This is a genomic window from Frigoriflavimonas asaccharolytica (assembly GCF_013294015.1).
Classification (GTDB): domain Bacteria; phylum Bacteroidota; class Bacteroidia; order Flavobacteriales; family Weeksellaceae; genus Frigoriflavimonas; species Frigoriflavimonas asaccharolytica.
In genome coordinates this window covers 1-101,569 of sequence record NZ_JABSNO010000010.1, presented here as the reverse complement: position 1 = coordinate 101,569, position 101,569 = coordinate 1, and the positions used below count along the sequence as shown (strand labels likewise).

Sequence of the window (101,569 nt, the reverse complement as noted above, 5' to 3'; positions counted from 1 at the left end):
GATAACTTTAACTTGGAATCAAAAATTCCAGAAAATATCAATATTAAAATTTTAGAAATTGAAAATCATAGTGTTTTTAAGCGCTGACTATTTATACAATTACGAAAAAATATTCTAATATTTTACTAATTAAATAATTGGTTCGGTTTGTTCGAAACTAAAAAACTATATTTGCAAACTAAATTTTTAATCATTGGAAAAACCATTTGAAATAGACGAATCACTTTACCAAAAGTTAGTCCATTTTTATGAAGAAAGTTATCGTCTTCCGCCTTTGGCTGCGAAAATATACTCCTACCTTACTTTCGATTTTAATAATGTAGGCGTCACTTTTGATGAAATTGTAGAATTGATGAAAGCCAGCAAAAGCTCAGTTTCATCTAATTTAAATTTGCTACAATCCAACGGATATCTTTCTACTATAAATAAGATAGACAATAGAAAACGTTTCTTTATCCTCAATCCAGATTATGTGAACGTACGGTTTGATTGTTTGATGAATAAATTTACAAAAGAAATGGAAATCTTGGAAGGTTTGAAAAAATTTCGTCAAATGTCCGAAACTGATGAGTGCAGTAAAATTTACATATCTAAACTAGAAATTTATATTTCGCTTTTAAAAACTAACATAGAAAATTTCTCTCAAACTTTAAAAAAATTAAATCAATAATATGAAGACATATATAATTACCTTATTGGCAGTTTTCAGTGTTTTATCTTCTTGCAAAAAAGATGAAGCACCAAAAAATGACGGTCCAAAACCTTTTCCGGTGATCACCGTGGAATCCAAAAATTTAACGGGATATCAAAGTTTTCCAGCTAGTTTAGAAGGTAAAACTAATAATGAAGTGCGTGCGAAAATTCAAGGTTACATCACGCAAGTGTTGGTAAATGAAGGACAATATGTGTCAAAAGGTCAACCACTTTTTCGTTTAGAAACAAATGTATTATCCGAAAATGCAGCTGCCGCAAAATCTGGTATTTCTGCTGCTCAAGCCAATGTCTCTGCTGCAAATAGCAATATTACTGCTGCCCAAGCTTCTGTAAATGCCGCACAGGTTGAAGTAAATAAATTGAAACCTTTGGTAGATAAAAATATTATAAGCAACGTGCAATTGCAAACAGCTTATGCAAATCTTGCGAAAGCAAATGCAATGGTGCAACAAGCTAGAGCGGCAAAACAACAAGCTGAAGCTGGTACTTCCCAAGCAAGAGCAAATTATAATGGAGTAGCTGCGAATATAGATTATTCTGTAATTCGTGCTCCAATTAGCGGTGTTATTGGTCAATTGCCTTTAAAAGTTGGAAGCTTAGTAGGTCCTTCAGATCCTGTTGCATTAACTACAATTTCTGATACTTCAGAAATATATGCCTATTTCACAATGAACGAGAAAGCATACTTTGATTTTCTAGAAAATTCTTATGGTGCTACTATTTCAGAAAAATTGAGAAATTTGCCAATGGTAGAATTAGAGTTAGCCAATGGTAGCAATTACAACGAAAAGGGAAAAATAGAAACCGTAACGGGTCAAGTAGATCCTCAAACTGGAACCATTCAATTTAAAGTTAAATTTCCCAATGCAAATAAACTTTTAAGCAATGGGAATTCTGGAACGATCAAATTGCCAAAAAATTATGATAGCGTACTCGTAATACCAGAAGTTTCTACCTACGAAGAGCAAGGTTTGGTATATGTCTACAAAATTCAAAAAGATTCTGCCGTAGTTTCTGTAGTAAAATTACAGGATAGAGTTAATAATTTTGCGATTGTAGGTTCTGGTCTTAAAAAAGGAGATAAAATAATTGCTTCTGGTTTCACAGGTTTGAAAACGGGTAGTAAGATTATAGAAAAACCAGTAAAAATGGATGAAATTGTAGAATCTATAAAACCAATTTTCTAATGATTAAACAATTTATAAATAGACCTGTACTTTCCACCGTAATTTCAATAATGATTGTTATTTTAGGGATTTTAGGCTTAAAAGAATTACCAGTTACTCAATATCCGGATATTGCACCAGCCACAGTTCGGGTTTCCGCAAATTATTCTGGAGCCAATGCTGAAACGGTTTTGAAAAGTGTCATCATACCTTTAGAAGAGCAAATCAATGGAGTAGAAGGCATGGATTATATAGAATCTTCTGCCGGAAATGATGGCTCTGCAAGTATTAATGTTTTTTTTAAGCAGGGTATTGATGCAGATATAGCTGCTGTGAATGTGCAAAATAAGGTAGCTCGTGCTACGCCACTTTTGCCTAGTGAGGTTACTCGCTCTGGTGTTATCACTCAGAAACAAAATAGCAGTGCATTGATGTATCTGACGTTTTATACAAAAAATAAAAACTTAGATGATACTTGGCTTCAAAATTATTTGAACATCAATATTATACCAAATTTAAAAAGAGTAAATGGAGTAGGAGATGCCAATGTTTTTGGGGGCAAAAATTATGCAATGCGCATCTGGTTAGATCCTGCAAAAATGGCGGCTTATTCTTTAGAACCTTCTGATGTTACCGCAGCAATCAATTCTCAAAGTAGAGAAGCTGCAGCAGGACAAATTGGTTCTAACAGCGGAAGCTCATTTGAATATACGATTACCTATCCTGGTAAATTTAGCAATCAAGAGCAATACGATGATATTGTATTGAAGGCTTTAGGAAATGGTCAATTTTTACGTTTAAAAGATGTTGCAAAAGTAAAATTAGATGCACTTTCTTACGCAGGAATCGGTGAGCGAGATGGAAATCCTTCCGTAAGTATGGGGATATTTCAAACACCTGGTTCAAATGCACAAGAAATTATTAATGAAATTAAAAAATCATTAAATGAATCCAAAAAATCTTTTCCAGAAGGAGTAGATTACACGGTAAATTTTGATACCAATGAATTTCTAGACGCCTCAATTGAGAAAGTGTTGATGACTTTATTTGAAGCTTTCATTCTCGTTTTTCTTGTGGTTTATATATTCCTTCAAGATTTTCGCTCGACATTAATTCCTGCAATTGCAGTTCCGGTTTCCATTATTGGTACATTCTTCTTTTTAAATTTATTAGGATATTCTCTAAATTTACTTACACTTTTTGCCTTGGTTTTAGCCATCGGTATTGTAGTAGATGATGCTATCGTCGTTGTAGAAGCTGTACATGCAAAGCTAGAAGGTGGAGAAAAAAATGTAAAAAAAGCAACCGTCGGTGCGATGGATGAAATTACAGGTGCTATTATTTCCATCACCTTGGTTATGGCTGCCGTTTTTATACCTGTTACCTTTATCACAGGACCAACCGGAGTTTTCTATCAACAATTTGGAATTACTTTAATTATAGCAATTCTAATTTCGGCAGTAAATGCACTAACGTTGAGTCCAGTTTTATGTGCTCTATTGCTGAAGGCCAACCATCATAATAAAGAATATCAAGATAAAAATTTATTGCAAAAATTCTTTTATAAATTTAATGTAGGTTTTAATACCGCAACAAAAAAATACGGACAAGGTTTTGTTTTTTTACTTAGACATAAATGGGTTACCCTTTTAATTTTTGGTTTTGCAGGCGGTTTATTCTGGTGGGCAAATTCTACCATGCCTGCAGGTTTTGTACCCAAAGAAGATCGTGGAATTATTTTCGCAAACGTAGAATTACCGGCAAGTTCTTCTATGGAAAGAACCTATACCATCATGTCTCAATTGCAGAAAGAAGTAGTAAAAGTTCCAGGTGTAACCGGAATGACGATTGCAACGGGTAGAAGTTTCCTTTCGGGAAATGGTAGCAATGCAGGTCTTGCTTTTATTAAATTAGGTGATTTTAAAGAAAGAGCCAAAGATTCTGAGCAATCAATAGATGTGATTACCAAAAAATTATTTGGAGCAGCCGCCGGAATTTCCGGAGCAAAAATTGTGTTTTTTCAACCAGGATCTGTTCCAGGTTATGGTTCTAGTTCTGGTTTTGAAATGGTGCTTTTAGATAAATCTGGGGGAGAATTAAAAGAATTAGATGCAAATACTCAAAAATTTGTGGGAACGCTTTTACAAAAACCGGAGATAGAATTTGCACAAACCTCTTTTAATACAAAATTCCCACAATATCAATTGCAAATAAACGTAGCAAGAGCTCAAGAAAGTGGAATTTCTGTAGACGATATCTTAGCATCAATGCAAGGTTATGTAGGAGGAGTTTATGCTGCAGATTTCACAAAATATGGGAAACAATTCCGCGTTATTGTGCAAGGTCTACCAGATATTCGCAGCAGCATAGAAAGTTTGAATAGTATTTATATCAAAACAAGTTCTGGAGTAATGGCACCACTTTCTCAATTCGTTAATTTTGAAAGAACTTTTGGGCCACAATCTGTGAGTAGATACAATCTTTTTACATCCGTGAAAGTTACCGGAAATAATGCGGAAGGTTATAGTTCTGGTGATGCACTAAAAGCTGTACAAGCTGCAGCAGCAGAAAGTTTGCCATCCAATTACGAAGTGCAATTTACAGGACTTTCTCGCGAGGAAATTAGCTCATCTTCTCAAACTGCATTGATTTTTGGCTTGAGTTTAATATTTGTTTATTTTATTTTAGCCGCACAATATGAAAGTTATGTATTGCCATTAGCAGTCGTACTATCCCTTCCTTTAGGTGTTTTCGGAGCATACATGGGACAAAGCGTGGCAGGTTTAGAAAACAATATTTATTTCCAAATTGCGCTGATCATGTTGGTAGGTTTGCTCGCCAAAAATGCAATTCTTATTGTAGAGTTTGCCGTACAAAGAAGAATGCACGGCGAAAGTATATCTTTAGCCGCAATCAATGCTGCAAAAGCGAGATTAAGACCAATTTTAATGACCTCTTTTGCCTTTATTTTTGGTATGTTGCCGCTTGTTTTTGCTTCTGGTATTGGTTCTGTAGGAAATCGTTCTATTGGTACTGGTGCAGCTGCAGGATTATTTATCGGTACTTTTTTAGGTTTGTTAGCCATCCCAGTTTTGTTTGTTATTTTTCAAACACTGCAAGAGAAGATCAAACCATTGAAGAAAGAAGATTTAAGTTTAGCCGAATAATTTAAAATATAAAAATGAAATTAAATTTTAATATAAAATATATAGCATTATTTGTAACTGCTTCGTTCACACTCGCGTCTTGTATGACGAGAACAAAATATGAGCGACCTGAAGATATAAACGAAAATGTTTTTCGCACTGATAATCTTCCAAAAGACAGCAGTACTATTGCGAGCATTTCTTACAAAGAATTTTTTACAGATAAAATTTTGCAAAAGCATTTAGATGTTGCGCTTCAAAATAATTTGGATGTAAGAATTGCGGTGCAAAATATCGTTTCTTCGGAAGCTTATTTAAAACAAAGCAAAGCAGCCTTTTTGCCCACTGTTTCTGCAGGTCCAGATTATACTTTTCAAACGCAATCTTTAAACACTCAATTTGGACAAATTTTTGGAGAAAGAAGGTACATCAATCAATATGATATTACTGCAAATTTTTCTTGGGAAGCAGATATTTGGGGAAAATTAAATGCACAAGAAAAAGCACAATTTGCTGGCTATATGTCTACAGTTGCAGCACATCAACGGATTAAAAGTGAATTAGTAGCTAATATTGCAAACAATTATTATCAACTTTTGACTTTTGATGAGCAAAAAAGAATCATCAATGAAACGATAATCTTAAGAAATAAAAATCTTGAAACTACAAAAGCTCTAAAAATAGCAGGAATTCTTACCGAAGTTGCCGTTCAGCAGAGCGAAGCCTTGGTTTTTAATGCTCAAGCTTTATTGGTAGATATAGATGTGCAAATAGAAATTTTAGAAAATTCTACATCCGTTTTGATGGGTATTTCGCCTCAAAAGATAGAGAGATCGTCTTCGAAAAGCCAAGTTTTTCCTTCCAATATTTCTACAGGTTATTCTTCGCAATTATTGGCAAATCGTCCAGATGTTTTTCAGGCAGAATATCAATTAAAACAGAAATTAGAACTTACAAATGCTGCAAGAGCAGCTTTTTATCCAAGTTTTAAAATTACTGCAAGTTCTGGTGTACAAGGAATAGAATTAGATAAATTGTTCAGTGTGAATTCTCTTTTTGCAAATGTAGCAGCAGGATTGACGCAACCCATTTTGAATAAAAGATTGATAAAAACAGCTTATGAAGTAAGTCTTGCAGATAAGCAAATTGCCTATCTCAATTTTAAGAAAACCTATTTACAAGCAGGTGAAGAAGTTTCTAGTGCTTTGAAAAGATACCAATCTCAAGAGGAGTTTTTAAATTTTAAAATAAAAGAAAAAAACGCCTACCAAAAATCTGTGGATGACTCTCAGCAATTGGTGAACTATGGTTTAGCAAATTATCTTGAAGTTTTAAATTCTAGCGAAAGACTTTTAACCGCAGAACTGAATATTTCTAACGCAGAATTCATCAAAATGAAAGCCAATATAGATTTGTATAAAGCTTTAGGTGGCGGTTGGAAATAGCGAATTTCCTTCGGAGTATATTTTCTTTGGAATGAATGGTGAATTTTTTAAATTTACAATAATTCAATATTTTTAAATTTAAACATTTTGTAGAATGAGATTAAAAAATATCGAAGATTTAGTTGGAAGAAATGTAAAAATTTTATCAACGCAAACAACTTTTATGATTGTTGAATTTCTTAAACAAGACTATCAAATTAATTTTGATTCTAAAAAAGAATTTCATTTTATTAAAGGAACTGAAGGTTATTTAAATATTCTTAATAAACATCCTCTGCTTACAAATTATCAAGATACTTTTGTTGAAATTTTTATTAATTCACCTTATCCACAATCTTAAGAATTACTTAATATTTTTAAAAAAACCATCGATAATGAAACAAAAGAATGTAGAGATTGGAGAAGTTATTTTGAATTTTTAGAGTTAGACTTTTCGCTTGAAAGGGTAAAACGTGTTATTGAAAATGGTTTTGGAAAATTATGTTCGGCACCGATGAGCATTAGCGAAAAGATTATCGAGCAATGTGATTTGCTTAGTATTAAAACAAAAACTTTTTATAAATTAAATTTAAATAAAGAAGAATACAAATTATTATCCGTTGGGAACAATTATGTAATTGCAAAAAATTTTTCTTTTCAAAATTGACTTTTAAATTCACTTGAAAAAATTGACTTTTTAAAAAATCCACTCGTAGAAATTTACAATTAATTATCTTTGTAAAAACAATATTTCAATGCAAAAAGATTTCTTCCAATTTCAAGCTCAAACTACAAAATTTGCTGCAGGTTTTGAAGTAGAAAAAGCCGAAGGAAGCTATATTTATGGAACAGATGGCCGAAAATATCTGGATTTTGTAGCCGGAGTTTCTGCAAATACCCTCGGACATTCGCATCCAAAAATTGTAAACGCCATCAAAGCGCAAGCAGAAAAGTATTTGCACGTAATGGTTTATGGCGAATATGCTCAGGAAAATCCTATTGCACTGTGCAAACTTTTGGCAGAGAAAACACCAGAACCTTTAGAAGTTACCTATCTTGTAAACAGCGGAGCAGAAGCAATAGACGGTGCTTTAAAGTTGGCAAAACGATACACAGGAAGAGAAGAAATCATATCTATGAAAAATTCTTACCACGGAAATACGCATGGTGCACTTTCCGTTTCTGGGAACGAATATCATAAAAGAGAATTTCGTCCGCTTTTGCCAATGGTATCTTTTATTAACTTTAATGATGAAACAGAATTTTCTAAAATCACAGAAAAAACTGCCTGCGTAATTGCAGAAACCATACAAGGAGCAGCAGGATTTTTGATGCCGGATCAAAATTATTTTAAAAATTTAAAAAATCGCTGCGAAGAAGTTGGAGCACTATTAATCTTAGACGAAATACAACCAGGTTTTGGTAGAACAGGAAAATTGTTTGCTTTTGAGCATTATAATATGGTTCCAGATATTTTTGTAATGGGAAAAGGAATGGGAGGTGGTGTTCCAGTAGGTGCTTTCATGAGTTCAGAAAAAATAATGGAAACACTTTCTCATGAGCCGAAGTTAGGTCATATCACTACTTTCGGGGGCAATCCTTTGATTGCAGCGGCAAGTTTGGCAACATTAGAAGGTGTTTTTGAGGAAAATTTAATGGAAAAAATTGGAGAAAAAGAACAGTTGTTCCGAGAATTACTAATTCACCCAAAAATATTGCAGATCAATGGAAAAGGTTTGATGTTGGCTGTGAATCTTGGAAAACCAGAATTTACGTTAGCTGTTGCAAAACGATGCATGGAAAACGGCTTAATTGTATTTTGGCAATTGTATAATAATGAATTTTTGAGAATTTCGCCACCTTTAAATCTTTCTTTAGAAGAAATAAAGGCCGGTTGCGAAATTATATTGAAGGTATTAAATGAAATTTAACATATTTCCGAAAAATGTTTTCATTTTTTGTGCTAATCTAAAATAAATTTATATATTGCGGCACATTATAAAAGTACGCAAATTATGGCGAAACATAAAGTCCAATACGAATTTTCTATGCACTGTCTCTCGGAGATATTGTACGAATACTTGGCAAGTGCAGAAGGTTTGGGAGAATGGTTCGCAGATGAGGTTGTGGAAAGAGGAGACGATTTTTTCTTCACATGGGGAAATAGTCCCGAAGAAAAAGCAACGCTTGTAAGATATAAAGCAGAAAACTTCGTAAGATTTCGTTGGGAAGAAGATGAAGGAACAAAAAATTATTTTGAAATGACTATTGTAATAGATGATATTACAGACGATCTAGCATTGATTGTTACAGATTTCTGCGAAGAAGGTGAAGAAGATGAAAATAGATTGTACTGGGAGAATTTAATAGAAAATTTACAAATTAAATTAGGAGCAGCTTAATTTCTGTTTTAATATACACTATAGATGAGCGATTTTTTTCGTTCATTTTTTTTTAAAAATTTTTATGCATTTTAACGATTTTACTTTCAGTTCTAATGATTTTTCAGCCGAAAATAGAGCATTCCTTTTTGGAGATTCTGTACAGGTTACCTATTTTATCAGAAATTCTGAATTCATTTTAGCAGAAGATGTTTATTTTTTCTTAATGGCATCTATGCGAAAAATGCGAATGAAAATCCCGATGGAATATACGTTAGATTTTTTTCAAGAGCTTTTTCAAATAAATGTAATTGAAAAAGGAATTGAAAATGCTTTTATTCACTTCCTAGTTTTTAGAAATTCCGAGAGCATTTCTTTGCAAAATGCCACCATTTCTTATCATGCAACTGTTGTAAATGATGAAGATGTTTTTTCTTTAAAAAATCCAATTTCTTTGGACATGATAAAAGAAATTGCCGTAGGAAATTCTTTATTAAGCAATATACAAGTGCCTTGCGCAGAAAATATCTATGCAGAAATCTATGCGAAAGAAAACGAGTTAGATGATTTGATTTTGCTTAATGCTCAAAAAAGAATAGCAAGATCTATTTATGGAAATTTGTTGTTGTTAAAAGATAATACCATCAAAATTCCAAAAATAAGTGAGGGAGCTTATATTTCGCCGTTACTAGAAAGTTTTGTGACCTTTGTTCACAAAAACAAATTGGCTGAGATAGAACAAGCGGAATTAATCGCTTTTGAAACCCAAAAATCTGACGAAATTTTGATGATTTCTGATAAGAAAGGAATTTTCCCCGTTTCAAAAATTCGCAATAAATCTTTTACAAATGAACGGTTTTCAGAAATGATTGATCAGTGGAAACAAACATTCCTAAAATAGACAAACCCAATAAATAACCATTCGGGAACAGTCGTTTATCGGGTTTTTTAAATCTCAAAAAATGAGCTATCTTTATGTTGAATGTTTATATTTCTTCTATAAATTTTAATATTTTTCTGCTTATTTCTCTTTTTCCTATATCGCTATTCAAATAGTTGAAATCATTTTCATTGCTGATATTTCCCATTTCAAAAACCAAAGCTGGAGATGTAGAATTTCTCAAAATGTGGAGATTCTGAGTTTTTAGAGGGCAATTATCAAAGTTTTTAGATAATATTTCGCCATATTTTTTTGAAGCTTCATTTTCTTGAATGTAAATTTCTTTACCAATGTTCGTATTTGGTTTCGGTGTTTTATTGGTGTGAATAGAAAGTACCAAATCTGGTTTTGCTTCGCCAATCTTCTTAATTCTATCTACGAAGGATAGACTTTCGTTACTATCTCTAGTAAGTATGATTTCTACTTCTTCATTTCTATTGCTATTTTTTATCATATTTGCAATATCTAAAACGATATCTTTTTCAGCAATATTATTTTGCGTTGCGCCATGATCTTCTCCACCATGACCTGCATCTATTAGAATTATTTTTTTATCATTTTTAAACGAAAATAATGCTGTTGCAGCAAAAATACAAACGGTAGAATAAGTAAGAAATTTTCTCATAGATTATTTGTTTTGTTATTATTAAACGTAAAGAAGATGTTAAAAATTTAAAACGAAATACTAAAGTTTTGTTAAATCTTTTCAGGTTTAATTTAAACTCACATCTTCTGGAGCATTTGCCCAAAGCAGAAATTCACCGCCAAGATTTTGCATGATGTTTTTCCATAAATTTTGGTCATTCGGCAAAGTAAAATCCAAATTGTAAACATCTACTAGTGTCCAAGATTTATTTAGAATTTCTGTCTCTAGTTGTTTTGCAGCCCAACCAGAATAGCCAGAAAATACTTTTACATCATAGATGTGCAAATTTCCATTTAAAATCTCATCAATTATCTTCTGGCTATCTTCTGTTAAATAATATTCCTCATTAATGGGTAGTGCAAATTTACTTAATGGTTTACCTTTTACGATATAAAAAACTTTATCATTTTCCACGGGTCCGCCTTCATAAATGTCAACTTTGTAGCCCAATATTTTATCTAAACTCTCGCTTACGTGTTTATTTTTTTTATTTAAAATCAATCCAAAAGCACCTTCTTCGTTATGATCTATAATCAAAACGACGGATCTTGAAAAAATATCGCCAGAAATATCTGGTGTGGAAATTAAAATTTTACCTTTGTAAGACTTACTCATTCTCAAATTTAATAAAAAAATGGAAAACCTGCATCATCATCGCAAATCTTATGAAAAAAATAACTTAGTTGAAGATCAAATCAATGAAAATCCGCTTATTCAATTTCAAAATTGGTTTGATGAAGCCAAAGGAAATGAACATATTTCTGAAGCAAACGCAATGTCTGTTTCTACTATGGAAGAAGATGGTTGTCCTAGAATTCGCACGGTACTTTTAAAATCTTACTCAGAAGAGGGATTTATTTTCTACACTAATTATGAAAGTAAAAAGGGAGAATCTTTGGATAAAACGCAATTAGCTGGAATTCAATTTTTTTGGCCATCCTTAGAAAGGCAGATTATAATAAAAGCCCGAGTAGAAAGAGTTTCGCAAGATCTTAGCGATTCCTATTTTAACGAAAGACCACGTGGAAGCCAATTGGGAGCGATAGTATCTCCGCAAAGCAGTGTGATAGAAAATAGACAATTTCTAGAAGATAGATTGCATAAATTAGAAAATGAATATGAAGGAAAAAATATTTCTCGTCCCGAAAATTGGGGTGGATATATTGCAAAACCTTATGAGATAGAATTTTGGCAGGGGCGACCAAACCGCTTGCACGATAGGATTTTATACAAAAAAGATAAAGAAAACTCTTGGAGTATTTGCAGATTAGCACCATAAAAAAAACCGCCAATTGGCGGTTTTTTTATTTTAATTTTCTGAGAAATTATTTTTTCTTTGCAGGAGCTTTTTCTTTTGCACCAGCTGTAGATGTAGCTAATTCTGCTCCAGCTTTAAATTTAGCAACTTTTTTTGCAGCAATACTGATAGGCTGTTTCGTAGAAGGATTGATACCTTGTCTCGCAGCTCTTTCTACTACAGAGAAAGTTCCAAAACCTACTAAAGATACTTTTCCATCTTTTTCTTTCAATGTAGAAGTTACATTAGACATAAAAGATTCTAGTGCAGCTTTTGCAGCAACTTTAGAAATCCCTGCGTCTTGAGACATTGCGTCAATTAATTCAGATTTGTTCATAATTTTTTTTATTAAAGTTAGTGTTCTAGTATTAGCAAATATAATACAATTTTCAATATATTCAAATTTATTTCACTATTTGCAGAATAATATTAGTATTGTTCACGTAAATTTAATCATTTAATAATCAGAATGTAACCTAATTTATAGTATTTACAGAAGTTGTTATAAGATAAAAAGCCTTGTTAATCAATTATAACATTCTTCCATTAATTTAAATTTAAAATTGCGAATTTAATAAAATGAACAAATTTTTCTTTCTGGATTTATAAGCAGATTAAATTTAAAAAAATTAAGTAGATAGAAGAGAAAAGTGGTTTTTAATTCCGATTTTTATTAATAAATTTGCAAAATGCTAATTGAAGTTTTCAAATCAAAAATTCACAGAGTTCGCGTTACCGAATCTGATCTTAATTATATCGGAAGCATCACCATTGATGAAGATTTGCTAGAAGCTTCTGGCATTATCGTTGGTGAGCGTGTATATATTGTAAATGTAAACAATGGGGAACGTTTCGATACGTACACCATAAAAGGGAAGAGAAAATCTGGCGAAATTTGTTTAAATGGTCCTGCAGCAAGGAGAGTGCAAAAAGGTGATATCATCATCATTATCGCTTTTGCACAGATGACACCAGAAGAAGCTAAAGAATTTCAGCCAAAAATCATCTTTCCAGATGAGCACACCAATCTACTTACCTAATTTTTTCGAATTTTGGAGGTAGAAAAAAAATCAAATTCTTTTAAAACATTTCTTACTATTGCGATTTCTTTGGCTATTGCTATTTTTTTCATGTGGTATGCTTTAAGAGGAATGGAGTTTGAAAAAATAGCAGGATATTTTGCAAAAGCCAACTATTTCTGGGTTTTTTCAGGGGCTGTTTTTGGTATCTTGGCGTATTGGTTTCGTGCAATCAGATGGAATTTGCTTTTGGAACCTATGGGCTACAAAATTTCAAATTCTAATTCATTTTGGACGCTTTCCTTTGGATATTTAATGAATCTTACGATACCAAGAAGTGGTGAATTGGCGCGTTCTACTGCGCTTTTTGGCGTAGAAAAAGTTCCGGTAGAGAAATCATTTGGTACCATTATTTTAGAACGTGTGGTAGATTTGGTTTGCATGGGAGGTTTTCTACTTCTTACGCTCATATTCAAATATGATGCGATATTGGCATTTTATTCGGAAGCCAACATAGATTTGAATCCCACTAAAATTCTTGTTTTTATAGGAATTTTATTTTTCGGCATCTTCTGTTTTTTCTATTTTAAAAATTATTTTAAAAAGTTTAGTTTTTTAGCAAAAATCATTGCATTTGTAGAGGGAATATTTCAAGGTGTTTTATCGATTTTTAAATTAAAACAAAAATTTAAATTTATCTATTTGTCATTAGCAATATGGATCTGTTATTATTTGGCAGCTTATCTTGTTTGTTTTGCATTGCCAGAAACTTCTAATTTTACTTTTGCAGACGGCTTTTTCGTTATCGTAGTTGGAACTTTAGGAATGATGGTACCTGCTTCTGGCGGAATTGGTGCTTTTCATGCCGCTTTAAAATTAGGAATTGGCGCTCTTTTTCTTTCTATGGGATTGTCTTTCGAAGAAGGTGCAGAAGTCGGTTTGGCCTACGCTTTTATTTCTCACACGATGCAATTGGTGATAATGATTGTACTTGGTCTTTTATCTATTCCAATGCTTGCAAAAGCAAGAGCAAAACTGACAACAAATAATGTACAGTAAAAAACGCCCTTATTCCAAGGACGTTTTTAACAATAAATTTTGCAAAGATATTAAGTGTAAAATTGAATTTTGATCTATTTTAAAATTCAACATTGCATATTAACCAAAAGCTCGCTTCAACAAACTTTCTACATTTGGTTCACTTCCACGGAAATTTTTGTATAAATCCATCGGGTTTTTGCTTCCACCAGATTCTAACAGAACTTTATATTTATCGGCGATTTCTTTATCAAAAATGCCATTTTCTTTAAAATATTGAAAAGCGTCTGCATCCAAAACTTCTGCCCATTTGTAAGAGTAATATCCTGCTGAATATCCACCTGCAAAGATGTGAGAAAAACTTGGGCTTATAGCAGTTTCGGGGTTTACAGGATAAAGTTGCATCTCTTTTAATGTCTCATCTTCAAATATTTTGATGCTTTTTTCACCAACAAATTCGCTGTGGTATTTCATGTCTAATGTAGCCAAACCAACTTGTCTCAAAGTTTGATAGCCTTCCATAAAACTTTTGCTTGCAGAAATTTTTTCTATCTTTTCATCAGATAAAATTTCGCCAGTTTCGAAATGTTTGGCGAATGTTTTTAGAAATTCTGGTTCGTAGCAATAATTTTCCAAAAATTGGGAAGGCAATTCTACAAAATCCCATTTCACAGATGTTCCAGAAAGAGTTGGATAAACCGTATTTGCCAAAACACCATGAAGAGCATGGCCAAACTCATGGAAAAGCGTAGTAACTTCTTGAAATGTGAGCAAACTTGGTGCATCTTTTGTGGGTTTAGAAAAATTGCAAACTACACTGATGTGTGGTCTTTTTTCTACTCCATTTTTTTTGTATTGATTTTGATAACTCGTCATCCAAGCACCTGCACGCTTACCTTTTCTTGGGAAATAATCTACATACAGTAAGGATTTGAAGTTGCCATTTTCAAAAATTTCGTAGGTTTTCACTTCGTTATTATAGGTATCTATTTCTGTATTTTCTTTAAAATCTAAATGAAACAATTTTTTTGCTAAACTAAAAACGGCTTCTTGCACTTTCTCTAGTTGAAAATATGGTTTTAATTCTTCATCATTGAGGTCGAATTTTTGTTTGCGCAATTTTTCTGCGTAGAAAGCATGATCATAAGTTTGCATTTCTGATATACCGTCTTTTTCTGCTAATTTTTTTAATTCTAAAATTTCTTGCTCTGCAAAAGGTTTTGCTTTCTGACTTAGTTCTTTTAAAAATTCAAAAACTTTGGCAGAATTTTGTGCCATTCTCTCTTCCAATACGTAGGTTGCGTAATTTTGATAACCAAGAAGTTCTGCTTTTTTCTGTTTTAAGGCTATTAATTCTTTAACTAAATTCTGGTTATCAAATTCTCCGCCATCAAAGGATTTTCTGCCATTCGCTAAAGCTAATTCTGATCTCAATTTTCTATTTTCGGCATAGGTAACTGCGGGCAAATAACTTGGGTAATCTAGTGTGATTACATAACCTTCTAAATTACGTTCTTCTGCATCTGCTTTATATTGTGAAAGGATAGCTTCTGGAATTCCTGCGAGCTCATTTTTATCTAAAATATTTTTGAAATAAGCATTTGTTGAGGCTAAAACGTTTTGTCCAAATTGTAATGATTTTAGAGAGAGATTTGCATCTATTTCTTCCAGTGTTTTTTTGTCCTCGTTATTTAGCAATGCGCCACTTCTCACAAATCCTTTGTAGGTTTCGTTTAGCAACGTTTGTTGCTCTTCCGTTAAATTTAGTTGTGTTTTACCATCAAACACATTTTTAATTCTTAAAAATAGTTTTTCGTTTTGAGAAATTTTGCTGGAAAAGGCAGAAAGTAAGGGCGAAATTTCTTGCGCTATTTTTTGCAATTCGTCGTTGGTTTCTGCAGAGTTTAAATTAAAAAATAAATGTGAAACGATATCTAATTTTTCACCAGAGAAGGCCAATGCTTCTATTGTATTTTCAAAGATTGGTTCTTCTATATTTTGCGCAATTTTTTCTATTTCTTTTTCAGATTCATCAATTAATTGTGTAAATGCTGGTAAGAAATGTTCTTCTTTGATAGCAGAAAATGGTGCAGAATCGTGAAGATTTGAAAAAGTTTCTAAAAGTGGATTATTCATTGATGATTTTTATATTATTGAATGAAGTTTTATCTTAATTACAAAATTACTCAATTTGATTAAAAAAATAATTTTATATTTAATAAAAATTTATAAAATGCTGTTGAAAGACTATTCAAAAAACAACATAAGGTCTTATGTAATTGATATAATTAAAGCCAAAGTGAAAAAACTAGAATTTTATAGAAACTTTACGTTGGAAGCTAGTAGAGATATAAAAAAAGCACCAAAATATGATTCTTTTCGGGAAGAAATACAAGAAGAAATTTATCAATTGGATAAGCAAATGTTTACGCTTAAAAATATGCAAAGCAAAATGCAAAAAGTTTTGCTATCAAAAACAAACATTATTCAGCTGGGATCTTTAGTCATTACAAACAAAGCGAGATTTTACATTTCTGTATCTCTCGGAGAGTTTTTTTTTGAGGATGATCGTTTTTATGCAATATCAGAAGAAAGTCCGATGGCTAATATAATGATGGGCAAAGTAATTGGCAATAAGTTTGAACTTAATAACATAAGCCAAGAAATATTGTATGTTTTCTGAAAATTATTAGGTAAAATATTACAAAAAACTCGGTCTCATAAAAAGCATTAAAGGCTAAAATTTAAAATTTTAGCCTTTAATTTATTAAAAATGATTTTTTATTATTCTACAATTAACTTTTTGCTAGACTCAGTTTTGTCCGAAAGAATTTTCACCACATAATAGCCTTTTTCCAAAGAACTAATATCTACACGGTTAGATTTAGGATTTGAAATGCTTTTTACGATTCTGCCTTCAGCATTGTAGATTGCAATTTCGTTGATGGATTTTTTACTTTCCAAGATAAAATATTCTCTTGCTGGATTTGGATAAATAGATAATACGCTGGCATTTTTTACATCCGAAACGCCCAAAACTGAAGGAACTGTAGTAGAACCGGAGGTTACTTTTAAATTGTCTAAATAAATACCATTTGTGCCGCTATAGTTGTAATAAAGCATCATATTGGTAGTTGCTAAATTTGTATAGGTTGTATTTACAACACTCGCAGGTGTGGAAGCGATATATGCATTTGCGGTGGAAGATTGAGGATCTGGTAAACTTGTGACCAAATCTTGTCTTACATTCATTTCCCAAGTATTTGTGGATGGAGTATAGGATAAAATAATTGAGCATCCATTTGTGCTCGCAGTAATATTATCCACAGAAAGTAAAGGCGTGAAAGAAGCTTGAGAATTAAGTCCACCTGTGAAAGATCCAAAAGTGTACGCATTGGTAGTGCCACTTCCGCCAGAGTATATTATTGCATATCCGCTTCCGGTGGTCGTGATGTCTCCACCAGCCGCTAAATTTGTAGCGACGATAAAACCTATGGACGTTGCAGTACTACTTGCAGCAGTAAGCGCGGGAGTAAATGCGGTAGTAAGTTGCGGCAATTGTGAAGATCTATTTGTGCGCAATGCGAAAGACCATGTCAATTTTTCTGCATTAGAACTTAAAACTCCAGAAAACGGAACAGGAACAGCAACTGTGGCTGTAGCTCTTGTTGCTGCACCTGCAGTAACAGAAGAAGTACCTTGTAAGCTTAAATTGGTGGTATAACTAGAATTACCTGCGGTATAAATTGCATTTAAGCCGGATGTTCCGTTGCCAGAATCTAATTTCCACAAGGAAGTATTAACACCAGTATACGTTGCAACCGCAGATATAGCCGTAGATGTAGTGCCTGCTGCTCCAGAAAAACCCTGATTTTGACTTGGTGATGCAGGCGGATCTGGTAGACCAGCTTTATCAAAATTATCGGAAAATAAAGTTGTTTGTCCGAAAGCTGCTGATGTAGCAAATGCATACGCAGCAATAAATAGTAATTTTGTTTTCATTTTTTATAATTTTTTTTAGTTAATGAGTTACGTTAAGTTTAAAATATTTTACGGTAGCTTTTGCTGTCGGTTCTGTAGTTATTAAATAATTTCCCGCTTTAAAATAGTTTTCGAATGGCCATTTTGCTAAACTTGTGTCTTGGAAAGTATGGGAATTGGTGCCATTAACAGTCACAATTAGTTTTCCGGCACTTGCTACAATTTTTAAATCAAAAGGATTATAGCCAACTGTTCCAAAATCGTAAGAAATATCTGTCCAGATGGAGCTAGAGCTGCTGTATAAATCTATTCCCGTTGTGTTGGAATTTACTAGTGTTTTTTTGTAGGCTATGATTTTGCCGTCTATCCAAAATATTTTTAATAATGGAGGAGCACTATTTGACGTAAAACCATACGTAGTCATATCCGACTGAGAGATAATACCATGTATCTGCATTACAATTGCTCTATGGTATGTATTACTAGATCCAGAACTAGCATTTTCTGGCGTGATGGAAACCATTTTTAAATTGCCTTCAATGGTTCCACCTTGGTTTAGCGTCCAGTTTATTTTTGAATTTGTAGGGTTGATCATCTCTCGCAATTCGGATCTAGAATAATCACTATTAGCTGTAGAAATATTTGGATAAGCATAAAAAACGATAGATTTATCGCTGGTATCATCATACATAAATGGCTGTAGAGCTGCAATATTTCTATATCCACCGTTTTGTATTTGCGCTGCAGAAAATTCGTCTGGGCTGCCGTTATTATCCATATCCAAAGGTGTTGTTACTTTCCAATTGGCAAGATTAATATTTGCAAAACCAGTTGCAGGAATTTCTGGTGTAGCAATTGGAACTTGCGTTGCAGAAACAATTTCTTCAGTTGCTCTTCCGCAATTTTGTACCAAAATACATACAAAAATAATTTTAAAAATAAATTTCATCGTTTTACTGCATTTGAAATATTAAACAAGTCAAATGTAAAACAAAATATTTGGTTTACCAAATTGGTTTACCAATAAACTTATCTTTTATTTAAAATATTATAAGTATGCCTTTGAAATTAGTATGTAAATCAGTTTTTAATTGATTTTATGTTAATGTAGATATAATCTGCTTTCCTATTTTTGAGAAAAAAAAATCATCAAAACAATAGTTTTGATGATTTAAAATATATTTTAGGATTTCTTAGATACCCAAAGCTTGTCCACCTCCAATTTGAATCGTTTCGGCAGTTAAAAAAGAAGAATCATTACCTGCTAAGAAAGATACTACATTCGCTACTTCGTTTGGTTCTCCCAATCTACCAAGCATAATGCTATCTTTCCAAGAAGCGAAAACTTCTGGTTTTGTAGCTTTTATTTGCGCATGAAAAGGAGTATCTATCGTTCCTGGGGAAACCGCATTTACACGAATTCCATATTCAGCTAAATCTTTAGCCATTGCTCTTGTTATTGCTTGTACACCAGCTTTTGAAGTTGCATAAACTCCAGCTCCTGGACCACCTCCGTTCCAAGTTGCGTTGGATGTATAATTGATAATGGTAGCATTTTCTCCTTTTTTCAAGTAAGGAATTGCTGCTCTAGAAATAAAGAAAGTAGAATCAAGATTTAATGCCATTACATTTCTGTAAAATTCTGTAGTCATTTCTTCAAATCTCATTCTTCCACCAAGTCCACCTGCATTGTTTACAACAACATCTATTTTACCATATTTCTCTCCAATTTTATTGATGTTTGAATTTACCGCTTCTTCATTGGTTACGTCAAAACCGTAATATTCTGCAGTTATCCCTTCATTTTGTAATGCTGCTACTTTTTCTGCTCCTGCTGCATCATCTATTCCATTTAAAATTACGGTGTAACCATCTTTCCCTAATCTTTGGCAAACCGCAAAGCCGATTCCGCCTGTTGCGCCTGTTACTACTGCTACTTTTCCGTTTGAATTACTCATATTTATCTAATTTAATATTTAATTTTAATTAATTTCTTGTTACTGGTTCTACTTTAGGAACCAAAATCCAAATGCTTGCTAATGTTACTACTGCCAAACCTGCTCCTATAGCAAATGCTGGAGTATAATTTCCACCACTTGTGAGCCATGGAACTAAATAGGTGAGTCCTGCAGCACTTAATTTTGCTGCCATTCCTGAATATCCAGATAATGATCCTACCGTTTTTCCGCTAAATAAATCACTTGTTAATGTTTGAATATTACCAATTGCAGTTTGAAAACCGAATAAAATAACTGCCATAATCATTACTGCGGAAGTTGGTCCGCCAGGATTAAGCATTGCTATCAAAGCAGGTAGCATTATTAAACAGCCGATGGTAATAATCGTTTTTCTTGTTTTGGTAATATTCCAGCCAGCTTTTAGTCTGTTTTGCGCGAATAATCCGCCGAACCAAGCTCCCAACATTGCTCCTGCATAAGGAACCCAACCATAAAGCCCGATAGATTTTACATCCATTCCATAAACTTCATTCAAATAAATTGGAATCCAGAAAACAAACAGCCACCAAATTGGATCTATTGCCGCAGATGCTAGAATTACTCCCCAACTTTGTTTGTGGCTAAGCAATTCTTTTGTATTAGGATTATACTCTTGATCTTTGTCTCCATCACCGTCAAAGTCTTCATTTCTTTGTCCTGTCAGTATATATTCTCTCTCTTTATCGGTAATCCATGGGTGTTTTTCGGGTGGTGCTTTTACCAAAATCCACCAAGGAACTAACCATAGCAAACCCGCTGCACCTATCAATACGAATATCATTTTCCAATCGAAATAGACGGTCAGATATGCAATCAATGGAATAGAAATAATACCACCAATTGCTGCTCCCGAGTTAAAAATTCCTTGTGCGAGTGCTCGTTCTTTTGTGGGAAACCATTCTGCATTTCCCTTTGTTGCTCCAGGCCAGTTTCCAGCTTCTGCAACTCCCAATATTGCACGAAAAATACCAAAACTTAATACACCTTGTGCAAAAGCGTGCAATGCTGTAGCTACAGACCAAACACCTATAGACAATACAAAACCTAATCTGGTGCCTATCCAATCAAATATTTTTCCGAAAATTGCTTGTCCGATCGCGTATGAAAATACAAATATTATAGAAATAATTGCATATATGGATTTTGTTTCATCTGCAGAATGATCTGGATAAAGTTCTTTGGCTATTTCTGGCCATAGTACACTTAAAGAGGTACGATCTATATAATTAATAATTGTTGCAATAGCTATTAAAGTAACTACCCACCAACGTAAACCTGTTAATTTCATGTTTTAATATTTTATTTAATCGCTAAAAATCTTTAAATATTAATGAAATTACGGGTGCAAATTCAAATCAATTTGTTTAAAAATTCTAGCCTTTTTTGTAGCAAAAATCATAAAGAATTCTAAAGTGATCCTTCATCATTTGTTTTGCTAGTTGTGTATCCTGATTTTTTATTGCTTCAAAAATGGATTTATGTTCTGCTATCACTGCAATTTTTTGCCCTTGATCGCAGAGATGAAATTCATTAAAATAAGCAATGATTTCTGGCGTAATGGTGAGCATAAATGTATTTAAAGTGCTATTTCCGCTTGCTTTTGCAATTGCTAAATGGAAGAGCAAATCTTCTTGTACTGCATCTTCACCTGCCAAAACTTTTTTTGTATATGCGCTTAATGCTGTTTGTAATTTCTCTAAATCTTCGTCTGTTCTGCGCAATGCAGCTAATCTTACAGTTTTTAATTCTAAAAGAATTCTGGTTTCTACTAGAGATTTAAAATCTGGTTCTTCTAATCGCAAAATATCATCAATCATCCCATTGATGGCAATCGCGCCAATATCTGCAACAAAAGTTCCGCTTTGTGCTATAGATTTTAAAATACCATAGAATTCCAACTTATGTATCGCATCTCTCACGTTGCTCCTAGAGACATCAAATTTATCTGATAGCATTCTTTCGGAAGGTAATTTATCGCCTGGTTCTAGATTTTTAAAATTAATTAATTCTCTTATTTTGGCAATAATCTCTTTCTGCGTGATATGGTTTTCTTTTTTTTGTACTAAATCTACATTCATTTTTCAATCAATTATTGGTTTACCAAATTGGTTGCGTAAAATTAACAATTTCTAATTGAAACTTTATTTAAATTATGCTAATGTTTATTAACATTAATTAAAATAAATAATTCAGGAGTTATTTACCTTTAATTTCGGCTATTACTTCTAAAACTTTTTTTGTTTCGGCCTCCATAGTAGTATAATCTTTTGCCTCCATCAATGCTTTGCTAATCAGTTTGCTGCCCATTCCTACTGCAGATACTCCAGCTTTGTACCAGCCAGATATATTTTCTATAGTCGTATCTACTCCGCCAGTTGGCATGAAAAGAAGATTCGGGAAAATATCTTTTATTCCGCTCAAAAAATCTGGTCCAAGCATATTGCCAGGAAATAATTTGATGAAACTAACCCCTGCATTTTCTGCGGCGATAATTTCAGTTGGTGTCATACAACCTGGACTGTAAAATATATCTTTTGGAATTAAAAATGTTGCAACTTCTGGCACAAATCCTGGACTGATGAAAAAATCTGCTTTCGCATCCAAAAATTGTTGAGCGTGCTCCATATTCTTGATGGTACCGATACCTAGCAATAAATCTGGCATTTCTGCATCGCGAATTTCTACCATTTTTTTGAAGTTAGAAAGTGCTGCAGCACCACGATTGGTATATTCTACGGCGCGGATTCCTGCTTTGTAAATACTTTTTAGAATTTCTATGGTTACTTCTTCACTCGGGTTGAAATAGAGTGGAAGCATCCCTTGGTTTACGATAGCTTCGGAAACTTTTTTTATATTGTTCATTATATTTTTACTTTAAATACTAATTTTTTTATTGCGCCTTCTCCTATCATTGGTGCATGCACGTCTTCTGGATAAAATATTACAAATTGACCATCCGTCAATTGAAAAAACATATCTGGTGAATCTTTGAAAAATTGTACATCTTTTTCTGAATTATAGTCTTCTTTTGGGTTTGTGCATTTTTCTTTTGGTTTCCAGCCAATGGTTTCTGTACCATTTACACAAACTTGTATGTCTATATTTTGTTGATGACATTCAAATTTTTCCAAGCTTGTTTCTGTTGTTTTTCCGTTTCCGTTGCTTACGATTAATTTTAAACCTTCCGCGATTTCATGCTTTCCATCTTCTAGGTTTTGCAAATCTTTGCCTTGTAGAAAATTGAATGCAGTTGCAAATAACGGATGTAAACTTATATATTTATCTGCGTTTTGTATTGAATCTATGATCATAAATTAATTATTATTGATAGATGATTAATGATAAATGATCTACTAAATCAATCATCACTAATCAATTATCGTTTATTTCTATCTCGCAACTCTACCAGAAGCGTCTCCACCCATTAATTTATTCACCTCATCTACAGTAACTAAGTTGGCATCACCTTTTATGGTGTGTTTCAAGCAAGACGCTGCAACGGCGAAATCTAAGGCGTTTTGATCGTTGTCTGGATAGGTTAAAAGTCCATAGATAAGACCTCCCATGAAGGAATCTCCACCACCAACTCTGTCTACGATGTCTGTAATTTGATATTGACGCGTTTGCAACATTTCGTTTCCATCGTATAAAACTCCTGCCCATGTGTTGTGGGAAGCAGAAATAGAACCACGTAAAGTTGTAATTACCTTTTTAGCTTTCGGAAATTTTGCCATCATTTGTTGGCAAACATTTAAGAATGCTTCTGCTTTTACATCATGACCGTGAGTTTGAACAGCTGCGCCATCTGGTTTGATACCGAAATGCATTTCTGCGTCTTCTTCATTACCAAGAATTACATCGCAATGGGAAGTAAGTTCCGTCATAATTGCTTCTCTATCGCCTCCGTATTTCCATAATTTTGCGCGATAATTTAAGTCGGTAGAAATGGTAATTCCTAATTTACTTGCTGCTTTCACGGCTTCTAGACAAACGTCTGCGGAACTTTGAGAAATTGCTGGTGTGATACCTGTCCAGTGGAACCATTCTACACCTTCGAAGACTTTTTCCCAATCGATCATTCCGGATTGAATTTCAGACATGGCTGAATGTGCTCTATCATAAACTACTTTACTGCCACGGCTAACGGCACCAGTTTCTAGAAAATAAATCCCTAAACGATCTCCTCCCCAAACTATTTTGTCTACACCAACGCCGCGTTTGCGCATTTCCATCATGGCACATTCGCCGATGTCATTTTTTGGTAAACGGGTTACAAAATCTACAGGTATTCCATAATTGGCTAAGGAAACAGCAACATTGGATTCTCCACCACCATAAACGACATCGAAATTATCGGCTTGTGAAAATCTTAAAAATCCTTGTGGTGCTAATCTTAACATTATCTCTCCAAATGTTACTACTTTTTTTGACATGAATCTCTTTTTAAGTTATTATATTTTATTTTGCCAAAACCTCTTTATATTTATGAGGTTTTGGTGAATTTATTTGTTTGATTTAATATCCGGGATTTTGCGTTATCACATTAAAACTTGCGGATATTTCTGAACTTGGTATAGGGAATAAGTAATAATTATTACTAAAACTTGGTGTTGGTATTGCCGTAGAAGCCAATGCTGCCTGCGTTGCACCTGGTGTTACTTTGTTGTATCGTAGCAAATCAAACCATCTTTGCCCTTCAAAAGCCAACTCTAATCTTCTATCATTTGCGATTGCAGCTCTTAATGCTACTTGTGTAGCAGCAGTGGTATTTGCTAAACCTGCTCTGGTTCTAATTTTATTTAATTCTACTAAGGCTAAAGTTCTTGCAGCAGCATTATCTGCTTCTTCATTTAGCGCTTCTGCATATAGTAGAATAACATCTGCTAATCTTAGCTCTATCCAATCTGCATTTGCGCCTGCGGTGCCATATTTATTAGATTTTGTAGGTGTTGCTACTTTGATGACTACAGCTTTTCTTACATCTGCAGATCCACTTGCGGCAAATGCTGCGGTTAATGAACCATCAATGGGATTGAGTGATTTTGTATTGGCACCAGAAAACCAAGACCAAAAATCTGAACCTGAATATTCGTCTGATATTGAAGATGATAATTGAGTTGCAAATAATGTTTCGGCATTATTATCTACCGTGAAAATAGTTGCATAGCTTGCACCAGCAATTAGATTGAAACCTGCAGCACTTGCGCCACTTACGACAGTGCTTAATTCCGTTTTTGCAAGTGTGATATCTCCTGGGTTTGCCCGCGTCATATATACTTTGCCCAATAAACCTTGTGCTGCATATTTTGTAGCTCTACCGGTGGTAGATTTTGTAGCTCCCAAGGTAGTTTTTGCATCTATTAAATCTGAGATGATGAGTGCATATACATCTGCTACAGATCTTCTTGCCAAAATAGACGTATCTGATGTGCTTGGCGCATCCGATAAATTGATGGTAACTGGCCCAAAAACTTGTACTAATTTGAAATAAGCTAATGCTCTTAAAAATTTCGCTTCGGCTTTTTGAGATGCGTTCGTTGATTTTGTAATAACAATGTTGGCGCTCAAAATAGATTTGTACAATCCTGAATAGAACGGACGGAAAAATTCTGCATCTTGAGTTATTATCGCACCATTACTAAATGCATCAAAATCTGAGTAGGGTGCCTCGAACATATAAGCATTGTCTGCTCTGAAATCTCCCATTACCGCCATTGGCGTTACAGCAGTTGCTTGATAGTAATATGCAGCATTCAACACGTTTGTGAAATCTGTGAGAGACTCTGATTGAGGATTAACGGATGGTATTTGATTCAAATCTGAAGAGCATGCTGTAGTAAAAAGCATTGCGCCCATCATTAAATATGTAAATTTTATTTTATTCATTTTGATCAATTTAAAAGTTAAGATTTAATCCGAAAGTAAAACTTCTTACGATTGGGCTAGCTCCATTTTGAACTCCATAAGTAACAGGTCCTAAATAGGCTTGCGTGCTATCTTCTGTATATACACCTTCTGGATTGTAGGAGGTGTAATTTTTGCCCCATAAGTATAATAAATTGCTGGAAGCGGCATAAATTCTAACGGAACTTAAACCAATTCTATTGATTAAATCTCTATCTAGTGTATAGCCAATCGTTAAATTACGGACTGATACAAAAGAAGCATCTTGCAAGAAAGCATCTAGAGGATTGTTTGCATCAATAATATTTGTACCAGCATGTGCTCCTACGTCTGCAATACCATCTCCATTGGTATCCAATGAATTGATGACACCACCCAATCTTGTTGTCATACCAAATTGTGATTGGTAATAGATAGGATCCACATTCCAAACTTTTGCACCGTGGGAACCTTGCAATTGAAAAGATAAATCAAAATTTTTGTATTTAAAATTTTGAGACAATCCCCAGTAGAAATCTGGAGCATTGGTTCCTAATTTTACTAAATCTCCACCTTCTGCAACAGTTTTTGTAATGTCTATTTTACCATCTCCGTTTTGGTCTTTTGCATAGTAACCAGAACTATTTAAGCCAAGAGCTAGAGTAGGGTCTTTTATGTATTTATCTTCTATTATACCTACAGTTTCTATTCCCCATATTTCGCCGATCTGGCCTCCTACATAGTTTCTAAAAACTGGTGCTCTTCCGCTTACTCCATATCTGGTATCAGCAATTTTGTCTAGACCACCTAAGCTCAGAATTTCTGTATTTACGGTAGATAAATTTGCGCTAATATCCCAAGAAAAGTCTTTCTTATTGATTGCATTTGCAGATAATTCAAATTCTAAACCTGTGCTTCTAACAACTCCAGAGTTTTTGCTTAAAGTAGCGGTACCTAAAACTTCAGATACTGGTTGTTTAATTAAAATATCTTTAATATCTGAAGTATAGTAATCTACACCTAATTTTATTCTATTGGTGAAAAATCCGGTGTCTATACCATAATTTGTTTCTGTGTTGGTTTGCCACGTCAAATCTGGGTTTGCAACATTAGCAGGAATCAAATATCCTGTTCCTAGAGCAGTTGGATTTAATGTTAAAACACTAAGAGCATCATAGGCTCCTAGAAATGAGGTAGTTCCTAAAGATCCTTTGCTAAATCTTAATTTTAATAAACTTAAAGTTTCTGTCTCTGGGAAAAATGCTTCTTTATATACATTCCAGCCTAAAGAAATTGCAGGGAAATTTGCATATTTTTTATTAACTCCAAAGCGAGAATCGCCATCTCTTCTAATGGACGCAGAAAGTAAATAACGATCATCATAAGCGTAATTTACTCTACCAAACACACTTTTTCTTGTGATGGTTTGGTCTATATTAGCAGTAGTAATATCTGCAGGTGCTAATAAATTGTAATTAATAATATTAATGTATGGCACATTTGTACCTTGTAAAACGATACCTTTAAAATAAGTGTTTTGCAGTTCTATACCAGCTACAGCTGCTACATCATGCTTTCCGAAAGTTTTTGCGTAGCTTAAGGTTGTTTCTCCTAAAACGGAATATTTTTTCAGGTAAGAATTATTTAATCTTGTTTGATTGGTACGGTATTGAGAATCTGCCGCTAAACCTTTCCAGTAGTAGTTTTGAGTATCGTTTAAATCTCCACCAACAACAGTTTTTAAATTCAAACCATCTAAAATATTATATTGGAGATAAGAATTAAAATTAGCGTAATATGTTTTTTCTGATCTTCTTGTATTGTTAAATTTGCTAGCAGGACCAGCATCTCCAGTACCACCAATACCATTTCCGTTTGTTCTTCCGTAGTGCCAATCTTGGACTTCCATTCCAGGAGTTAGCGTGCTGATTGAATTATTAAATCTAGGATCACTTGCTGGTCTTCCGTTATCAAATGGCAGCAAACCTAGAGCCAATGCTTGAGTTTCCATGCTTTTGATGTAAGCGATTGATTCTTCTGTATGGTAAATTGGACTGATGCTGTATGCTCTTAGCAAATCCCTCATGTCTGTACCCAAAATATCTCTATCCGAAGTGAAACCATTGAAAGTAAAACCTGCGGTAAATTTATCTCCTAATTTGGCATCAATATTCATACGGGCATTTAATTTCTCAAAACCTTGGGAATTTACGATGCCTTCTAAATTTTGGTAACCTAAAGAGGCAAAAAATTTCACATCTTTAGAACCTCCAGCAACGCTAAAATCGTGGCTGGTATCACTTCCTGTTTGGAATAAGAAATCCTCCATATTTACAACGCCAGGAGCATTTTTGAAATAATTCAATCTATAATTTGCTCTAGCCAATTCAATAGGAGTTAGTCTAGATAAATCATAATTTCCATCTGCAATACCTTTTTCTAAATGCTCACCCCATTCGTTAGCATTCATGTTGATGCGCTCAGATTTGTATTTTTCTGAGAAACTTGTATATGTATTGTAACTGAACCTTGTTTTACCAGATTTACCTTTTTTGGTGGTAACCAAAACAACTCCGTTTGCACCTCTAGAACCATAGATTGCAGCCGAAGCAGCATCTTTTAACACCTCCAAACTTTCTATATCATTTGGATTTACCGTTGCTAAATTTCCGGATATTGGAAAACCATCAACAACAATGAGCGGATCCGAGTTTCCAGAGATAGAAGCTGCTGCTCTTATTTGGATTTTTGGAGAAGCACCTGGTTCACCGCTTTGATTTTGGATTCGTACACCAGATAATTTTCCGGCCAAAGCATCATCTACTCGAGCTGCTTGGATAGAGGCAATATCTTTCCCGTTAATCTTCGCAACAGAACCAGTTAGGTGAGATTTTTTTCTGCTACCATAACCTATCAATACTACTTCTTCAATTTGTTTTTCCTTTATAGAATCGGATTTCTTTTCCTGAGCGCTCAACATTATCGTGGATAATGCTAATACTGTTAGCGAGATTTTTTTCATAATTTTTTCAAAAAAATTTCATGGTTAGTTTAATTGGTAAACCAAACTGATTAACCAAATTGGTTATCCAAAAATAAGTTAATATTTTTGAATATGGAAATTATATTTAACATTATTTTGCATTTATTACATCAAAATGCAGAATTTTTTACATTTAGATATTTAATGAAAATTCTACAGTACAGATCATCAATGTTATACCCCGTAATTTAATGAGTGACAGTTAATTTGTAATAATTTACTTTTGCGAAAGAACCTTCGTCTCTGGATTGAAAGTAGTTTCCGGCTTTGAAATAGTTTTCGAAAATTCCCCATTTTCTCATATGGATATTATCGTATACTGCAAATTCATTATTGTTAAGAGAAACCACCATTTTGCCATCTGTTACTTTTACTTCCAAGTCGAATCTGTTGAATCCTACTTCTTCTTTGAAGGTATATCCTTTATCATCATCCCAAGCATCTTCGTGCAGCATTTCCTCGTAGGTAGCATTTAGATTTTTGAGTTCTTTAGTTTTTACCCGAATTTTTCCGTCTTGCCAATAAATTTTCAAAATTGGTGGTGCATTATTATCATCTTGACCGCTCAGTATTTTCTGCTCGTTAGATAATCTCCCATGTATCTGCATGATAATTACTTTATGGTATTTGCCGTCTTTATCTTTGGAAACGCTGCCCATCGCTAATTCACCTTTCATGGTGCCTCCTTGTTTGAAGGTCCAGTTTTTATTATTATCACCAGAAACCATTTGCTCTCTCAATTCTGAACGAGAATATTTTGTGTTGGCAGTTTTACCTTCTGCAGGATAAGCGTAGAAAACCAATGCTCCAGATTTTGGATCATTGTACATATTTTTCATGAGCAATGGATCTTCTGCGTAATTCAAAATTTGTGGTGGTTCTACGTTGGTTACTTTTCCAGTTTCAGGGTTTATTTCTGGTGTAGTTACAGACCAATGATTTAAATCTATGTCTGCAACTTTACCTTTCTTAGTTTTTTGTGCTACACAATCTTTGAAAAAGAATAGCGCAAAGAATGTAAAAACGAGAACTGCTTTAGATTTCATTTTATTATTCATCTTTTTAGTTTAATGCGATTGTGAAGGAGTCTACATAAGAAATAGTACCACCACTATTATCAATATAAATGGCAATTGTAGAATTTGCACCAGAATTAAATTGTAAATTCACTGGTGTAAAATTTCCTTTTCCAGTTGCGTTAGCACCAGTAACACTTGTAATTATGGCACTATTGATATTAGCAGGATTATTCACAGAGCCTCCCAAAACTGCTATTCTTACAGTTCCTGTACCAGCATCTTGAGAATATTTGCAAGAGATTATATAGTTTGTATTTGGTGAAACTGTCAATTCTTGGTATGCAATTCTTTTATCTGGTGCTAAAGGAAATTTTGAGGCAAAACCACCATCAAATGAAGAGGACGCAGAAATCTGAAGGATTCCACCTAATGCATTATTTCTCCATGGTTCTTTTGTAGCATCTACATTACCTGCATCAAAATTGGCCGCTTGTATTACAGGAACCAAACCTACTGGTACAACTGGTTTTATAACGACTATAGATTTTGTGATGTTACTGGTAACTCCCAATTTATCTGCTGCTTTTAAGCTTACATTATAAGTACCTTCACCTGCGAAAGTAAATGCAGCATCTTGAGTTGTGATAGTGGTACCATTTGGAAATGTCCAGATGTAATCTGTAGCACTAATAGAAGCATTTGCAAAAGTGTAGGTTTTCCAAGCATCTGGAGTTCCAGAACCTTGTTTAAATTCAAAATCAGCAGATGGTGGTGTAAGATCTGATTTGGAACCTGCTTCTGCAATATCGTATCTCAAATCGCATGATGCTAAAGAGAACAGCAAGAAAGTAAGAAGTAATGGTAGAAAGTTGATCTTTTTTATGTTAAATATATTTTTCATAATATTATTTTTTGTGATTAATAACCAGGATTTTGTTTTAACAATCCACCAGAAATATTTATTTCTCTCTGTGGAATAGGAAGTAGCAAATCTGTAGCCGTGAATGAATAATTATTAGCTGCAGAATAAGCTGAAAGTACTGTTTGCGCTGCACCAAATCTTACTAAATCATAAAATCTTTCGTTTTCAAAAGCTAATTCTACTCTTCGCTCGTCTAGTAATTCTTGTTTTGTAATAACGCCGTCTGCATCTGGAAGCAAACCTGCTCTCGTTCGGATTTTTGTGAAGGATGTAATCGCTGCAGCTACATTGGTGTCGTTTCCTGCGCCAATAATTGATTCTACATGCATTAGTAAAACGTCTGCAAGACGTAGAACTATCCAATCATTTCCTGCTACTCTTGGGTTATTTGCAGAAGCATTAATACCCAAAGATGCATCTGCAACCGGAAGATATTTCACTACTTGAGACTGCGAAACCTGTGCAGGGTCTATTCTGTAAGAGTATGGTTTTCTATTGCCTCCCATTGCATCTATAGCAGATTTTGCTTCGTTGGTTACATAATTTACACCGCTAGATCTTCCAACAGAATTTAGCCATTCTGCAGAAATTCCTTGGCTATCAAAAATATTATCTCCAACATAACCAATGGCAAAAATTACTTCGCTGTTGTTTTCTGTAAAAAATACATCTTTAAAATTATTTTGTAAAGAATAACTACTTGCAATAACGGCCTCACACAATTGTTGAGCTTCTAAATAATTAATACCTAACGTAAGATAAACTTTTGCTAAAAGTGCTTGTGCAGCAGCTTTTGAAGCTCTGTTCTTGTAAGTATTATCTAAATTGGCAATGGCAGTTTTTAGATCACTTACAATTAATGTATAAATTTGTGCTTTTGGAACTCTGGTAAATTGAGCTTCCTTTTCTGTAATTCCTAAGACATGGTCTACATATGGAATATCGCCAAACAATCTTACCAAATTAAAATTTGCATACGCTCTCACAAATTTTGCTTCTCCTTCATATTTGCCTCTTGTAGTAGCAGAAGCAACATCCAAATGTTTTAATACTGTGTTCGCTCTAAAAATTACATTGTAATAACTTAAATAGTAATCTGCAACGATACCATTTGTGGAGGCTACTTGATATTTTTCAAATTGTGCTGCTTCTCCTTCTTGGCTTTTCGTTCTTGTATTATCGCTTCGCATTTCTGTAAGGTAAAATTCAAACTGTATTGCTTGATTTTTATTTACATCATCTTCCAAAGGATTTGCTCCTTGTATGCCATCATACATATTAATAACACCAGAAAGCAATTGTGCATCTGTGAGATAATAATTTTCTCCATCACCTGCAGAAACTACTTCTGGGCTCAGAAAATTGTCTCCACAAGAGGACGTAAAAAGGGCAATAAATATATAGGCTGATAGTATTTTTATTTTTTTCATAATTGTAATTTTAAAATTCAAGATTTAATCCCAAAGAAATTGTTCTAAAAACTGGAGAACCAGCTCTTTGATATCCATAAGTAGTTGCAGAAGTTGTATTTATAGATTCAGGATTCAATCCGGTATATCCATTTGCCATCCAATACATTAAATTCTGTCCTGCAGCATAAATTCTTGCACTGGTAAGAAAATTTAATTTAGCCAACATGTCTTTTGGAATGTTGTAACCAATATTTAGATTTCTCCATGCGATATATGATGCATCTTGGATAATAGAGTCTGTAAATATTTTTTCTTTGATGAAACCTTGGTTTGGTGTTGTAGCGGCATTAAAATCTTGCGCAGAATTGAAATGATTAAAAAGATATTGGTCTCCCATATTTCTCACTTCAGCACCATGGCTACCTTGGAACATAAAGCTGATATTGAAATTTCCTATGGTAAAATCATTGGTAAAACTCCATATAAAATCTGGGTATGGATTTCCTAGTATCGTTTTATCTTCATCATCTATTAATCCGTCACCATTCAAATCCTTCACATAAACATCTTGTGCTTGTCCGCCAATTGGGAAATATGGATTATTGATAAATTGCGCAGGTATTTCTTTATCTACAACCCATCCGTAGAAAGATGAGATAGGATTTCCTACAAGATTGATCCATTCTGCTGCTCTTTTGTCATCTACATTTTGTATCAAACCATTAGAATCTCCGAAATCTAATAATTCATTGATGTTTTTGGAAGCTAAGATTGTGGATGTCCATCTAAACTTTTCGTTGGTTATGTTTTTTGTTCTTATTTCAATTTCGATTCCACTGTTTCTAACTTCTCCTATATTTGCAAGCGCATTAGCAAAACCTGTGGTACCCGATATTGGATTGTTTAGTAATAATTTATCACTTGTTCTTTGGTATAAATCTACAGACCCAGTAATTTTATTTCTAAAAATGCCATAGTCTAATCCTAAATTGATCTCGCGTGAGCGCTCCCATTGTAAAAATGGATTTGAAATATTAATAGGATTGTACGCATTTACGGGTGCATTATTTACAATTGCTGTAGAAGGATTTAATAATGAAAGTGATGGGTAGTTTTCTATTAAGAAACCATCGTCTCCATTAATTCTTAAATCTTTGTTTCCTGTAAAACCATAACTGGCTCTTAGTTTTAAATTATTAATGATTCTGCTGTCTTTCAAGAAATTTTCTTTACTTAATGCCCAACCAATTGATGCCGCAGGAAAATCTCCATATTTATTATCTTTCCCAAAAATTGAACTTCCATCTCTTCTGTAGCTTAAAGAAAATAAATATTTGTTATCATAAGCATAATTGAATCTACCATAAAAACTTAAAAGTGTTTGTTCAAATTCGTAAGATCTACCGCCCAAAAATACAGAACCTGCTTGTATAGTTTGCACCAAATCTGAAGTATAACCAGATGCAGAACTTTCATCACCTCTTGTATTAAACTTTTCTGCAGATACACCGGCAACAGCTGTTACATCATGATTTCCAAAAGTTTTGTCGTAGGTGAAATAATTTTCATTTACTAAGTGGAAAGCATTTTCTGCACCCAAATCTAGTTGTGCAGAAGAGGCCAAAAGATCAGACAAAATACCTTGGTATCTTCTTGCTTCTGTATTTTGATAATCTCCACCAATAGATGTACGGAATTTCAAATCTTTTGTGAAGCTATATTCACCATATATATTCCCGAAAATTTTAAATTTTTTCGCAGTTCTGTTTCTTTCCTCAACCTTTGCCACAGGATTTACGTTTGAGGTATCACTTATGCTTGTACCACCAGATGCAACAGGCATTCCTGTTGCCAAATTGTAGTTGTCAAACATTCTTTCAATTGCATAATCACCAATTTTTGCATCGGCATATTTGCCATTGTCTCGTAATCTGTTTACAAATTTGATGTTGTTTTCGTCCAAATATACTGGTAACCAAGGTGCTTGTCTCAATACATCATGTGTAGAGCCATCAAATCTTCGTTGGTTGGTGTAAGAAGGAGATAAATTGAAACCCATTTTGAATTTATCACTTACTTGGGTATCTAATTTCAGCTGAAGATTAAATTTTTTGAAATCGTCCGTTAATAGCACGCCTTCATCATGCAAATATCCTACGGAAGCGTTGAATTTTGTAGTTTTATTTCCACCTCTTGCACTTACATTGTGGCTTTCTATGGTACCACCATCAAAAAATACATCTTGCCAATCTGTATTTACACCAATAAGCTGAATTAGCTTTGTTCTATCAGATATTGTTCCGGTTGCTGCTAGTTCTCTAGCTGCAGTATCAGCGATATCATAAGTATAAGCATCGCTTTTATACGCACTTTTTACTCCGAAAAATGTATTATAAGAAAATTTTGTTTTGCCATCTTTACCTTGCTTCGTAGTAATTAGAATTACTCCATTTCCACCACGAGAACCGTAAATTGCGGCAGAAGCAGCATCTTTTAATACTTCAAAAGATGCTACATTATTCATATCCAATGATCCCAAGAAATCATTGCTGACAACCATTCCATCTACTACAATTAAGGGCTCTGAAGAACCAGATATAGAACCTGTTCCTCTAATTCTAATTGTAGGTGCAGATCCTGCTTCACCTTCCACAGCTTGTACATTTACGCCGGAAACTTGCCCAACTAATGCATCATCTACTCTGGAAACTGTGATTTGATCTAAATCTTTGTTTTCTACTTTGGAAATTGCACCCGTTAAATGGCTTTTTTTTGCAGTTCCGTAGCCAATCATGACTACTTCTTCAATTTTTTGCTCTTTTAAGATGGTGTCCTTTTTTTTGGTTTGTGCTGTAAGAAGCGAACCAAAAAGTAGAAAGGCTACTGCAACTGGTAATTTATTATTCATAAAATGTTTATTTAATTACAATCTGGTAAACCAAACTGGTAAACCAAAAATATAAATAATATTTGTATTAGCAAAATTATTTATCAAATATTTTCAAAAAATTTGAAATTATTTATATAATTTAACATAAATACATAAACATTTTATAATGACCTTACTTCATGAAGTCCTCTCTAATTGGGCTAAATACATCAATTAAAATTCCTGCCTTCGTACAAGTTGCACCATGTAGAACATGAGGCGGAATGTATACGGAATCTCCTCCCACTACAGTTTTTGTAACGCCACCAATGGTAAATTCAAATTCGCCACTTGCAACATAAGTAGTTTGGGAGTGGTGGTGCTCATGTTCGTAGCCGATGCCGCCAGTTGCGAAATCTACTTTTACAAGCATTATTTTATCATCATAGCCCATTATTTTTCTTTGAACACCTTCGCCAACTTTTTCCCATTCTTGGTCTCCGTCCAATAGAAATTCTTTACTCGCTCCAAAACTTTCCATATCTTATTTTTATAATTAATTTTTATTTTATTAAAGTAAAAGCACCATTCCAACTATAAATTTTCCCGTCAATGCTTACATTATGCGTGCTATTTTTATCGGCATCTTGAAAAGAGAATAAAAATATTGAAAGATCTCCTCCGACTGTCATTATTTTTATTCCAATGTATTGATCATCTTGATACACGATATCTAGTTTTTTTATATTGCTAAAAGTATTGTTGCCAATTTCTGTTACAGGATTGTAATGACCATGTATTTCTAGAGCAGTAACAAAATAGGTGTCTTTTGCATTTGTCTTTCTAATCATAAAACCAGGATCATTTCTAAGATTAAAATCGGGATCGTTCGCACCAATTTTGGTGAAAATCAATTGATCATCTTTAGAAACTGCAGATGTTAGACTGATGAATCTATCGTTATTAAACCAAGAAACCTTCGCATTGCCTTCCGGTTGAGAACCTTCACCGATTTTCCAAAGATGTTCGTAACCATTTTTTGTACCTAATGGTGATAAAATGTTTGGAGTTTCATATTTAAAATTTGCAGACATTATTTGTCCGAAATAATAGTAGGGCAAATCATACTGGTTGCTTGTTTTAGATTTAATTTTAATAATATCCAAAAGAAATGGATTTTCAAAATCGTCTTCTTTTATCAATGCCAAAACTCGATGCATTTCTGTTCCTGGAAAAGCGTTGCTTTCTTTTGCGCTTACAATTTGCAAATTAGGGTTGTTGGCATCAAACAAGTATTTATCAGAATGAAATTGGTCGCCAGTTTCATAATCAGCTTCAAAATTTGAAGATTCATTTTGAACAATCGTATTGTGAGCAATGGTTTGTTTTGCCCAAGTTTTATTTTCTTTCAAATAATTTCCTCCGCCTTTTTGCTGTATATTCACAAATCTTGCTAAACCATAATCTTGCAAAATTTCGTTACCACCTTCATATAATGAGAAAGATAATTTATCATAATGCCCATGACTTCCACCTTGTGCGGCGTATTTCATGACCAAAGTAATTTCTTCTGTAGAGCCTTTACTGCGTAAAATTCCAACGCCACCTTGATCGCCTTTTATACCATCAGAATATGCAACAGATTTTTTTATAAATGAAGTAGCTTTTCCTTCTTGAATTGCCTTTGCAACGGCAAAGCCAGCATTATCCAGCGTTACTTCGCTTTGTTTTTCTGCGATGGAAAGCAAACCCGTATTTTTTTCACCGAATAAATATGCTGCATCTACAGAAAAAACCAATTCTCGGGAATAGTAAGACATTCCTTTTTGCCCATCATTTAAGGGGAAAAATTTTCCTTCAGTATCTGTTAGGTTTAATAATGTGATTAATGATTTTAATAAAACTCCATTTTTGTACTCGAAAACCTTTAAATCTGGCCGAGTATTTTGCAAAGCTTCGGCAAATACCATGTAAGGATACATTGCATATCTTTGATAATAAGGACCTTCCGTGAAATAACCATCAGGAGAAAATGGCTCATCTACATTTGCGAAGAAGCCAGCTTTTTGTCCAGGTTTTTTTAATAATCCGCCATCATTATCTTTTTCTCCTTCTTTTATCCCGTCCTTTTTCATCCCGTAAAGAGCACGTTCTACCAATTTTTTGTCATTCATTACCAAGCCAATCATACCAACTGCAACATTTCCCCAAGTGCTATGATTGTGAATTCTATTATAAAATTTAGGATTTTCTAAAGAAATAAAATCTGCTAATGGACGAAATAAATTACTCTCTAAAGTTTTTCTTTCACTTACAGTTAGATAATTATAGATGCAATCATAAGCTTGCGCGGTGTATACCAACCAATTGGAATCATTTAAAGCTTGCCAAAAAAATTTTCCTCTTGCGTAGGAGCGAGTTTGAGGGTGAAGTGGAAGAGTAGGGTACATCTTTTCATATTGAAAAAGCATTTCTTTTACATATTTGGCGTACTTTTCTTCGTTTAAAATTTGATACAAAAGTCCAGCTTTTTGCATCATCAGAAAGTTTTTTTTGTGCCTTTCATGTGTATAACCGCCAGAATAATCCTTCGGTATCGGAACTTCTATACCGTTCAGAATTTCGGCATCTATTTGAGATTTTGTGGAGGCAAGAGTTTCATCAAACAAAGGTATTCTTCCCAAATTTGCACGAATTTCTGCTACGCCTTTTGTAGTTAAAATTAAAGAAGGGTGTTCTTGCGCAGTGTAGCATTGAAAAATTAATATGAAAAGTAGGCAAGAACACACCTTGCTATAGAATGAAATTTTATTCATATTTATTTTTTCTGAATTAAACCAATATTCATTTTGTCGGTTCCTTTTGCATTTAAAGTTGAATTTGAAGGTAATTCGTAATTTTTATTTGTAAAAGCGGGATCAATCATGAAATTATCTTTTTCTGTGAATTTTTGATCTCCAGTAATTAAAGTGCTTTCTGTTTTGAAGAAATTATTGTTCAAAATATTTACAACCGGTTCCCCAACAATAAGTTCTAATTTAATTTTTTTAGAATTAGTAAAAATATTATTTTCAATTCTAATTCCTTGCGCACCATGAATTAACATTGCTGCATTGCTTTTATTTTTCTTTCCATTTCCTACATTATCAAAAATGCAGTGGTTAATGTTCAAAAATGGACCAGTGGTACTTTCGTCCGTTCCACCACGATACAATTGTAGAACTGTGCCAGAAATATTAGAAAATACATTATTATTTAATATTACTTTTTCTGCATTATAAATTCCTGTGTCATCAACTTCTTTATCTAAAGAAACCACGTTACCCGAAATTTTATCGAAGGTAGAATTTTCTATTTTAAACAAATTTGCCATTGTGTTTTTTGCAATTACTACCACATCAAAACTATTATTTACATCTAAATTAATGAAATTGCAATTGTTGATATGCAATATGTAGTTGTGATTCATAGAATATTTACTCGTTCTTATCACGGCATTTCCCGTATAATCTGGTGCATCTTTGCCATCAAAAATTAAGTTTTCTAAAGCCAAACTACCGCCGTTTTCTATTTGAAATAACGCTTGCTTTTCAAACAGGATGGTTGGTTTTATCTTTAAATCAGATTTAAATGTTAATGGATGATTGATTTCGATGATTTTATCTGTTGTATAAATATCCGATGAGGTTAATTCTAAAATATCTCCTGGTTCAGAATTTTTTGCGGCATCGTACAATGTGTTTTGTCCGGCTGCCACTTTTATTATCTTTCCAGAAGAAAGTTGAATTTCTTTATCTGCTTTAGAATAAAAACCAGTACCTGTATTATCTTTTGTAGCAATATTTTCATTAATTTGTGGTTTAATACCTTTTACTTCTGGCAGTGTGAATCCCATCTTATCTTTCACCAATTTAAATTTCGTTTTGGTAAATCCGCCTTTAAACATATCTGTTTTTGTGTTTTCACTCACAAAATTATTGCTGAATTTTATTCCACTCATATCATCAAAAACATCAAATAATCCCACTGTTTTTTCATTATAAAAAAGATTATTCGTCATCATAGAATTTGTGGGAACTGCACTTCTTTCGGCATCACTTCCAACACCAAATTGGATATTGTTGCAATTGATAAATGCATTGTTGGATATTTTCGCGTTATCTACAGAATTATATCTATTGATCGGTGAATTTGGCACGCCGTTCATTATCGTTAAAGCGCTTCTGAATCTGTATCCAGCAAGATTTATCAGTATATTGTTGATGATTGTTTGATCTTCATTGATGACTCTAATTCCACCAGTATTTTCTACATTATTTCCTAAAAATAGATTGCCATCTACCGTATTTCCTCTTCCATGGCGAATAGTTAATGTTCCTTGAGATTCAAAAAAGGTGTTGTATCTATAAGTATTAGAGCCAGATTTGTTGGAAATTATTTCTACTTCGCCATCGCAACGATCAAAATAATTGTATTCTACAATAGTGTTGGATTTTGTGAGTGAATAATGACTGGTGCCAATTCTTAAAGTTTCGCCACCATTGGAACCTAAAATAGGTCGTGGTCCGAAATAATTATGATCTATTTGATGAAAGTTTTCTTGGCTTTCCACCGAATTTAATCGAACTGCCATCGTAACCCCTACATTTCTTTTCCCTTCAAAATGATTGTGGTCAATTCTGTTATTTTTTCCGTAAACACCAATCCAATAGTCAGATTCTTGTCTTTCTGGGTTACTAAAATTATCAATTACCGTTTCTGTTAACCTGCAATTATTAGCCAGTTCTTTACTGCTAGTTTTGAAAGAAATCACTTCTGTAGTTGGCGTATAACCATTTTTGAAAACCAAACCACTAACTATTAAGTATTCACCAGAAATTCTAAGATTAGAAAGTCCAGAGAGTATAACTTTTCCATTTTCTTCAGCTTTTAAAGTAATAGGTAAGCTTTTTGTCCCTTTGCCTTTAAAAACGAGTTCTGTATTTTGCCAGTTTCCGTTTGCTAAAATAATATTATCGCCAGGTTTTGCATTTTTGACAGCTTGATTAAATTCTGTTATATTTTTCACTTTAAGATCAGAAAAACCATAAGTTTTGGAAAAACTGCAGAGAGAAAGTAGGGTAGTGAATAAAAGTGCAAAGACTTTGAAATGTTTCATAGTGTATTGGTTTACCAATTTGGTTTACCAAATATAGGAATTTTTATTTAAATTCAAAATTAATTTCCATTTTTGATTGTAAAAATTTACTTTATTTCAAAAATTATTCTGAAAGTAATAAAATCTACTTTTTGTAGAAAAAAATCACATAAGGAATGGATTAAGTTTTTACCTAAAATTTCTGGCTGATTATATTAATATTAGATCGTAACAAATAAATTTAAATAATATTAATTTAGCAATATGTTTCTTAAGGTAATGATTGTTAGAAATAAGAGTAGGGACAAATTGCGGACAGAATTTGCATATTGAACATAAAAAAAACCTCTGTTAATCAATGATTACAGAGGTTTTTGGTACCCGGTGCCGGAATCGAACCGGCACACCTTACAGTACTAGAGTTTGAGTCTAGCGCGTCTACCAATTCCGCCAACCGGGCTTGCTAAATTGGTTTGCAAATATAGAATTTTTTTTCCTCTTCGGAAAATTAAATTTGCATTTTTTTTAAAATTTTATTTCCAAGCCATCAAATGCTAAGTGAATATTTTTTGGCAGCAATTTTTCTTCAATTTCATGTAAGCCAAATTGATGACTGATGTGTGTAAGGTACAATGTCTTAGGTTTCAATTCCTCATTTATTTTGATGATGCCTTCCAGAATATAATGCGACGGATGAGGTTCCGTCTTTCGGATGCAATTCAAAATTAAAACGTCTAAATTCTTTAATTTCTCTTTTTCAAGAGCAGAAATGTAGCTCGCATCTGTAATGTAAGCCAGATTTTTAAACTTAAAGCCTAAAATTGGTAGCTTACCATGCATCACATTTATTGGAATAATTTCAGTTTCAAACAAAATAAAATTATCCACTATTTCATGTAGTGAAAAAGATGGTACGCCAGGATATTTTTCGTCTGCAAATGCATAAGAAAAACGAGATTTCACATCTTGCCCAACTCTTTGTAAACAAAATAAAGGCATTTCCTTTTTCCCATTTTTTATTTTGAAAATTAATGGGCGTAGATCGTCCAAACCAATCACATGATCATTGTGTTCGTGGGTAAGAAAAACTGCATCTACTTGCGTTTCATGGTTTTGCAACATTTGTTGGCGAAAATCTGGCCCGCAATCTATTAAAATTTTCTTCTCATTTTCTGTGGAAATCATCACAGATGCACGAAAACGAGAGTCCTTTTTATCTATAGAAAGACAAACTTTGCATTGGCAACCAATCACAGGAACACCTTGTGAAGTGCCAGTTCCTAAAAATTTCAACTTCATATCTTTTGAGGTTGGTATATATTTTGGTAAATTTACAAAAAATATAAGATGCCTTTAACAAAGCAAGAATTTACTCCCAAGCAAAAAGCATTAGCCATCAATTTGGATTCTACCATCTATGGTACTTTTGCAGAAATTGGAGCTGGACAAGAAACTGTTCGGCATTTTTTTAGAGCTGGTGGTGCTTCCCAAACTATTGCAAAAGCAATGTCTGCTTACGATAAAAATTTTTCAGACGCCATCTATGGTAAAGAAATATACAATAGATACGTAACGCAAAACCGACTGAGAAAAATGCTTCGCTACGAAGTTTCTTTGATAGAGGAAAGATTGGAACGAAAAAATTATCCTAAAACAAGATTTTTTTCTTACGCAAATACGGTAACTACTATCAATTTTGAAAAGACCTACAAAGGCCATGGTTGGGTGGGAATTAGATTTCAAGTTGATGAAAACGAAGAGTATAACGAAATTGTCATTCATGTAAAATTTCGAGAAAACAATGCTACTTTACAACAAGAAACAATCGGAAATTTAGGAGTTAACCTTATATATGGTGCTTTTAAATATAGTGATAACCCAAGAAGATTGATAGATTCTTTATATGATGATATAGATTTAGATAATCTAGAAATTGATATGATCGATTTCAATGGACCCGTTTTTAAATATGTAGACAATAGATTAATGAGTTTGCAGCTGGTGAAAAATGGGATGACTGAAGCCGTAATTTTCAACTCAGACGGTAGAAATAGATTGCCTGCAGATATGCTATATCGCAAAAATATTTTCGCTGTGCGTGGTAGTTTTCGACCAGTAACCAATGTGAATCTAGACATGTTTACCAATGGTTTAAAAATGTTTATGAAAGATGCAGAATGTAATGATGAAGAAACAGAAGTTCTTTTTGAAATTACAATTGCGAATTTACGCTCAGATGGTGATATAGACGAAAGAGATTTTCTAGATAGAGTAGATGTGCTTGCAAAATTAGGATATACAGTTATCATTTCAAATTTCTCCGAATATTATAGATTAATAGATTACTTTGCCAGCTATACCAGCAAAAAAATTGGAATAGGAATGGGAGTTAATAATCTTCTGATGGTCTTTGATGAAGATTATTATAAAAATCTTTCTGGTGGAATTTTGGAGGCTTTTGGTAAATTCTTCCGAAAAGATATGACGGTTTACTTATATCCTTATAAAGATGTAAAAACTGGAGAACTTCTGGATTCTAATAATTTGAAAGTAACAGATAATTTGAAAGAATTGTACAAATATTTTAAATTAAATGATAGAATTAAAGATATAATTGACCACAATCCCGCCTTTGCAGAAATTTATTCTAGAGAAATTTTGAGAAAAATTACAAATTGCGAATCTGGCTGGGAAAAAGATATTCCAAAATCTGTTTCGGAAATGATAAAAGAACGCGGAATGTTTGGTTATAAAGAAGAGGTAGAATTAAAACAATTTACTTAAAATTAAAAAAAATGTTGGCATTAAAAAAAAGATTATCTACCATTTTGGAAAGTCCAAAAATGGCCACAGAAGATAAATTAAAAAAGATTTGTGTACTTCTAGATCAAGAAGTTTCTTATTACAATTGGACGGGTTTTTATTTCAAAAATGGAGATAAAGACGAATTGAAATTAGGACCTTACGTTGGTGCAGAAACCGATCATATCATTATTCCTTTTGGGAAGGGAATTTGCGGCCAAGTTGCAGTGTCTGGCGAAACTTTTGAAGTTCCAGATGTGAAAGCGCAAGAAAATTATCTGAGCTGTTCTATAGATACTAAAGCGGAAATTGTAGTTCCTATTTTCAAAAATGGAGAAAATATTGGCCAGATTGATATTGATTCTCACACCATCGATCCTTTTACAGACGAAGACAAAGAGCTTCTCAATTGGCTTTGTGAAGAGATTGGAAAAATTTTGTAGAAAATGATCAGTATAATTTTACGATTTTTAATTTTTTTAAAAAAATGAAAGAGTAAAATTTTATTTTTTGATAATCATTAAAGGTTTTGTAATTTTTTGAAATAAGTTTCACATTGCAAAATCCGTGTTCCAAACCAAGAAAAAGCTTCTCCATCTACCAATATTATTTTGGTAGATGGTAGTTTGCTCTTAAATTCCTCAATGTGTTTTTCCGCAAAAGGAAAAGGTTCGGAAGATAGAAATAGAAACTCGGCTGTTGCAATTTCTTCAAGAGAAATTTCTGGATAGCGGGTTTTATGTTTCAAAATATTTTCGAAATTAATTTCTTCTAAAATATTATTAATAAAGGTATCTCCACCAATACTCATCATCGGATTTTGCCAAATTAAATAAGCTATTTTCTTCTTTTCTTGATTAATTAAGTTAGAAAAAATTGATTTTATTTCTTTGTTAAATTGCTCAGCAAGCGCTCTCTTTTTTAATACCATTCCCATTTCCCAAAGGAAATTTTCGTTGTCTTGGATGTTTTTTATATCCGTAACCCAAACTCTACAAGTTTTTGATAATTCTTGCACCTGCAATTTTTCGTTTTCCTCCTTATTAGCGATAATTAAATCTGGCTTTAAAGCTAATATTTTTTCAATATTAAGGTTTTTCGTTCCACCAATGATGGCTACATCTGATACCAATTTTTTCGGATGAATGCAAAATTTTGTTCTTCCTACAATTTCATGTTTAGATAATCCAAAATCGAACAAAGTTTCCGTGATTGATGGTACGAGCGATATAATTTTCATTTAAAAATAATTACCGCAATATAATATTTTGTTTTTTATTGTCTAAATTTATAGTTATTTAATTTTTCGTACTTTAACTTAATATATTAATCATCAATAATTTATGAAAATATTTTTAATCCTTCTGTTTTTCCCTCTCATTTTCTTTTCGCAAAATAAAGACGTATTTGATGTTGCCAGAAATGGTACTGTTGCAGAAATGCAAGCATTAATGGACATAAATAATGATACCATTAATACAAAAAACAACAACGGATTTTCTCCTTTGCTTCTTGCTTGCTATCGAGGAAATACAGATGTTGCAGAGTTTTTAATTGATCATGTAAAAAATATTGATGAAATGTCTCCAGAAGGTACTGCTTTAGTCGCGAGTATATTTAAAGGCGACCAAAAATTGTCTGAATTATTATTGAAAAAAGGAGCTAATCCAGATGTGCAAAATGGTGAAGGAATTACTGCTTTAATGTACGCTGTGCAAAATCAAAATGAAGATTTAGTTAAACTATTATTAAGATATAAAACAAATATTAAATTAAAAGACAAACAAGATAAAACTGCTTTTGAATACGCAGTTTTTTCTAAAAATAAAAATATTACTAATCTTTTAAAAAATTAAATTATGAAAAAACATCTATCTTTTGCTCTATTATTATTCGGTTTTTTGGTTTTTTCTCAGTCAACTTCAGGGAATTTAATTTCTTTGAATGGAGGTATGTCTGTAAAATTGGATACGAATGCTACTACCGCAACACTTACGCTTACCGGACCAAGTGATTCTTGGTTAGGGATTGGTTTTGGAGGCACAAGCATGAGTTCTGTTTCAGACATGTTTATATGGAATGCCACCACAAATAGGGATTATACACCATCTGGAGGTACTTCTGCACCTTCTGCAGATGCTGCACAAAGCTGGGTAGTGTCGTCTGACAATGTTTCTGGCACCACAAGAACTATTGTTGCAACTAGAGCATTGGTTTCTACGGGAAATTTCACTTTTATTAATGATACTTCACCAATTCAAATTATTGCAAATAGAGGCAATTCAAATATTAATATAGGCTATCATGGTTTTAATAACAACAGAACAATTACAAATATTACCAGAGGAGTTTTAGGAACTAATGAAATTATTTCCGATAATTTGCTGAGTGTAATTTATCCAAATCCCGCCAACGATTTTTTTGAAATTCAGAGTGTGGATAAAATAAATGCTGTGATTATTTTTGATGCTGCTGGTAAAAAGGTTAGAAATTTTAATTCCTCTTTAGAAAAATATGATATATCTAGCTTAAAAAGTGGTGTTTATTTTCTAGAAATTATCAATAATAAAGGTATTTCTCAATTTGAAAAACTAATTAAGAAATAATAAATTTTAAAGCATTTTGCCAGTAAGAAATATAGCTGCAATGGTAAAATAGAATATCAAACCTGTAACGTCTACCAAAGTTGCTACAAATGGAGCGGAAGATGTTGCAGGATCTAGATTAAATTTCTTTAAAATAAATGGAACCATTGAGCCAGAAAGTGTGCCCCAAAGTACAATCATTGCTAAAGAAAGTGCGACACTTACTCCCACAAAAAACCAATATTCGCCAAAATCGTATAATCCCCAAATTTGCCAAAGATAAATTCTGAAAAAACCGATTATTCCAAGTAAAGTACCTAAAAACAAACCAGTTATTAATTCTTTTTTCATCACGAGCCACCAATCTTTCACAGTGATTTCTTGTAAAGCCATCGCACGAATAATTAATGTAGCAGCTTGCGAACCAGAATTTCCGCCACTTGAAATAATTAAAGGAATAAATAATGACAGTACAACCGCACTCGCGATTTCTTTTTCATAAAATGTCATCACTGTTGCAGTTATTAGTTGCAATAGAAAAAGTACAATTAACCAGAAACCTCTTTTTTTGATCATTTCAAACCAGCCAGTTTGAATATAAGGTTCGTCCAAAGCATCTACACCTCCAAATTTTTGAATATCTTCGGTATTTTGCTCCTCAATTTGATCGAGTATATCATCAATTGTTACGATGCCTACCAAAACACCAGCTGCGGTTACAATGGGTAAAGCATTTCTATCGTATTTTTCAAAATAAAGAACAGCGTCTTCTCTGGAAGTTGTAGTTGTGATGGCAACAAATTGATCATCCGTTAACTCTGAAACAAACTGATCACCATCGGCCAACAAAATTTTGCGAATATCCAAATCATCAATCAAATGATTTTTTTCATCTACAACATATAGATAATTGAGCGTTTCTACCTTACTTCCAACTTTTTTTATTTGGGAAAAACATTGTGCAACCGTCCATTCTTTTCGTATTTGAATGTAGTAGGGCGTCATCAATCTTGCGATGGAATCTTCATGATAGCCCAAAAGAAGCAAAGCAATTCTTCGTTCCTTGGGATTCAAAAGATTGATGGAAGATTTAATCAATTCATCTGGAAAATCTTCCAAAAGTGCCGTTCTATCATCTGGCTGCATTGCATTTAAGATCTCTGCAACACCTTCATTACCAATGCTTCGAATCGTTTCTTCTTGAAAATCTGGATCAAGATGTCCAAAAACTTCAACTTTTAAATCTTTTGGAATTTTTAGAAAAGCCAAAATTCTTTCATTCGCAGGCAAATCGCAGAGGTTTTCTGCAATGTCGGCGGGATTTAAAAGAAGGTCTTCAGTTTCCATCATGAGTTATTTGAAGCGGCAAAATTAGTCTAATTTTTAAAATTATAGAGAAATCTAATATTAAAAAATATAAAAATTATTCATTTTTTATTTTTCGCCAATCTTTAAGAATCAATTTCACTGCACCTTTGGTTCCTATTTTCACAGAATTTTCTGCAGAGCCCAGTATTCTTGCTTTTTTTCTAAAAGTGTCGTAGGAATTTTCACTCAAAAATTCGCCCGCTTCATTATACAATTTCATGCTTACAACCACTTGACTAGAAAATACATATTTGCCCAAACCTATCTTAAAAAATTTTATTTTTGGCACCACAGCAAACTTTGCGTTGTTGTATTTGCAAGCATCTTTGATGTCTTTTATATCTATGCTATCAAATTTTATGGGCATTTCCATTTTTAGCATTTTAGCATTCACACCACCAAAATGATCTGAAACCGAAGTGAAGAAAGCATCGTTTGTAGCTTGTTTTATTTCTTCAACTGCTGGTTCTATTTCTGGATTGAAAAATATAATTGTGTTTTTTGTTTTTGAAGTATAACTTTGCGTTTCCAAATTTTGCGCATTGCAAGCATGGAAAGAAACAAATAACAACAAAAGAAAAATTGGCGAAAAAGTTTTATTCATAAATAATAGTTACAAAGATACAATCATTTTTATGCATTTAAAGTTGAATTGAAAGATAAAAAATACACGAAAAATTAATTTATTTAATAGACAACATATTTCGACCAGATAAAGTTTTGTTAATCTAAAAATTAATAGTACTTTTGCCGCTCGTTACATAATAATCATTAAAATAATATTGGAATGTATTTAACAACAGAAAAAAAAGCAGAAATCTTCGCAAAACATGGTGAAGTAGCAACAAACACAGGATCTGCAGAAGGGCAAATCGCACTTTTTACTTACAGAATCAACCATTTGACAACTCACTTGAAGAGAAATCATAAAGATTACGCAACAGAGCGTTCTTTGGTAAAGTTAGTAGGTAAAAGAAAAGCGCTATTAGATTATTTAACTAAAAAAGACGTCTTAAGATATCGTGCAATTATTGCCGAATTAGGATTGAGAAAATAATATTTTGCAATAGAAAGTTTAACCGTCTTAGCCTTGTGCTAAGACGGTTTTTTTTTATCATTTTATTTTGGTACTTTTTTTAAATTATTCTTTATCAAACAAAATTGGGTTTTCTTTCTTTGAATAAAGTTAATCTTAATTTTTTTTCTTGCGTTTCCGCTTTTCTTCATTAAAAAAATAGTTTTGTTTAAGACCGATTCATCGCAGAAGATGTTTTACGTTTATAATTCATTAAAAATAAGTAAGCAACAACTGTGATGCTTTTATTATAATTGAGAGAAGTGTTCGGATTAAATTTAAATATGTACTAGAATTTAAGGTTTTGGAAAGAATTTTTATACATAAATTGTGCTAAATTTAGCATAGCAATGGTATTGAAATAAATACATCATAATCACGATTGGTTTGGAAACAATTTTATTCAATAAATTTTCTCCCACCACAAAATAAATAGTCTATGCATACAATACTACCTTTTTTATTGGCAATGGTTGCCATTATCATCCTGCTAGAGATGCTTGCAACAAAATTAAAAGTTGCATATCCAATTCTTTTGGTAATTGCAGGCTTGCTCATAAGTTTTATTCCTGGTCTTCCTGTTTTAAGTGTAAATCCGGATCTTATATTTTTCATATTTCTACCGCCTTTACTTTTTGAAGCAGCTTGGTCTATTTCTTTTAAGGAGATGAAAAAGTGGTGGCGTATTATCGGTAGCTTTGCCTTTTTAGTAGTGTTTTTTACGGCTTTATCTGTTGCAATAGTTACCAATCATTTTATACCAGGATTCTCAATAGCTTTAGGATTTCTGCTTGGTGGTATAGTTTCTCCACCAGATGCGGTAAGTATGGGTGCGATATTAAAATTTGTAAAAATCCCAAAATCTACAACGGCAATTTTGCAGGGAGAAAGCTTGATGAACGATGCTTCATCATTAATAATTTTCCGCTTTGCTTTAGTTGCGGTTGGTACTGGGCAATTTGTTTGGCAAGATGCTTCTTTAAGTTTTGTTTGGATGCTATTAGGTGGTGCCGGAATTGGTTTAATTTTAGGGTGGATTCTTGTAAAAGCGCACAAAATGTTGCCAACAGATGCAACAGCAGATGTTGCATTAACGATTATTGCTCCTTATATTTTATACTGGGTTTCTGAGCAGGTAGAAAGTTCTGGTGTACTATCTGTAGTAGTTGGTGGTCTATATATGGCCACGAGAAGACATAAATTTCTCACGAGTGCTAGTAGAATTCGAGGACATAATGTTTGGGAGAGCTTTACTTTTATATTAAACGGTCTCGTTTTTTTAATAATAGGTCTAGAGCTTCCAGAGATTGTAGCTGGTTTAAATAGCAAAGGCATTCCTATCTCCACTGCAATTGGCTACAGTATATTAGTTACCATTGTTTTGATAGCAGCAAGAATGTTGAGTGCATATATAGCAATGCTTGCAACATATATATTCAGGCCTAAAGTAATTTCACGTACGATATCTAAAAAAAGCATCGTCTTTATGCCTATCGTTTTAGGCTGGACTGGTATGCGAGGAGTAGTGTCTTTGGCTGCTGCATTGGCTATTCCTATTAGCTATAATGGAGTAGAATTTCCCTTTAGAAATTTAATTTTATTTATCACGTTTGTAGTAATCTTGCTAACATTAATAGTACAAGGTCTTACTTTACCTTATTTAATTTAAAAAGCCAATCTTGAAGATTTTGAAGAAAACGATGATGAAGAAGTTAAAAGAGCATTGAAGCAAGGTTTGCGAGATCATGTAATCCAATTTGTAAAAAACAAATATGAAGATAATGCTTATATGGATGTTCGAACTCAAAAAATGATCAAGCATTGGACGACAAAATCTACCGAAAATAATGAAGAGTGGATGAATGAGAAAACGAAAGCAAACTTTTTAGAAATATTGGAGTTACAGCGTGATTATCTTTTAGAATTAAACAAAAAATCTGAAATTGATGAAGAATTAATTCGCACCCAGTTATATCAAATAGATTTAGAAGAGGAACGTTTAAAAATCATTTAATCATTGACGCGTTATAAAATTTTCTTAATCTTCTAATTGCGCAGCATAATTATGTGGGAAATTATTTGCGAAGTTTGTACTAAAATTACATTTGTTTACTGGCAGTATTTTCTGCAGTAGATTAAATTATAATTCACAAAAACCAATTTCCCTTAAAAATTAATGAACAACTTCGTATTTTTTGTTTAATTTATTTTTAAATCTATAAAAGCTTACTTACTTTTTAATTATTTACATTAAACCAAAATGCAGATGGTGATTTAGCATCAGTAGAACTTTGACCCTGCCCGTTTTGACGGTCATTTCCTCCACGTCCACCTCCAGATCTGCCACCACTTCCACCACCATTTCCTCTGCCACCGCCACTTCTACCTCCTCTGCTTTGAGCTTGACCTTCATCTCTCTCACCTCCTCTTACCATTCCATTAGCTACAACTCCGATGGACAATTTCGAAAAATCTGTATTGTCTTGTGATGAAATTTTATCTTTCGGAATAGTAACTGAAAATTCAAACAATTGATTAGAATCGTTGTAAATCAGGTCAATAAAAATATCAAAACCATTAAAGTCTTTATTAAAGGTCCGCTTTATGTCATGATAACCATATTCTGCTTCTGCAGGTAATTGCTCAATTATACTGTTCAAGTCGATATCGTTTGCTACATTTAAAATGTTGCCTTCTTGAAATTGTCTAATCGTATTATTATTTGGATATTTTATAGAGACATCCTTCTGTTTTTTTCCATCAAGATCATAATATATGGTAAGTCCATTTTTTAGGATAGACATTGCAGACATTTTATCTTTGGTACTTATATTTAGATGAACATAATTGTCCTCCTGCGAAATTTTATATAACAGAGAACCGTTGATTACCTGAGTAGTATCTACTGGAGAATTTCTTTTTATAGTTGCAGTAGAAAAAAGGCTTGAAAGTGTAAAGAGTATAAGTAATAAATGTTTCATCTTTTAGAATATTATTTTTTTGATTTGTCGTTTGATTATCTAAATTCAGAAAAGTTAAATCATTTAAATAAAATTATATTAAAATCTGATTTATTTATCTATTTCCAAATCTTAATATTTTGATTCGTGCATCAAGTTAAAAGTGAACTTTGTAGTCATTTTTTAAAATTTTGCAATGTAATCTTCGAAAAGTTTCACACTTCTCAAAATCCAATATCTAAATTTTCCGTATCTTCGCAGCCGTAAAAATAATTTTATAAAAATAACCGCAATCAATACGGATTGCACAGAAGAAACAAACAATTTATGAATGCTCCACAAGCAATTATTGAAAAATTTCAATTAAAAGATGGGCGTGAAATTACGCTCGAAACAGGAAAATTAGCAAAACAAGCAGATGGTTCTGTAGTAGTAACTTGCGGCGGTACAATGCTTTTAGCAACCGTTGTAGCAAGCAAAGAAGCCAGAGATGGTGTAGATTTTTTACCTTTAACAGTAGATTACAGAGAAAAATTCTACGCAGGCGGTAAAATTCCAGGAAACTTTTTTAGAAGAGAAGCAAGACCTTCAGATGAAGAAATCTTGACCATGAGATTGGTAGACCGCGTTTTGCGTCCACTTTTCCCTTCAGATTTTCATGCTGAAGTACAAGTGATGATTTCTCTTATTTCTTATGATAAAGAAGTGATGCCAGAAACTTTAGCAGGATTAGCAGCATCTGCTGCAATCGCTATTTCAGATATTCCTTTCAACGGACCAATGTCTGAAGTAAGAGTAGTAAGAATAGACGGTCAATTGTCTACAAACCCAAGCATGGAAAATGCTGCAAAAGCAGATTTAGACATGATGGTTGGTGGTACAAAAGATTCTATCGTAATGGTAGAAGGCGAAATGAAAGAAATTTCTGAAGCTGAAATGATCGAAGCGATTAAATATGCACATGAAGAAATTAAAGTTCAAGTAGAAGCGCAAGAGCGTTTAGCTGCAAGAGTAGAAACTTCAAAAATAAAAAGAGAATACTCTCACGAAAATCATGATGAAGAGATTCGCAAAAAAGTGTGGGCAGAAACTTATGATAAAGTATATGCTGTAGCCACTTCGCCTTCTGCAAAAGAAGAAAGAAGTGAAAACTTCAAAGCAGTATTAGTAGACTTTTTAGCACAATATTCTGAAGAAGAATTAGAAGCGGTAAAACCTTTCGCAAAAGTTTATTATCACGATGTTGAGAAAGAAGCAATGCGCCAAATGGTTCTTAATGAAGGTGTTCGTTTAGATGGTAGAAAATCTGATACTATTCGTCCAATTTGGTCAGAAGTAGATTATCTTCCAGGAGCTCACGGTTCTGCAGTTTTCACAAGAGGTGAAACTCAATCTCTTACAGCAGTAACTTTAGGTTCTGTGAAAGATGCGAATATGGTTGATACTGTTGCTATTAATTATGATCAAAAGTTCTTTCTACACTACAATTTCCCACCATTTTCTACAGGAGAAGCAAGACCTTTGAGAGGAACTTCTAGAAGAGAAGTTGGTCATGGAAATTTAGCGCAAAGAGCTTTGGCTAATATGATTCCAACAGAAAATCCTTACACAATTAGAATTGTTTCTGATATTTTAGAATCTAACGGTTCTTCTTCTATGGCAACTGTTTGTGCAGGAACTTTAGCGTTAATGGATGCAGGTGTTCAAATTACAAGACCAGTTTCTGGAATTGCAATGGGATTAATTACCGATCCAAAATCTGGAAAATTTACCGTACTTTCTGATATTTTAGGTGATGAAGATCACTTGGGAGATATGGATTTCAAAGTAACCGGAACTGAAAAAGGAATTACCGCTTGTCAAATGGATATCAAAGTAGATGGTTTGTCTATGGATATTATGGAAACAGCGCTTAATCAATCAAAAGAAGGTCGTTTGCATATTTTAGGTGAAATGATGAAAACATTAGATGCGCCAAGAAATGATGTGAAACCACACGCTCCGAAAATGGAAGTAATGGAAATCTCTAAAGATTTCATTGGTGCTATCATCGGACCTGGAGGAAAAATCATCCAGCAAATGCAGAAAGATTACGAAACCGTAATTGCTATTGAAGAAATTGGTAATATCGGTAGAATTGAGATTTCTGGTATCAGCAGAGCAAATATTGATGCTACAATTGCAACCATCAAAGAAATTTGTTTCGTACCAACTATTGGCGAAAGATACAACGGAAAAGTAGTGAAGGTAATGGACTTTGGTGCATTCATCGCGATTGCAAAAGGAGTAGAAGGTTTACTTCATATCTCTGAAATCGAATGGAAAAGACTAGACAAAGTTCCTTTCAACGAAGGCGATATGGTAGAAGTACAATTCATGGGTTACGATGATCGTAAGAAAATGAAATTGTCTCGTAAAGTACTTTTAGAAAGACCTGCACGTGAAGAAAGACCAGCTAGGGAAGATCGTCCACAAGGAGACAGACCAAATCCTAACAACCAAGGATAAAGATTTTATCTAAATAAAAAAAGAACTCCCGAAATTTTTTCGGGAGTTTTTTTTGATTTAAATTTTTTCAGTTAACTAAAAAGTCTCGAAAATTTTTCGGAGAAATTATTTCTATATCGGTATGATAGGTTTCCTTAAAATTGAGGTTTGCTTTTACATTTTTATTCTATTTAATTTTAAGCGCCGTTATTTTACCCGCATTTTCATTTAAGTAATGAATTTTTAGCTGAGAATTTGTGTGCCAATATTTATTTAATACCTAAGAATTATTTTTTTCAATTAAAGAATTCACCAAATATTGTCATTTACAGTGAATCGATTCACCAATGTTACTGTTAATTAAAAGCGTAGATCTTTTCTATTTATTTAAAAATGATTTTTCATAGTGAAACTTAACTTTTTATTGCTGAGCATTTACTCTTATTTTGAAGTGTGTTTCTGTCTAAACACTTTTCAATATGTTTTTTCAAAATATCTTCGTATCTTTTTACTCTAAAATATCCTTATGTCAAATATATTCTCCAAAGTTAGAAACGCTATAGAAATTTTTAAATCCATTGATTTGGACGAACTTTCCAAAATTTCTGGCAAAGTAGACCTTCCCAAAATGATGGAAGGATTTTCTAAAATGAACGATAAGCAAATCAAAATGCTAATGCGCGCCATAGATCCGGAAAAAAAGAAGAAAGAATTGCCGCCTGTAAATGGAGATTTCTATGGAGTATTTGATACTTTGACAGACGAGCAAAAGGAAATTCAACTAAAAGTGCGCAACTTTATGGAAACCGAAGTGAAACCTTTGGTGAACAATCATTGGTTGCATGATAGTTTTCCGTTTGAAATTATTGAGAAATTTAAACAATTAAATGTTTGCGGTGTAACCTATGAAGGCTACGGTTGCCCGAATTTGCCCTTCTTGATGGAGGGAGTTTTGGCCATGGAAATGGCTAGAGTAGATGCCTCTATCGCAACATTTTTTGGGGTACAATCTGGCTTGACGATGGGCTCCATCTACCTTTGTGGCAGCGAAGCGCAAAAGGAAAAATGGCTGCCACAGCTGCAAAAATTTGAGAAAATTGGAGCATTTGGATTAACGGAACCCGAAGTAGGATCTGGTGCTGCAGGAGGATTGACCACCACTTGCAAAAAAACCGAGGGAGGTTGGATTCTTAATGGACAGAAAAAATGGATCGGGAATGCCACTTTTGCAGATGTGATCATCATTTGGGCGAGAAGTCTGGACGATGGCGAGGTGAAAGGTTTTATCTTAGAAAAAGACAATCCAGGCTTTGAAGTTGAGAAAATAAAAGGCAAAATGGCCTTGAGAATTGTGCAAAATGGTTTAATCACACTGACTGATTGCTTTATCTCTGATGAAAATAAAATGGAACACGCCAACTCCTTCAAAGATACGGGAAATGTGCTGCGCATGACGAGAGCCGGTGTCGCTTGGATGGCGACTGGTTGCGCACGTGGAGCCTACGAAAGTGCTTTGGCATACACGAAAACCCGCGAACAATTCGGGAAACCAATTGCGTCTTTCCAGATGATACAAGGGCATTTGGTGGAGATGCTCTCTAACCTAACTGCCATGCAAACCATGGTTTTCCGCTTGTCTGAAATGCAAGATGCGGGCATGCTAAAAGATGAACACGCCTCTCTTGCCAAAGTTTTTTGCACTTTAAGAACGCGAGACATCGTATCTAGAGCGCGAGAAGTTTTGGGTGGCAATGGTATTTTACTAGAATACGACGTTGCCAGATTCGTGGCAGATGCCGAAGCCATTTATTCTTACGAAGGCACGAAGGAGATTAATTCTTTGATTGTGGGGCGGAGTATAACCGGGTTTTCTGCGTTTGTTTAGAAATACAAAACCACTCAATTTTTTGAGTGGTTTTTTTAATTTAATCTTAGAGCCTTTTTAAATTTAAAAAATAAAATTTGAACCACAAAAGTAACAAAAGAATGAGTTTAAAGAATTCTTTTAAAGTGAAAATAAGGTGTAATTCTCTTATTTTCACTTTAAAACTTATTTATTTTCTTTAAACTTTTGTTTCTTTTGTGGTTTTATTACAATTTTAAACAGGCTCTTAAAATTGAAAAATCTATCCTTTTTTATAGTAGATTATCTTTCCTTTTTACTACAATGCCCATTTTTTCTAAAGTTTGATCATCTGGGAAAAGCACTTTAGCAAAAGCAATAAGCTCTGTGTATTTTGGGTACAGCATATCAATTGCCGCATCACGTGTTTCCGTGGCTTTTTGCGCTTCGCCGAGTTCCTTTTTTTGAGATTCCTTTAGAGCAGAAACTTCTTGAAGGGCAGTTTGCATGGCAGTAATATCTGTATCTTTTATATTTACCGCTTCTGCTTTTGTTTTAAAATCTGCGTTGGCAAGCAATTGCGCATAAAAATTACTTACCTGTTGATACCAGGCAGCGAATGCCTGCTTGCGGCCAGCATCAATTCCGAGAGTAGTATTCGCTTGTCGATCGTCTTTGAAGACGATCTTTGCAAGATTGCGATGGCGTGTATACAGGTTGTCGATTTCTGCCCTTTTTGCATTAAATTTATCCGTTTCTGCATATTGCTCCCCATATTCCTTGATCTGTTGTTGGCTAAGTTGCTCTAGATTGGTAATTTCCGTAAGATAATCATCTAAATTTTTTTGGTCTATACCTACCGTTTCTAATTCTGGTAAGATTTCAGGTTCTTTTGCGTTGGTGAACGCAATTTTCATTTTCGTTATCAATTGTTCTGCAGAAATGTATTGATTTCTCACAATACTCTTTCCACTGTTGGGATTTTGGTTTTCAGGATTTTCCATTGTTTGTTGTATTTAGGTGTAAATGTATTAAATAATAACATAAATACACAAACAATTATTTGCAGAAATGAATACGCAATGTAGATTTATGAATTCTCATACTTGCGGAGCCATTTCTTTAGGTTGTGCAAGCATTTCTGTATGTTGCGCAGACATTTCTACCAGTTGCGGAGCCATTTCCATCACTTGTGGAGACATTTCTAACAGTTGCGGAAACGTTTCTGCATATTGCGGATATTATGCAATAAAAAACTCCAAAGTTGGGAGACTTTGGAGAGTAGGTTTTTTTTCTTTGACACGAGCGTGACGCTCGCGCCAGCTGGGCCAAAGTGGTTTTAATACAAACCTATCTAAATTTTCACTTCCATAAAAAAAATTCTTCAATTTTCATAAACTATATTTTTAATCCTAATTTTTCAATGAATATTTTATTCCTCAATTCAGCCCTGGCTAGTAATGATGAATATTTTAAAACCTCTGTGTAAATTGAACCATTTTCATTTCCATCAAAACCAATTACTTTTTGAGAAGGGCTGTATAAGTAATCAAAGTTTTGAGAATGTTCAAACGTAGAAACATTTCCTTGCACATCTCTTTGTTCAATTCCCTCTCCAATTAAATAGCCGTAAAACATTTTTATCTCAAATTCTTTTGCTGTGTAATTCCTTATTAAAGAAGCATACTTATTTATCTGAGTTAGATGGTCAGAAGCATTAACTTTTGGCGCCTTAAATTCTATTATGATACATTTTCCTTCCTCTGGAAATAGAAGAACATCAGGTCGTTGATCTAAACGATTTTTTCCAAGAGAATTCAAATATTTTTCCTCTTCTTCTTTAAATTCAGTTCGAAAAACTTTTTTATTGTTCAATTCTAAATTCCTTAAAAGAAATTCTGAGTTACCTTTAAAATAAATAAATTCTTCGTTCAAAATCCATAAATCACTTCCGTAACTATTTGTTGATTTTTGTGTAAATAGAAGGTTGTGAATTAGTGCTTCATCTTTTTCTCGTGATCCATCATTTTGAATCTTAAGTTTTTTATCGATTATTTTAGAAAATAATTCAAGAACTAGTTTTCTTCTTGCAACGTAATGGCTTAAAGTTCTCTTATTTTGCTCAGGTAGAATTTTAACTAATTTATTTATTTCTTTTTCTAATTCATCCTCATAATCCTTAGATGTTGTATCTAAATGCTCTAATCTATCAATTGACTCTTTTATCGATGCATCAATTCTTGCTTCTTTATTAGCTTGTGCTACATAAAATTTTTCCAGTATTTTTTTGTCGTCGTCATTGAAAGATATATCAACATTTTCATCCTCTTCAATAAGGAACATTTCTTTTAAAAGTTCCAACTCTTTTTCATGTTTTACGATAATTTGCTCAATTTCTGGATATAAAATTTTCAACTTAGCGTTAGCATTTATTTCAATATCCTCTAGAAAAATGATTTCTGTACTAAAAGCATTAAACACTTTATTAGAATTTTTCGAAGGGATATCTAATTCGCCTCGTATATCAGTGTCTTTTTCATCAATATAATTTCCCGAAATAAGTACGAGATATTTGTTTCCATTAATATTGTCATTTTTTGAGATGCCTGTCAAATTGATTTTAGTGTCCTCTACAACTTCTCCTTTAGATATTAATTTTAAGTCATTAACGTCTAATAATTTCTTTTGAACTTTGAAAGTAGTTATAAGGAAGGATTCTGTTTTGTCCGATTTTTCAATTGTTCTGGCATCATCACTTGCTTTACTGTAGTTTACTACAAAATTTTGCTTTTTATCATATTTTGGAATATCATATTTAGTAATTGTAGAAGTAGATTTTATAACATTATCAATGTAAAAATGAATAGTAATTTCGGGTATTTCATTTGAATTAAAACAGAAATAGTGTAGGTATCTTTTTATTAATTCTTCCTTCAAAGAATCATCATTTAAAGAATTATATTTTTGGCTTTGTTCTAAGAGACTTGTAAAAGTAACTCTTGTATAAGTTTCCTTTTTATTTGTAATACGAGAAAAATTTTGTTTAACTATTGCATTATTATTAAGAAATGACTTACTTTTTGAAACCAAAAACTCTCTTTCAAAATATTCATCACCTTGCCTAAATACACTTTCAACTATTGTTCTTTCAAAAAAATGCACAAACTGAATTCGACCAGACCCAAGGTTTTTAAACCCCTTTGAATTATCTTTAAATGTATTAAATCTTTTAAATTCCAAATCATTGAAACCTATCCCATTATCAAAGATTTCAAGTGCTCGGAATTCAGAATTACTGTCAGTTAATTCATCAGCAAATATTGTTAAGACAATCTTACCATTTCCAAATTTATTATCATTTTTCTTCTTAGTCTTCAAAGATTCCAAAGCATTAGTAAAAGCTTCAAATATGGGTGATAAACTAGTAGGAGATTTTTTAATATCGTGCAAAATCCCTGAAAAAGATAAATCTTTTGCTGTTATAAAGGTTGGTACATTCTTAGTCATTTCCAAAATATTTCTGTAATTTCAAATATACGCAAAGTGTTTAAATATTATCAAATCTATTTCTTCACAAAAAATTTTTTCTTCTTCTTGTTTTTCCAAGGCTCATTTTTCTGCACATCGCCTGCCATAATGCAACCGTAAGGCATAACTTCATCTATTACTTCGCATAAGCCAAATTCTTCTATTTGGGCGCGTACGTTTTTGGCACTTTTGTAGGCAGATGCAAATTCAGAAATATAAAATAATCTGCTTTGCAAATACTGGGTTCTCTTGTTAAAATACATTTTTATTTATCTGCTTTTAGTTAATGGAATTTTAAATTCTACATGATAATATTTTGCTTAACGCAGAATACCTTATTTTTTATTTATAAATTTACTGCAAGTCCTACACAAATGCACAAGCTCACTCCAGAAATTTTCTCTGCTTTTCAGAATAAACTAAAAACCGGTAACCGAAGAGGTGTTCATCTGAATGCAATTCCGGGCAATTCTCGGTATAAACTAGATTTGGCGCAATTGGCGGCTATACATCAAAGTTTGCCCGAGTATTTTATCGTGGATCTTTTGACAACGAAAAATGTTTCTTTTAAATTTTCTGTGCATGATCAATTTATTGAAGAAATTCCTGAAAAGAAACGGGATTATTTCAACGAAAATGAGGAAGATGAGGAAGATGCAAAGCTTGGCATGGTGCAAAAAAATGCAACCAACGAAAAGGAAGATCAATCTAAAGAAAAACTGAAGCGGAATTTAGAGAATCTTATTTTTCAAAATGAAGTGATATTTTCTGAAAAAGGGGTCAATTCTCTGGGTTTTGGTTTTCCACTTTTGGTGAGGAAAGATCTTTCTGATGGCCAGATTACCGTCGCGCCATTGCTGATTTGGTCTGTTGCAATAAAGGCGACCAATGAAATGAATACTTGGGAAATCTGCCGAACGGAAGAAGATCCTATTTATATAAACGATGTGCTCATCAATCATTTACAAGGCGATTCTGGAATTACATTGGAGCAAATACCAGAGCAAATGCTCGCAGATGGAAAGATAGACAAACCTGAACTTTTTGATATTTGCGATTCTATTTTGCGCCAACTAAAAGTGACGCAAAATCTGGATTTTATTTTAAATAATTACGAGCGAATTCCTAAAATACAAAGCAAAATTGAGTACGATGCATTGTTGCCAAAGAAAGGCGATGCTACTATCACAAAATCGGGAATATTTTCCATTTTTGAAGTTCAGAAACAAAATATAATTAATGATTATGAAGCTTTAAAAAGCAATTTTAAAGCTTTAGAAATTGCCGCGAAGTTGCCGTTTCAATCCATTACTTCGGTGGAAACGGATCCTTCTCAGCAGAATATTTTGGAGTCTTTGAAATCTCAAAATAGAATTTTGATTCAAGGGCCACCTGGAACGGGGAAAAGTCAGACTTTAACGGCGGTTTTGGTTAATGCTTTAGAAAATAAGCAAAAGACAATTGTGGTTTGCGAGAAACAAACTGCTTTGGAAGTGCTTTATATTGCGCTGCAAAAATTAGGTTATGAGCGCTATTGTACGATGGTGAAAGATAGTGCAACGGATCGAAAATTGGTGGTGAATGCTGTGCGAAATACGATTGATTCGGCAGATTTTAAAAAAGCGATTGCAATCAATTCTTTGGAAACTCTAAATAATCATATTTTGGAGATTTCTAAACACCAAGAAAGTATCAATACCGTTCATCAATTGCTAAATACAGATATAATTCCAGATAAAAATAGAACCGAAATAGTTGGGCATATTTTGAATTACGAAGCAGAAAAAGAAGTGCTTGGTTTAGAAAGCTTCAACTTTACTTTTTCTGCGGATGAGTTTAAAGAAATAGAGCATCTAATTCAAGTTGGAGCGCCGATTTATAAAGAATATCAACCTTATATTTCTAAAAGTTTCATTAATAATGGTCTTTTTATAAAAGAAAATTACCATCAAAGTTTGCAAAGATTAGATACTTCCTTTGAAAATTATAGAAGGATTTGGAACGAAATTCAAAGGCTGATTGTAGAATATAAGCCCGTTTTTATAGAAAATAGAAGAAACGAATTTGGACAAAATTTGCAAAATGTAGAACTTTTAATAAATGAAACTGAGGTTTTAACGTCTACTTTAATTCATAATTCTGAGGAATATCTGCCTGAAGTAACCAATCAATTTTTTTATAAAATAGCCGCCTTTTTCTCGGGTGCAAAAAAGAAATCAATCCAGAAGCAGAAGCGGTTGGTAGAAATTTCTTCTGCGGTGAAGGAAATAAGTTTGAAGCCATTATTGCCAAATATTGCGATTTCTGATAATTTGTTTAATAATAAAAATGAAATTTTAAAATACCGTTCTGAAGTAGAGCTCGCTAAAAACCAATTTTTTACAACGATTGAGGAAAATTATAATTCAATAGATTTTCTAAACACCTTCGATAAAAACAATTCTGATAAAGATTTTACTGAGATTTCAAATAAAATTCAACAATTGAGAAATCTGATCAATAAAGAAAACTGGCTGAAAGAAAACAAGTTTGGTAGTACGTATTCTGAAATAAAAATTCAAATAGAAACAGTTTTAGAAAATTTTAAAAACTTACGAAATAATCCAGAAAACCCCTTATTGTTAGAATACAATTGGTTTAGTTATTACCAAAATCTATCCCGTTTTCAGCAGAATTTACTTGAAAAATTATATCCTTTAAACAATTGGGAAGCTTCTTTTTTGGGCAATTATTTTCCGCTTCTGCTTAATAAATGGAGCTCTGAAAACCTTAATTTTAACGAAAATGAATATGCTGATATCATTAAAAAATTAAAGTTTTATGGCATCACACAAAAAAGTTTTATAGCGCAATATTGGAATTTGGAGCAACAAAATGCCGTTAAAAATTTCGAGAAATTAAATAAAGAGGTTACGGTTGCCAATCTTTACAACAAACGCAGCAGTACCAACCATTCCCGATTAACATTAAGGCAAATTGCGCAGAAAGACAGCGATCTTTTCACCACCTTTTTTCCTATAATTTTAACGACGCCAGATGTTTGCAGTAACCTTTTTCAAGATAAAAATTTCTACTTTGATAATGTCGTTTTTGATGAAGCCAGCCAGTTAAAATTAGAAGATAATCTGCCCGCAGTTTTGAAAGGTAAAACAGTAATTATTGCAGGAGATGAACACCAAATGCCACCTTCTAATTATTTCTCTAAAGTCTTTGAAGGCAGCATAGAAGATGAAGATGATTTGGAAGCAGAAAATGAAGTGATTACCTACAAAAATGCGATGCTTAATATCGAATCATTGCTGGATTTTGCGATGGAAAACAATTTTGAAAAGAACCATTTGGATTTTCATTACCGATCTAAACATCCTTATTTAATAGACTTTTCTAACCACGCTTTCTACAATGCGAGATTGAAACCATTGCCAACGCAATCTACTATGAAGCCAATTGAATTTTTTCAAGTAAATGGCATTTTTGAAGACCACATCAATGAATTGGAAACTCAAAAAGTGATAGAAATTCTGAAAAGTATTCATCCTAAAAAAGATGGAACTTATCCATCTGTGGGAATTGCTACTTTTAATATTACCCAAAGAAATTACATTAAAAGACAAATTTTGCATCAAGCGGCTTTGCCAGAAAATGAAGCGTTTAGAGAGAAAATACAAGGATTAGAAGCAGCGGGATTATTCATTAAAAATCTTGAAAATATACAAGGTGACGAGCGAGATATCATCATTATTTCTACCACGTATGGTAAAAAACGAAGCGGCAAATTTGTGCAAAGTTTTGGACCCGTAAATCATACGAAAGGTTATAAATTATTGAATGTAATTATCACAAGAGCGAAGGAGAAAATCTATATCTGCAATTCTATACCAGAAGATTTTTTCATGAATTATAAAACTGCACTAGAGGAAGAAGGCGCGAATAATAGGAAGGCGGTTTTTTACGCGTATTTGGCTTATTGTAAAGCTGTGAGCGATGAAAACGAGATTCAAAGAAAAGAAATTTTAACTATTTTAGATGTTTTCGGTTTTACAGAATCAGCTAAAAGTGAATATGAATCTACATTGTTTGTAGACCAAATTTATTTTGTTTTAAAAGAAAGATTTCCTAACCTGAAAATTCTTAAAAACCATCAGTTTGGAGGCTATTTATTAGATTTATTGATAGAAAAGCCAGACGGAAAATCTGTCGTTGTAGAATGCATGAGCAAGGATCAATATTCTGGAAATTTGGCTTACTTAGAAGATTTACACAAAGGCAAAATTTTAGAGAATTCTGGTTTTGGATATGTTAGAATTTGGAGCCAGAATTGCTGGCAAAATTTAGATGCTGAATTACAAAAAATAATAAGAAAAATAGAATGATAATAGAACAATTAAAGAGCAAACCGGAAAGTATTGATTTTAGTTATGTAATCGCATATATCGATGAACACTATAATTTCGCACCAACGAAATTCACTAATGGAAATTTAACAAATGAGGAAAATCAGAATAACGGTTCTTGCAAAATATTTAGTTTTGCGAAATTACAAAACCTTTCAAAAGAGGAAACTTTAGCACTTTTTGGTGCATTTTACCGCGAAGATGTATTGAAAAATCTGGAAGGAAATGATCATCAAAATATTCGGAATTTTATGGAATTTGGTTGGGAAGGAATTTCTTTTGAAGGGGAAGCTTTGCAGAGGAAATGATTTTATATAAACAATACAATCTATGATCTTACAAGAGCGTTTTTATTTACTCCTTAAAAATTTAAACTTTTCTGAAGTGGAAAGGGTTTCACTTTGGAATGATTTGAGTAATTTCTATTCGCAAAAATTTAGAAAATATCATAATTTAGATCATTTGCAACAGATGTTTCTTCAATATGAATTGCATTTACACAAATTGCAAAATCCTGTAGAGGTTGCTGTAGCCATATTTTATCACGATATTATATATAAAGTAACTGCAAATGATAATGAAGAAAAGAGCGCAGAATATGCTAGAAGTATATTTAAAAATTGTGTAGTAGATAATAATATTATTGAAAATTTGATTTTGGCAACCAAAAATCATGAAGCAAGAACAAATGATGAAAAATGGATGGTAGATTTTGACCTTTCTGTATTAGGTCAGGAATGGGAGTTGTATTGTGATTATAGTAAAAAGATCCGGAAAGAATATCGCATTTATCCTAGTTTAATTTATAATCCTGGAAGAAGAAAGGTTTTAATTCACTTTCTGGAAAAAGAACAAATTTTTCAAACTGAATTTTATTTTCATAAATATGAAGCAATAGCAAGAGCAAATTTGCAAAAAGAACTCAATTCTTTATAAATTCCTTCGAACAAAAAAAAATCTTCTACTTGCGTCTTCAAAATTTTCGGAGTGAAAAGTTTGACTACGAGGTACAAAAAGGAGTAAATTTAATTTATCTAAAAAACTTTACCATAATTCTCAAAACATCATATTTAGAAAATTTCCAAGTATAAGTTCCTTTGAGCAACCAAGAAACGCCGAACGGAATTAAGGTGGTACTTTCAAATAACAGAGTAGAATAGGGGAAATCTAAACTTTTGAAAATAGAAAGAAAACCTATTGCAAGGATGCTGAAAATCATGATGTAGCCGCAAATACGGTAAATTCTATTTCGGCGTCTTTTCTTCTCCTTAATCACCTCATTTTTGTCGGGTTTTTGAAAAATAACAGAACAAAATATAGCAAAACAGATAAACAAAATGGTTGCAAAACTGTAGTGCAAAATGTTGCTCCAATGGGAGGTTTCTGCCCAATCTGGCAAATCAAAAAAAGGTTTTCCCAAGAAACCGACTGCATTTGTGGGAAGATGGCAACACCAGCTGCGCAAAATCCTGCAATATTGGCGAGCCAATCTTCCAATCTATAAACTCCTTTGTAGGTAATTAAAAAGGTGGAAAGTGCTGCCAAAGTTCCGACAAAAAAAGTGTGAGAAAAACTGTAGTAGTAGTGACTTAACGATGGTTGCAATCTGCCTCCAAAAATGACCAAAGCAAAAGGCAAAAAAATACCTAACAAACCAATCAATTGCCGCAATTTGAAATAAGAAATGGTGGTGGAATCTGTTTTTTCGGTCGCTAATTCATGTATTGTTGGAATTTCCATGGTAGTAATTTTACGTAAAGTAAGGCAAAATTTGAATGAATATCATGGGTGTTTTTCCTGTATTTTCAATATTCTACATTAAATTTATAATATTTTTTTTATTTAAAGCTGTGGTTTGATTTTTGAAATTATTGAGGCTAATATTAAAAATTATAAATATGAATCCTGTATTATTAAGAAGAATTTTGATGTGGTTGAGTCCAATAGTTATCGGTTATTTGATGAAAAAGTACGAAGAAAGACAAAATAAAAAGAAAGCACTGAAAAATTTAATAGAGAAATAAATTCCCTTTAAATACAAAAAAAAACCACATTTATTGAATGTGGTTTTTTTGTGCAATACTAGTTGAGAAGCTTTAAATAAAATCGTACACGCCATTTTTCCAGCCCAAAATTTTGGAGGAATCTGCTTTCAGCCAATTTTTGAGGATGGTAGCGTACACTTTTCGAAAATCTTCTGTGTAGATGAGGTCTCCATCGTTCAAATTTTGCAAATCTGGTAGCGCATTAAGAATACCTTTTTTCTTTAAACCTCCGGAAATAAAAAACATTTGGTTGGCAGTTCCATGGTCTGTTCCCTTGCTTGCATTTTGAGAAACTCGGCGCCCAAACTCAGAAAATGTCATCAACATTACATCATTGAAAAGATTGTTGGCTTTCATATCTGCCACAAAGGATTGTACAGCGTCGTTAATTTCGGAAAAAAGCTTTTCTTGTCTTTGATTTTGGTTTACGTGCGTATCAAAACTACCAATTTCTAAATAGTAGACTTTTGTATTGATATCAGATTTTATTAGCGAAGAAATTGTTTTAAAATCTTTGCCCAGTTTAGAACTTGGATAAGGACTATCTGTAGATTTTGCTTTGCTTTTTTCGAAAATATAAGAGGCGTTATCAATTGTTTCTCCTAGAGTTTGATAGAGATAATCAACGGTTTCGTGGTCGTGGTGATGGTTATCATACAAAGATTTAAAATATTGCTCATTGGAAGTCTCATACAATCTTTTTGGATCTTTGAAGGCGAAAGCTTTTTTTGTATTTCCCTTCATGGCAAGACTCAACATATCGTCTACTTCCAGTGCTTGCGTGGGATGTGTGCAATTGTAACATTCTTCGTCTAAATATCTCCCGACCCAACCGGTTTCCAAAAATTCTGAACTATTGCTGGCACTTTGCCAAATATCCATACTGCGAAAGTGAGATTTATTTGGCTCCGGATATCCAACATTATTCAAGACAGAAATTTCGCCATTGTCATACAATTCTTTAAAAAAAGGTAGCGCAGGATTAATGCCGGCTTCGTCTGTTAAATTTAAAGCATTTTTGATAGAGATACCTTGTCTTTCTTTGAAATAGATATCATTTTTTAACGGGATAATGGTGTTGAGACCATCATTACCACCACTAAATTGTAGTACTACTAATATTTTATTTTCTTTAGCCAAAGATTCTGGTAAAGAAAATGCCTTCAAAAAATTGGGGAGCATTAAAGATGCTGCTGCCAAAGTTCCGGTTTTTAAAAAATCTCTTCTTTTTATGATCATGTGATGGTATTTTCAAAAATTAATGTGGAAAAAATTTGATGAGCTATGTAAGGTTTTTGTTTTAGCAAAGCTGGTATTCTGGTGTGCTCATTACTTCTATTATGGTCTTTTTTACATCTTCTCCAGCGTATTTTTTAATAGTTTCTTTATCCAGGGATTTTGTTTTTTGGAGTAGAGATTCTGAAATATTTTTATCAGCTAAAGTTGTTTGTACTAGTTGCCAATCAAAATTGAAATTTGCAGTGTTGGCATTTTTCTTAGTTTTTTTGGCATTTTCTAGTCCCATTTCTACATCGTCATCTGCTTTTGCAGTAGTTTCTAAAGCTCGACTGCCGGACCAAATTTGGGGCAATTTCATTCTTAAAAGTAAAGTAGAACTGTCTATCCAAGATTTTCCAGTTGGCCAACCAGCAACATTTGGTGGGTAGAAAAGCGTTTGTCCCAATAGTTTTTGATACATCATCAAACTTTGCATTTTCACTTCGGAAGTTGGCAAAGTTCTAAGTATTCCCACCATTAATTCAATAGGTGATTTGATTTTGTTTCCTATATTTTCATCTTCAAAAAACCAATTTGAAGTAAAAATTTCAGTCATTAATTTTTTTATATCGTATTTGCTGTTGTAGAAATTATTGGATAAATTTTCCAGTCTTCTTTCATCAATTTTTTCGTTTACGAAATACTTATAAATTTTTTTGGTGATGAATTTTGCAGTTTCTTTTTTTTCTAAAATGATATTTAAAATATCAGTTCCATCAAAGTTTCCCTCTTTACCGAGAAATTTTTTAGAATTTTCATCATGAATACCTTTTCTCTCGATAAATGCACCATCTTTATCATAAGACCAACCTGTGAAAGATCTTGCAGCTTCCTTGATGTCTGTCTCTGTATAATTTCCTGTTCCTAAGGTGAATAATTCCATCACTTCTCTGGCGAAATTTTCGTTAGGATGCGCTTTCTTATTCTGCTGATTGTTGAGGAAACTTAGCATAGCAGGAGATTTAGAAACAGCAATAAGTAAATCTCCAAAATTGCCTAAGGCGTTTTCCCTTATTACTTGCAAAAGTTGCTGGTTAAATGGAGCATTTAAAATTTTACAAGCAAAATGACCGTGCCAAAAAAAAGCCATCTTTTCTAGAAATTGATTTTCAGATTGTACCATCGTCATAAAAAAATTATGATTGAGCTCTGTATTTTGCTTGTTCCTTAATTGCTGGAATGTTTTTCTCTGCTCTGCATCTAATTTGCTTATTTCACTAAATTCTTTTTCTTGAATTTGTGTAGTAAAAGAAATTGTATTAATTTCTTTATGTGCAATTATACTATTCCATAAATCGCTTGTTTTTATATTTTCTAAATTTTTATAATCTGAGAGATTCGGCCCAAAACCTGCTCTCCACAATAAATGTTTATTTTTTAAAAAAGAACTCGTCATAATTTGTAAACTTTTTTCTTTGATTAGTTGAACCGTATAAAGTTAAAACTAAAATCAATCTTAAATTTTTTTTTATTTTAAATTAATTAAAAGTATTTTTGATAGAAATAATAAATATATGAGTTTCCCAACAGATTTAGAAATTGCCGAAAAAGCAGATATTCAACACATCAAGAAAATTGCTGAAAAACTTAATATTCCTGAAGATGATTTAGAATATTACGGTAAATACAAAGCGAAACTTCCTTTAAAATATATAGACGAACAGAAAATAGCACAGTCCAATCTGGTTTTGGTTTCCGCCATCAATCCAACTCCTGCGGGAGAAGGAAAAACTACCGTCACTGTAGGATTAACGGATGGACTAAACAAAATTGGCAAAAAGGCCATCGCAGTTTTGCGTGAACCAAGTTTAGGTCCTGTTTTTGGGATAAAAGGTGGTGCAGCTGGTGGTGGTTATGCCCAAGTAATTCCAATGGTAGATATCAATTTGCATTTTACTGGGGATTTTAATGCGATAGAAAAAGCCAATAATCTTTTGTCTGCTTTGATAGATAATAACCTTCAGAATAAAAAAAATAATTTAAATATAGACCCAAGAACCATCGTATGGAAACGTGTGATGGATATGAATGATCGTGCTTTGCGAAATGTTGTAATAGGTCTTGGTGGAACGGCAAATGGAATTCCGAGGGAAGAAAGTTTCAACATAACGCCTGCAAGCGAAGTGATGGCAATTCTTTGTATGAGCAATGATTTTAAAGATTTAAAAGAGAAATTAGGCAATATTTTTATTGGTTATACTTTTGATAAACAAGCCATCTATTGCAGAGATTTGAAAGCAGAAGGTGCAATGGCAATTCTTTTGAGAGATGCCATCAAGCCAAATTTAGTACAAACTTTAGAAGGCAATCCTGCAATATTACATGGTGGTCCGTTTGCGAATATAGCGCAAGGTACAAACACAATAATTGCTACAAAAACAGGAATGTCTTTGGGAGATTATGTAGTTACGGAAGCAGGTTTTGGGGCAGATTTGGGTGCAGAGAAATTCTTGCATATTAAATGCCATTATGCAGGTTTTAAACCTAAAGTTTTGGTTTTGGTTACGACAATTCGAGCGATGAGGTATCATGGTGGAGCAAAAAAAGGCGAATATGAAAATCCACAATTTGAAGCTGTGAAGAAAGGTATTGAAAATCTGCAAAAGCATATAGAAAATGCAAAAAACTGGAATTTGAAACCAATTGTAGCCATCAATCATTTTGCTACAGATAGCGAAGAAGAAATTCAATTTCTGAAAGATGAGTGCGAAAAACTAGGCGTGAAAGCTATAGTTGCAGATGAATTTACCATGGGAGGAGAAGGCATGAAAGAATTGGCTGCAGAAGTAGTGAATGCTGCAGAAAATTATGGAAACAATTTCACACCTTTATATGATGTAGAAGATTCTGTAGAAAATAAAATAGAAACAATTGCAAAGAATATATATGGAGCAGATGGAGTAGAATATGCTGCAAAAGCAAAAGCAGACCTAAAATCTATTTATAATCTTGGCTTAGATAAATTGCCAATTTGTATGGCGAAAACTCAAAAATCATTAAGTGATGACGAGAAAAAAATTGGAAGACCTTCTGGTTTTACGGTTACCGTGCGAGAATTTGAATTTGCAGCAGGAGCAGGTTTCATTATTCCAATTTTAGGAAATATGATGAGAATGCCTGGTTTGCCAAGCATACCTGCATCTGAAAATATGGATATTGATGATGATGGAAATATTACAGGTTTAAGTTAAACTCTAAATTGAATTAAATAACCGTTTAACTTTTAATTTATTTAAATATCTGATTTTCAATTGCGTGTAATTTTTATTCATGATATAAACTTTTAATACTCTATTTTGGCACAATTTTTACAAGTTGTTCGAAACTAAATATAAAATTAATTAATTATGAAAAATTTTAAAACAGCAATCTTTGGTTTAGCTATTTTAGCGACAGGATTTGCAACTGCACAAGAAACATCATCAGTTTCTATGAAAAACATGTTGAAAGTTGGTATAAGTGGTGGTGCATCAGTGCCTTCAGAAAATGCTTCGGCAAATTTAGGGGTAGATTTAGCTTATCAAAATTTGGTTACGCCAAGTTTCGGTTTAGGTATCGCTACAGGATATTCTCACTTTTTTGGACAAGAAAATAATGGTTTGGATAATAATGATTTTGGTGTAGTTCCAGTAGCAGCATTATTTAGATATTACCCAAAAAATTCTGGCGTATTCTTCGGAACAGATTTGGGATATGGATTTATTGTAGGTGACGATAAGGTTGCTTCTAATTCTGTAGTAAATAGACCAGATGGTGGATTGTATTTGAAACCAGAGATTGGATATCACAATAGAGATTGGAATTTCACTTTGCATTACCAAAAAACATTTACCAGTGACGAAGGTCAAATTGGAACTCAAGATTACAATGCTGGAGCGCTTGGTTTAGGTATTGGTTACAATATTCCTTTAGGAAAATAATCTTTTTAAAATAAATAATTAAAGCCTTTTCAAAAATAAAATTGAAAAGGCTTTTTATATTACACGAAACTTTTTATCTTTGGTATCCAAGACTATTATTATGAAAAACAACAAAAGGTTTCCACTTTATTTCCCTGGTAAGGATAGCCCTCGAAATGAAAATATTTCTATCATTGCAGTAGAAGTTCGAGAAGGTAAATCGATCGTTGGTCATTACATTACAAAAGATGGTAATGTAATTTTGCAGGTTGAAGATAAATATAAAACCAAAAAATTCGAAAGTTTTGGAGATTTAATTAAGAGATTTATCACAGATTATTCTTTACAAAAAATTGACAGACTAGCAGTTGGCTTTCCAGGTCCTATCATTAATGGTATTGGGTTTTCGGAAAGAATTTCTTGGGATATTAATAAAACTACACTTGAGCAGGAATTTGGTTTTGAAGTTTTTATTATAAATGATTTAGAGGCTTCAGCTTACGGATTGGTAGATGTTACGGAGGAATGTCTTTTACCGATATATGAAGGTGAGCGAGATCCATCTGGAAACATGGCTATACTCTCGCCAGGAAATGGGCTGGGAGAAGCTGGGCTTTTCTATGATGGCGAATTTTTGAGACCATTTGCAACAGAAGGCGGACATACAGAATTTTCGCCAAGAACAGCTGTAGAAGTAGAGTTTTATCAATTTTTGAATAAAATTTACGGTATTGTAAGTTGGGAACAAGTGCTCTCAAAAAATGGATTATTTAATATATTTCGTTTTTTAAGAGATGAAAAACGTCATCCCCAATCTGAAAAACTAAAGAGAATGCTAGAAGAGGGAGACTTTGTAGAAGTTGTTTATAAAGCAGCGATGGAAGACGACGATCAAATTTGTACCATTACCATCAATACGTATTTAGAATTTTTGGCAAGGGAAGCAAATAATTTGGTGCTGAAATTAAAAGCTACTGGAGGATTATTTATAGGTGGCGATTTACCAATGCTTTTTAAAGATTATATAGATAACGAAAGATTTTACCAAAAATTTAGAATTAGCGCAAAGATGGAAAGGGTTTTAAAAAATATTCCGATATATCTAGTAGTAAGCGAAAAAACAATTTTATCGGGAGTTGCAAATTATGGAGCCTTTTATAAAATGTAATTTTTGATAGATTATCAATTTTATGACAATTAATTTATTTTTTGGCACGAAATTCTATTGTTTTATTGGAAATTGGCAGATTTAAAACTAAATTAGCCAAACAAAATTTTATTAATTTTTAATATTTTATATGAAAAAAATACTTCTATTATCTTTATTAATATTCGGTGTTACCTTCGGATTTTCTCAGAGAAAAAGCAATCAAAAAGATGGTGTAAGGTTGGTTCGTTCCACAAAATCCGATATCAGATGGTGGGGACACAAAATTTTCAAATCTGAGGCTACTACGCATACTGGAGGTTTACAATTGAAAATGGGGAAATTTATTTTTGATGATAAAAAATTACAAGGTGGCGAATTCGTTATTGATATGCGAGCTATGACTGTCACAGATTTAGAAGGCGAAGAACAAAAAAAATTGCTTGATGATTTGAAAAGTGTAAACTTCTTTGAAGTAAGAAGATTTCCAATGGCAATGTTTGAAATTACTAAAATTCTACCTTTTAAAAGTGACGAATACAATTCAGAAATTATAGGAAATATCACAATAAAAGGAATTAGAAAAACAATATCTTTCCCAGCAAACGTAATCACAGATGATTATAAAGTATCAATACAATCTGCAAAATTCTCTTTGAATAGACAAGATTTTGATATCTTCTACAAATCTTCTTTGAAAGACCTTTTGATAAAAGACCAAATAGATATGCAATTTTCTGTATCTAGCGACAAAAAATAAAATTTAATACTGAGAAATATAAAGAGCATGCAAATATGCTCTTTTTTTATTTTCGTTTTTACGAAATCATTACTTTTAAATTAGGTAAAAGACAAAATTTATATGAAAATATATCTTGTAAGTGGACTTGGTGGTGACCATAAAATTTTGGAAAAATTAAAATTTCCCGAAGATTTAGAAGTGGTTAATATTCCTTGGTTAATTCCTAAACAATCTGAACCATTTCCAGATTATGTGGCTAGAATGGCGGAAAATATAGATGATAAGGAACCGTTTTATTTGCTAGGATATTCCTTTGGAGGCATTATTGTGCAAGAAATTCACAAATTAAAACCAGCAGATAAAGTGGTTATTTTAGGAAGTATAAAATCTCATACAGAGAAATCTATATTTCTCAAAACTGGGGAAGTTACTAAAATTACGCACTTTTTTCCAAAGCAATTGTTTACTGAAAAAAGTACAGAAATCTATGCATATTTTAGAAAATTGCTAGATCCGAAAAATCCAAAAATATTTAATTATTTTACCGTTCGTGATCCATATTATTTAAAATGGTCTGTAGAAAAAGTTGCAGATTGGAAAAGTGTAGAAAATCCAGATGTAATACAAGTAATGGCAGATAAAGACATGGTATTTCCTATCAAAAATTCAAAACCAGATTACGTGATAAAAAATGGAACACACCTGTTTCCTGCTACAAAATATAAGGAGGTTTCTCTAGTACTGCAAAAAATATTTAGCTAAATTTTTTATAAGCTTACTTTATTTTAAAACTTTAATTGTAGTAAAAGTCGCAGCCTTCTCACATTTTTCAAACGTTATTTCGTATTTAGGATTGTCTTCTGGTGCTTGTAAAGTGTATGTTGGGCAAGGTTTTTTCTGCGCATTGCTCCTTTCAAAGTCTACAAAACCTTCTGATAGAATACTGTCTCTCAAAAATTTTTCATTCAAATTCAATTTTCGCATTTCTGCAGAAAAATTGTCTTTATAAATAAAGTTTTTACTTAAAGTTTCTGCAATTACTCGGCTATTTGGCAAATATCCTGTACAACTTGCGCCTTTTTTGTTTAAAATAAAAAAAACGAGCATCACACCAGGAATTAAACCTAAAAAATAAAATTTGAATTTTCTTAACATCTAAAAAAGTAAAAGATTAATATCATGATATGGCAATTGAAACCTATCACAGATTGATTTTTTTGTATGCCTGCCTTTGTACATATACAGACTTTGTTTCATATTTTCGTTGTAGATCATCATATTTTCCAAACCACCTTCTTCATCATAATTAAGAAGATAAGACAAGAAAAAGTTTGAAATTGCTTTGGTGGTCGTTCGTGGCATTCTAGAGGTAATGTTGGGCAATCCGCAATGTACCACATCATGTTTCACAAAAAATGGATCTTCCATCGTTGTAAGTTCAGAGGTTTCTACCACTTTTCCATTATCAATCGCAATATCTATTATTACGCTACCTTTTTTCATTTTCAGCACCATTTCTTCCGTTATGATTGGCGTCCTGCTTAATCTTGGCAAAGCCGCAATTACAACATCTGCTCTTCTCAAACTTTTTTGCAATTCTTTTGGTTCTATGATGGAGGTTGGAACTCTACCATCTAGCAAAGTATTCAACCTACGGAGTTTTGAAAGCGAATTATCAAAAACTTTCACGCTTGCTCCTAGACCAACGGCAGCTTTTGTGGCAAATTCTCCTACAATTCCTGCTCCAACGACCACTATTTCTGTTGGACGCACACCTGTAATTCCGCCCATCATGGTTCCGTTGGATAAGGATAATAATTCTGCAGCATACAAGATAGATGCAGTTCCAGCTATTTCGCCTATTAACCTAACTAGTGAAAGTTGGTTATATTTATCTACAATAAATTCAAATGCCATTGCATTAACTTTCTTTTCAGCTAATTTTTTGAAATAATAAGTATCTGTAAGATTTATTTGCAAAGCAGAAACAAGGAAAGAATTTTCTTTCAAAAAATCTATTTCTTCTGCTGTTGGCGGATTTATTTTTAAAACCAGATCTTGGCAAAAAGCTATTCTTGCCTCCTTCACAATTTTGGCGCCCGCATTAGCGTATTGCAAGTCTGTGAAAAAGGAACCTTTGCCTGCGAAAGATTCCATGATGATCTCATGTCCGTGATCTACTAAAACCTGCACTCCATCTGGTGTGATGCATATTCTTCTCTCATTTTCACAAGATTCTTTTGGAATACCAATAGAAAATTTTTTCCCTTTTTTGATGACTTCCAATTTTTCTTCTTGTGGCATCAATTCTTGTTCAGAAAACGGTGTAAAAATTTTGCTTTTACTCATGATTTTACAATTTGCAAGGTATTATCGCAAAGATAAACACTTTGTGAGAATTTTCTATATTTTTTACACAAAATGCAGAATTCTTCCAATTTCAGCATGGGAAATTTCTATAGTGTGATGAGGTATATCTGATAATTCATCTTCATAAATTTCGGGCCATTCTACGATGCAAAAATTTTCATTTTCCAAATATTCTTCAAAACCCATATCAAAAACTTCCTCTTTGGTATTGATTCTGTACAAATCAAAGTGGTAAATTTTTTTATCTACGAGTTTATATTCATTTACAATAGAGTAGGTGGGAGAAGAAACTTGCTCAATTACACCCATTTTTTTTAATAATTGTTGCGTGAATGTTGTTTTGCCGGCACCTAAATTTCCTTTCAGTAAAATAACACGATGTTCAATTTTTGGAAACAAATTTTTTACAACCTCTTTCCAATCTTCAACTTTTTCTATTTTAATGGTCATTTTTATCAATAAATTTGAGTTCAAAAATAATCAATCAATTTTATATTTGAATTATAATTTTAAAAAATTCTAAATTTGAAACTTAAATTAAAAGATAAAAACTATTTTGATGCAATTAAATGCTGATCTATTTATAAATTATTTTTTATTGATATAATTTTTTCCTTATTTAGTCTTAATGATAATCAATTCTTATAGATTTCAGATAAAAATAAATGTCTCAATATTAGCGTTACTTATTAAGCATTCAAAAACTTAATCCTTACTTTTGCAAAATGATTTCTAAAGATACTATTGATAAAATATTTTCTACCATTCGTGTAGAAGAAATCATTGGTGAATATGTACAATTAAAACGTGCAGGAACCAATTTTAAAGGTTTAAGTCCTTTTCACGACGAGAAATCACCGAGTTTTGTAGTTTCCCCAAGCAAACAAATCTGGAAAGATTTTTCTTCCGGAAAAGGTGGTACAGCGATAAGTTTTTTGATGGAAATTGAAAACTTTACCTATCCAGAAGCATTAAAACATGCAGCAAAAAAGTATGGAATAGAAATAGAGGAAACGATAGTCCAAATGACTGCAGAGCAAAAAGCGGCACAAACCGATAAAGAATTGCTCTACAAAATTCATGAAATTGCGAATGATTTTTACCAAAATCAACTTTTTAAAACCGAGGAAGGGAAATCTATTGGTTTGTCTTATTTTAAAGAAAGAGAACTTAGAAATGATACTATTGAAAAATTTCAACTAGGATATTCGCCAGAAAATAAGCATGCTTTTACAGATTTTGCAATTGATAAAGCTTACAAAAAAGAAATTTTAGAAAAATCTGGACTGTCTATATTCCCAGAAAATGCACCAAAAGGAATAGATCGTTTTCGGGGAAGAGTATTATTTCCTATACATAGTTTTTCGGGTAGAGTTTTAGGTTTTGGTGGTAGAATTTTAAATAATAATTTAAAAACTGCTAAATATCTCAATTCACCAGAAACGGATATTTACCATAAAAGTGATGTGCTTTATGGTTTGAATCAGAGTAAACAAGCTATTTCAAAATATAATCTTTGTCTTTTGGTTGAAGGTTATATGGATGTGGTTTCTTTGCATCAAAATGGAATAGAAAACGTGGTAGCTTCTTCTGGTACAGCACTTTCCATCAACCAGATTAAATTAATAAAAAGGCTTACAGAAAATGTAACAATACTTTTTGATGGAGATGCGGCAGGAATAAAAGCTAGTTTCCGGAGTATAGATTTATTGCTATCTCAAGGAATGAATATCCGGGTTTTGCTTTTTCCAGATGGAGAAGATCCTGATTCTTTTGCCAGAAAAAATCCGCAAGATTTTGTAAGAAATTTTATAGAAAAGGAGGCGAAAGATTTTATAGATTTCAAAGCGGAAGTACTTTTGAAAGAGGCAATTGCAGATCCTGTGAAAAAAGCGGAAGCAATACGGGATATTGTGAAATCTGTGGCTTTTGTTCAAAATGCTTTAAAACAAGAAGTATATCTAAAAGAAGTTGCCAAAAAATTTGAAATCAGCGAGCAAACTTTGTTCAATGAATTGGGAATTCAAAAACAAATAAAACAAAAAGAAGAACCACGAAAAAGTGTTGCCGAACCTGTGAAATTGCAGGTTGTACAGGATGTTGCTCCACAAATAAATCCGCTATTGGAATTGGAGGAGCAATTGGTACAATTGATTTTGAAGAATGGGGATATAGTTTTGCAAAGAACAGATGAAGAAAATAATCCTTATGAAATTACCGTTTTGGAAGAGATTATTGCGCATATTTCTGAAGATGATTATGAAGTAATTAACCCATTAAATAAAAAAATATTTGAAGATATAAAGGAAGGTTTGCAGAAAGAAGAACTCCGATCTGGCAACTTTTTTATGAGTTTGATGGACGAAGGAATTTCTGAAAAGGTGGCAAATGCTTTGATAGAACCCTATGAAAATAGTGATTGGGCAAAACATAATATCTACTTTCCAAATTTGAGCGATAGAATAGGAGAGGCAGTGAAGGAAACTATTATGAAGCATAAACGAGAGTATATTCAAAATATAATTCATACTTTAAAAGATGAACTTCTGGAAAAAGGAATTTCTGACGAACGAAAGATGGAAATTTACAAAACTGTGATAAAAATTACAGAATTACGAAAAGAAATTGCTTCTGAAATTTATAGGGTTTTATAATTTAAAATTTAATTATATTTACTGACAAATTGGCGATTTCTATAAAAAGGAATAGCTTTTGAAAACCTTAATACAAATAAATAAAATGGACATTAAAAAAGAATTTAGAGATTTTTCTACGAAACATATGGGGAATAATGGTTTGGTAACAGACCAATATATGGGAATGCACGTTCCTACCAATTTGACACCATACATCATGGAAGAAAGAAGGATGAACGTAGCTCAAATGGATGTTTTTTCCCGATTAATGATGGATAGAATTATATTTTTGGGTACAGGAATAGACGATCAGGTTGCAAATATCGTGACGGCACAATTGCTGTTTTTAGAAAGTTCTGATCCTTCAAAAGACATTCAAATCTACATCAATTCACCTGGTGGAAGCGTTTATGCAGGTTTGGGAATTTACGATACAATGCAAATCATCAAACCAGATGTTGCGACAATCTGTACAGGAATGGCAGCATCGATGGGTGCGGTTCTTTTGGTTGCGGGTAATAAAGGAAAACGTTCCGCTTTGAAACACTCACGTGTGATGATACACCAACCAAGTGGTGGAGCTCAAGGTGTTGCAACAGATATGGAGATTAATTTGCGAGAAATGTTGAAACTGAAAAAAGAATTGTACGACATTATTTCCGAACATTCTGGACAAGAATTTGATTGGGTAGAAAAAAATTCTGAAAGAGATTATTGGATGACTTCGTCTGAAGCAAAAGAATACGGAATGGTAGATGAAGTTTTGGAAAGAAAAAAAGAAGAGAAACTAGGAGAAGAAAAAAAATAAAATATAAAAATTTTTTATAAAAAAAAAGGTAAATGTTCAACGATCATTTACCTTTTTTTATTTTCTGGAAGTTTTTTAATCTTAATTAAAGCCTTCTATAATTTTAGAAAAATCGCCTATTTTCAAAGCAGCACCTCCTATTAAACCGCCGTCAATATCTGGTTTAGAAAAAATTTCTTTTGCATTATCTGGTTTCACGGATCCTCCATATAAAATGGAGATTTCATCTGCAACATCTTGTCCATATTTTGCAGCAATCAAACTTCGTATGTGTGCATGAATTTCCTGTGCTTGTTCTGGTGATGCAGTTTCGCCTGTTCCAATTGCCCAAACTGGTTCATAAGCAATTACTACTTTTTTTATTTCTTCGGCAGAGAGTGTAAAAAGTGCAACTTCAGTTTGATTTTTCACTACCTCAAAATGCTGTCCTGCTTTTCTTTGTTCTAAAGTTTCTCCGTTGCAGTAAATTGGAGTTAAACCTAAATCCAGTAGCATTTTCACTTTTCTGTTTGCGTGAGAATCTGTTTCTCCGTGGTATTGTCTTCTTTCGGAATGTGCAACTAAAGAGCCATTTGCAGAAATAGATTGCAGCATTTTTCCAGAAATTTCACCAGTATATGCACCACTTTCGAATTCGCTTACATCTTGGCTGAAAACGCCAATTGAACTACCATCTAGCAAATCTTTCGCCATCATTGTATAGATGGACGGAGGTGCAATATAGATTTCGCAATTAGATTTATTATTATTGGAATAAGACAGAAGTTGCGTCATCAATTGTTGCGCTTCTGTTAAATCCAGATTCATTTTCCAGTTTCCTGCTACGATATTTTTTCTCATTTTATTTTATTTAATTAATGTTTTTAAAAGAAAATTAATCCATTCCCCAAATAGATTTCAATTTTTTGTAATATTTGTGCTCCATATCATCTACTCGGTTGTCTGCTTTTATTAAGGATTTTGCAAATTTGATGAAACTTTTTCTTTCTTTTTCTTCAGAATCCTCTAAAAAACACTCTGCGTGAAAATTGAAATGATTTTCCCATTCATCCATATGCAAAGTTGCGATGGTATCCAATTCATCATCCAAATTCATTTTGAAAGGAAATTCATCTGTAAGATATTTTTGAATGTGCATTCCTTCTTCTGGCGCAAATTCGCCATCTACAGCAGATAGAATCATTAATAAATGATAACCAGCGATTGATTTATTTGATTTTTTCATGATATTATTTTTACTTTTTTATTTAATATAATCTTTTGCACTCAACTTTTGAACAATAATTCCATTTTTCAAAATTAAAATGAAGGGGTTGCTTCGTGCAATTGTTTTCATGGCTGTACCATCCATTTTTGCATTTGAAATGGTCTTAAAAGTTTTAGGTTTTGTAGAAATTCCCATGAGAATTGCGCCTTTGTTTTCCTTCATTTTCGCCTCTGCTTTTGCTATAATTTCTGCATCTGCTTCATCTGGCTTATAAGAAAAAATTAGAACAGCTTTTGGTGCTTTCAAGATTTGTTCTGTTGCATCCATCCCGTTTTCATCTTCTATTCTAAATTTTCCAATTTCAGATTTATAGCCTTGTTTTGTAAGTTTAGATTCATTTTTCCCTTCTACTATTTCCCAATCACTTCCTTCTTTCCAGTACTTTTCATCGTTTACATAATCATCTTGATTCACCACCAATTCTTCTTTAGTTTTTTTGTTGGTCATCATGTAAAACGTTTTGTACTCAGATGGATCTGCAAGTATTTTTTTATTTTCTTCGTTCAGATTTGTGCCTATTTTGTAATCTCTAAAATCAATCAAAGGTTCATGAAAAATTCCGTAATAACTTATTATTGTCATAATGGTGACAAAAATGAAAACCAAAAATAATTTAATTAAACTTTTTTCACTTTTAAAATTTTCTGCACTTCTACTGTATAAAATATAAACAAATATTAAAAGGAAAAGCAAAATCATATCCTTCCAGAAACTTTGCCATGGTGTGAATTTTATTGCATCACCAAAGCATCCACAATCGGTGACAACATTGTAAAAAGCTGAATAAAAAGTTAGAAATCCGAAGAAAATACATAAAGCTATTAAAGCCAAAATTGTATTTTTCAATTTAATTTTTAAAAGAAGCATAAGTCCTAAAAGCAATTCTAGTCCCACCACAAAAATTGCCAAAGGCAAGGCTAAATCTATCATAAAAGGAATATTGAAAACTGGTGGTTCAAAATATTCTTCTAGTTTGAAAGAAAATCCTACTAAATCTACTGTTTTCACAAAACCAGAGAGTATAAATAGGAAGCCTAAAAGTATTCTTAAAATTTTTTTCAGCATTTCTAATTCAATTTTTGTGTTTCTAATTCTCTCTGCTCCTCAAACTTTATTAAGCAAAATACTGCATAATTCAACATATCAAAATAGTTGGCAGAAATTCCTTCGGATACCAAAGTTTTGCCTTCGTTATCTTCTATCTGCTTGGTTCTCAATATTTTTTGATAAATTAAATCTGTGATAGATGTAATTCTCATATCTCGCCAAGCTTCGCCATAATCATGGTTTTTGTTTTCCATCAAGGTTTTTGCTGCGGAAGAAAATTCTTTGTACCAATCAATAATAACTTGTTTATCTTCATTCACATCATTTGCAAAGCCTTTTTCCAATTGCATCAATCCTATAATTGAATAATTAACAATTGCCACAAATTCATCTTCTTCGCTTTCATCTACTTTTTTATCTTCTGTCATCTGCAAAGTGCGAATTCTGCTTGCTTTTATAAACAATTGATCTGTAATCGAACTTGCACGCAAAACCCGAAATGCAGGACCATAATCTTGCAATTTTTTAGTGAATAAATCTTGACAGTGCTTTAGAATTTCGTCAAATTGGCGGGAAGTTTTTTGCATAAAATATCTTAACTTTTCAAATATACAATTTTTTGCAATTTTTACTTTCCTAGTTGCAATTTACTTTGCGTCTTAATTAATTTCTTTTTTCCTTTGTATAAATCTTCGCGACTTTGCGAGAAATAAAAAAAATGCAAAATACAATCAATATTCGAGGGAAATTATTAAATCTTTCTACACCAAAAGTGATGGGAATTCTCAACGTTACGCCAGATTCTTTTTCAGATGGTGGAAAATTCAATAATGAAAAAAATGCGCTTCTTCAAGTAGAGAAAATGATAGCAGAAGGTGCAGATATCCTTGATGTTGGCGCACAATCTACCAAACCAAATGCGCAAAAAATTTCTGCAAAAGAAGAAATTGTAAGATTTGGCAAAATAATTTCACAAATAAAAAAGGAATTTCCCGAAAGCATTATTTCGTTGGATACTTTCTATTCGGAAGTGGTAAAATTTGGTTTTGATGAAGGAATTGATATCGTAAATGATATTTCTGCGGGACAATATGATGAAAATTTACTGAAAACAGTTGCGGAAACTGGACTTCCCTATATTTTGATGCACTCCAATTCTGCTTACGAAATCATGCATGAAAAGCAAATTGACAATGACATTATTCTGGAAATAAATAAATTTTTCTCGGCAAAAATTTTAGAATTAAATCAATTTGGAATAGTAGATATCATTGCAGATCCTGGTTTTGGATTTGGAAAAACAATTGATCAACAATTTCAAATGTTAGATGAATTGCAACATATTGCTTTCGAAAAACTTCCCATTTTGGTAGGTATTTCTCGGAAGTCTTTTATTTATAAATCTTTGGGAAAAACGCCTTTAGAAATAGGAGAGGAGACAGACAAGTTGCACCTAAAAGCATTGGAAAAAGGCGCTAGAATTTTGAGAGTACATGATGTGAAAAATGCGAAAAGAACAATCTTTGAATATTCTGATAATGTACAGGATACTGTTTTATGACTTTAACTCCAAGTTCTGAACTTTTCCAAATTTGTATTTCATAAAAATCATCATCCGTATCTTGTTGTAAATCAGTTTCTTTCACAGATGCGAAATTTGAACCTAAAATTCTAATTCTATAATTTCCATTTTCGACCTTGTATTTTTTTTCTAAATTATTAGGCCAAGATAAAATTTAAATTTGACCAGAACTTATTTTAATATTTCCTTCAACGATATGATCGTAATTTAAAATATTCGTAATTTTTGGTTCATTTTCATAAAACTGAACGTTTCCAGAAACATTTCCATAAGTTTGAGTAAAAATTATCATTTCGTCTAGATTACAAAATAGGCGATTTTTTATTACATCTTCTGAAAAATTATAAGAATTAGCATCAGATTTAGCATTTCCGTCACTAATATAAAATTGATTATAAAATGAAATGAATGAAAATTTCTCTGGTAATTTCATAGGCAAATGATTTGTTCAAGAAATTGATAAAAAGAGAATTAAAATATAAAATATTTTAGTTCGCTTCCAATTTCTCCGCATATTCTTTGGCGAAAATTTTCTGGTCATCTTGCAGTTTTTCTATATTGGTGGGAAGTCTGTAGTTGAACAATATCTCTTCTTTCTCATTAAAAAAAACTAATTCTTGCTCTTCTTCGCCAATCATTTGGGCGAAAATTTCCCACATGGATGTGTCTTTCATTTTCAAAAGTTCGAAGAAGGGTTCGGCTTTTATTTGGATGGTTTTCATGTTCTAATATTAATAAATTTTGAAATTTGCGATGGTCTGCAAAAGCGATAGGAACGGCATCCTTTTTCTTGTGAGGTACGAGCAAGAAAAAGATATAGTGGATAGCGCGATCACAATTCTAATTTTTTTTGTCTTCAAAAAATTTTAGAATTGTGATTTGCCATAAAATTGCTAGAAACCTAGTACTTTTAATTTTAATTGGATACCAATATTATCTGAAAATTTTGGTGTTTGGTAATATCCAACTCTGTAGAATAATCCTAAATTGAACCTGCTAGAAAGGAAATGTTCCCAATCTAAACCAATTTCTTGATAAAGATGATCTATTTTTTTGAATTCAAATTGGTGGTCTTGCATATCTTCCATATTACCAATAATGCTTCTGTGGATAACGCTAAAACTAGAAATACGTTTTCCATTGGTGCGGAAAAACCACGGAATTTGGTGCGCAAAATACTGACCAACAAATTCGCTGTTGTAATATTGACCTCCTTTCATGGTAGCAAAACCGATGTATGAGGCAAGATTTGCGTTTATTTTTCCATTCCCTGCTAATCCGTTCATGGTGAAATGTTGCCAAATAGGCGCGTCTCCAAATAATTTTCCGGCGTACAATCTGTTGCTGGTTACACCAAATTTTGTTTTGAAAACGTGGTTCATCAAAATATCTGCTCTCGTGTAGTTGTAATCTCCACCCAAACTTTCCAAACCTTGCTCTACATTTAAATAGAAATCTGGGAATTTTTTCTCCGTTGTGTATTTTCCTTCTGGCGTCATAATATTACGAGAAAATGGTGCGTATTTTAAAGAAAATTTTAGGTTTACATTTTCAAATTGATTTCCTCTGTTTGCATAATTATAGGCGAAAAGTGCTTCTTCTTCTTGGTAAGTTGCGCCCAATTTTGCAGTAAGACTGTTGGATAAATCTCTTTCGAAAGAAAAAGAACCTCCTTTTAAGCTGTAGAATCTATCGTTTTTTAAATTGACACCAGAATTGGAAAGCACCATAAAGAAATCCCAAAAAGTTTCGTTAAATCTCCCAGCAGTTTTTACATCATTAAAATATTCTGCACGAAAAAAAGAAGATTTCTCTAAGCTTGTTTTGAAATCTACGCCAAGACCATATTTAAAATCTCCATCTTTGAAACCATACGCAATATATGCATCTGGTGAAATATATTTATTAAACTCTTCGTTCAATTTCACGTTGATGCCAAGTCTTAAACCTTCGTACTGGTTGTAGCCAATTACATTTGCTAGATTAAAATTGTATTGCTTGTACCGAAGATTACCGTGTAAAAGTCCGCTTAAAATTGCGGCTTTACTTTGCATATTGTATTTGTCTCCAAGACTATCAATCACCACATATGTATCTGATTCTCTATCTGTAAGCTCTTCTGTTCTGTATTTTTCTAGTAAAGATCCATCTGAATTTTTTACTGAGTAGGTGTATCCTTTATAATCTTTAGAATCTTGATCCTCATTCGTTTTAATGTCAAAATATTTAGATTTTATAAAACCATACAGTTGAAATTCATCTTCGCTTTTTTTCTTTTTTTCTTTTTCATCCTTCGGATTTTTATCTTTTTCTTGGCTAGCATTTAAATCTATACTTCCAAATTTTACGCGAACAGTTTCATTATCCAAAAACCATTTTCCATCTATTAGTTGCCATTCGCTATTTCTAGCACCATCAGAAGCTATTTTTCTTACGTTAGAAATTTGTTTGATGCCATACGTTGCTTTATCTATATAGATGAAGCCGCTGTATTTATTTTTTTTCAATTTATTTTTCTGCAATACATCTCGGAAAGATATTTTGTAAGTTTCTCTACCATCTATCATCAAGCTATCTGTAAGGTAATAGCGATATAAATCTCTGTTTTCCAATTGCACTTGCTTTGGCATTTTATTTTTATCATTTTGCAATGCAAGCAACTCATAGATTGGTTTTGGTAATCCAGAAATTTTCGTATCCAATACATTTATTTTTTCGCCATATTTTTTTGAATAAAGAAACTCTTGTGCACGCTCCCAAAGAAAAAGTTTACTTTTTGGGAAGATATCCGCAATATCTGTTGCCGTATCAGAAACTTTTTTTGTGGATTCTTTCTTCTTTTTTAGGTCGTTTTGTTCTTTTTTATATAAAGATTGTTCATAGTTTGCGATGCTATCTTCATCAATATCCATAGAGAATTTTTCGTAGGATTTGAATGTGTAGGAATCTAAACTTCTAGGGGAGTTTGTTTTGAATAAATCTTGAACTTTTGTTAAAATAGCCAAAGCTTTTGGATCGCTTTCGTCTTTTATAATCACAGTTTCTATAGATTGTAGTTTATCTTCTTTTTTAGAAAGATTGACGAGCATATTTTTTTCTACCAAAACTACTTCAGAATAGTAGCCTTCTAAAGAGATTGATAAGCTATTGCATTTGCTCTTCGTTTCAAACTGTCCGTTGGTATTTGTTTTTCCTAAAATTTGTTCTTTACATTTTATTGTAACGCCAGGCAAAGGTTTGCCATTTTCTGCGTTATTCACTACTATAATAGATTGTGCAAAATTCAAACTAAATATAATTAAACCTAAAAAAAGTAATAATTTTCTCATAAATATTGGTGGATTTCTAATAAAATAAATCGTTTGCAAATGTACGATTAAATTGAAAAGTTTAGATTGGTATGATATTTTTATGTTACATAATTACAATTAAAATTTAATAACTTTATATGAACAAATTTACTATTACCGCAGTTTTATTTCTATCCATCTTTTTAATTTCTTGCGGATCAAAATCACCAGAATTGCAAAAGCTTGAAGCCAGACAAGAAGTTTTAAAAGAAAACAAAAAATTAAACGACCTGAAAATTGAACTCGAAAAGGAGAAGCAGAACCAAATAGAGTTGCAAGCTGATGCAGAAAAATTAAATGAAAAAGCAAATAATCAAACGTCAACTTTTTCCCCAGATTCTAGTCCAAAAGATATTGCAAATAGCGCAAGCGATGCCGCAAAAGCTTTTAAAAATGCAGAAAAAGCAAATGGAAAACTATCTGATAGCAACAAAAAGATAGAGAAACTTCAAAATAAAATTGATGATGTGCAACGTGATATAGATAATCTTGAAAGAAAAATAGAGTTTGTAGATCCTAATATAGCAGAAGAAAAATCTTAAGCGTTAGTGAAATTATTTTCAATTATTTCCGTAAATTTGTTTTATAAATTTTTATAAATTCAAACAAACAAAATGATTAGAAAAATTGTATTCTCTTTTATTTTAATATCTACCACAGCTGTTTTTTCTACTGCGAATGCGCAAAAAACAATGGAAGATTTGAAAGCTCACAAAGAGGTTTTGAAATTAAACACCAAACTGAATAATCTAAAAATTGATCTTAAAAAAGAGCAAAATGACAATGCTAAATATTCGGCAGATATAGAAACTTATAATACCGATGTTGGAAATTCTAATGATAAATTTTCTAATTCTGAAAATCCCAAAGATGCAGCAAGAAGTGCGAAAAAAGCAGCAAAGAAGTTGAAGAATGCACAAAATGCAAACGAAAAGTTGATAAAAAGCAATAGAAAAATAGAAGACATCCAAAGAGATATAGAGAAAATGGAAGCCAAAATTGAAAAATTAGATCATCATATAGAGTTTGATGAGGAAAAAAGTACAAATCAAAACCCAGTTCAAGATGAAGCTGTAGATTAAAACCTATTTTAGTTTTTGATACAATTTAAACCGCAGATTTGCGGTTTTTTTTTGCAGCTAATTATTTTTTTTAATATCTTTTTCTATTAATGTAAGAAAATTCTGTAAACAATTTGTTGATTCCTGATTTTTTGAAATTAATAATAAATTTTTCGTACAATTTAACATTGCATTTTGAATCTGCAAATCTTCTTTGCCGTAGTGCCAAATTGGATGCACACAGATTGTAAACATGTCAGAAAAATTTGAATCTGGAAGATAAATTCTCGTTATATCATCTTCATCATAGAAATGAGTTTTGCAAAAATTATCTAATTTATATCCTAATAAATCTGATAGCGCATTCAAAGATATTATCGCCGTTGCAGGATCGTTTATTCCCGGACTTAGGGCTTTCAAAGCAACTTCTGTAAGTTGAGTGAATCCAAATTTCGAGTTTTTTTCAATAGGTTGTCCGCTATAGAAATTAATGGAATCAACTATTTCTTTTTTCAAATCTTTATCAATTTCGGAAGTGCCAAATATTGTTAGATAATCCATTCCATTGAGAAAAAAGTAACCTTTTTCCTGCAAAAATTCAAAATGAAAATTATGTTTTTTGGCAATTTTAATTAAGCTCGCAATTTGGAAATCTTGAAAATAATCTGATCTTTCTGTTTTTAATGAAACTGAATTTTTATTTGACCAAAATTTTGAAATTGATTGATCAATTGTGCATTCTTTTACCAAATTTTCTTTTGTCTTTTTCCAAACACGATTGATTACGGTCTCGTATTTCACTGTTTGAGTTACATAATTTAAAAAATAAATAAAGAGAAAAATATCAATAACCGTAAGTAAAATGAGAAGGTAGATGCTTAAAACAGGAATGTAAATTCCGTTCGAGGTATCTTTTATAGTCGTTAATAAAAATAGAGAATATACAATTGTACCAATATAAAACCCAAGTATTATTTGCTGGAATCTATTAGCAATCATGCTATTCAAAACCCGGTTGCTCATATGAGATGCAGCTTGGTTGAGCACAATCATCACCATAGAGAAACTAAAAACTGTGAGAGAAATAATAGCGCCAGCTATGGTAGAAATAATAGATCTTGCTGTATTTGCATCTGCGATAGCAATCCAATCTGTATTTGATTTTATTTTTTTTCCAAAATCTGAAAAATCTAAATATAACATTGCATAAGAAAGGATCAAGAATGCGATTGCAATTATTGCAGGATAAAAAGCGATGCTTTTGGTTATTTTTTCAGCATTAATACTGAACCATTTTTTGATAGATGTAATCATTAAATAAATTAAAAAAGTAAATTACAAAAAAAAATACAACTTCAAATATTTTGATCATTAGAATTATATAATTTGAGCTGATATTCTATCTTTGCAAAATATTGAAATTTAAAATTAATGAAATTAAAAAAAACAACCTTATATATAGTACTTTATATTTTGCTTGTCATACTGCACTTTGGAGTCTGGAAATTATGGGTGAATGATTTTGCAGAACTTTTTTTTAAATATTATCTGTTTTTAAGTTTCATTTTTATATTTGTAATAGGAAATCTCATCATATTTAAGAAGGTTTTTCCGGGTTATACTGGTTTCGTTTTTATGGGATTGTTACTTTTTAAATTAATGATTATGTTTTTGATAATGCAAAAATTTCAATTGTCTATTGTACCGTATTATAAAATACACTTTGTATTGCCATATTTACTAAGTTTATTGTTAGAAACGCTATTTGCTATTCAACTCATAAAAGATGAAAAAAATCAGTGATTCTATTTTTGGGAAATTGAAATTTTTAAACTACTTTTGCACAACCAAAAATAAGATACATCCATGCTAAAAAGATTAGTACTTTTAATAGGTTTTTTGTCCTTTTTCACTTCGTATAATGCGCAGCATGAAGTTGTTTCTTCTAAAGAAACAAAAGAAGCTGTTGCTACAGAAGGACTTTCTGAACAAGAACAAATAAAAGAAGAAAATCAGGAGTACATCAAGCATCACTTACTAGATTCTCACAGTTTCAATATTTTAAAAACCAAAGATGGTCATCATTGGGGTTTTCCACTTCCCGTAATTTTTTACGATGAAGCAAATGGAGTGCATACCATGATGAGTTCGGATTTGCATGAAGGTGGACATCCTAAAGAAAGTAAAGGTGCATACTATACTTTGGTGCACGAAAAAATTGTAAAAACTAATGAAGCAGGAGAAATTGCTTATGACAAAGATGGTCATGTAACCAACAAAGTTTTAGATTTTTCTATCACCAAAGGAGTTTTAATGATTATCATCACAGCCTTATTGATGTTGTGGATGTTTGGCTCTATGGCTAGAAGTTATAAAAAATCTTCTGTACCTACTGGAATTGCAAAATATTTGGAACCTGTAGTATTGTTCGTAAGAGACGATATCGCAATTCCTAATATCGGACCGAAATATAAGAAGTACATGAGTTATCTTTTAACTGTATTTTTCTTTATTCTGTTTTTAAATATTTTTGGATTAATGCCATTTGGGATAAATGTAACGGGTAACATCGCAATTACTGTATCTCTAGCTTTAGTTACTTTTGTTATTACGCAGTTTTCTGCAAACGGAAATTATTGGAAACATATTTTTTGGATGCCTGGAGTTCCAGTTTTAATGAAAATAGTAATGATGCCTATTGAAATATTGGGAGTTTTCATCAAACCTTTTGCATTGTTGATACGTCTTTTTGCAAACATGTCTGCAGGTCATATTGTAGTAATGAGTTTGATCGCTTTAATTTATTATTTCCAAAATATCATCGCAGGTGTTGCTTTTCCATTCCTTACGTTTGTGATATATTTGTTGGAAGTTTTGGTTGCATTTCTTCAAGCGTATATTTTTACAATGCTTACCGCGGTTTATTTCGGTATGGCTAATGAAGAGCACAAACATGAAGAGGCTCATTAATTAACAAGAAAGAAGAAAAAAAAATTTTTGAAGAAGTTTGATATTAATTATCAAGAATTCTTTATCAATTATTAAATAAAACAAAACTAATTTTTTAAATTATATATTATGAATGATTCAATGCCAAAAATTATCGGTGCAGGTTTAGTAGTTATCGGAACAGGTATCGGTATCGGAAAAATCGGTGCAGCTGCTTTGGAAGGTATGGCTAGACAACCAGAACAAGCTGGTAAACTACAAACAGCAATGCTTATTGCTGCAGCTCTTGTAGAAGGAGTTGCTTTTGCTGCTTTGTTTGCAGTAAACTAGTAAGTTTTCAAACAAAAAATATTGACCGGAAACGGTTGGTTTTTGGTCAATATTTTTTTATTTAATTTAAAAATTACAATTATTACATAAATTATATTTTATGGGAGAGTTAATCAGTCAGTTTTCATCAGGATTATTTTTTATCCAATTAGTTATATTCATCGTACTAATATTAGTATTGAAGAAATTTGCATGGAAGCCAATTTTGGATTCTGTGAATGAAAGAGAAGTGTCTATACAAGATGCTTTGAATCAAGCACAATTAGCTAGAAAAGAAATGGAAAGCTTGCAAGCAGAAAATCAACACATTATCCGCGAAGCGAAAGCAGAAAGAGATAGTATCTTGAAAGAAGCTAGAGAAATAAAAGATCAAATTGTTGCTGAAGCAAAAACTGCAGCGCAAGATGAAGGTAGCAAAATGATAGAACAAGCAAGACAATCTATCCAATCTGAAAAGGTAGCTGCAATGGCAGACATCAAAAAACAAATGGGAGATTTGTCTGTGAATATTGCAGAAGCTATATTAAGAGATAAATTAAATTCTTCTGAGGCGCAAAATGCTTTGGTACAAAATTTATTGAACAACACTAATTTCAACTAATGCTAATAACTAAAGTTGCTAAAAGATACGCGCAAGGATTATTAGATTTCACACAGGAATCTAATTCTACTGCGACCATGCTTTCAGAAATGAAGGATGTGGTAAACATTATGCAAAAATCTGACGAATTGAATCGATTTTTTGCGACACCATTTATAGATGGTCGTCAGAAAATTGCAACAGCGAAGGAAATATTTAAAAGTTTGTCACCTACTGCACAAAATTTAATCACATTGGTCATTCGCCAAGGTAGAGAAAAGCATTTGCAAGGTATTGCTCAACAATACATCAATAGAGTAGAAGATATGCAAGGTGTGCAAAGAATTACTTTGACTACTGCTACAGAACTTTCTTATCAAACGATTGAGCAGATTTTTAAAGCAACAAGCTTGGTAAATTTGAATAATAAGTTTGATTTGAAAACTATTATTAATCCAGAGATTTTAGGTGGTTACATCATCAGAGTTGGTGATCAGCAAGTAGATGCATCTATCAAAACAAAATTGACTAACGTAAGAAAGAATTTTCATCTTAATTAATTTTAAGTTGAATTAATTATATAAAAAACAACCAGAAAATGGCAGAAATAAATCCAGCGGAAGTATCCGCAATATTAAAACAGCAATTAGCTAATTTTGATACCCAATCTAACGTAGAAGAAGTAGGAACAGTACTTCAAGTTGGAGATGGTATTGCTCGTGTTTATGGTTTAGAAAACGTACAATACGGAGAATTGGTAAAATTTGCAGGTGGAGTAGAAGGTATCGTACTGAATCTTGAAGAAGATAATGTTGGTGTTGCACTTCTTGGAAATTCAAAATTTGTAAAAGAAGGAGATATCGTAAACAGAACTCGTAGAATTTCTTCCATCAATGTTGGAGAAGGAATGCTAGGTAGAGTTGTAGATACTTTAGGAAATCCTATCGATGGAAAAGGTCCAATACAAGGTGAAACTTACGAATTGCCTTTGGAAAGAAAAGCTCCAGGAGTTATTTTTCGTCAGCCAGTTACAGAACCACTTCAAACTGGTATTGTGGCGATAGATTCCATGATTCCTGTTGGAAGAGGACAAAGAGAATTAATCATTGGTGACCGTCAAACTGGTAAAACAGTTGTTGCTATTGATACAATTCTAAATCAAAAAGAATTTTACGATGCAGGACAACCTGTATATTGTATATATGTTGCAATTGGGCAAAAAGGATCTACCGTTGCTCAAATTGTAAAAACGTTAGAAGATAAAGGAGCAATGGCTTATACTGTTGTAGTTGCTGCAAATGCTTCTGATCCTACGCCAATGCAAGTATATGCTCCAATGGCAGGTGCTACAATTGGTGAGTTTTTCCGTGATACTGGTAGACCAGCATTAATTATTTATGACGATTTATCTAAACAAGCTGTTGCTTATAGAGAATTATCTTTGCTATTAAGAAGACCACCAGGTCGTGAAGCTTATCCAGGAGATGTATTTTACTTACACTCCAGACTTTTAGAAAGAGCTGCAAAAATCATTAATGATGATACAATTGCTTCTCAAATGAATGATCTTCCGGCATCTTTGAAACCAATGGTAAAAGGTGGTGGATCTCTTACTGCACTTCCGATTATTGAAACGCAAGCAGGAGATGTATCTGCATATATCCCAACCAACGTAATTTCTATTACAGATGGTCAGATATTTTTGGAGACAGATTTATTTAATTCAGGTGTTCGTCCGGCAATTAACGTAGGTATTTCTGTATCTCGTGTTGGTGGAAATGCACAAATTAAATCTATGAAAAAAGTATCTGGTACTTTAAAATTAGATCAAGCACAATATAAAGAACTAGAAGCTTTTGCGAAATTTGGATCTGATTTAGATGCAAGTACACTTTCTATCATTACAAAAGGAGAGAAAAACGTAGAAATTCTGAAGCAGCCAGTAAATTCACCTTTACCTGTTGAAGAACAAGTAGCAATGGTTTTTGTAGGTACAGAAAATCTTTTAAGAGATGTTCCTGTTGGTGATGTAAAAGGATTTATGAAAGATTTCGTAGGTTTCCTAAAATCTAAGCATCCAGAAACGATGGCAGCCATCAAATCTGGAAAAATAGATAAAGAAATAACCGATGTGTTGAAAGAAGCGGCAAAAGATTTGTCTTCAAAATACGCACATTAATTTTATCTAAAAAGATTTAATAATCAATCATCTATCAATCATCAGTTATCAATAACGATTTAAAATAATGGCAAACCTAAAAGAAATACGCGGAAGAATAACTTCTATTAGTTCTACAATGCAGATTACCAGTGCAATGAAGATGGTTTCTGCTGCAAAATTAAAAAAAGCGACCGATGCTATTACAATGCTTCGTCCATATTCTGAAAAATTGACAGAATTGATAGAAAATGTAAGCAGTGGAGCCAATCTAGAAGAAGTGGCAACTTATACTGTTGCAAGGGAGGTGAAGAAAGTTTTGTACGTTGTTATTACTTCAAATAGAGGTTTGGCTGGCGCATTTAATTCTTCAGTTATCAAGTTTGTTAATAATGATATTGCAGCTGGTGCAGATAGAAATATTGAAATTTTAAGTATTGGTAAAAAGGGTTTCGACGTTTTAAGAAAAACTAGAACTATTTCTGGCAACGAAAGTGATATTTATGATAATATGAGCTTCAATGCAGTGTCCAATATTTCTGAAAAGATAATGATGGATTATAGAGAAGGAGCTTATGATCAAGTTTTTGTTTTTTATAATAAGTTTGTAAACGCAGCGACGCAGGAAGTACAGAAAGAACAAGTTTTGCCTATTTCTCTTCCAGAAAAAACTAGCGGTGCAAATACAGATTATATTTTTGAACCAAGTAGTAAGGAAATTTTAGACAATCTTATTCCAAAAGCCATTAAAACACAGATTTATAAAGCTGTAATTGATAGTGTAGCTTCTGAACATGGAGCTAGAATGACGGCAATGCACAAAGCAACAGATAATGCACAAGATTTGAAAAATGACTTGGTTATTTTCTATAACAAAGCTAGACAAGCCGCCATTACAGGAGAAATTCTAGAAATAGTAGGTGGTGCGGAAGCGTTGAAAGATTCTTAAAATTTATTATTCAAATATTATAAAAGATTGCAATTTTGCAATCTTTTTTTATTTTAGGGTGTTTTTCCTGTATGTTTAAGGGTGTTTTTCCTGTATTTCTAAGTGCATTCTCATTATATATTTGTGGTATTAAAAACCAATAAATATATAATTATGAAAACTCTCAACTTTTTCGTCTTTTGCTTCTCACTAGCATTCGGATTTACAAACGCACAAACGTTTCAAAACACTACAGCTACAACTGATGCGATAGCAGAAACCAGAATTGGTGGATGTGGTTATAATGTTCAACCTGGTGTTCAAATGTCAGCAATTACAATACCGGTTACTGGTACAATTTCTGATGCTTCTAAAATTACTGTCAATGTTGCGTTAACTTCGAGTTGGCTTGGAGACGTAACTTTAGACCTCATCAGTCCTGAAGGACAAGCAATTACATTGATCCGTAGAATAGGTGCCACTTTGGTAACTTCTTGTGGTGACTCTTCAGATTTTGTTGCGGCAAATATTTTAGGGTTCAATTCTGCAAATACTACATTAATTGATGCAGCTGGAGCAGGACCTACAGTCGCGATTCCTTCTGGAAATTATGCTCCCACTTATGGAAATGCACCCTATCCAACTCATAATCCTGGTACTTTAGCAGCTTTTTTACAAGGCAAACAATTAGATGGTGATTGGAGATTAATTTTATACGATTATGGTACAGGAGAACCAAGCACAATTGCTTCTTGGCAAATCATCGTTGCAAACGGTGCATTGTTAAAAACTTCTAATCTAAACGCAACATTTGGTAGCGATATTTCGTTGAAACAGAATCCTGTAGAAGATTATTTACTTTTAGATATTAATTCAAAATTTAATAGTTTGTCGCTTGATATTTACGATGCTTCTGGAAAAATAGTAAAAAAAGAAAATATTTTGAAAAATGTAACAGATGTAAGAGTAAACGTTCAAACGCTTCCGGCCGGAATGTATCTTTTAAATCCAACAATGAATGGAGAAAAAATTCAGCCTATTAAGTTTATTAAAAAATAAAATTTTACTACTTAACAAAAAGCACCGCGCTCTTTCGGTGCTTATTTTTTAGAAACTATTTTATTTAATCTAATTGTGAGATGTAAAGTCTAGCTTTACAATTCTTCATTAATATACCTAAAGAACATTTTTTGTGGGCATAAATTACTTCTAGACAAGAAAAGGTACTTCCTATCAATCTTTAGTCAATTACTGCAACCTTTTTTTAGTTATTTTAATTAATTTAACCTCAATTTATAGCTTTAATAATTATCTGATGCAAGTTTGATGAGGAATTTTGTAAGCCCAATTTTAACCACAATAAATATTGGAAGATGTTCTACTATTTGTATTTTTCACGTTATATTTTAACGTTAAGATTAAATTAAACATAGAATAACCAACTTCAAAAACTTGTACAATTCGTAACCGACAATTTCTAAAATTTTCTTAAAACTCTAATAAACAACTTTTGATTTATTTTTTATTTTGCCTTCTATGAAAGGATAGAGATTGTATGTTGGATAAAATTCTGTTTTAAAAGCTTTCCAAGCCGTTTTTTCAAGTGCCAAATTCACAGCTCTCAATTTTGATGCTGGAAGTTCCAATACAACCATCTGACCAATTCCCATTACCACAAACCAATTAACAACGGATGTTCCTTCTGGTGGAAAATTTTCATAAAATCCTTGCTCTACTTTTATTTTTTCAATCTCATCTACATTCATAGTTTGATCATGTTTTAAAAAAATGGTCAAAAGTATCTTATCATCTTTATTTTCAGCGCCTGATTTTGCAGCATTAGATTGCGAATACGCGGTGCAGCTTAAAAATAATAGTGCGAGTAGAAGTAAATTTTTCATAGTGTAGGTTTATTTTTAGTATTAAATTTTAGATTTTAGCCTGCTTAAAGTTTCTTGTGATATATTAATATAGGAAGCTACGATTTTGTTTGGCAAACGCTTTACAATGTGTGGATTTATTTTAAACAATTGCTTGTAACGTTCGGCTGCATCTAAGGTTGTAAAGGAAATCAACCTTTTAGAATTATTCACGTAGGCTTTTTCTAGATAAATATTGTAAAAATCTTTCCACGCAGGAATGGTCTGCATCAAATGTCTGAAATCTTCGTGACTGATGTATAAAAGTTCACTATTTTCTATCACTTGAATTGTTTCTTGTGCAGGTTGATTCGTAATAAAACTTACCAATTCTGTCGCAAATTGATTTTCAAATGCAATATATCTGGTAATATCCTTCCCATTTTCATCGATATAAAACAATCTTAAACATCCTTTCTTTACAAAAAAACTCACTTGGCTGTTTTTTCCATTCGCCAATAAGATTTCATTCTTGGCCTTCTTTATTTCTTTAAAATAAGACAAAACAATCGCTAAATCTTCCTCTTTAATGTTGATATTTTTTTTAATAAAATTAGTGAGTTCAATATGATTTGTCATTTAGTTAAAGTCTCTCACAAATTTACGATAATGAATAATATCTTGTATGCTTAAAACGACCAAATCGTGCTCATTGGCAAATTGAATAATGGTGTCCATATTTGCCATTGTCCCATCGTCATTCATCACTTCACAAAGCACAGCTTCTGATGGCAAACCTGCTAATTTCATTAAATCTACACTGCCTTCCGTATGTCCTTTTCTTTCTAAAACGCCGTTGTTATTAGCTCTTAAAGGAAATATATGACCAGGACGAGATAAATCCGAACTCGTGGCATTTGCACGAATTGCAGTTTGAATGGTTGTTAATCTATCTTTTGCAGAAATTCCTGTAGTCACCCCATTTTTTGCTTCAATTGTGACAGTAAAAGGCGTTTGAAAACTGCTCGTATTTTCTTGTACCATATACGGTAATTCTAGAATATCCGCTTTTTCATTGCTTAAACACAAACATACAATACCACTGCATTTTCGAATCATCAAAGCCATTTGATTATTGGTCATATTGTGTGCAGAATAGATCAGATCGCCTTCGTTTTCTCTGTCTTCATCGTCCATCAAAATAATTCCTTTCCCATTTTGAAGATGCAGCAAAGCCTTTTCTAGACGTTTTTTACTTTCGAGATCTATTGTTTGCACTCTTTCTAATTCTGTAGCTACCATTTCTAATTTTATTTAAATTTTCTACTGCAAAACTAATCTTAACTATTTTTAAATTGTTTGACCTAAGTCAATAAATTAACCAATTTTAAAAAAATAGTTAAGATAAATTTTACTTTTAAGCTGTAGTTTTTAAATAGGAAATCTAATTTCATGGCAAAATATTGATGTTGTAAAATAAGATTTAATTAAAAATACCAACACTCAAAATTTATTTAGAATAGGCTCCAGAAGAATACGTTAATTCATAACTATGCGTATAGATTTCAAAAACAATTCCGAATGGATCTTCTACATAGCACATTTTGAAAGGCTTATCATTTGGATAATATTCTCTAATTGGCATTCTTTGCTTTCCTCCATATTGCACAATTTTCTCTATTAACTCTTCAATATTAGGATCTTGCACACAGAAATGGAAAAGACCAGTATTGAAAGGGTTGAATTCTGGCGCTTCTTTTACACCATTTGGAAAGCAAAACAACTCAACTCCAATTCCGTCTGATGTGGCTAAATGCGCAATTTCAAATTCCGTCCAATCTTCCCCAAACACATCAATGCACATTTTTCCAATGGCGGTTTCAGTTTCTTTTTTCACTGTAGATGGTTCCATAATGACGTACCATCCCATCACTTCTGAATAGAATTTCACTGCTTCCTTAATATTCGGAACAGTAATTCCAACATGCGAAAATGATTTTGGATAATTTTTATCTCTTTTCATATTTAATAATTTAGATTGCAAAAATATTCTATATTTGCATAATTGGCAATAACTTACCGAAAAGTATTATAGTTACTAAAAAGAGTAAAATACTGATTAATAATTATTTAAGTATAAAAATTTGGAAAAAGAAATCATCTGTCCGTTGAATTACGCTATGGGATTAATAGGAACGAAGTGGAAACCATTAATTTTATTTCATTTATTAGAAGGGGAATTACGATCTGGCGAATTACAAAAGAAAATTTTTAATATTTCTAATAAAATGTTTACGCAGACCGTAAGAGAATTAGAGAAAGATGGGCTTATTGTAAGAGAAGTTTTCCCTGTGGTACCGCCAAAAGTAGAATACAAACTTAGCAGCAAAGGCAAATCTCTAGAAAATATTTTAAGAAGTTTAGATGATTGGGGTTTGCATCAAATGGATAAATAAATAGTTTTGCGTGCTATTTTTTATAAATTTTCGTGGAATATTGGCAATTTAAATTAGGCGCGAACTCGTTGACCGAAATTTTTCGGTCAATATTAAATTTCTACAAAAATGTGAGCTTATCAATCGGATTTATTTGCAATCATTCTTTGTTATTGCTCTTGTTTGTATATTATAATTCTGGTTTTTCAAATCCATCAGTAAATTTTTCAAAATGATGAGCGATTTCTAGCAACTTTTTATCAGTCCATTTTTTGGAATGAATTTGAATTCCGACTGGCATTCCGTTTTTCTTTTTTGCAATAGGAATTACAACAATTGGATGACCTGAAAATGCAGTCGTAAAAGTAAAAGAAGCTATAGCTTTTGTGTAATCTACTTTTTTATTATTAACTAAAAAAGGTCTTCCTGCAGATTGATGTTTATAGGCTTCAAATGAACAAACAGGTGTAATCCAAATATCATAAATTGTTAAAAAAGAATTATAAATTTCAGAAAATTGATCTTTATAATCTATTGCTTTTGCATAATTGATGTTGGAGAGACGCTGTCCGAGAGCCATTCCTTTTGCCCACAAATAGTCTTTGTATTTTATACCAATAAATGCAAACATAAAACTTGCGAGCAACGGTACTTTGGGATTGTTTATTCCTATTTCAAATCCAATGATTTTACTGCATTCTACATAGGCTTTTTGTTCGTCATATTTTGGATGGTCAACACGTAAAGAATGATTTTCTTTCTTAATTTTGTTTATAAAATCTCTAAACAACTCTATATATTCTGCATCAACATCTGTGTCATTTATGGATTCGGAATAAGCAATATTTAATGACATTTTGTTCCACTTACTATCATTTAGTTTAATGGGTGGCAATTCTGGAAGTTCATATTTAGTATTATTGCCTAAAACTTCCATCATTAAAATAAGGTCTGTTACATTTTTTGCCAATGGACCGGGTGTGATAATGTGTCGTCGTCCTTGTGGTTTATTTTCAACTTTGAGGTGACCTCTATTCGAGAGAAAATTTTCCGATGGACGCAAACCACAAGTACCATTAAAATGAGCAGGAACTCTGATAGATCCTCCTGCATCAGCTCCTAATACTAATGGACTAAATCCGGAAGCGACAGAAGCTGCAGAACCACCAGAACTACCACCTGCAACTCTAGAAATATCGTAGGGATTATTGGTTTGTCCATTCCAAAAGTTGGTGCTTTGCCAATCTATACAATAAAGCGCAGTATTGGTTTTACCAATAATAATAGCACCCACATCTTTTAATCTTTTAACCAATTCTGCATCTTCTGTGGCAATATAATTTCTTAAAAAAGGATCTCCATTAGAGTTTTTTAATCCTTTTACTAGAAATCTATCTTTTATGGTTAATGGTAAACCATGCAGTAACCCCAGTTCTAGCCCATTTTCAATAGCTAAATCTTTTGCTCTTGCTTCTTCTAGAATTTCTTCTTTTTCCCTTAAATCTACAACTGCATTGATCTTAGGTTTATATTTTTCAATCTGATTTAAAAAACTGGTTACAGTTTCTACTACTGTTATTTTTTTATTTTTTATTTTCTTTACGATTTCTGTTGCACTTTCGAATACGATATCTTCCATTATTTTTTTTTCAAAGTTACTGTAGACTAAGCTTATTTCTCTTTGATAAATATCAAAATCGTATTTTATTTTTCCGCTCGTATTCTACTTAATATTTCTTGTGTAATACCTATATATGAAGCAATATGGCCGAGTTTTACTCTTTGTTGAAGGTTAGGAAATTTATATAGTAATTTTTCATACCGTTCTTTTGCAGAATGAAAAAGTAAATCTTCAATACGCTCTGCAATATCAATATAAATATTTTCTAAAAAAATACGGGCATATTTTTCGTAATGCGGCTTATCTTCTAACAATTTCTTCCAATCTTCGTATTGAATGTAAGACAAAGAAGTATCTTCTAATAACTCAATATTATACCGACTTTTTTTTCTTTGAATGAAACTGTCAATCGCTGTTATAGTTGTGTTTTCTATTGGAAAATGAGCGGTAATATCTTTATTATCTTTATAATAATATGCTCTTGCCAATCCTTTGTGAAGTATATAAAAATGATCGCAAACTGCTCCTTCGCAGTGCAATAGATGTTTGCTGGGCAATTTCTGAAAAGTCATTAATTTTCTAAAATCTTCAGAGAAATTTAAAGAGGTTTGATCAGATAAAATGGGATTGTTAAATATCAATTATTGTATTACCGAAAAGGTGGCGAAAAGAAGGAAATGACTTTGTCGAATGTAGAATTTATCCGCCGTTTTTCTATGCATATTTTGCCCAAAAGATTTGTAAGAATAAGGCATTACGGGATTTTGAGCAGTTCTTGGAAACGTGGCAAATTGCAAGATTTACAAGCATGTTTAAAAGTAGAAAAACCTGTTTTTGTAGCCAAAACATTGCTCAAAAAATGCCGGTGTTGCAAGGAGGGAAACCTAGTAACGCTCGCTATTTTCGGCAATAAAGGACCGCCAGAAAGATACCTTGGCGTATTTTCTACAATGTCTGCAAAATAATTTTGTGGGTAAGGGATTTTATGATTAAAAACTAAGAAAAAGCTTGTGATAGCTTCAAAAAATCTCACGTCAGAACCAAAAAAAAGCAGTTCTTCTAAAAAACTGCTTCGTATATCTAAATTCTAAAAACGATAACTCCATAGACTGCCAAAATACTGCTGAAAAGCCACCGAAGGTTCCGTTCAACGGGCTTTCATTTCTTGTCTTTCAGACAAAACGAAAGCTTAGTTATTATCTGCTGGTTTTATTGTTCACAAAAATCATAAATGCCATCTTTAGAAATAATGATATTATTTATTTTTCCTGTTTTGTAACTTATTTTTACAGTTTTTGAACTTATAATAGATTTTCCGCCAAGATTTTCATTAAACATTTGCGTTGGAATACTTGTTTTTTTTAGAATATACAATTTTGTATTATTGTCATTAAGCTCTGTGTTGTCATATTTGATATATTTTCCTTCCGAATATTTTTCGTTACAATTTAAATTCGTAACTTCAAAATTCACATCAACTTTACTTGGTTTAAACCCAGTTGTATTCACTGGAAGTTCACACACTAAAATTTGGGTGGCAGGATCATAAGAGTCTTTTTCCAAACCAAAATATTCTTCAATCTCGTTATTGCTCATATTGCTATAGACTTTGAATATAGCCTGATTACTTAAAATATTATTACTATTATAAATCATAAATATTTTTAAGATAACCCATAAACCAATTGCAATACAAATAATTGCGATAATAAATTTTTTCATAATTACTTTAAATTTGACATTTATTTGGATAAACTTGCAGATAACGTCAGTCTGTGAAAAAACCTTCGTTTATTATATTCAAAAATAGGGAAATAATTTGAATAATTCGCTTGTATTTTCGTATATTTAATGATGCAACATATCACTGGAATTGCCCGCAACCAAATGGTTTTTACGAGTTTAGAAGATCCAATCTCTCAGGATAATCCTGTTCGGTTTGTAGATGCTTTTGTGGAGAGTATGGATTTAAAAGCATTAGGTTTTAATTGCAAAATTAAAGAACTGGAAGTCGCCTTACAAAGCGATGTCTTCTTTTGTTATTAAAACGACTTATTTTAAGCCGGTTTTCGCTTATGTAAAAAATACATTATCAATTGCAGCCTAATAATTAGCCTGCTTAAAAACGCATTTATTGAGGTTTAAAAGGTTGATTAAATTGAATAATTAGGTGAAAATTGAGTTTTTTCACAGCCTGACGTGTCGCGGCTTGCAGAAGTGGCGAACTTCGTGACCGTTTATTTTCGGCTAAGATAAAATTTCTTGCGAAAGATAAACGTGAATTTACCACATATTTCGCCATTTTTGCAAACCGCTGTTGAACTAAACCTTCGGTAGCTTTTCCCGATTCGCTGTTTTGTTACCTTTGTTTTTATTAATTCAAAAATACAATTAAAATGGC

At 32.6% G+C, this 101,569-nt stretch carries 96 protein-coding genes, 1 tRNA gene and 1 pseudogene; 46 read left to right on the top strand and 52 right to left on the bottom strand.

Annotation, left to right across the window (positions count from 1 at the left end; genetic code table 11):
• Nucleotides 1-193: 193 nt before the first annotated feature.
• The 8 genes from HNQ03_RS08435 to HNQ03_RS08400 all read left to right on the top strand — a co-directional run bounded on the left by HNQ03_RS08435 (nt 194) and on the right by HNQ03_RS08400 (nt 9,732).
• Nucleotides 194-670, top strand: a complete 477-nt coding sequence (locus tag HNQ03_RS08435; protein ID WP_173779230.1) for a GbsR/MarR family transcriptional regulator — start codon at nt 194-196, stop codon at nt 668-670.
• Between the two features lies 1 nt (nt 671).
• Nucleotides 672-1,901, top strand: coding sequence for an efflux RND transporter periplasmic adaptor subunit (locus tag HNQ03_RS08430; RefSeq protein WP_173779229.1), 1,230 nt, complete (start codon nt 672-674; stop codon nt 1,899-1,901).
• Entirely contained in the window at nt 1,901-5,047 is a 3,147-nt protein-coding gene (locus HNQ03_RS08425) for an efflux RND transporter permease subunit (RefSeq protein ID WP_173779228.1), read from the top strand. Before HNQ03_RS08430 ends, HNQ03_RS08425 begins: the two co-directional genes overlap by 1 nt.
• A gap of 14 nt (nt 5,048-5,061) precedes the next feature.
• Complete coding sequence (locus HNQ03_RS08420; protein WP_173779227.1) at nt 5,062-6,471, top strand: efflux transporter outer membrane subunit; 1,410 nt, start codon at nt 5,062-5,064, stop codon at nt 6,469-6,471.
• Between the two features lie 94 nt (nt 6,472-6,565).
• Complete coding sequence (locus tag HNQ03_RS08415) at nt 6,566-6,811, top strand: hypothetical protein (protein ID WP_173779226.1); 246 nt, start codon at nt 6,566-6,568, stop codon at nt 6,809-6,811.
• Between the two features lie 394 nt (nt 6,812-7,205).
• Nucleotides 7,206-8,381 carry an aspartate aminotransferase family protein gene (locus HNQ03_RS08410; RefSeq protein WP_173779225.1) on the top strand — a complete coding sequence of 392 codons (1,176 nt, stop codon included), beginning with the start codon at nt 7,206-7,208 and terminating at the stop codon, nt 8,379-8,381.
• An 84-nt stretch (nt 8,382-8,465) separates the two neighbouring features.
• The gene (locus HNQ03_RS08405) at nt 8,466-8,852 is read left to right on the top strand and encodes an START-like domain-containing protein (RefSeq protein WP_173779224.1); all 387 of its coding nucleotides are present in this window, start codon (nt 8,466-8,468) and stop codon (nt 8,850-8,852) included.
• 64 nt (nt 8,853-8,916) lie between these two features.
• On the top strand, nt 8,917-9,732 hold the full coding sequence (locus tag HNQ03_RS08400) for an aminotransferase class IV (protein ID WP_173779223.1): 816 nt from the start codon (nt 8,917-8,919) through the stop codon (nt 9,730-9,732).
• A gap of 85 nt (nt 9,733-9,817) precedes the next feature.
• Here the strand turns inward: HNQ03_RS08400 and HNQ03_RS08395 are convergent, their stop codons facing one another.
• Nucleotides 9,818-10,396 carry an N-acetylmuramoyl-L-alanine amidase family protein gene (locus tag HNQ03_RS08395; RefSeq protein WP_173779222.1) on the bottom strand — a complete coding sequence of 193 codons (579 nt, stop codon included), beginning with the start codon at nt 10,394-10,396 and terminating at the stop codon, nt 9,818-9,820.
• Between the two features lie 87 nt (nt 10,397-10,483).
• On the bottom strand, nt 10,484-11,032 hold the full coding sequence (locus HNQ03_RS08390; protein ID WP_173779221.1) for a YqgE/AlgH family protein: 549 nt from the start codon (nt 11,030-11,032) through the stop codon (nt 10,484-10,486).
• A 19-nt stretch (nt 11,033-11,051) separates the two neighbouring features.
• Here HNQ03_RS08390 and pdxH point away from each other — a divergent pair, with 19 nt between their 5' ends.
• Nucleotides 11,052-11,696: a pyridoxamine 5'-phosphate oxidase gene (gene pdxH, locus HNQ03_RS08385; protein WP_173779220.1), complete on the top strand. Its 645-nt coding sequence runs from the start codon at nt 11,052-11,054 to the stop codon at nt 11,694-11,696.
• A gap of 46 nt (nt 11,697-11,742) precedes the next feature.
• Here pdxH and HNQ03_RS08380 read toward each other — a convergent pair whose 3' ends face one another.
• Nucleotides 11,743-12,051, bottom strand: a complete 309-nt coding sequence (locus tag HNQ03_RS08380) for an HU family DNA-binding protein (protein ID WP_173779219.1) — start codon at nt 12,049-12,051, stop codon at nt 11,743-11,745.
• 352 nt (nt 12,052-12,403) lie between these two features.
• On the opposite strand from HNQ03_RS08380, the gene panD reads away from it, so the two are divergent.
• Nucleotides 12,404-12,754, top strand: coding sequence for an aspartate 1-decarboxylase (gene panD, locus HNQ03_RS08375; RefSeq protein ID WP_173779218.1), 351 nt, complete (start codon nt 12,404-12,406; stop codon nt 12,752-12,754).
• A 90-nt stretch (nt 12,755-12,844) separates the two neighbouring features.
• Nucleotides 12,845-13,792: a lysylphosphatidylglycerol synthase transmembrane domain-containing protein gene (locus HNQ03_RS08370; protein ID WP_382405004.1), complete on the top strand. Its 948-nt coding sequence runs from the start codon at nt 12,845-12,847 to the stop codon at nt 13,790-13,792.
• 99 nt (nt 13,793-13,891) lie between these two features.
• Here the strand turns inward: HNQ03_RS08370 and HNQ03_RS08365 are convergent, their stop codons facing one another.
• Nucleotides 13,892-15,907: a M3 family metallopeptidase gene (locus tag HNQ03_RS08365; RefSeq protein WP_173779216.1), complete on the bottom strand. Its 2,016-nt coding sequence runs from the start codon at nt 15,905-15,907 to the stop codon at nt 13,892-13,894.
• 97 nt (nt 15,908-16,004) lie between these two features.
• Here HNQ03_RS08365 and HNQ03_RS08360 point away from each other — a divergent pair, with 97 nt between their 5' ends.
• The gene (locus HNQ03_RS08360; protein WP_173779215.1) at nt 16,005-16,454 is read left to right on the top strand and encodes a hypothetical protein; all 450 of its coding nucleotides are present in this window, start codon (nt 16,005-16,007) and stop codon (nt 16,452-16,454) included.
• A gap of 101 nt (nt 16,455-16,555) precedes the next feature.
• On the opposite strand, the gene HNQ03_RS08355 is transcribed toward HNQ03_RS08360, so the two are convergent.
• From HNQ03_RS08355 to HNQ03_RS08265, 19 genes are all read right to left on the bottom strand, one after another.
• The gene (locus HNQ03_RS08355) at nt 16,556-17,773 is read right to left on the bottom strand and encodes a T9SS type A sorting domain-containing protein (RefSeq protein WP_173779214.1); all 1,218 of its coding nucleotides are present in this window, start codon (nt 17,771-17,773) and stop codon (nt 16,556-16,558) included.
• A gap of 19 nt (nt 17,774-17,792) precedes the next feature.
• On the bottom strand, nt 17,793-18,701 hold the full coding sequence (locus HNQ03_RS08350) for a polysaccharide lyase family 7 protein (RefSeq protein WP_173779213.1): 909 nt from the start codon (nt 18,699-18,701) through the stop codon (nt 17,793-17,795).
• A gap of 244 nt (nt 18,702-18,945) precedes the next feature.
• The gene (locus HNQ03_RS08345) at nt 18,946-19,710 is read right to left on the bottom strand and encodes an SDR family NAD(P)-dependent oxidoreductase (RefSeq protein WP_173779212.1); all 765 of its coding nucleotides are present in this window, start codon (nt 19,708-19,710) and stop codon (nt 18,946-18,948) included.
• A gap of 28 nt (nt 19,711-19,738) precedes the next feature.
• Nucleotides 19,739-21,037 (bottom strand): MFS transporter, encoded by a 1,299-nt coding sequence (locus HNQ03_RS08340; protein ID WP_173779211.1) that lies wholly within the window; start codon nt 21,035-21,037, stop codon nt 19,739-19,741.
• A gap of 85 nt (nt 21,038-21,122) precedes the next feature.
• Entirely contained in the window at nt 21,123-21,827 is a 705-nt protein-coding gene (locus tag HNQ03_RS08335; protein ID WP_173779210.1) for a FadR/GntR family transcriptional regulator, read from the bottom strand.
• 118 nt (nt 21,828-21,945) lie between these two features.
• Nucleotides 21,946-22,611, bottom strand: coding sequence for a beta/alpha barrel domain-containing protein (locus HNQ03_RS08330; RefSeq protein ID WP_173779209.1), 666 nt, complete (start codon nt 22,609-22,611; stop codon nt 21,946-21,948).
• Nucleotides 22,611-23,060, bottom strand: a complete 450-nt coding sequence (locus HNQ03_RS08325) for a YhcH/YjgK/YiaL family protein (protein ID WP_173779208.1) — start codon at nt 23,058-23,060, stop codon at nt 22,611-22,613. Before HNQ03_RS08325 ends, HNQ03_RS08330 begins: the two co-directional genes overlap by 1 nt.
• 78 nt (nt 23,061-23,138) lie before the next feature.
• Nucleotides 23,139-24,182 carry a sugar kinase gene (locus HNQ03_RS08320; RefSeq protein ID WP_173779207.1) on the bottom strand — a complete coding sequence of 348 codons (1,044 nt, stop codon included), beginning with the start codon at nt 24,180-24,182 and terminating at the stop codon, nt 23,139-23,141.
• 82 nt (nt 24,183-24,264) lie between these two features.
• The gene (locus HNQ03_RS08315; protein ID WP_173779206.1) at nt 24,265-25,635 is read right to left on the bottom strand and encodes a RagB/SusD family nutrient uptake outer membrane protein; all 1,371 of its coding nucleotides are present in this window, start codon (nt 25,633-25,635) and stop codon (nt 24,265-24,267) included.
• Nucleotides 25,636-25,645: 10 nt separating this feature from the next.
• The gene (locus tag HNQ03_RS08310) at nt 25,646-28,654 is read right to left on the bottom strand and encodes a SusC/RagA family TonB-linked outer membrane protein (RefSeq protein ID WP_173779205.1); all 3,009 of its coding nucleotides are present in this window, start codon (nt 28,652-28,654) and stop codon (nt 25,646-25,648) included.
• 209 nt (nt 28,655-28,863) lie between these two features.
• A complete protein-coding gene (locus HNQ03_RS08305) occupies nt 28,864-29,721 on the bottom strand; it encodes a polysaccharide lyase family 7 protein (protein ID WP_173779237.1) in 858 nt (285 codons plus the stop codon).
• A gap of 16 nt (nt 29,722-29,737) precedes the next feature.
• Nucleotides 29,738-30,595: a PKD domain-containing protein gene (locus HNQ03_RS08300; RefSeq protein WP_173779204.1), complete on the bottom strand. Its 858-nt coding sequence runs from the start codon at nt 30,593-30,595 to the stop codon at nt 29,738-29,740.
• 17 nt (nt 30,596-30,612) lie between these two features.
• Nucleotides 30,613-32,046 (bottom strand): RagB/SusD family nutrient uptake outer membrane protein, encoded by a 1,434-nt coding sequence (locus tag HNQ03_RS08295; protein WP_173779203.1) that lies wholly within the window; start codon nt 32,044-32,046, stop codon nt 30,613-30,615.
• Nucleotides 32,047-32,056: 10 nt separating this feature from the next.
• Nucleotides 32,057-34,936: a SusC/RagA family TonB-linked outer membrane protein gene (locus HNQ03_RS08290; protein ID WP_173779202.1), complete on the bottom strand. Its 2,880-nt coding sequence runs from the start codon at nt 34,934-34,936 to the stop codon at nt 32,057-32,059.
• 154 nt (nt 34,937-35,090) lie between these two features.
• The gene (locus HNQ03_RS08285) at nt 35,091-35,438 is read right to left on the bottom strand and encodes a cupin domain-containing protein (RefSeq protein ID WP_173779201.1); all 348 of its coding nucleotides are present in this window, start codon (nt 35,436-35,438) and stop codon (nt 35,091-35,093) included.
• 22 nt (nt 35,439-35,460) lie between these two features.
• Nucleotides 35,461-37,713, bottom strand: a complete 2,253-nt coding sequence (locus tag HNQ03_RS08280) for a heparinase II/III domain-containing protein (protein WP_173779200.1) — start codon at nt 37,711-37,713, stop codon at nt 35,461-35,463.
• Between the two features lie 2 nt (nt 37,714-37,715).
• Entirely contained in the window at nt 37,716-40,055 is a 2,340-nt protein-coding gene (locus HNQ03_RS08275; RefSeq protein ID WP_173779199.1) for a polysaccharide lyase 6 family protein, read from the bottom strand.
• 354 nt (nt 40,056-40,409) lie between these two features.
• Nucleotides 40,410-40,494 (bottom strand) — tRNA-Leu (locus HNQ03_RS08270).
• Between the two features lie 65 nt (nt 40,495-40,559).
• The gene (locus HNQ03_RS08265; protein ID WP_173779198.1) at nt 40,560-41,333 is read right to left on the bottom strand and encodes an MBL fold metallo-hydrolase; all 774 of its coding nucleotides are present in this window, start codon (nt 41,331-41,333) and stop codon (nt 40,560-40,562) included.
• Between the two features lie 48 nt (nt 41,334-41,381).
• Here HNQ03_RS08265 and HNQ03_RS08260 point away from each other — a divergent pair, with 48 nt between their 5' ends.
• Together HNQ03_RS08260 and HNQ03_RS08255 are read left to right on the top strand one after the other, a co-directional pair.
• Entirely contained in the window at nt 41,382-42,818 is a 1,437-nt protein-coding gene (locus HNQ03_RS08260; protein WP_173779197.1) for a TonB-dependent receptor, read from the top strand.
• Between the two features lie 11 nt (nt 42,819-42,829).
• The gene (locus HNQ03_RS08255) at nt 42,830-43,279 is read left to right on the top strand and encodes a GAF domain-containing protein (protein ID WP_173779196.1); all 450 of its coding nucleotides are present in this window, start codon (nt 42,830-42,832) and stop codon (nt 43,277-43,279) included.
• A 77-nt stretch (nt 43,280-43,356) separates the two neighbouring features.
• Here the strand turns inward: HNQ03_RS08255 and HNQ03_RS08250 are convergent, their stop codons facing one another.
• Complete coding sequence (locus HNQ03_RS08250; protein ID WP_173779195.1) at nt 43,357-44,076, bottom strand: ABC transporter substrate-binding protein; 720 nt, start codon at nt 44,074-44,076, stop codon at nt 43,357-43,359.
• Nucleotides 44,077-44,179: 103 nt separating this feature from the next.
• Between HNQ03_RS08250 and HNQ03_RS08245 the strand changes: the two genes are divergently transcribed.
• Both HNQ03_RS08245 and HNQ03_RS08240 read left to right on the top strand, forming a co-directional pair.
• Nucleotides 44,180-44,692, top strand: coding sequence for an ankyrin repeat domain-containing protein (locus HNQ03_RS08245; protein WP_173779194.1), 513 nt, complete (start codon nt 44,180-44,182; stop codon nt 44,690-44,692).
• Nucleotides 44,693-44,695: 3 nt separating this feature from the next.
• Nucleotides 44,696-45,442: a T9SS type A sorting domain-containing protein gene (locus tag HNQ03_RS08240; protein ID WP_173779193.1), complete on the top strand. Its 747-nt coding sequence runs from the start codon at nt 44,696-44,698 to the stop codon at nt 45,440-45,442.
• 6 nt (nt 45,443-45,448) lie between these two features.
• Here the strand turns inward: HNQ03_RS08240 and mgtE are convergent, their stop codons facing one another.
• Nucleotides 45,449-46,768, bottom strand: a complete 1,320-nt coding sequence (gene mgtE, locus HNQ03_RS08235; protein ID WP_173779236.1) for a magnesium transporter — start codon at nt 46,766-46,768, stop codon at nt 45,449-45,451.
• A gap of 76 nt (nt 46,769-46,844) precedes the next feature.
• A complete protein-coding gene (locus HNQ03_RS08230) occupies nt 46,845-47,393 on the bottom strand; it encodes a pyruvate decarboxylase (protein WP_173779192.1) in 549 nt (182 codons plus the stop codon).
• Between the two features lie 183 nt (nt 47,394-47,576).
• Between HNQ03_RS08230 and rpsO the strand changes: the two genes are divergently transcribed.
• The 3 genes from rpsO to HNQ03_RS16220 all read left to right on the top strand — a co-directional run bounded on the left by rpsO (nt 47,577) and on the right by HNQ03_RS16220 (nt 49,878).
• Nucleotides 47,577-47,846, top strand: coding sequence for a 30S ribosomal protein S15 (gene rpsO / locus HNQ03_RS08225; protein ID WP_173779191.1), 270 nt, complete (start codon nt 47,577-47,579; stop codon nt 47,844-47,846).
• A gap of 457 nt (nt 47,847-48,303) precedes the next feature.
• On the top strand, nt 48,304-49,533 hold the full coding sequence (locus tag HNQ03_RS08220; RefSeq protein ID WP_317170360.1) for a cation:proton antiporter: 1,230 nt from the start codon (nt 48,304-48,306) through the stop codon (nt 49,531-49,533).
• Nucleotides 49,534-49,587: 54 nt separating this feature from the next.
• Nucleotides 49,588-49,878 (top strand): hypothetical protein, encoded by a 291-nt coding sequence (locus tag HNQ03_RS16220; RefSeq protein ID WP_317170359.1) that lies wholly within the window; start codon nt 49,588-49,590, stop codon nt 49,876-49,878.
• A gap of 223 nt (nt 49,879-50,101) precedes the next feature.
• Here the strand turns inward: HNQ03_RS16220 and HNQ03_RS08215 are convergent, their stop codons facing one another.
• Nucleotides 50,102-50,845, bottom strand: a complete 744-nt coding sequence (locus HNQ03_RS08215; RefSeq protein WP_173779190.1) for a hypothetical protein — start codon at nt 50,843-50,845, stop codon at nt 50,102-50,104.
• A 306-nt stretch (nt 50,846-51,151) separates the two neighbouring features.
• Between HNQ03_RS08215 and HNQ03_RS08210 the strand changes: the two genes are divergently transcribed.
• Together HNQ03_RS08210 and HNQ03_RS08205 are read left to right on the top strand one after the other, a co-directional pair.
• Nucleotides 51,152-53,332, top strand: coding sequence for a polyribonucleotide nucleotidyltransferase (locus tag HNQ03_RS08210; RefSeq protein WP_173779235.1), 2,181 nt, complete (start codon nt 51,152-51,154; stop codon nt 53,330-53,332).
• A 505-nt stretch (nt 53,333-53,837) separates the two neighbouring features.
• Nucleotides 53,838-55,196, top strand: a complete 1,359-nt coding sequence (locus HNQ03_RS08205) for an acyl-CoA dehydrogenase family protein (RefSeq protein WP_173779189.1) — start codon at nt 53,838-53,840, stop codon at nt 55,194-55,196.
• Nucleotides 55,197-55,447: 251 nt separating this feature from the next.
• Here the strand turns inward: HNQ03_RS08205 and HNQ03_RS08200 are convergent, their stop codons facing one another.
• The gene (locus HNQ03_RS08200) at nt 55,448-56,158 is read right to left on the bottom strand and encodes a hypothetical protein (RefSeq protein WP_173779188.1); all 711 of its coding nucleotides are present in this window, start codon (nt 56,156-56,158) and stop codon (nt 55,448-55,450) included.
• A gap of 88 nt (nt 56,159-56,246) precedes the next feature.
• On the opposite strand from HNQ03_RS08200, the gene HNQ03_RS08195 reads away from it, so the two are divergent.
• Nucleotides 56,247-56,465 carry a hypothetical protein gene (locus HNQ03_RS08195; protein WP_173779187.1) on the top strand — a complete coding sequence of 73 codons (219 nt, stop codon included), beginning with the start codon at nt 56,247-56,249 and terminating at the stop codon, nt 56,463-56,465.
• An 87-nt stretch (nt 56,466-56,552) separates the two neighbouring features.
• On the opposite strand, the gene HNQ03_RS08190 is transcribed toward HNQ03_RS08195, so the two are convergent.
• Nucleotides 56,553-58,661, bottom strand: coding sequence for an ATP-binding protein (locus tag HNQ03_RS08190; RefSeq protein WP_173779186.1), 2,109 nt, complete (start codon nt 58,659-58,661; stop codon nt 56,553-56,555).
• A 56-nt stretch (nt 58,662-58,717) separates the two neighbouring features.
• Entirely contained in the window at nt 58,718-58,945 is a 228-nt protein-coding gene (locus HNQ03_RS08185) for a hypothetical protein (protein WP_382405003.1), read from the bottom strand.
• Nucleotides 58,946-58,987: 42 nt separating this feature from the next.
• On the opposite strand from HNQ03_RS08185, the gene HNQ03_RS08180 reads away from it, so the two are divergent.
• From HNQ03_RS08180 to HNQ03_RS08170, 3 genes are read left to right on the top strand one after another with little or no spacing between them, the layout of a single operon-like run.
• Nucleotides 58,988-63,055: an AAA domain-containing protein gene (locus HNQ03_RS08180; RefSeq protein ID WP_317170358.1), complete on the top strand. Its 4,068-nt coding sequence runs from the start codon at nt 58,988-58,990 to the stop codon at nt 63,053-63,055.
• A complete protein-coding gene (locus tag HNQ03_RS08175) occupies nt 63,052-63,384 on the top strand; it encodes a HopJ type III effector protein (RefSeq protein ID WP_173779185.1) in 333 nt (110 codons plus the stop codon). Before HNQ03_RS08180 ends, HNQ03_RS08175 begins: the two co-directional genes overlap by 4 nt.
• 22 nt (nt 63,385-63,406) lie before the next feature.
• Nucleotides 63,407-64,012, top strand: coding sequence for an HD domain-containing protein (locus HNQ03_RS08170; protein WP_173779184.1), 606 nt, complete (start codon nt 63,407-63,409; stop codon nt 64,010-64,012).
• Nucleotides 64,013-64,106: 94 nt separating this feature from the next.
• On the opposite strand, the gene HNQ03_RS08165 is transcribed toward HNQ03_RS08170, so the two are convergent.
• Nucleotides 64,107-64,295 carry a hypothetical protein gene (locus HNQ03_RS08165; RefSeq protein WP_173779183.1) on the bottom strand — a complete coding sequence of 63 codons (189 nt, stop codon included), beginning with the start codon at nt 64,293-64,295 and terminating at the stop codon, nt 64,107-64,109.
• 53 nt (nt 64,296-64,348) lie between these two features.
• Entirely contained in the window at nt 64,349-64,816 is a 468-nt protein-coding gene (locus HNQ03_RS08160; RefSeq protein WP_173779182.1) for a hypothetical protein, read from the bottom strand.
• A 158-nt stretch (nt 64,817-64,974) separates the two neighbouring features.
• Between HNQ03_RS08160 and HNQ03_RS16175 the strand changes: the two genes are divergently transcribed.
• Nucleotides 64,975-65,100, top strand: coding sequence for a hypothetical protein (locus HNQ03_RS16175; RefSeq protein WP_262888551.1), 126 nt, complete (start codon nt 64,975-64,977; stop codon nt 65,098-65,100).
• Between the two features lie 72 nt (nt 65,101-65,172).
• Here HNQ03_RS16175 and HNQ03_RS08155 read toward each other — a convergent pair whose 3' ends face one another.
• Nucleotides 65,173-66,360, bottom strand: coding sequence for a DUF1501 domain-containing protein (locus HNQ03_RS08155; RefSeq protein WP_173779181.1), 1,188 nt, complete (start codon nt 66,358-66,360; stop codon nt 65,173-65,175).
• Between the two features lie 61 nt (nt 66,361-66,421).
• A complete protein-coding gene (locus HNQ03_RS08150; protein WP_173779180.1) occupies nt 66,422-67,795 on the bottom strand; it encodes a DUF1800 domain-containing protein in 1,374 nt (457 codons plus the stop codon).
• Between the two features lie 118 nt (nt 67,796-67,913).
• Between HNQ03_RS08150 and HNQ03_RS08145 the strand changes: the two genes are divergently transcribed.
• The 5 genes from HNQ03_RS08145 (at nt 67,914) to HNQ03_RS08125 (ending at nt 72,949) form a co-directional block, all read left to right on the top strand.
• Nucleotides 67,914-69,590, top strand: a complete 1,677-nt coding sequence (locus tag HNQ03_RS08145; protein WP_173779179.1) for a formate--tetrahydrofolate ligase — start codon at nt 67,914-67,916, stop codon at nt 69,588-69,590.
• A 156-nt stretch (nt 69,591-69,746) separates the two neighbouring features.
• Complete coding sequence (locus tag HNQ03_RS08140; protein ID WP_173779178.1) at nt 69,747-70,319, top strand: hypothetical protein; 573 nt, start codon at nt 69,747-69,749, stop codon at nt 70,317-70,319.
• Nucleotides 70,320-70,419: 100 nt separating this feature from the next.
• Nucleotides 70,420-71,466 (top strand): glucokinase, encoded by a 1,047-nt coding sequence (locus HNQ03_RS08135; RefSeq protein WP_173779177.1) that lies wholly within the window; start codon nt 70,420-70,422, stop codon nt 71,464-71,466.
• A 130-nt stretch (nt 71,467-71,596) separates the two neighbouring features.
• A complete protein-coding gene (locus tag HNQ03_RS08130) occupies nt 71,597-72,205 on the top strand; it encodes a YceI family protein (RefSeq protein WP_173779176.1) in 609 nt (202 codons plus the stop codon).
• Nucleotides 72,206-72,307: 102 nt separating this feature from the next.
• A complete protein-coding gene (locus HNQ03_RS08125; protein WP_173779175.1) occupies nt 72,308-72,949 on the top strand; it encodes an alpha/beta hydrolase in 642 nt (213 codons plus the stop codon).
• Nucleotides 72,950-72,967: 18 nt separating this feature from the next.
• Here HNQ03_RS08125 and HNQ03_RS08120 read toward each other — a convergent pair whose 3' ends face one another.
• From HNQ03_RS08120 to tsaE, 3 genes are all read right to left on the bottom strand, one after another.
• Entirely contained in the window at nt 72,968-73,342 is a 375-nt protein-coding gene (locus HNQ03_RS08120; protein WP_173779174.1) for a hypothetical protein, read from the bottom strand.
• Complete coding sequence (locus tag HNQ03_RS08115) at nt 73,343-74,536, bottom strand: alanine dehydrogenase (RefSeq protein ID WP_226927465.1); 1,194 nt, start codon at nt 74,534-74,536, stop codon at nt 73,343-73,345.
• A 63-nt stretch (nt 74,537-74,599) separates the two neighbouring features.
• Nucleotides 74,600-75,007: a tRNA (adenosine(37)-N6)-threonylcarbamoyltransferase complex ATPase subunit type 1 TsaE gene (gene tsaE, locus HNQ03_RS08110; protein WP_173779173.1), complete on the bottom strand. Its 408-nt coding sequence runs from the start codon at nt 75,005-75,007 to the stop codon at nt 74,600-74,602.
• A 275-nt stretch (nt 75,008-75,282) separates the two neighbouring features.
• Between tsaE and dnaG the strand changes: the two genes are divergently transcribed.
• Together dnaG and clpP are read left to right on the top strand one after the other, a co-directional pair.
• Nucleotides 75,283-77,211 carry a DNA primase gene (dnaG, locus tag HNQ03_RS08105; RefSeq protein WP_173779172.1) on the top strand — a complete coding sequence of 643 codons (1,929 nt, stop codon included), beginning with the start codon at nt 75,283-75,285 and terminating at the stop codon, nt 77,209-77,211.
• A gap of 85 nt (nt 77,212-77,296) precedes the next feature.
• Nucleotides 77,297-78,001, top strand: a complete 705-nt coding sequence (clpP, locus tag HNQ03_RS08100; RefSeq protein ID WP_173779171.1) for an ATP-dependent Clp endopeptidase proteolytic subunit ClpP — start codon at nt 77,297-77,299, stop codon at nt 77,999-78,001.
• An 81-nt stretch (nt 78,002-78,082) separates the two neighbouring features.
• Here the strand turns inward: clpP and tpiA are convergent, their stop codons facing one another.
• The 4 genes from tpiA to HNQ03_RS08080 are packed head-to-tail and all read right to left on the bottom strand — an operon-like array spanning nt 78,083 to nt 80,902.
• Complete coding sequence (gene tpiA, locus HNQ03_RS08095) at nt 78,083-78,841, bottom strand: triose-phosphate isomerase (protein ID WP_173779170.1); 759 nt, start codon at nt 78,839-78,841, stop codon at nt 78,083-78,085.
• 34 nt (nt 78,842-78,875) lie between these two features.
• Nucleotides 78,876-79,226, bottom strand: coding sequence for a tellurite resistance TerB family protein (locus HNQ03_RS08090; protein WP_173779169.1), 351 nt, complete (start codon nt 79,224-79,226; stop codon nt 78,876-78,878).
• Nucleotides 79,227-79,244: 18 nt separating this feature from the next.
• Nucleotides 79,245-80,333 carry a BT_3928 family protein gene (locus HNQ03_RS08085; protein WP_173779168.1) on the bottom strand — a complete coding sequence of 363 codons (1,089 nt, stop codon included), beginning with the start codon at nt 80,331-80,333 and terminating at the stop codon, nt 79,245-79,247.
• 2 nt (nt 80,334-80,335) lie between these two features.
• Nucleotides 80,336-80,902, bottom strand: a complete 567-nt coding sequence (locus HNQ03_RS08080) for a DUF1599 domain-containing protein (protein ID WP_173779167.1) — start codon at nt 80,900-80,902, stop codon at nt 80,336-80,338.
• 131 nt (nt 80,903-81,033) lie between these two features.
• Here HNQ03_RS08080 and folP point away from each other — a divergent pair, with 131 nt between their 5' ends.
• A complete protein-coding gene (folP, locus tag HNQ03_RS08075; protein WP_226927464.1) occupies nt 81,034-81,876 on the top strand; it encodes a dihydropteroate synthase in 843 nt (280 codons plus the stop codon).
• Between the two features lie 175 nt (nt 81,877-82,051).
• Here folP and HNQ03_RS08070 read toward each other — a convergent pair whose 3' ends face one another.
• From HNQ03_RS08070 to HNQ03_RS08060, 3 genes are all read right to left on the bottom strand, one after another.
• Nucleotides 82,052-82,330, bottom strand: a complete 279-nt coding sequence (locus HNQ03_RS08070; protein ID WP_173779166.1) for a hypothetical protein — start codon at nt 82,328-82,330, stop codon at nt 82,052-82,054.
• Nucleotides 82,331-82,385: 55 nt separating this feature from the next.
• Complete coding sequence (locus tag HNQ03_RS08065; RefSeq protein ID WP_173779165.1) at nt 82,386-82,619, bottom strand: hypothetical protein; 234 nt, start codon at nt 82,617-82,619, stop codon at nt 82,386-82,388.
• A gap of 171 nt (nt 82,620-82,790) precedes the next feature.
• Entirely contained in the window at nt 82,791-85,226 is a 2,436-nt protein-coding gene (locus HNQ03_RS08060) for a DUF5686 family protein (protein WP_173779164.1), read from the bottom strand.
• Nucleotides 85,227-85,345: 119 nt separating this feature from the next.
• On the opposite strand from HNQ03_RS08060, the gene HNQ03_RS08055 reads away from it, so the two are divergent.
• Together HNQ03_RS08055 and HNQ03_RS08050 are read left to right on the top strand one after the other, a co-directional pair.
• Complete coding sequence (locus HNQ03_RS08055) at nt 85,346-85,789, top strand: SlyB protein (protein WP_173779163.1); 444 nt, start codon at nt 85,346-85,348, stop codon at nt 85,787-85,789.
• 72 nt (nt 85,790-85,861) lie between these two features.
• Nucleotides 85,862-86,329, top strand: a complete 468-nt coding sequence (locus HNQ03_RS08050) for a SlyB protein (RefSeq protein ID WP_173779162.1) — start codon at nt 85,862-85,864, stop codon at nt 86,327-86,329.
• Nucleotides 86,330-86,386: 57 nt separating this feature from the next.
• On the opposite strand, the gene HNQ03_RS08045 is transcribed toward HNQ03_RS08050, so the two are convergent.
• The gene (locus HNQ03_RS08045) at nt 86,387-87,622 is read right to left on the bottom strand and encodes a DUF2254 domain-containing protein (RefSeq protein ID WP_173779161.1); all 1,236 of its coding nucleotides are present in this window, start codon (nt 87,620-87,622) and stop codon (nt 86,387-86,389) included.
• Between the two features lie 552 nt (nt 87,623-88,174).
• Here HNQ03_RS08045 and atpB point away from each other — a divergent pair.
• From atpB to HNQ03_RS08010, 7 genes are all read left to right on the top strand, one after another.
• Entirely contained in the window at nt 88,175-89,278 is a 1,104-nt protein-coding gene (atpB, locus tag HNQ03_RS08040; RefSeq protein WP_173779160.1) for a F0F1 ATP synthase subunit A, read from the top strand.
• A gap of 108 nt (nt 89,279-89,386) precedes the next feature.
• Nucleotides 89,387-89,587, top strand: a complete 201-nt coding sequence (atpE, locus tag HNQ03_RS08035) for an ATP synthase F0 subunit C (protein ID WP_173779159.1) — start codon at nt 89,387-89,389, stop codon at nt 89,585-89,587.
• Between the two features lie 100 nt (nt 89,588-89,687).
• On the top strand, nt 89,688-90,188 hold the full coding sequence (locus HNQ03_RS08030; protein WP_173779158.1) for a F0F1 ATP synthase subunit B: 501 nt from the start codon (nt 89,688-89,690) through the stop codon (nt 90,186-90,188).
• Entirely contained in the window at nt 90,188-90,727 is a 540-nt protein-coding gene (gene atpH / locus HNQ03_RS08025) for an ATP synthase F1 subunit delta (RefSeq protein WP_173779157.1), read from the top strand. Before HNQ03_RS08030 ends, atpH begins: the two co-directional genes overlap by 1 nt.
• Nucleotides 90,728-90,765: 38 nt before the next feature.
• Complete coding sequence (gene atpA / locus HNQ03_RS08020) at nt 90,766-92,346, top strand: F0F1 ATP synthase subunit alpha (protein WP_173779156.1); 1,581 nt, start codon at nt 90,766-90,768, stop codon at nt 92,344-92,346.
• 67 nt (nt 92,347-92,413) lie between these two features.
• A complete protein-coding gene (gene atpG / locus HNQ03_RS08015) occupies nt 92,414-93,274 on the top strand; it encodes an ATP synthase F1 subunit gamma (RefSeq protein ID WP_173779155.1) in 861 nt (286 codons plus the stop codon).
• 153 nt (nt 93,275-93,427) lie between these two features.
• A complete protein-coding gene (locus tag HNQ03_RS08010; RefSeq protein WP_173779154.1) occupies nt 93,428-94,312 on the top strand; it encodes a T9SS type A sorting domain-containing protein in 885 nt (294 codons plus the stop codon).
• A gap of 437 nt (nt 94,313-94,749) precedes the next feature.
• Here the strand turns inward: HNQ03_RS08010 and HNQ03_RS08005 are convergent, their stop codons facing one another.
• From HNQ03_RS08005 to HNQ03_RS07990, 4 genes are all read right to left on the bottom strand, one after another.
• Complete coding sequence (locus tag HNQ03_RS08005) at nt 94,750-95,154, bottom strand: hypothetical protein (protein WP_173779153.1); 405 nt, start codon at nt 95,152-95,154, stop codon at nt 94,750-94,752.
• Nucleotides 95,155-95,175: 21 nt separating this feature from the next.
• On the bottom strand, nt 95,176-95,751 hold the full coding sequence (locus tag HNQ03_RS08000) for a Crp/Fnr family transcriptional regulator (RefSeq protein WP_173779152.1): 576 nt from the start codon (nt 95,749-95,751) through the stop codon (nt 95,176-95,178).
• Nucleotides 95,752-96,414, bottom strand: a complete 663-nt coding sequence (gene ribB, locus HNQ03_RS07995) for a 3,4-dihydroxy-2-butanone-4-phosphate synthase (protein WP_173779151.1) — start codon at nt 96,412-96,414, stop codon at nt 95,752-95,754. It lies immediately after the preceding gene.
• A gap of 208 nt (nt 96,415-96,622) precedes the next feature.
• Nucleotides 96,623-97,135 (bottom strand): VOC family protein, encoded by a 513-nt coding sequence (locus HNQ03_RS07990; protein ID WP_173779150.1) that lies wholly within the window; start codon nt 97,133-97,135, stop codon nt 96,623-96,625.
• A 157-nt stretch (nt 97,136-97,292) separates the two neighbouring features.
• Here HNQ03_RS07990 and HNQ03_RS07985 point away from each other — a divergent pair, with 157 nt between their 5' ends.
• Nucleotides 97,293-97,568: a winged helix-turn-helix transcriptional regulator gene (locus HNQ03_RS07985; RefSeq protein ID WP_173779231.1), complete on the top strand. Its 276-nt coding sequence runs from the start codon at nt 97,293-97,295 to the stop codon at nt 97,566-97,568.
• Between the two features lie 169 nt (nt 97,569-97,737).
• Here HNQ03_RS07985 and HNQ03_RS07980 read toward each other — a convergent pair whose 3' ends face one another.
• On the bottom strand, nt 97,738-99,186 hold the full coding sequence (locus HNQ03_RS07980; RefSeq protein WP_173779149.1) for an amidase: 1,449 nt from the start codon (nt 99,184-99,186) through the stop codon (nt 97,738-97,740).
• Nucleotides 99,187-99,251: 65 nt separating this feature from the next.
• Nucleotides 99,252-99,809 (bottom strand): Crp/Fnr family transcriptional regulator, encoded by a 558-nt coding sequence (locus HNQ03_RS07975; protein WP_173779148.1) that lies wholly within the window; start codon nt 99,807-99,809, stop codon nt 99,252-99,254.
• A gap of 9 nt (nt 99,810-99,818) precedes the next feature.
• Here HNQ03_RS07975 and HNQ03_RS07970 point away from each other — a divergent pair.
• Nucleotides 99,819-100,133: pseudogene (locus tag HNQ03_RS07970) on the top strand (transposase); the annotation flags it as partial.
• A 244-nt stretch (nt 100,134-100,377) separates the two neighbouring features.
• Here the strand turns inward: HNQ03_RS07970 and HNQ03_RS07965 are convergent.
• Nucleotides 100,378-100,890 carry a hypothetical protein gene (locus tag HNQ03_RS07965; protein ID WP_173779147.1) on the bottom strand — a complete coding sequence of 171 codons (513 nt, stop codon included), beginning with the start codon at nt 100,888-100,890 and terminating at the stop codon, nt 100,378-100,380.
• Between the two features lie 129 nt (nt 100,891-101,019).
• Here HNQ03_RS07965 and HNQ03_RS07960 point away from each other — a divergent pair, with 129 nt between their 5' ends.
• Nucleotides 101,020-101,214, top strand: coding sequence for a hypothetical protein (locus HNQ03_RS07960; RefSeq protein WP_173779146.1), 195 nt, complete (start codon nt 101,020-101,022; stop codon nt 101,212-101,214).
• Nucleotides 101,215-101,569 lie beyond the last annotated feature (355 nt).

Coding starts and splice junctions, on each gene's coding strand:
- HNQ03_RS08430 (WP_173779229.1), top strand. CDS start 672: ATGAAGACATATATAATTACCTTATTGGCAGTTTTCAGTGTTTTATCT.
- HNQ03_RS08425 (WP_173779228.1), top strand. CDS start 1,901: ATGATTAAACAATTTATAAATAGACCTGTACTTTCCACCGTAATTTCA.
- HNQ03_RS08420 (WP_173779227.1), top strand. CDS start 5,062: ATGAAATTAAATTTTAATATAAAATATATAGCATTATTTGTAACTGCT.
- HNQ03_RS08415 (WP_173779226.1), top strand. CDS start 6,566: ATGAGATTAAAAAATATCGAAGATTTAGTTGGAAGAAATGTAAAAATT.
- HNQ03_RS08410 (WP_173779225.1), top strand. CDS start 7,206: ATGCAAAAAGATTTCTTCCAATTTCAAGCTCAAACTACAAAATTTGCT.
- HNQ03_RS08405 (WP_173779224.1), top strand. CDS start 8,466: ATGGCGAAACATAAAGTCCAATACGAATTTTCTATGCACTGTCTCTCG.
- HNQ03_RS08400 (WP_173779223.1), top strand. CDS start 8,917: ATGCATTTTAACGATTTTACTTTCAGTTCTAATGATTTTTCAGCCGAA.
- HNQ03_RS08395 (WP_173779222.1), bottom strand. CDS start 10,396: ATGAGAAAATTTCTTACTTATTCTACCGTTTGTATTTTTGCTGCAACA.
- HNQ03_RS08390 (WP_173779221.1), bottom strand. CDS start 11,032: ATGAGTAAGTCTTACAAAGGTAAAATTTTAATTTCCACACCAGATATT.
- pdxH (WP_173779220.1), top strand. CDS start 11,052: ATGGAAAACCTGCATCATCATCGCAAATCTTATGAAAAAAATAACTTA.
- HNQ03_RS08380 (WP_173779219.1), bottom strand. CDS start 12,051: ATGAACAAATCTGAATTAATTGACGCAATGTCTCAAGACGCAGGGATT.
- panD (WP_173779218.1), top strand. CDS start 12,404: ATGCTAATTGAAGTTTTCAAATCAAAAATTCACAGAGTTCGCGTTACC.
- HNQ03_RS08370 (WP_382405004.1), top strand. CDS start 12,845: ATGTGGTATGCTTTAAGAGGAATGGAGTTTGAAAAAATAGCAGGATAT.
- HNQ03_RS08365 (WP_173779216.1), bottom strand. CDS start 15,907: ATGAATAATCCACTTTTAGAAACTTTTTCAAATCTTCACGATTCTGCA.
- HNQ03_RS08360 (WP_173779215.1), top strand. CDS start 16,005: ATGCTGTTGAAAGACTATTCAAAAAACAACATAAGGTCTTATGTAATT.
- HNQ03_RS08355 (WP_173779214.1), bottom strand. CDS start 17,773: ATGAAAACAAAATTACTATTTATTGCTGCGTATGCATTTGCTACATCA.
- HNQ03_RS08350 (WP_173779213.1), bottom strand. CDS start 18,701: ATGAAATTTATTTTTAAAATTATTTTTGTATGTATTTTGGTACAAAAT.
- HNQ03_RS08345 (WP_173779212.1), bottom strand. CDS start 19,710: ATGAGTAATTCAAACGGAAAAGTAGCAGTAGTAACAGGCGCAACAGGC.
- HNQ03_RS08340 (WP_173779211.1), bottom strand. CDS start 21,037: ATGAAATTAACAGGTTTACGTTGGTGGGTAGTTACTTTAATAGCTATT.
- HNQ03_RS08335 (WP_173779210.1), bottom strand. CDS start 21,827: ATGAATGTAGATTTAGTACAAAAAAAAGAAAACCATATCACGCAGAAA.
- HNQ03_RS08330 (WP_173779209.1), bottom strand. CDS start 22,611: ATGAACAATATAAAAAAAGTTTCCGAAGCTATCGTAAACCAAGGGATG.
- HNQ03_RS08325 (WP_173779208.1), bottom strand. CDS start 23,060: ATGATCATAGATTCAATACAAAACGCAGATAAATATATAAGTTTACAT.
- HNQ03_RS08320 (WP_173779207.1), bottom strand. CDS start 24,182: ATGTCAAAAAAAGTAGTAACATTTGGAGAGATAATGTTAAGATTAGCA.
- HNQ03_RS08315 (WP_173779206.1), bottom strand. CDS start 25,635: ATGAATAAAATAAAATTTACATATTTAATGATGGGCGCAATGCTTTTT.
- HNQ03_RS08310 (WP_173779205.1), bottom strand. CDS start 28,654: ATGAAAAAAATCTCGCTAACAGTATTAGCATTATCCACGATAATGTTG.
- HNQ03_RS08305 (WP_173779237.1), bottom strand. CDS start 29,721: ATGAAATCTAAAGCAGTTCTCGTTTTTACATTCTTTGCGCTATTCTTT.
- HNQ03_RS08300 (WP_173779204.1), bottom strand. CDS start 30,595: ATGAAAAATATATTTAACATAAAAAAGATCAACTTTCTACCATTACTT.
- HNQ03_RS08295 (WP_173779203.1), bottom strand. CDS start 32,046: ATGAAAAAAATAAAAATACTATCAGCCTATATATTTATTGCCCTTTTT.
- HNQ03_RS08290 (WP_173779202.1), bottom strand. CDS start 34,936: ATGAATAATAAATTACCAGTTGCAGTAGCCTTTCTACTTTTTGGTTCG.
- HNQ03_RS08285 (WP_173779201.1), bottom strand. CDS start 35,438: ATGGAAAGTTTTGGAGCGAGTAAAGAATTTCTATTGGACGGAGACCAA.
- HNQ03_RS08280 (WP_173779200.1), bottom strand. CDS start 37,713: ATGAATAAAATTTCATTCTATAGCAAGGTGTGTTCTTGCCTACTTTTC.
- HNQ03_RS08275 (WP_173779199.1), bottom strand. CDS start 40,055: ATGAAACATTTCAAAGTCTTTGCACTTTTATTCACTACCCTACTTTCT.
- HNQ03_RS08265 (WP_173779198.1), bottom strand. CDS start 41,333: ATGAAGTTGAAATTTTTAGGAACTGGCACTTCACAAGGTGTTCCTGTG.
- HNQ03_RS08260 (WP_173779197.1), top strand. CDS start 41,382: ATGCCTTTAACAAAGCAAGAATTTACTCCCAAGCAAAAAGCATTAGCC.
- HNQ03_RS08255 (WP_173779196.1), top strand. CDS start 42,830: ATGTTGGCATTAAAAAAAAGATTATCTACCATTTTGGAAAGTCCAAAA.
- HNQ03_RS08250 (WP_173779195.1), bottom strand. CDS start 44,076: ATGAAAATTATATCGCTCGTACCATCAATCACGGAAACTTTGTTCGAT.
- HNQ03_RS08245 (WP_173779194.1), top strand. CDS start 44,180: ATGAAAATATTTTTAATCCTTCTGTTTTTCCCTCTCATTTTCTTTTCG.
- HNQ03_RS08240 (WP_173779193.1), top strand. CDS start 44,696: ATGAAAAAACATCTATCTTTTGCTCTATTATTATTCGGTTTTTTGGTT.
- mgtE (WP_173779236.1), bottom strand. CDS start 46,768: ATGGAAACTGAAGACCTTCTTTTAAATCCCGCCGACATTGCAGAAAAC.
- HNQ03_RS08230 (WP_173779192.1), bottom strand. CDS start 47,393: ATGAATAAAACTTTTTCGCCAATTTTTCTTTTGTTGTTATTTGTTTCT.
- rpsO (WP_173779191.1), top strand. CDS start 47,577: ATGTATTTAACAACAGAAAAAAAAGCAGAAATCTTCGCAAAACATGGT.
- HNQ03_RS08220 (WP_317170360.1), top strand. CDS start 48,304: ATGCATACAATACTACCTTTTTTATTGGCAATGGTTGCCATTATCATC.
- HNQ03_RS08215 (WP_173779190.1), bottom strand. CDS start 50,845: ATGAAACATTTATTACTTATACTCTTTACACTTTCAAGCCTTTTTTCT.
- HNQ03_RS08210 (WP_173779235.1), top strand. CDS start 51,152: ATGAATGCTCCACAAGCAATTATTGAAAAATTTCAATTAAAAGATGGG.
- HNQ03_RS08205 (WP_173779189.1), top strand. CDS start 53,838: ATGTCAAATATATTCTCCAAAGTTAGAAACGCTATAGAAATTTTTAAA.
- HNQ03_RS08200 (WP_173779188.1), bottom strand. CDS start 56,158: ATGGAAAATCCTGAAAACCAAAATCCCAACAGTGGAAAGAGTATTGTG.
- HNQ03_RS08195 (WP_173779187.1), top strand. CDS start 56,247: ATGAATTCTCATACTTGCGGAGCCATTTCTTTAGGTTGTGCAAGCATT.
- HNQ03_RS08190 (WP_173779186.1), bottom strand. CDS start 58,661: ATGACTAAGAATGTACCAACCTTTATAACAGCAAAAGATTTATCTTTT.
- HNQ03_RS08185 (WP_382405003.1), bottom strand. CDS start 58,945: ATGTATTTTAACAAGAGAACCCAGTATTTGCAAAGCAGATTATTTTAT.
- HNQ03_RS08180 (WP_317170358.1), top strand. CDS start 58,988: ATGATAATATTTTGCTTAACGCAGAATACCTTATTTTTTATTTATAAA.
- HNQ03_RS08175 (WP_173779185.1), top strand. CDS start 63,052: ATGATAATAGAACAATTAAAGAGCAAACCGGAAAGTATTGATTTTAGT.
- HNQ03_RS08170 (WP_173779184.1), top strand. CDS start 63,407: ATGATCTTACAAGAGCGTTTTTATTTACTCCTTAAAAATTTAAACTTT.
- HNQ03_RS08165 (WP_173779183.1), bottom strand. CDS start 64,295: ATGATTTTCAGCATCCTTGCAATAGGTTTTCTTTCTATTTTCAAAAGT.
- HNQ03_RS08160 (WP_173779182.1), bottom strand. CDS start 64,816: ATGGAAATTCCAACAATACATGAATTAGCGACCGAAAAAACAGATTCC.
- HNQ03_RS16175 (WP_262888551.1), top strand. CDS start 64,975: ATGAATCCTGTATTATTAAGAAGAATTTTGATGTGGTTGAGTCCAATA.
- HNQ03_RS08155 (WP_173779181.1), bottom strand. CDS start 66,360: ATGATCATAAAAAGAAGAGATTTTTTAAAAACCGGAACTTTGGCAGCA.
- HNQ03_RS08150 (WP_173779180.1), bottom strand. CDS start 67,795: ATGACGAGTTCTTTTTTAAAAAATAAACATTTATTGTGGAGAGCAGGT.
- HNQ03_RS08145 (WP_173779179.1), top strand. CDS start 67,914: ATGAGTTTCCCAACAGATTTAGAAATTGCCGAAAAAGCAGATATTCAA.
- HNQ03_RS08140 (WP_173779178.1), top strand. CDS start 69,747: ATGAAAAATTTTAAAACAGCAATCTTTGGTTTAGCTATTTTAGCGACA.
- HNQ03_RS08135 (WP_173779177.1), top strand. CDS start 70,420: ATGAAAAACAACAAAAGGTTTCCACTTTATTTCCCTGGTAAGGATAGC.
- HNQ03_RS08130 (WP_173779176.1), top strand. CDS start 71,597: ATGAAAAAAATACTTCTATTATCTTTATTAATATTCGGTGTTACCTTC.
- HNQ03_RS08125 (WP_173779175.1), top strand. CDS start 72,308: ATGAAAATATATCTTGTAAGTGGACTTGGTGGTGACCATAAAATTTTG.
- HNQ03_RS08120 (WP_173779174.1), bottom strand. CDS start 73,342: ATGTTAAGAAAATTCAAATTTTATTTTTTAGGTTTAATTCCTGGTGTG.
- HNQ03_RS08115 (WP_226927465.1), bottom strand. CDS start 74,536: ATGAGTAAAAGCAAAATTTTTACACCGTTTTCTGAACAAGAATTGATG.
- tsaE (WP_173779173.1), bottom strand. CDS start 75,007: ATGACCATTAAAATAGAAAAAGTTGAAGATTGGAAAGAGGTTGTAAAA.
- dnaG (WP_173779172.1), top strand. CDS start 75,283: ATGATTTCTAAAGATACTATTGATAAAATATTTTCTACCATTCGTGTA.
- clpP (WP_173779171.1), top strand. CDS start 77,297: ATGGACATTAAAAAAGAATTTAGAGATTTTTCTACGAAACATATGGGG.
- tpiA (WP_173779170.1), bottom strand. CDS start 78,841: ATGAGAAAAAATATCGTAGCAGGAAACTGGAAAATGAATCTGGATTTA.
- HNQ03_RS08090 (WP_173779169.1), bottom strand. CDS start 79,226: ATGAAAAAATCAAATAAATCAATCGCTGGTTATCATTTATTAATGATT.
- HNQ03_RS08085 (WP_173779168.1), bottom strand. CDS start 80,333: ATGCTGAAAAAAATTTTAAGAATACTTTTAGGCTTCCTATTTATACTC.
- HNQ03_RS08080 (WP_173779167.1), bottom strand. CDS start 80,902: ATGCAAAAAACTTCCCGCCAATTTGACGAAATTCTAAAGCACTGTCAA.
- folP (WP_226927464.1), top strand. CDS start 81,034: ATGCAAAATACAATCAATATTCGAGGGAAATTATTAAATCTTTCTACA.
- HNQ03_RS08070 (WP_173779166.1), bottom strand. CDS start 82,330: ATGAAATTACCAGAGAAATTTTCATTCATTTCATTTTATAATCAATTT.
- HNQ03_RS08065 (WP_173779165.1), bottom strand. CDS start 82,619: ATGAAAACCATCCAAATAAAAGCCGAACCCTTCTTCGAACTTTTGAAA.
- HNQ03_RS08060 (WP_173779164.1), bottom strand. CDS start 85,226: ATGAGAAAATTATTACTTTTTTTAGGTTTAATTATATTTAGTTTGAAT.
- HNQ03_RS08055 (WP_173779163.1), top strand. CDS start 85,346: ATGAACAAATTTACTATTACCGCAGTTTTATTTCTATCCATCTTTTTA.
- HNQ03_RS08050 (WP_173779162.1), top strand. CDS start 85,862: ATGATTAGAAAAATTGTATTCTCTTTTATTTTAATATCTACCACAGCT.
- HNQ03_RS08045 (WP_173779161.1), bottom strand. CDS start 87,622: ATGATTACATCTATCAAAAAATGGTTCAGTATTAATGCTGAAAAAATA.
- atpB (WP_173779160.1), top strand. CDS start 88,175: ATGCTAAAAAGATTAGTACTTTTAATAGGTTTTTTGTCCTTTTTCACT.
- atpE (WP_173779159.1), top strand. CDS start 89,387: ATGAATGATTCAATGCCAAAAATTATCGGTGCAGGTTTAGTAGTTATC.
- HNQ03_RS08030 (WP_173779158.1), top strand. CDS start 89,688: ATGGGAGAGTTAATCAGTCAGTTTTCATCAGGATTATTTTTTATCCAA.
- atpH (WP_173779157.1), top strand. CDS start 90,188: ATGCTAATAACTAAAGTTGCTAAAAGATACGCGCAAGGATTATTAGAT.
- atpA (WP_173779156.1), top strand. CDS start 90,766: ATGGCAGAAATAAATCCAGCGGAAGTATCCGCAATATTAAAACAGCAA.
- atpG (WP_173779155.1), top strand. CDS start 92,414: ATGGCAAACCTAAAAGAAATACGCGGAAGAATAACTTCTATTAGTTCT.
- HNQ03_RS08010 (WP_173779154.1), top strand. CDS start 93,428: ATGAAAACTCTCAACTTTTTCGTCTTTTGCTTCTCACTAGCATTCGGA.
- HNQ03_RS08005 (WP_173779153.1), bottom strand. CDS start 95,154: ATGAAAAATTTACTTCTACTCGCACTATTATTTTTAAGCTGCACCGCG.
- HNQ03_RS08000 (WP_173779152.1), bottom strand. CDS start 95,751: ATGACAAATCATATTGAACTCACTAATTTTATTAAAAAAAATATCAAC.
- ribB (WP_173779151.1), bottom strand. CDS start 96,414: ATGGTAGCTACAGAATTAGAAAGAGTGCAAACAATAGATCTCGAAAGT.
- HNQ03_RS07990 (WP_173779150.1), bottom strand. CDS start 97,135: ATGAAAAGAGATAAAAATTATCCAAAATCATTTTCGCATGTTGGAATT.
- HNQ03_RS07985 (WP_173779231.1), top strand. CDS start 97,293: ATGGGATTAATAGGAACGAAGTGGAAACCATTAATTTTATTTCATTTA.
- HNQ03_RS07980 (WP_173779149.1), bottom strand. CDS start 99,186: ATGGAAGATATCGTATTCGAAAGTGCAACAGAAATCGTAAAGAAAATA.
- HNQ03_RS07965 (WP_173779147.1), bottom strand. CDS start 100,890: ATGAAAAAATTTATTATCGCAATTATTTGTATTGCAATTGGTTTATGG.
- HNQ03_RS07960 (WP_173779146.1), top strand. CDS start 101,020: ATGATGCAACATATCACTGGAATTGCCCGCAACCAAATGGTTTTTACG.